Below are 114,740 nucleotides of genomic sequence, written 5' to 3'. Positions count from 1 at the left end.
GGCCGCCTTCTCCAGGGCCACCGCGGAGATGTCCGTGGCGGTCACCTCCCAGCCGCGCTCGGCCAGCCACCGGGCGTCGTCGCCCTCGCCGCTGCCGACCTCCAGGGCCCGGCCGGGGGCCAGGCCGGCGGCCTCGGCCACCAGTGCGAGGTTGGGGTTCCCGCTCCATATCCGCTCCGGGGCGGAGAAGCGCTCGTCCCAGTACTCCGCGCGGAACATCTCCGGCGGGGGCGTGTCGGGGAACTGCTCGTCGGTCATGTGGACCACCTCCGGGTCCAGCCTCACCGGCGGCACTCCTCCGACGCCAATTCCGTTGCCGTTCCGGCAAAGGTCCGCGAAGGCCCGGTCACTCCCCGCCGAAGTCCGCCAGGCAGAGGTCGAGCAGCGCCTCGAGGCGCAGGGTCAGGGCCTCCCGCTCCTGGGCGCGCAGCGCCGTGGCGCCCTCCACCAGGCGGACCCGGGTGAGGCCGAGCATGAGCGCGGTCACCAGGGAGGCGTGGGCGCGGGCGTCGGTGCCGCCGCCGAGGTAGGCCTCCAGCGGGTCGAGCAGGGCGCTGGTGATGCGCGCCTGGTAGACGGCCTGGAGGTCGGGGTCGCCCGCCGAGTGGTCCAGGGCCCGCTGGAGGGCGCTGCTCTCGCCGTGCAGGCGGCTCACCGCGTGCTCGGCCAGCCGCCGGGTGAGGGTGTCCCGGTCGCCCTCGATGAGGCCGGGGAAGACGCCGTCCTCGCGCAGGATCTCGGTGAGCAGGCCGCGCTTGGCCCCGAAGTAGCGGTTGATCAGAGCGACGTTCACCCCGGCGTGCGCGGCGATCTTGCGCGAGGACACGGCGCCGTAGCCCTCTTCGGTGAAGAGCTCCCGGGCACTGGCCAGGATGCGCTCCCGGGTGGCCTCGCGGCCGCGGGCGGGCCCGGGACCGCTTCCGTCCGTACCGTCCATCTCCACACCCTCCGGCGGACCTGCTCCGACTGTCGGGTTCCAGGTTGGCACCCCGGCCGCCCGTTCGCCTACCGAAACGGGGGCAGCGATACCGACTTGACAACGTCAACAGCGTTTACCTATACCAGAGGGAGGACCTCCCGCCCCCGGCAGTGCGCCGCGGGGCCTTTCGTGTGTGTCCGGGATGAGAGATCTCGTTGGAACAGGCAGTGCGCACCAAGTCCGTCACCCGTGCCCCGGAACCGCCGGACCCCCACGCCCAGGACCTCCCCTCCCGCAGGGTCGTCCGGCGCATCATGGTGGGCCTCGTCCTGGCGATGCTCACCTCGATGCTCACCAACTCCATCGTCGGCACCGCACTGCCGACGATCATGGGCGAGCTCGGCGGGCAGGACCGGCTGCCCTGGGTGGCGACCGCGGCCCTCCTCACCATGACGGCCTCCACCCCCGTGTGGGGCAAGCTGTCCGACATCTGGGGCCGCAAGCCGCTGTTCCAGATCTCACTGGGCATCTTCATCGTGGCGTCCGTGGCGGCCGGGCTCGCCCAGGACATCAACTGGCTCATCGCCGCCCGCGCTCTCCAGGGCCTGGGCGTGGGCGGGCTGGCCACCCTGCCCAACATCATCCTGGGCGACGTGGTGTCCGCGCGCGAGCGCGGGCGCTACAGCGGGCTCATCGGCATGGTGTTCGGGGTGTCCACGGTGCTGGGACCGCTGGTCGGCGGGTTCCTGGTGGACAGCCCGCTGGGGTGGCGCTGGTGCTTCCTCATCACGGTGCCGCTGGCGGTCTTCGCCTTCGTGGTCATCCAGTTCATGTTCACCATGCCCTTCGTGCCCCGGCGCGACGCCCCGGTCGACCACACCGGGGCGGCGCTGATCTTCGGGGCGGCCAGCACCGTGATCGTGCTGCTCAGCCTGGGTGGGACCCAGATCGCCTGGACGTCGCCCCTGGCGGTCGGCCTGGGCGCCGCCGCGGTGCTGCTGACGGCGGGCGCGGCGGTCGTGGAGCGGCGGGCGCGCGAGGCGATCATCCCCGCCCGGCTGTTCCGGGACCGGACGTTCGTGCTGGCGTCGGCGGCGTCGGTGTGCGTGGGCATGATGATGTTCGGCCTGATCATCTACATGCCGCAGTTCCTGCAGATGGTCCACGGGATGAGCCCGACCGTGTCCGGGATGATGACGCTGCCGCTGGTGGCGTCGTTCCTGGTCACCTCGATCGGCTCCGGGTACGCGGTGAGCGGCAGCGGCCGGTGGAAGGCGTACCCGGTCGTGGGCATGCTCCTGTGCGTCGCCGGGTTCGTGCTGCTCTCCGCGGCGCACCTGGACCCGGGGCTGACCCTGGTGGTCGTCGGGCAGGCGCTGGTGGGCCTGGGCTTCGGGCTGAACATGCAGCTCCTGCTGCTGGCGACACAGAGTTCGCTGCCCACCGCGGACATGGCGGCGGGCACGGCGTCGGTGGTGTTCTTCCGCAACCTGGGCGGGGCCACCGGCGTGGCCGCGTTCGGCGCGGTGATGGTGGGGCGCCTGAACAGCGAGCTGGAGGCCGCGACAGCGGCGGCCGGCGAGCGGGCGGCGGCCGACGCCGCGGCCGGGACCGACTCGGGCGCGGCCGCGCTCGCGGAGCAGCTGGCCGGGGCGGGCCGGGCCGCCCAGGGGTCCCCGGAGCTGGTGCACACGCTGCCGGGTCCGGTGCGCGACGTGATCGTGGGCGCATTCGACCACGCGATGCAGGGGGTCTTCATGGCGGGCGTGCCCATCGCCGTGCTGGGCCTGGTCGCGGTCGCGTTCATGCGGGGGGTGCCGCTGCGCGGCGGCCCCCGGGCGGAGTCCGCCGCAGAGGGCGACCAGGGCAGGTCCCCCGGGCGCCCCCGGGTGGTCCGCGGAACACCCTAGAGGTAGCGGCGGAAGCCCTGGGCGGAGTCGGAGAAGCCGAGGGCCCTGTAGAACTCGTGCGCGCCGTGCCTGCTCTCGTGGGACAGCAGCTCCACCTTGTAGCACCCGGCCCGGGAGGCGCGGTCCAGCGCGTCCTCCATGAGCGCGCGGCCGATGCCGCGGCGGCGCAGGTTCGGGTCGACGACGAGGTTGTCCGCCACCGCCCAGGGCTGGGCGTCGTGGGTGAGGTTGGCGACGACCAGCAGGTCGAGGGTGCCGATGATCTGGCCCCGCTGCTCGGCCACCAGGACGGTGCGGTCCGGGTCGTTCTCCATCCGGGTCCAGGCGCGCACGGCGGCGGAGGACATGCGGACGTGAGCGCTCTGCGTGTGGTTCGTGTCACCGAGCTCGCGGAGGAGACGCAGAATCGCACCGAGGTCGGACCGGATGGCCGCGCGGATAATCATGGCTTCCGGAATCGTAGCCGACCTCCTGCGACAAGGCGGACGTCACCCTACAACCGGACATAAAACACCAAGGGTGGGGACCTCGGTCCCCACCCCGGGATGGTCACGCACGCGGCGTCGGCGCTACGGCTTGCGGATGACGCGCACGCCCTCCTCGCCCGCCGGAGGGCGGCCGCCCTCCGGGTGCCGGTAGATACCGGTGATGCCGGGGTCGCCGCCGGTCTCCGCGGGAGCCGGGGCCTGCGGACCGGGTACCTGCGGACCGGGCGCCTGCGGGCCCTCGGGGGCGGGTCCGGTGAACCGGGCTCCCTGCGGGGGTCGCGGGCCCTGGCCCTGCGGCCCCTGGCCCTGCGGTCCCTGCCCCTTGGGCTCCTGGCCCTGCGGCTTGGGGTTGGGCTTGATCCGCACCGTGGTCTCGTCCGGGACCTCCGGGAGGGAGGTGATCCGGATGGTCGCCTCGTCCGGGGCCGGCTCAGCGGTCTCGGGCGCGGCCGGGCCGGCGGCCTTCGCCTCGGGCCCGGACTCCGGCTCGGCCCGCTCGGGCGCCTTGGCGGGCCCGGGCTTGGCGGACTCGGGAGCCTTGACGGCCGCGACCGGCTCGGGCTTCGGCCCGACCTGCCCCGGGGCCTTGGCGGGCTCCGCCTTGACCGGCTCCGCGGCCTTGGCCGCGGGCTTGGCGGCGGGCTTGGGCTCCGGCCGGGCCGGGGACGTGCTCTCCTCGCGGGTCAGGCCGGTGTCCAGCGCGCCCGCCTTGTCCTCGGCCGAGACCAGGTCCGCCAGGGTGGCGTGCATGTCGCGCAGCCGCCGCAGGGCCTCGGCATGGGTCGCGGTCAGCGTGGCGAGCCTGCGGTCGGCGGTGTCGTGGATCTTCTTGGCCCGCGCCTCGGCCTCGCCCAGGCGGCGCTCGCCCTCCTGCTTGGCCTGCTCGCGGAGCTGCTCGGACTCCTTCTTGGCACCGGAGACCATCTCGTTGGCCTCCGCGCGCGCGGAGGAGATGATCCGCTCGGCGTGGTCCTCGGCGTCCTTGCGGAGCTTGGCGATCTCCTCCTGGGCCCGCTTCCTGGACTCGGCGACCTCGGCTTCCACCTTGCCCCGGCGCTCGCTGGCCTCCTCCTCCGCGATGCGGAGGATCTCGGCCATGCGCTCGCTGATCTGCTCGTGCTCGGGCTTGGTCTGGGCCTTCTCCCGGGCGACCGCCAGGTCGCGCTTGTACTGCTCGAGCTCGTCGTCCATCTGGTTGAGACGCTGGCGCAGGCTCTGGTTGTCGTTGTTCAGACGGATGAAGCGCTCGTCGACCGACGCCTTGTCGTAACCGCCCTTGCGCACCGTCGGGAACATGTCCTGTTGCAGACCGCTACCCGGCAACATATCGCTCATGTGCCTTTCATGTCCTAGTACACCGTCAGAGGCTGCACATCGCAGCAGGTGAAAGTTGCCCCGTACCCAATTGTCCGGTGAACACCCGCAAGCCCATGTAAAGCATGGCCTGTAGACGAGTGTCCCTTTTCACCGCTTCCACAGTCGCACGAGGGGGACGACCGGGCGCGGAACGCCACACAGTGGACGACCGAACGACCACGGTAGGCACACGCCGCGATGTCCCGTCAAGAGCCCCGGAGGGGACATCGGCATGCGGCCTCCGATCACGTTCTTACTAAGGTATGCGCGATCATCCCCGCGCGGGGGCGGAGCGGTCAACTTCCCTCCCTCCCGCCGCGGAGATCACTCATATCCCCACCTACAGGGAGGACGACGACATGGGCAGTGGGATCGAAGACCGCGGTCCGGGCCCCGGGCCCAGGATCGGCGAGGCCGGGTTCGGGACCCCGCGGATCCACCCCGACGCCTGGATCGCCCCGGGCGCCGTCGTGGTCGGCCGCGTCCGGCTGGGCGCCGACAGCAGCGTCTGGTACGGGTCGGTCCTGCGCGCCGACACCGAGGACATCGTGGTGGGCGAGCGCGTGAACATCCAGGACCAGTGCGGCCTGCACTCCGACCCCGGCCAGCCGGTGGAGCTGCACGACGGCGTCAGCCTGGGCCACAAGGCGATGGTGCACGGCGCGGTCGTCGAGGAGGGCTCCCTCATCGGCATCGGCGCGATCGTCATGGGCGGGGCCCGGGTGGGCCGGGGCGCGTTCGTCGCCGCGGGCGCGCTGGTGCCGCCGGGCAAGACGGTGCCGCCCGGCACCCTCTGGGCGGGCGTCCCCGGCAAGGTCGTGCGCGAGCTCAACGACGACGACCGGGCCGTCCTGGAGTACACCTCCGTCCACTACGCGCAGCTGGCGAAGGAGCACGCCGGGGTCACCTGGCGCTGACGGTGCGGCCGCGCCGCCCGGTGCGGGGGGGCGGAACGGCGGAGCGGGCCCGGGAGCACACGACGCCGTGCGCTCCCGGGCCCGCTCCGTCCTCGCGGCGGGGGGACCCGTTCCTCAGGACCGCCGGGGGTCCCAGCGGAAGAAGCGGTGGACCAGGAACGCGAACACCGCGATCCAGAAGAGCTGCACGCCGACGGCCGGCAGGGCGGTGCCCCACAGCTCCAGGAGGCCGGCGTCCCTCAGCTCGCCGATGGAGGAGAAGGCGTCCGCGCCCAGGAAGCCGGACCGCAGCATGTCCACGGCCGGGGCGATCGGCAGGAAGCGCAGGGCGGAGGCCAGGGAGTCGGGCATGACGTCCAGCGGGATCATCACGCCGCCCACGACCAGCATGCCGAGCATCGGCACCATGGCCACCATCTGCGCGGTCTCGCCGTTGCGGACGAGCGGGGAGATCAGGGTGCCCAGCAGGGCCATGGACACCGAGGACAGCAGCAGCGCCAGCACCATCATCACGGGGTCGGCGGGGAGCCGGTCCGCCATCACCGAGACGAGGCCGATGAAGACCGCGCCCACCGCCAGGCAGAGCAGTGTGACCAGCGTGACCATGGACGCGTACACCGCCGCCGGACGCACCCCGCTCACGCGCAGCCGCTTGAGGACGAGGGCCTCGCGGCGCAGGGTCAGGACGTTGGCGGGGTGGACCAGGCCCAGGGTGGTGGCGATCGCGACCAGGACGCCGGGCAGCAGGTAGTGGACGGACAGGACGCCGGGCACCAGTTCCTGGGGCTCCATCACCGCGAAGGGGAGCAGGAAGGCACCGGGCAGGGCCAGGTACATCAGTGCGGTCTTGTACCGCAGGAAGAGCCGGAACTCGGTCCTGACGAGGACGGCGACCTGCTGGAGCAGGCCGCTGGGGCGGCGGGTCGCGGGGACGGCGGGCTCGGGGTCGGCGGCGGGGGCCGTCGCGGCCTCGCGCGCCGAGCCGGGGAGGAGGGTGTGCGTCATGGAGGTGCTCCTGATTCCGTAGCGGGTGGATCGGGGGACTACTCGTCGCCCTCGTCGGCGATGCGGAGGAACACGTCCTCCAGCGTCACGCCGCGGACCTGGAGGTCGGCGAGCTCCACGTCGTTGTCGCGCGCCCAGTCGACCAGAGGGGCCAGCGCCCGGTAGGCGCGGTGCGGGCCGGCCTCGCCGCGCACCGTGTAGGACACGTGGAGGTGCCCCTCCCGGGTCTCCAGGCCGGGGCGGTGCCCGGCCAGGGCCGGCAGGTCGGCGCTGCGGACGCGCTCGGGGACCCGGAAGCCGACGTGGTCGCCGTACTCGGAGAGGACGGACGAGATGGTGCCCTCCACCCGGATCTCGCCGCGGTGCATGATGGCGAGCCGGTCGGCGAGCTGCTCGACCTCGTCCAGGTAGTGGGTGGTGAGCAGGATCGCGGTGCCCTGCTCCTTGAGGTCGGAGATGATCTTCCAGGTGTCCCGGCGGCCCTCGGGGTCCATGCCGGTGGTCGGCTCGTCGAGGTAGAGCACCTCGGGCCGGGTGACCAGCGCCGAGGCCAGGTCCAGGCGGCGCTTCTCACCGCCGGAGAGCTGGCGGACCATGGTGTCCGCCTTGTGCGCCAGGCCCACCGTCTCCAGGAGCTCCGCGGCGTCGCGCGGGTCGGAGGCCAGGCCGACCGTGAAGTCCAGCGTCTCGCGGACCGTCAGGTCGTCGAAGAGCCCGCTGCCCTGGAGGACGGCGTTGGCGCGCTCGCGGATCTCCGCGGGCTGGCCGTAGGGGTCCACGCCGAACACCCGGACGGTGCCCGCGCTGGGACGGCGGAAGCCCTCCAGCGTCTCGATGGTGGTGGTCTTGCCGGCGCCGTTGGTGCCCAACAGGCCGAACAGCTCGCCGGGCCGGATCTCGAAGGAGATCCCCTTGACGGCCTCGAAGTCGCCGTAGCGCTGGCGCAGGTCCCGGACCTCGACGACGGCGCCGCCGGCCTCCCGGTCGTTTTCCTTGTGCTTTTTCGCTGTTTCTACCATGCCTCCTTTTCTACCCCTCCGACCGCGCGGAATCAATATCTTTCCCCCCGCCCGAGCGCGAAGCACAAAAGGTTTTTTCGCACACTGCCCGAACGGCCGAAAATATACTTGAACCAAAGTCGAGGACCTAGCCAATCCTTCGACCAAGAACGCTGTGACCTGCGAGGATCACACCATAGCAAACCCACGCGCAAAGCGCGCCAAACCCGTCGAAAAATCCTTCGACCTTGGCTTGGGAAAGCAGTGGAAATACGGACAGCGCAATCTTCGCGGCGCGGGCCCAAGATGGTGTCAACGCAAGAACGGAACACGACGAAGGCGAACGGGAAAGGACAGGGCGGTTCCGCCCGGAGAGCCATGCAGACGGCGAATACTTACGGGGACTCCCTCGCGGGGGTCTACGACATGATCTACCCGGCGAGCCCCCTGGCCGACCAGGCCGCGGAGTTCATCGCGGGACTGGCCCCGGGCGGCAGCGTCCTCGAGCTGGGCGTGGGCACCGGCCGGGTGGCCCTGCCGATGGCGGCCCGGGGGCTGAAGGTCACCGGGATCGACGCCTCCGAGGAGATGCTCCGCAAGCTGCGGGAGAACGACCCCGAGGGCCGGATCACCGCCGTGGTCGGCGACTTCTCCGAGGAACTGCCCGAGGGCTCCTTCGACGTCACGGTCAACCCGCTCAACACGCTCTGCATGATCAGCGACGCCGAGAAGCAGCTCGACACGCTCCGCCTGATGCGCTCCCGCACCGCCGACGACGGGGTGGTGGTCCTGGAGACCTACAACCCGCTCGTCTACCACGGCCTGGACGAGGGCACCAAGACCGAGGCCCAGCACCTCCAGGACGGCCAGGTCGGCCTCTACACGACCTACGTCGACCGGATGGCGCAGCTCGCGGTCATCGTCCGCACCTTCGTCGGCGGCGAGGAGTCCTCCCGGCTGGTCGAGCTGAGCCGCTACGTCTGGCCCTCCGAGCTCGACCTCATGGCCCGCCTGGCCGGCCTGCGCCTGCGCGAGCGGTACGCGGGCTGGGGCCGGGAGCCCCTCACCCACCACAGCCAGTCCTTCGTGTCCGTCTACGAGGTGAACACCGATGGCGAGTAACCGCACCACCTTCGACCCCATCCCGTTGGAGGACGTCCCCGAGGTCACCGCCCTGCTGGAGCGGATCGGCTTCGGCGGGTTCGTCGAGGACACCCTCACCTCCTACCTGGGCCGCAACGACATCTGGGCCGGCGAGACCGAATCCGGTGAGGGCGTGTTCGTCAAGCGCCTCAACGGGCCGGCCGAGGACGTCCGCGCCCGACTGGAGCGCATCGCCCTGGTGGACGGGCTCATCGACGGCGTCCCCGACCTGTCCAGCCCCCGTGTCCACGCCGTGGACACCGAGCACGGCCTCGCCGCCTTCGAACTCCTGGAGGACGTGGTCAACGGAGCCGACCTGGCCCGGGACGACCTCTTCACCGAGGAGATGTCCGAGCAGGCCGGACGCGCCCTGGCGGCCCTCCACTCCCTGGAGGTCCCCGCGGAGCTGCTGGCCGGCGGGCGCAGCCCGGCACCGCCGCGCTCCCTCGACTCGATCGACCTGGAGACGTACGCGGCCGCCAGCGCGGGCGAACTGGACCTGTGGCGACTGCTGCACGACGACGGCGAGGTGGCGGCGGCCCTGTCCGCTCCGCCCGGCCCCGCAGAGCGGCACCGCACCTCGGTCGTCCACGGCGACCTGCGGCTGGACCAGTTCCTCAGTGACGGGGACGTCCTGTACCTCGGCGACTGGGAGGAGATCCGCGCCGGAGACCCGGCCTTCGACCTCGGCGCCTTCGCCGGCGAGTGGCTGCACCGCGGCGTCATGGCGATGACCTCCTCCCCCGAGGACCCGATCTCGGGCGGCGCCCGCCGGTTCGAGCTGCTGCGCAGCAACATCGAGGCCTTCTGGTCCGCCTACCTGGAGGCCCGGCCCGCGGCGCGCGGCGACATCGACCTGGCGGTCCGGGCCACGGCCTACGTCGGACACCACCTGTTCAACCGTGTGCTGGCCGCCGCCCAGCACGCCGCCTACCTGACCCCCCTGAACAAGGCCGCCGCGGGTGTGGGGCGACGCGCCCTGCTGAACCCGCAGGGCTACGCCCCCGCGATCGGATTCGGAGAACGAGTGTGAGTGCGACGACCACCGCGCCCCCGCTGGCGGAACCGCTGCGGGAGGCCCTGGACGAGATCACCTTCGCCCCGGACGGCAAGGCGGGCGAGGTCCGCGGACACCGGTTCGAGGGCGACGACGCCAAGCGCCTGACCGCGAGCCTGTCCCACTCCCTCTACCTGGCCCTGCACACCGGACGGCCGCACCGCGCGGCCAAGCGCAACCCGGCCGTCAGCGACCCCCGCATGGTCGAGGCCCTGCGGGAACGGGTCCCCCACGACACCAGCGTCCTGGAGGTCCCCGGCGTCGCCGGCGGGAGCGGACCGGACGAGATCGTCGTCCGCATGGGCGGCGTCCGGGTCCGGGTGCCCCGCGCCCGGGTCGAGGAGGCGGAGGGCGGGTCCCGCATCCGCATCCCCTCGGTCCTGCCGCGCCGCTCCCCCGGGTTCCTGATGGTCCACGGGTCGCGCGGGCACTCCCTGGACGGCGGGGAGATCCTCCGCCTGTACCTGAGCGTCCCCGAGCACCGCGACGCCCCCGGCGTCTGGGGCCGCACGCTCACCCTGCTGGAGGAGGCGGGCGTCCGCTACCAGGCCAAGGCCCTGTCCACCCGGTCGTCCTACCCGCGCAACGACGCGATCGTCGTCTACCTCGGGAGTTCCTCCTGGCCGGCGGTCCCCGCCCTGGCCGAGGGGCTGCGCGGCACCGCGGGGCTGGGCGCCGGCGCCTCCCTCTACACCGCACCGCTGGTGCCCGGCGTCGCCTGGGCCTGGGAGCCGGACGCCGAGCAGATGGGCGACCGCACGCTCAGCTTCGGCCAGCACCGCTCGCGGCTCGTCGCCGAGGGCCTGCTCCGGGCGGTGCGCGAGGGCACCGACCGCGCCGGGGAGGTGGCCCGCGCCCTGGACGAGGGCGGGGTCCCGCCCGACGCCCCGTACCGCGGGCACGGCTCGCCCGACATCGGCCTCTGACGGCCGCACAGACTTCCGGGGCCGGGTCACCGCGCTCCGGAACACCGAGAAGAACACCTTCACCGAAAGGACACCGCATGAGCGAGAAGACGCTGTTCGAGGGCGCCGACGACTACACCACCCCGGCCGAGATCGTCGAGGAGAACGAGGTGGAGAACCCCGAGGCGTCCCCCGCGTCGATCGCGTCCGCCATCGGCAGCTTCAACGCGAGCCTCGCGCTCACCAACACCTTCGGCTGCTGAGAAACCCCTCAGGGAGGCGAGGCCCGTGAACACCGGCTCCGCGTCCACCCCACCTCCGTCGGGAACCGGGGGCGCCGCCGGCGCCCCCACCCTCCCCGACTTCCTGGCGGGCTTCACCACCGGTGAAGCCCCGCCGGTACCACCGCGAGACCAGAGCACAGAACCACAGGAAAGGCAGTGACATGACCGAGAAGAACCTGTTCGAGGGCGCCGACGACTACACCACCCCGGCCGAGATCGCCGAGGAGAACGACGTCGAGAACCCGGAGATCACCCCCACCGTCTCGTTCGTCTCCGGTGCCGCCGCCAGCGCCGCGGCCACCAAGGCCTTCGGCTGCTGACACCGGCCCTCCGCGAGCACGGAACCACAGGAAAGGCAGTGACATGACCGAGAAGAACCTGTTCGAGGGCGCCGACGACTACACCACCCCGGCCGAGATCGCCGAGGAGAACGACGTCGAGAACCCGGAGATCACCCCGACCGTGACCGTCTCCTTCGCCACCGGTGTCGGCGCCAGCGCCGCCGCCACCAAGGCCTTCGGCTGCTGACGATGGGCACCGAGTCCCTGATGGGCGGGGCGGACGACTACACCACCCCCGCCGAGATCGCAGTCTCCGCCGAGAGCGAGGCCCCCGAGGTGTCGCTCATCCCGATCACCACGCTCCCCGGCACGACGCTGCCGACCACCGGTCCCGCGACCACGGTGGTCACCACCCTCCGGGTCGGCTGCTGACACCGCGGAACAGGAAGGACGGACCATGAGCACCGAGTCCCTCATGAGCGGGGCGGACGACTACACCACCCCCGCCGAGATCGCCGACTCCGCCGCGAACGAGCCGCCCGAGGCCTCGCTCGCTCCGACCCCCACGCTCCCGACCACCCTGCGGCCGACGACCGTCGGCACCGTGACCACCCTCCAGGTCGGCTGCTGACCGCACGGTCCCGCACCGACCGAAGCACAACGCACAACACACAGAGAGAGAAGGAAACGACATGACCGAGAAGAACCTGTTCGAAGGCGCCGACGACTACACCACCCCCGCCGAGATCGCGGACTCCGCCGAGTCGGAGAACCCCGAGGTCACCCCGACCGTGGTCGTCTCCATCGCGGCCAGCGCCAGCGCCGTCTCCGGTGCCTCCGTCAGCGGCACCAAGTACTGGGGCTGCTGAGCGCCTGACCGCCCACTGAAGGAATGAACCGCCCGGGGCCGCCGTGCCGAGCGCATCGGCGGCCCCGCGGTCATCTCCCGACGACACGAGGAAGGTACGTCGATGTCCCCACTGGTCAGGGCCGCCGGTCTGCGGATGGCCTACGGAGCGCGCGAGGTCCTGCGCGGCGTGGACCTCGACGTCCACCGGGGCGAGGTGCTCGCCCTGCTGGGCCCCAACGGGGCCGGCAAGAGCACCACCATGGAGATCCTGGAGGGCCTGCGGCGGCGGACCTCCGGCACGGTCGAGGTGCTGGGCCGCGACCCCGGCGACGCGGACGACGCCTGGCGCGGACGCGTCGGCGTCGTGCTCCAGTCCTGGCGCGACCACGCCGACTGGCCGGTGGACGCCCTGCTCCGGCACATCACCCTCTACCACGACGACCCGGCCGACCCGGCGGACCTCACCGCCCGGTTCGGCCTCACCGACTTCTCGGACCGGCGGGTGCGCGAGCTGTCCGGCGGCCAGCGCCGCCGCATGGACCTGGCCCTGGCCCTGGCCGGCCGCCCCGAGGTGCTGTTCCTGGACGAGCCCACCGTCGGACTGGACCCCCGGTCGCGCCGCGCCTTCCACGACGCGGTCCGCTCGGTCGCCGCCGAGGGCGTCGCCGTCCTCGCGACCACCCACGACATGGCCGAGGCCGAGCGCATCGCCGACCGCCTCGCCGTCCTCGTCGCCGGGCGGATCACGTTCGACGGCTCCGGCGAGGAGTTCGCCGCCGAGCACGGCGGCGGCTCCCTGGAGGACGCCTACCTGGCCCACCTCGACGAGCGAGAGGAGACCGCACCGTGAACCGCCGCGCCCTGCGGGCGGGAGCGGACCGGTTCCGCACCGGCGCCCGCATCGCCCTGTCCTCCCCCGACCGGCTGCTGCTGGACTTCCAGCTGCTCTTCGTCCTGGTCTACGGGACGACCTGCATGGTTGCCTCCCCCCGGGAGGACGCCGACTTCTTCATCACCTCGCCGTCGAGCCTGGCCATGACCTTCCTGATGCTGGTCATGGTGCAGTCGGGGACCTTCGCCGTCGCCCAGGCGGTTCTGGCGGCCCGGGCCGACGGCACCCTGCTGCGGCTGCGGCTGCTGCCCGGCGGGCTCCAGGCCTACGTCGTGGAGAAGTGCCTGCACGTCCTGGCGGTGAGCGCCGTTTCGGTCGGCGCGCTGCTGGGCCTGGCGTTCACAGTCGGCGGCCTGTCCGCGGACGACCCGGCCGCCCTGCCCTCCGCCCTCGGGTTCCTGGTGCTGGGCCTGCTGTTCTTCGTCGCCCTGGGCCTGCTGCTCGGCGCGGTCCTGCCCGCCGGGGGCGACCTGCTCTCCTACTCGGCGCTGGCCGTGTACGTCCCGGCGGCTCTGGCGGGGACCGGGGCGGCGGCGTTCTTCCCCGAGCCGCTGCGGACCGCCGTACGGGTGCTGCCGTTCGAGTGGATCGCCAACGGCGTCGACGCCGGGCTGACCGGCGGCGTCCCCCTCGGGTTCGGCGGCGCCGACTCCTGGAACCCGCTCGTCGCGGCCGCCGTGGTGGCCGTGTGGACGGCCCTGCTGCTCGCCGCCGCCGTCCCCCTGCTCCGCCGGATGACCCGCCGCGCCTCGGGCTCGGCCCCGGACCGGACCCGGACCTGACCCCACCCCCGCGCCAACGGAAGGAAGAGACCGCCATGTCGGCCCGAGCGCACCTGAGCGTGATCCAGCCCCAACAGCCCGAACGCCCCCAGCTCGTCGAGCCCGTGGCGAAGCTGGTCCGGGAGACCTCCCTGCACCGGCTGTGGATGGGGCAGTCCCTGAACGCCGAGACCCACCAGGTGCTCGCCTACCTGGCCGGGCGCGGGCACCGCGTCCCCGTGGGCATCGGGGTCACCCTGATCCCGCTGCGGCACCCCTTCGAGGCGGCCGTCCAGGCCCGCAGCCTGGCCCGCATCACCGGCAAGCCCGTGGTGGTGGGCTACGGGCCGGCCACCCCCGGCCTGGTCGGCGCGCTGCGCGGACGGCCCTACGAGACCCCGGCCCGGACCTCCGCCGAGTACGCGCTGGCCGTTCGCGACCTGCTCGACGGGGGCCCCGCCGAGGAGTCCGTGAACGAGGCGTTCCACCAGGGCGAGGGCCTGGTCCTGCCGGACATCGGCCGGTTCCCCCGCGTCGAGGTGGGCCTGGGCGTGCTGCGCTCGGGCATGGCCCGGCGGGCCGGGGGCGCGGCCGACGTCGCCATCACCTGGCTGACCCCGGCCCACCACGTGCGCGACACCATCGCCCCGGCGCTGGCCGAGGGCGCCGTGCGGGCCGGGCGGCCCGCCCCGCCGCGGATCGCCACGGTGGTCCACGCGGCCGTCGCGCGCCCGGGCCGAGACCCGCGGCGGCTGGCGCTGCGCGGGGCGAGCACCCACCTGGGCCTGCCCCACTACACCGAGATGCTGCGCAGGGCCGGGGTGCCCGCCGACCCGGCCGACCCCGAGGCCGGCGCCGCCGCCCTGGTGGACAAGGGCGTGTACCTGTACGGGTCCCCGGAGGAAGTGGCCAAGGGCCTGTTGGACTACGAGCACGCCGGGGTGAGCGAGATCATCGTCAACCCCGCCGGGGTCGTGAACACCGAGGGCATCCGCTCGGCCGTCGCCGACGTCCGGGAGATCACCGAGGCGCTGGAGGACCTCCGTGGCTGACGAGACACCGCACACCGACCTGTTCCCCGAGTTCGGGGCCGAACGCCTGCTGGTCGTCGTCACCGGCTCGCTCTCGGCCACCCACATGACGACCTGGTCCACCTGGCTGACCATGGGATACCCCCGGCTGCGCCGCCGGGTGGTGCTGACCCCGTCGGCGACCCGGTTCGTCTCCCACACGGCGCTCACCGCCCTGGAGCCCAACCCGGTGCTGGTGGACGCCTGGTCCGACGACCCCACGGAGAAGCCGCTGCACGTCGACCTGGCCTCCTGGCCGGACGCCGTCATCGTCTACCCGGCGTCGTTCCACTTCCTGGCCCGGTTCGCCGTCGGCCTGGGCGACACACCGGCGATGCTCGCGCTCCAGTGCACCTCCGCCCCGGTGGCCCTGGCCCCGTCCGTGCCGCCGGGCGCGACGAACTCGGTGGTCTACCGCAAGCACGTGGAGGCCCTGCGCGAACGCGACAACGTGGTGGTCGTCGACCCCATCCCGGGGATCAGCGCGCACACCCGCGGCTACGACGCCTCCGTCGCGGCCCCGCTGCCCGACGTCCTGACCGGCGCCGAGTCCCTGCGCCGCACCCTGGCGGAGGTGGGGTCCCCGTGCTGACCAGGATCGTCGACGACTTCGGCACCGCCTACGTGCACACGACCGTGCTGCACACCATCACCGACGGGTTCGTGTGGATCCGCAACGGCGGCGTCGACCGCACGGTGCCCATCGGCACCACCCCCATCCGGCTGCGCCGCCCGCTGGAGGACCTGCCGGGCACCGTCCGGGCCCGGGTGGACCTGCCGCCCGACCCGGGCCAGGCCTGGCGGGTGTTCTCCGCCCCCGGCCCGTCCTCGGTGGCCAAGCGGATGCTCCAGGAGGAGTCCGAGGCCTCCGGCCCCGGCGGCCTGCTGGCCGGGGCCGGGGCCCTGCTGGCGCGCATCCACGCCCTGCCCGTCCCCGCGGAGCTCACGCTGGCGTCCCCGCAGGGCCCGGCCCGGCTGCTGCGGTGGCTGGAGCGCGGCCGGGGGCCGCACGCCGCCGCCCACCTGTACCGGGTCGCCGGCCGGGTGCTGGGCGCGCGGCGGCTGGACCTGGCCCGGGAGTGGTGCGAGGACCTGGCCCGGTACGGCCGGGACGTCCCCGGCTCCCTCCTGCACGGGGCGCCCGGCCTGGGGGTGCTCATCCCCTCGGTCGACTCCAGGACCGAGGGCGTCCTGCTCACCGGTGAGGAGCTGGCCGTGGGCCCGGCCGAGTTCGACGTCGGCTGGCTGGCCGGGGAGCTGGTGGAGCACCGCGAGGTCGTCCCCGCGTCCCGGGAGGAGGCGGGCCGCCTGCTGGACGGCCTGCTCACCGGCTACGGCCCCGGCCTGGACCCGGAGGCCGTGGGCCGCTACGCCGCCCTGCGGCTCCTGGTCCACGTGCACGACTTCTGCGCCTACGTGGGCTGGCACCCGTCGGTCGACGCCCACCTGGAGATGGTCACCGACGCCTTCGACCGGGCCGGAGCCGCGCTGCTGGACCGCACCACCGGAACCATCGGAACGGAGGACCCCCGGCGATGACCGCCACCACCGCACCGCCGCGCACCCTGCACCGGACCCTGTCCAACGGGCTGCGCGTCCGCGTCCTCCCGCTGCGCTCGGTGAGCGCCGTGGGGATCGCCCTGCACTTCGGCACCGGCTTCCGGTCCGACCCCCCGGAGTTCCCCGGGCTCGCCCACCTGGTGGAGCACCTGCTGTTCCAGGGCGACGGCGCGGCCGGGCACTTCACCGGCATCGAGGCCCTGGGCGGGTTCTGCAACGCCTCCACCCGCCAGGACTACACCGACTACTACACCGTCGTCCCCTCCGACCACGCCGAGGAGATGCTGGAGCTGGAGGCGCGGCGCGTCCGCGAGCCGCGGATCACCGAGGCGGGGCTGCGTACCCAGATCCGGGTCATCGAGGAGGAGATCGGCGCCAAGGGCCGCAAGCCCTACGGCCGGTTCCCCTGGCCGTCGCTGTCGCCGGTGCTGTTCCGGTCCTACGCCAACGCCCACGACGGGTTCGGCGACCCCGCGGCCCTGTCCCGGGCCACCCTGGACGACTGCCGGGGCTTCCTGGACGAGTACTGCACGGCGTCCAACGCGGTGCTGACCGTCAGCGGGGACATCGACCCGCTGCGGGCGCTCGACCTGGCCGAGGCCCACTTCGGGACGCTCCCGGCCCGGCCCGCCCCACCGGTCCCCGACCACGGCGAACCCGAGCCCGAGGGGACCGTGACGGGCACCGTGCACGACCCGCTGGCCGCCCGGCCCGGGTTCGCCCTCGGCTACCGCACCCCCGACGCCGCGGTCGACCCCGCGGCGCACTTCGGCCTGGCCCTGGTGGCCGAGCTGCTGGCCGGCGGGCCCGGAGCGCTGGTGCCGCGCCGCCTGACGGAGATCACCGGCCAGGCCCTGGGGGTGTCGGCCCGCGACGGGCTCTTCGACCTCCTGGACGCGCGCGACCCCGACATGTGGATCCTGTCCGCGACCCACCCCGCCGAAGTGGAGCGCGACGTCATCATCGACACCGCGCAGGAGCAGATCCGGCGGCTGGCCGAGCACGGCCCCACCGACACCGAGCTGGCCCGGGCCCGCGCCCGGCGGCTGGCCGCCTTCCACCGCAAGACCGACCAGCTCGCCGCCCGGACCCGCGCCGTCGGCCGCGGCGAGCTGCTGTTCGGCGACGGAGACCTGCCGGCCACCGTCAACCGCGGCTTCACCGAGGCGACCGCCGAGGACGTGTCCGCCGCCGCCCGGTGGCTGACCCGGGAGCACCGCGCCCTGCTGGTGCTCTCCCCCGGCGAAGGAGGGGAACTCTGATGCGCATCTCGGACCTGAGAAAACGGACCCTGCCCAACGGTCTGCGCGTGTACTGCCTGCCGCACGGGGACACCCCCCTGGCCGAGCTGCGGATGGTGGTCCCCGGGCGGAGCCGGACCCCCGGAGAGCTGTTCCGGGCCCAGCTGCGGGCCGCGCTCGCGGTCCTGCACACCGGCGGGGACGACACCTCCCGCGAGGACCTGGAGGCCCGCGCCGTGGAGATGCACGGCTCGGCCTCGCCCTGGGCGACCGTCCTCTCGGGGAGCTGCGGCACCGCCGACCTCGAGCGGTCGCTGCGCCACCTGGCCGGGGCGGTGCGCTCCCCCGTCCTCGACCCCGGCGAGGCCGCCCGCGAATACGGGCGCCAGCGCACCCTGCTGGCGACGTCCTCCGGGTACCCGCAGCACCGGGCGGTCGACGGCCTCTACCAGCGGCTGTACGGCGACCACCTCGCGGGCAACCGGGCGGGCGCCGGACGCCACCCCCTGCCCGCCGAGCCGTCCGGCGAGGACCTGCGGATCCCCGCCGGCACCTGGGGCCCGCGCGGGGCGATGCTGATCGTCGTGGGCGGCTCCCTGGACGCCGAGGCGGTCTTCGCGACCGTGCGCGGGGCCTTCGGGGACTGGGACTCCCCCTCCCCGGGATGGGTCGCGCCCCCCGTCCCGCCCCTCGCCCCGGGTGCGCCCGCCGTGGTCCACGTCCCCGGCACCACCCGGGCCCACGTGCGGCTGCGCGCCGACGCGGTCCCGAGCGAGGACGACCGGTACGCCCCCCTGTTCCTGGCCCTGAACACCCTCAGCGGCGGGGCCGTCTCCACCCGCCTCAGCCGCAACCTGCGCAACGACCACGGCTACGTGTACGGCGTCAACGCCTACATCGACTCCTTCCCCGGCGCGAACCTCATCGCGGTGGAGGCCGAGACCTCGGCCGCGACCGCCGACGCGGTCCTGGCCGGGATCGCCGAGGAGCTGTCCGGGATGGTGGCGGACCCGCCCACCGAGGAGGAGTTCCGCGCGGCGCAGCGGTTCGCCTCCGGGTGCATGCGAACCCGCCTGACCTCGCTGGCCGAGGTCACCGGCAGCCTCATGGACATGGCCCTGAACGGCGAGGACCCCATCCGGCTCGCCGACTTCGCCGACCAGCTGGCCCGGGTGACCCGCGACGAGGTCGCGGACGTCTCCCGGGAGTTCTTCCGCCCCGAGCGCTTCACCGGAATCGTCTGCGGCGACGCCTCCCTGATCGGAACACCGGGGCCGCTCACCGCGCCCACCGCCCTACCCCGACCGACCGAGGAGGTCGTCCTGTGAACACCGACGCACCCGAACCCCCGGAGGGCCTGCGCGGCCTGCTGGCCTACGCCCGCCCGCACGCCCTCGTCCTGTGGTCCGGCGGCCTGATCACCACCGTCGCCGCGCTGCTCACCCTGGCCCAGCCGATGGTCGCCAAGTACTTCGTGGACGAGATGACGGTGAGCGGCCCCGACCCCGTGCTCATCCTGGTGCTGTCCGCGCTGCTGGTGCTCGCGACGGTCCTGGCCTCCATCGGCAACTACATGACCGAGCGCACGGCCGAGGGCATCGTCCACGGGGTGCGCCGGGACCTGGTCCGGCGCATCATGCGGCTGCGCATGTCGGTTCTCGACCACGGCAGCCCCGGCGACCTGCTCTCCCGGGTGGTGTCCGACAGCAACCAGCTGCGCACCTCCACCACCCGCGACCTGGTGGACCTGTTCATCGGCGCGCTCCAGTTCGTCGGCATCATCGTCCTCATGGGCTACCTCGACCTCGCGCTGCTGGGCCTGCTGCTGGGCGTGGTCGTGGTGGTCGGCTTCGCGTTCGGCCTCGTCGTGCCGCGCATCCGGCGGGCCAGCCTGAACGTGCAGGAGGCCCTGGGCGAGATGGGCTCGACCCTGGAGCGGTCGCTGAACTCGCTGCGCACCATCAAGGCCAGCGGCTCGGAGGAGCGGGAGACCGCGGTCGTGACGGCCGCCTCCGAGCGGGCGCTGGAGCAGGGCAAGCGGGCCGCGATCTGGTTCTCCGCCGGGAGCATGTCCACCGGCCTGCTGGTCCAGGTGTCGTTCCTCATCATCCTGGGGGTGGGCGGCGCCCGCACCGCCACCGGCGACCTGGACCTGTCGGTCCTGGTGGCGTTCCTGCTGTACCTCTTCTACCTGACCGGGCCGATCACCCAGCTGACCAGCTCCATCAGCGGGCTCCAGGCCGGACTGGCCTCGCTCCAGCGCATCCGCGAGGTCCAGCGGATGCCGCACGAGGAGGAGGAGCCCTCCGGGACCGCGGCCCCGGAGCCGGACGGCCGGCCCGCGTCGGTGTCCTTCCGCAACGTGCGGTTCGGGTACGACCCGCAGGTGCCGCTCTTCGAGGATCTGACGTTCGACGTCCCGGCGGGGGGCATGACCGCGTTCGTCGGCCCCTCGGCGGCGGGCAAGAGCACGATCTTCTCGCTGGTCGAGAGGTTCTACGAGCCCCAGTCCGGGAGCGTCCGGATGGACGGCCGCGACCTCGCCGAGTGGCCGCTGGACCGGCTGCGCGCCGGGATCGGGTACGTGGAGCAGGAGGCGCCGGTGCTCTCCGGGACCCTGCGCGAGAACCTGCTGATGGCGGCCCCCCAGGCCACCGAGGAGGAGCTGGCGGACATCGTCTCCCGCACCCGCCTGGACGCGCTGGTCGCCCGGTTGGAGAACGGTCTGGACACCCTGGTCGGCCACCGCGGCGTCACCCTCTCCGGCGGTGAGCGCCAGCGCGTGGCGATCGCCCGGGCGCTGCTGCGCCGCCCCCGTCTGCTGCTGCTGGACGAGGCGACCTCCCAGCTCGACTCGATCAACGAGCAGGCCCTCCAGGAGGCCATCCGGGAGGCGTCCCGGATCACCACGGTGATGGTGATCGCCCACCGCCTGGCCACCGTGCGCGAGGCGGACCGCATCCTGGTCCTGGAGCGCGGCCGCATCAGGTCGACGGGCACCCACGAGGAGCTGGTGGAGACCGACGAGCTGTACATGGAGCTGTCCACGCACCAGTTCGCCGCCGCCGAGTCCGCGCCGGTGGGGGCCGGTGCGCAGGCCTGACCCCGCGCCCCGGGCGCCGGGCGTGTTCAGACCGCGGTCGGAACACGCCCGGCGCCCGCGCCGTGTCGGGCGATGAGCTGCGAGCGGCGGTCGCAGCCGAACTTGCGCAGCAGGTTGGAGACGTGGAACTTGATCGCCCCGGTGCTGAGGATGAGCCGCTCGGCGATCTGGGCGTTGGACAGGCCCTGGGTGAGAAGGTCCAGCACCTGCTGCTCGCGCCGGGTCAGGCTCTCCCCGAACAGCGGCTCCGCCGCGCCCAGGTCGGCCCGCAGGATCGGCGGCATCAGCTCCATCCACCGGCCGGCGAAGGTCGGGGAGATCCACACCGCGCCGGCCAGGGCCTGCTCGATGGCGTGGGTGATGTTGCCGTCCAGGTCGTCCCGGTCCACGATGGCGTGGGCGCCCCAGCGCGCCACCTCCACGAAGCGCGGATCGGCCTCGCCCTCCAGTAAGACGACGCAGGCCGGCCCCGGGCGCTCGGAGCGGCCGGGCAGCCGGCTGATCGCCCCGCTGCGCAGCAGCAGGACGTCGAAGCCCTCCAGGTCCCCGAGATCCGGGTCGGCGCCCAGTTCGGTCACCGACCAGGCGCGCCCCTCCAGCACCGTGCGGATGCGCCGGGCCAGCAGGGCCCCGTCCAGGTGAAGGCCGATACGGACGGTACTGGCCTCATGTGCGTTCATGCCGTTCCTCTCCGGTGCGCCGATATCTCTGAGGCGAGGGTCACGGCCGCGGGTCGCGCCGCCATCACAGGAACGGGTCCGCGCCGCCGGCACGGGGGCGGGGCCCGCCGCCGGAGAACACGACGGGCCCGCCCCCCGTGCGGGGAGGCGGGCCCGGTGGCTCGTCCGGGTCAGGCCTTGACGGAGTTGCGCCCGCCGACCGACAGGACGGCGAACGCGACCAGGGCGATGGCCCCGACCAGGCCGGCGCCCAGCTGGGCGCCGGGGAACGGGTCGACGACGGCGACGGCGGCGCTCGCCGCGAGCACCGCGATGGCGGCGCCGATCAGTACCTTGCGCGGGGTTCCCTTGCTCTGGGCCATGGTGTTTCTCCTCCCGTATGCCCCTTGCTGTCACCCCTACCATCACGCGGCTTCTTCACAACGCGATCACACGAACGCGAAACGTGAGCGGGCGGTGGGAGAAGAGTGACGAGTGGACCGGAGGTGCCGTGGCCCTGGTCGGACCGGGTGACACCGGCACTGGTCCTCCCGGGTCATGCGGCGCCCGGAGGACCCCGCGTACCCTGGGTCCGGGCCCTGCGGACGGTCCCCCGCCCTCCACCGCCCCCTCCGCCGGGGCCCGCTCCCGTCCAGGACGCCTCTGCACTCCCCGGGGGGTGAACGCGTGGAACACGCACCGCACCGGCCCGCCCGGCTCCACGACCACGTCGCGCTCGACGAGATCGAGCTGTACGCCGAGGTACTCGCCGCGGCCGCCCACGCCGACCGCCGCCTGGCCATGGAGGAGCTGGACCGGGTGCTGGGGCTGGCCACCGCCCGCGAGCCGGGCTGACGCCTCCGGCACCCCGGGGCGCCGGGCCTCAGGCCGGCAGCACGGCGCGCAACAGGAAGCCGTCGTCGCGGGTCCGCGCCGCCGTCAGCACCCCGCCCGCCGCCGCCACCCGCTCGGACAGCCCGGTCAGGCCGTTGCCCTTCCCGCCGTCGCCCCCGCGGACCCCGTTGTTGGACATCTCCACGACCAGGGCCCGGCCGCCCTCCCCCTCGACCAGGGAGAGGTCGATCCGGCAGCGGTCGGCGTCGCTGTGCCGCAGCACGTTGGTGCCGCCCTCGCGCACCACCCAGGCCGCCAGCCCGGAGACCTCCCCGGATACCTCCAGGCCGTCCAGCCCGCCGACCTCGACCCGGGCCCCGGTCGTCTCCAGGACTCCCCGCACCGAGGCGACCTCCTCCGCCAGGTCCGGCTCCCGGTATCCGTTGACCGCCCCACGGACCTGGTCCAGCGCCTCCCGGGCCAGTTCGTGGACCTCGTGCAGCTCCTTCTCCGCGCGCTCGGGCGCCCGGTCGACCAGCCGCCCGGCCAGCTCCGCCTTGACCGCCAGCGCCGACAGGCTGTGTCCGAGCAGGTCGTGCATGTCGCGGGAGAACCGCAGCCGCTCCTCGGTGACCGCCAGCCGGGCCCGGGCGTGCTGGCCCTCGACCGCCTGCCGGGTGATGTCCCACAGCCAGATGGTGCCCATCGAGCCGGAGGCCAGCACGAGCGCCCACACGACGGCCCCGGCCCAGAAGAACAGGTAGAGGGCGATCGGGAGATCCTGCCGCTCGGCGAGGACGAACGGCCACGGGGCCGCCAGCATCGCCAGGGTGACGGCGGCGCCCCGGCGGCGCGGGGCGGCGAACACACCCGCGGACCACCAGGCGGCGAACAGGGCCATCGTCAGCATCGCGTCCTGCACCAGGGCGGCGGTGACGGCGAGCAGGACGAGCGACCCCCAGTAGAGGCGGGGGTCGGGGACCCTGCGGCCGTCGATGCGGTCCCGCATCAGGAGCAGGAGCATCACCGCCAGGGGCACCGACGCGCCCAGGGCCGCGAACGAGCGCCACGGCACGTGCCCGGGGGCTCCGAAGAGGAACTCGAACAGGGGGATGCCCGCCAGCATCATCGCCGCCATGCCCACCGTGACCATGATGACCAGGCGCGCGAAGCGCATCGTGCGGTCGGTCTCGTCGGTGCGGGGGGTCAACGCGCCTCCTCGGCTGCGGGGGGTCGGGACGGGTCGGCGGGGAGGCGGACACGCAGCAGGAAGCCGCCCTCGTCCGTGCGCGCCGCCGACAGTATGCCGCCCGCACGCCGCACCCGGTCGGCCAGCCCGCCCATCACCCCGCCGGGTTCGGTATCCGCTCCGGCCCGGGCCCGGTCGTTGGACACCTCCACCACCGCCCGCCCGGTGTCGGGCTCCCGGGAGAAGGAGATCCGGCAGCGCGTGGCGTCGCTGTGCCGCAGCACGTTGGTGCCGCCCTCGCGCACCGCCCACGCCGCCAGGGAGGCCTCCGCCGGGGAGGGGTCCAGGCCGTCCAGTCCCGCCACGCTGGTCCGGGTCCCGTCGGCCGCCAGCACCGCCCTCACCGAGCGGACCTCCTCGGCCAGGTCCAGCTCCCGGTATCCGCTGACCGCGGCGCGGACCCGGCGCAGGGCGTCGCGGGCCAGGGCGTGCACCTCGGCGGCCTCGGCCCGGGCCTCCCCCGGGTCCCGGGAGACGTTCCGGCCGGCCCTCGCGGCCCGGGCCGCGAGCAGGGACAGGTCCTGGCCCAGCAGGTCCTGGAGGTCCCGGGTGAACCGCAGCCGCTCCTCGGCCACCGCCAGCCGGGCCTTGGCCTCCTGGGCGGCGACGGCGTCGCGCACGATGTCCCACAGCCGGAAGGAGACGGCGCAGCCCAGGTAGAAGAGGAGGCACGTGAGGGCGCCGCCCGCCCAGACGACGGTGAACATCCCGACGGAGACGTGCGGGTAGAGGAACGGCCAGGCGATCCAGGGGACCAGGGCGGTCGACACGGCCAGGGCCGCCGGGCGCCGCCCGCCGCGGTGCAGGTGGAGCATCACCGACAGCCAGGCGCCCAGGGAGCTGACCATGTAGATCTCGACCCGCAGGAACAGGGTCCCCGCCCAGGCCAGGAGCACGGACGCGAGGTACAGGCGCGGGTCCGGGACCGTCTCCCCGCGCATCCGGGCGGCGATGAGCGGGCCCAGACAGGCGGACGCCCCGGTGAGCAGGACCAGGGACACGGTCTGCGGCCACACCGGGTTGCCGTGCGTGTGCGTCTGCACCATCTCGACCAAGGGCCACAGGACCACGATCAGCGGTGTCACGATCACGGTGTAGACGGTCATGATGCGGGCGATCCGCAGGTGGCGCCGCTGCGCCGCGGTGGGGGGAACGGTGTCCTGGTCCATCGTTCGAGTGTCCCTTACGAGGAACGCCCGCCCCGTCCGGGGCGGGCGGTTCGGGTGCCCGCCGGTCAGCTCTGGCGGGGGTCCCAGCGGAAGGTGCGGAAGGCCAGCACGGCGAACAGGACCGTCCACACGAGCAGCAGCCCGACCGAGGGCAGGGCGGCGACCCACAGCTCGACGACCCCGGCCGGGGCGGCGGACTCGTAGCCGGAGAAGACGTCGTGGCCGGTGTAGGAGGCCTGGGCGAGCTGGCCGGCGGCGGTGGAGGGCAGGTAGCCCAGGAACCGGACGAACGAGTCCGGGAACGCGGCGGTCGGGATGATGTTGCCGCCCGCGAAGAGCAGGAACATCATCGGCACCATCGCGGCCATCTGCGCGGATTCGGCGGTGCGCGCCATCGGGGAGACGCACAGGCCCAGGAAGCTCATGGAGACGGCGCTCAGCGTGACCGCCAGCACCAGCATGACCGGGTCCCGCGGCAGCGCGCCGGAGTTGGCGTAGACGAGGGCGACGCCCAGCACGGCGATGAGCAGGGACATGACGACCACCAGCAGGATCACCGCGCCGAACAGCGCCCCCTGGGGGACCCCGTTGACCCGCATCTGCTTGAGGACGAGGCTCTCGCGGCGGGCGGTGAACACGTTCGACGGGTGGCCGATGCCGATGATCAGGCCGATGCTGCCCATCGCGGCGATCATGGCGAGGTCGGCACTGCCGATGTCGCCCAGGACGGGCTCGTTGGGCAGGTTCATCGGGACGACGAACATGAACAGCGCCAGGCCCAGGAACATCCAGGCGGTCTTGTAGCGGATGAAGAGGGTGAACTCGGTGCGGGCCAGGCGCAGGGCCTGGCGTACCGGGCTCATGGCGGCGGGGCGGGCGGGTGCGGCGGTGGCGGTCATCGTGTGCGCTCCGGGGATGTCGGCGGGGAGGGGGCTAGGAGTCGGAGAGTCCGGTGGCGCCGGCGACCTGGAGGAAGACGTCCTCCAGGGAGGCTCCGCGGACCTGGAGGTTGCGCAGGACGGTCCCGCGTTCGGCGGCCCAGGAGACGAGTCCGCCGACCACCCGGTGCGCCCGCGAGTCGACGTCGGCTCCGGCGACGGTGTAGGTGGCCCACAGCCGCCCGTCGCGGGTCTGCACCGCGGTCTCGGCTCCGGGGATCTCGGGCAGGTCGTCGGTGCCGACCTCCTCGGGCAGCCGGAAGGTGATCCGGTCCCCCCAGGACGCCAGGACGCCCTCCAGTGTGCCCTCCACGCGGATCTCGCCGTGGTGCATGATGGCGAGCCGGTCCGCCAGGCGCTCGGCCTCCTCCAGGTAGTGGGTGGTGAGCAGGACCGCGACGCCCTGCCGCTTGAGGTCGGAGATGATCCGCCAGGTGGTGTGCCGGGCCTCGGGGTCCATGCCGGTGGTGGGTTCGTCGAGGTAGAGCACTTCGGGCCGGGCGACCAGGGCCTGGGCGAGGATGAGGCGGCGCTTCTGCCCGCCGGAGAGCTGGCGGACGGGGATCCCCGCCTTGTCCGTGAGGTCGACCAGCTCCAGCAGCTCGTCGGGGTCGCGGGGCCGGGAGACCAGGTCGTGGGCGAGGGTGATGGACTCCCGGACGGTGAGGTCCTCCAGCAGGCCGCTGCCCTGGAGGACGGCGCCGGTGCGGCCGCGCAGGGCGGCGGGCTGGCCGTAGGGGTCGGTGCCGAACACCCGCAGGCTCCCCGCGCTGGGACGGCGGAACCCCTCCAGCGTCTCGATGGTGGTGGTCTTGCCCGCACCGTTGGTGCCCAGCAGGGCGAACAGCTCGCCGGGCCGGATCTCGAAGGAGATCCCCCTGACGGCCTCGAAGGTGCCGTAGCGCTGGCGGAGGTCCCGGACGACCACCGCCGGGCCGTCGGGAGCGGTGCGGTCGGGGAGGGATTCGGTGCTCGTCGTCGTCATGGATCCAGGTTCCCGGAAACGGGAGCGGGGCCACAGACGCCGTTGTCACCTATCGGATGTGGGAATCCACCGGGACCGGCGATGACAGATGTCACAGGGCCGGGCCCGGGCGCGTGGGTGCCGCCCGCACGCGCCCCTTCCTCACCGCGTGCGGGCGGCAACACCCCGGGTGGGCGCCCGGCGCCCTTCGGGGGTGCTGATAAGAGTTCTACACGAAAAACGGGGCACGCGGGGCGCGAACTCCATTCTTCGGGGGCCCCCGGTGGTCTTTTCTCAGGAAGTAATATCCGATGGGTGATTTCCCAGCCCCAAGGGCGCGGGAGGAATAATCAGAAACCCGCACCCACCGCCCCGAACCCCGGCACGCGGAGGATCCGCAGCGGCGTTTTCTCCCTTTCCGCGGTTCGGGATATACGGGCCTGTACACGGGCGACCCGTAAACCGACCGTTATTTAGAGTTCCCGCACGTCACCCATCCGACCGCCCAACCGATGCCGGTCGCGCGGCATCTCCCCCTGCGACGGACGCCCGCCTCCGCCCGCCGGGAGACGGCCGCGACCGGGCTTTCCGGACCACGGGACCGACCCTAAGGTGGTCCCCATCTACAACGACGAAGGATGTCCATGTCACCCAACCGCGGACTCCTGTGGTGCGGGGTCGCCGCAGGCCCCCTCTTCCTCGCGGTGTCCACCCTGGCGGGCCTCCTGCGCCCGGACTACTCCCTCGCCCGCCATCCGGTCAGCTCTCTGGCGCTGACCGGGGCCGGCGGGGTCCAGGTGGTGAACTTCCTGCTCACCGGAGCCCTGCTCACGGCCTTCGCGGTCGGCGCGCACCGGGAGCTGGCCCGCACCGGCCGCTCCGGGCCCGTCCCGTGGCTGCTGGGCCTGTGCGGGATCGGCCTGGTCGGCGCCGGGCTGTTCCGCACCGACCCGCTCAGCGGCTACCCGCCGGGCACCCCCCACGAGCTGGTCTACACGCCGCTGGGCGTCCTGCACGACGCGGCGTCCGCGCTGTTCTTCTTCGGGCTGCCGCTGGCCTGCGTGCTCTACGCCCTGCGGGCCCTGGCCGACCGCCGCTGGGCGGTGGCCGGGTACTCGGTGCTCACAGCACTCGTGTTCTTCGCCTGCTTCGTGTGGGCGGGCGCGGGGTTCCAGCAGAACCCGGACCTGGTCGCCGTGGCGGGCCTCTACCAGCGGGCGTCCCTGCTGGTCGGGTTCGCCTGGACCACGGTGCTGGCCCTGCTGCTGCTCCGCTCCGAGAAAGCGCAGGGGACGCCCACCGTACGGTGAGCGCCCCCGGGACCCGGGTCCGCCTGACGACCAGGCCGTGTTCTTTCGAACCTCCGCTCCGCTTCGGTCCGCGTTCGGCGCCTTTGGAAGGCGGGAACCCTCGGCCCGGAGGGAACGTCCCCGTTCCTCGGACGTCCCCTCCGGGCCTGCAGAACCCCGCCGGCGCCTCACACACCCCCGCGGAACAGGACGGCACTCGAAAAACAGACCCTAGGCGTCGGCGGACTCGGCCTCCTGCGGGCCGCCGCCCCTGATCGAGCGCAGCAGCAGCTGGGAGACGTCGACGACCTCCAGGGTCTCCTTCGCCTCGCCCTGCGACTTCTTCTCGTTGATCGCGTCACCCAGCATGACCTGGCAGAACGGGCACGCCGTGGACACGGTGTCGGGGTTGGTGGTCAGCGCCTCGTCCACCCGCTCGGTGTTGATGCGCTTGCCGATCCGCTCCTCCATCCACATGCGGGCACCGCCGGCGCCGCAGCAGAAGCCCCGCTCCTTGTGGCGGTGCATCTCCTGCGTCTTGACGCCGGGCACCTTCGCCATGATGTCGCGCGGCGGCGTGTACACCTTGTTGTGGCGGCCCAGGAAGCAGGGGTCGTGGTAGGTGATGTTCTCGTCGATGGACTCGACGGGCGTCAGCCTGCCCTCGTCCACCAGCTTGGCCAGCAGCTGGCTGTGGTGCACGACCTCGTAGGTGCCGCCGAGCTGCGGGTACTCGTTGGCGAGGGTGTTGAAGCAGTGCGGGCAGCTGGCCACGATCTTCGTGACGCCGGCCTCGTTGAGGGTCTCGACGTTCTGCTGGGCCAGCATCTGGAAGACGTACTCCATGCCCAGGCGGCGGGCCGGGTCGCCGGTGCACGCCTCCATGCCGCCCAGGACGGCGAACTTGACGCCCGCGATGTCCAGCAGCTCGGCGATGGCCTTGGTGGTCTTCTTGGCCCGGTCCTCCAGGGCGCCGGCGCAGCCGACCCAGAACAGGTACTCGGTGTCCGCGTCGAGCTTGTCGTCGACGACCTGCACCTCGACCGGGTTCTCCTGGGAGGCCAGCTCCTCGATCCAGTCCATGCGCTTGTCCTCGGACATGCCCCACGGGTTGGCCTTGTTCTCCAGGTTCTTCAGGAGCGTGTTGGCCTCGGACGGGAAGTTGGACTCGACCATGACCTGGTAGCGGCGCATGTCGAGGATGTGGTCGATGTGCTCGATGTCCACCGGGCACTGCTCGACGCAGGCGCCGCAGTTGGTGCAGGCCCACAGCTCGTCCGGGTGGATGACACCGCCCTCCTCCTCGGTGCCGACCAGCGGCTTCTCCAGGAGGGCGAGGACGTCGACGCCGGCGTGGCTGTCGTCGGGCTTCTCGGCCAGGGTCTCGGCGGTGATGCCCTGGAGCAGGTACGGGGCCTTCTCGTAGGCGTGCCGCTGGAGGTCGAGGACGACCTTCTTCGGGGACAGGGGCTTGCCGGTGTTCCAGGCGGGGCACTGGGACTGGCAGCGTCCGCACTCGGTGCAGGTGGAGAAGTCGAGGAGGCCCTTCCAGGTGAAGTCCTCGATCTTGCCCGCGCCGAACGGGTCCTCGTCGGGGTCGGCCTCCTCGAAGTCGAGGGGCGCGCTCCCGTCCTTGTTCATCATCTGCTTGGCGGCGCCCAGCGTCGGCGAGCCGTCCGCGTTGCGCTTGAAGTAGATGTTGACCGGGGCGAGGAAGCGGTGCCAGCCCACGCCCATGGTGAGCTGGCGTGCCAGGACGATGAAGAACGCGTAGCTGATGATCAGCTTGAACGCGGCGACCAGGGCGATCGCGGGGTCGGCGACCGCCGCCTCGCCGGGCATGACCGCGCCGACCGCGTGCGAGATCGGGGTGGCCCAGACCGGGAACGGGAAGGTGTCCGTGGCGACCTTGAGCCCGCGGATCGCGAAGATCGCGAAGAGCAGGCCGATGATGTACGCCTCGACGTAGTAGCCGGTCCACTGCTTGGAGTGCATGAACCGCGACGCGCGGCCCTTGCGCGCCGGGCGGTTGACCACCCGGTACGCGGTCAGGCCGAGGATGCCGACGAGGCTGGTCCCGGCGATGAACTCGATGGCCAGGCCGTAGATCGTCCAGTCGTGGATGAACGGCAGGTGGAAGTGCGGGTCGAAGACCTCGCCCTGCGCCTCGATGACCGTGAAGACCAACAGCGGGAAGGAGACCATCACGAACCAGTGGGCCACACCCACCCAGGGCCGCTTGAGCATCCTGCCGTGGCCGACGATCTCGATGACCGCCATCGTGAACCGTTGTCCGAACGGCCCCTTGCGTTCGGCCTCCACCGGTCGTCCCACGTTCACGGTCCGCACGATCTGGCGGATGGCCAGACCGAACATGGTGAAGGCGACCACGGCGAGGACCGAGGTGATGATGCCCAGTGTCAGGTACAGCATCTCCCGTGGCCTCCCATCCTGCTGCGTCGGCCGGTGCGCCACACACCGGCGGTCCTAACTATGTTACTAGCGGGTAATCATGCGGCGGCCACCGGCTCTGCGGGAAGCCGTGACCCCGCAGGTGCAACGCTAGTCACTCCTGCCGCAACGAAACCACGCGGGCCCACCCTGTTCGCCCCTTGACACGCACCGCGGCGGCGGCCCCGGCCCGCACCGCACCCGCCATTCCACCGCTCCCCCGCGCCCGCCTGCATCGGTCATCCCACCGGCCCGCACGCGGGAGCGCCCGCCGACGGGGCCGGCGGGCGCGGGACGCGGGCGGGGCTTCAGGCGCCGCCGGGGTCGCGGGGCGCCGGGGCGGTGTACACGCGCACCCGGGGGTCCTCCGGCAGGAGCAGCAGTGCACGGCCCAGCAGGGCCTCGGCCTGGGCGCAGGCGCGGACCACCGGCACCAGGGTGGCCAGGAACAGGGCCCCCGCGGCCATGTACACCAGCGTGGTGGCGACCAGCGGGTGCTCGGAGGACAGCAGCGAGCCGACGTCGGTGTAGCCGGGGATGGTGTACAGCGACCAGCCCCAGAGCGGGTAGAGCAGGCCGGCCGGCGCGCCCGTCCACCACGTGACCGTGACGACGAAGGCGACCAGAGAGACCGGGAAGCGCACCAGCGCGTGCAGTGCGTCCAGCCAGCTGCGGCCGCAGCCCAGCGGGGCCAGCGCGCGGCGCACCGGCCCGGCGCCGGGGGCGGGCTCCCGGTAGGGGGCGCGCAGCACCGGCGCCCCGGTGAGGTCGGCGATGCGGACCCGGTCCACGTGGGCGATCCCGCGGGCCGCGTACAGCGTGCCCACCAGGATGAACAGCCCCACCCCGGCGACCGCGGAGCCCAGCCCCGCGGCCAGCCCCGCGAGGACCAGGGAGAACGAGACCACGGCGAGGGGCAGGCCGAGGAGGGCGTGCCGGGTGTCGGCGAGCAGCCGCGCGACCGCGGAGCGGGGGCGCGCCTCGCGCCCCTCCCTGGGGAGGGGCGCGGAGTACGGGTACGGGGCGGAGGGCGGGAGGGCGCCCCGCTCCGGCCCCCCGCCGGGGGCGGTGGCGTCGAGGGCGGTGGAGGGCGACGGATGGGAGGGGCCGGGCCGCAGGCCTCCGTTGAGGGTGGTGGAGGGCGACGGATGGGAGGGGCCGGGCCGCAGGCCTCCGTTGAGGGTGGTGGAGGGCGACGGATGGGAGGGGCCGGGCCGCAGGCCTCCGTTGAGGGTGGTGGAGGGCGACGGATGGGAGGGGCCGGGCCGCAGGCCTCCGTTGAGGGTGGTGGAGGGCGACGGATGGGAGGGGCCGGGCCGCAGGCCTCCGTTGAGGGTGGTGGAGGGCGACGGGCGGGAGTGTGCGTCCATATCCCGAAGCTAGGCCCGCGACCCCCTCCGCGTCGGGGTCGCACGCACCCCTCTCCGGGGTCGCCGCCCCCCGCTTCCGGAGTGGTGCGCGCACCACCCCTGAACCGTCCCCGGTTCCCGTCGGGGACGACCCCGAGACCCGGTCAAGGATCCCCCCGGCTTCACCCGGGGTTCCGTCATCTCCCTCGTGAAAGCCGCCGAACTCGGGAACAACCCCGCAGGGTCGCTCGTTGTCAGGTCGTAGAAAGTAACTTGAGTCTGGTCGACTCAACTGACTTGACAACCCTCGCCGGACGAAGCAAACTTACGCCCGAACGACTCAACTTTGACGGAGGAAGCAACATGGCACGTGCGGTCGGAATCGACCTCGGTACGACGAACTCCTGTGTCGCGGTCCTGGAGGGCGGTGAGCCCACGGTCATCACCAACGCCGAGGGTTCCCGCACCACCCCGTCCGTCGTCGCCTTCGCCAAGAACGGTGAGGTCCTCGTCGGCGAGGTCGCCAAGCGCCAGGCGGTCACCAACGTCGACCGCACCATCCGGTCGGTCAAGCGCCACATCGGCACCGACTGGACCGTGAAGATCGACGACAAGACCTTCAACCCGCAGCAGATCAGCGCCTTCATCCTGCAGAAGCTCAAGCGGGACGCCGAGGCCTACCTGGGCGAGGACGTGACCGACGCGGTCATCACCGTCCCGGCGTACTTCAGCGACTCCCAGCGCCAGGCCACCAAGGAGGCCGGCACGATCGCGGGCCTCAACGTCCTGCGCATCATCAACGAGCCCACCTCGGCCGCGCTCGCCTACCACCTGGAGAAGGAGGACGAGGCGACGATCCTCGTCTACGACCTCGGTGGCGGCACCTTCGACGTCTCCCTGCTGGAGGTCGGCGACGGCGTCGTGGAGGTCAAGGCCACCAACGGCGACAACCACCTGGGCGGCGACGACTGGGACCAGGCGATCGTCGACTGGCTCGTCGAGAAGTTCAAGAACTCCAACGGCGTGGACCTGGCCAAGGACAAGATGGCCCTCCAGCGCCTGCGCGAGGCCGCCGAGAAGGCCAAGATCGAGCTGTCCAGCTCCAGCGAGACGCAGATCAACCTGCCCTACATCACCGCCTCGGCGGAGGGCCCGCTGCACCTGGACGAGAAGCTCACCCGCGCCGAGTTCCAGCGGCTGACCTCCGACCTGGTCGAGCGGACCAAGATCCCGTTCCAGCAGGTCATCAAGGACGCGGGCATCAGCCTCAGCGAGATCGAGCACGTGGTGCTGGTCGGCGGCTCCACCCGCATGCCCGCCATCGTCGAGCTCGTCAAGGAGCTGACCGGCGGCAAGGAGCCCAACAAGGGCGTCAACCCGGACGAGGTCGTGGCCATCGGCGCCGCGCTCCAGGCCGGTGTGCTCAAGGGCGAGGTCAAGGACGTCCTGCTCCTGGACGTGACCCCGCTGTCGCTGGGCATCGAGACCAAGGGCGGCGTGTTCACCAAGCTCATCGAGCGCAACACGACCATCCCGACCAAGCGCTCCGAGATCTTCACGACGGCCGACGACAACCAGCCGTCCGTGCAGATCCAGGTCTACCAGGGCGAGCGCGAGATGGCCCGCGACAACAAGAAGCTGGGCGTCTTCGACCTGACCGGTCTGCCCCCGGCGCCGCGCGGCGTCCCGCAGATCGAGGTGGCCTTCGACATCGACGCCAACGGCATCGTCAACGTCACCGCCAAGGACCTGGGCACCGGCCGCGAGCAGTCCGTCACCATCTCCGGCGGCTCGGCGATGTCCAAGGAGGACATCGACAAGATGGTCCGCGACGCCGAGCAGTACGCGGAGGAGGACCGCAAGCGCCGCGAGAGCGCCGAGGTCCGCAACAACGCCGAGTCCCTCGTGTTCCAGACCGAGAAGGTCATCAAGGACAACGAGGACAAGATCCCGGCGGACGTGCGCTCGGAGACCGAGGCCGCCCTGGGCGAGCTGAAGACCGCCCTGGAGGGCTCGGACGTCGACACCATCCGCACGGCGAGCGAGAAGGTCGCGCTGGCCAGCCAGAAGATCGGTTCGGCGATCTACAGCCAGGGCCAGCAGGGCGCCGACGGCGCCGCCGCCGGCGAGTCCGCCCCGGGCGCCTCCGCCGACGACTCCGACGTCGTGGACGCCGAGATCGTCGACGAGGACAACAAGGGCGACCGGTCCTGACCCGCTCGGGCCGAGAGGAAGGAGGGCACGTCCCAGATGGCGCTGTCTGACAACACGAACGGCACCACCGGAGACGGTGAGGAGCGCCAGGGTCCGGTGATCCGCGACAACCGCCGTATCGACCCGGAGACCGGGGAGGTGCGCGAGCCGAAGGCGGAGGAGACCGCCGGGGCCGCGGAGGAGGCCGCGGACGACGAGGCCGTCACCGACGACGAGGGCGTCGAGGGCATCGAGATCCCGGACACCCCCGAGCAGGTGGTGTCGGAGGCGATCAACGCCGACGAGCGGGTCGTGGAGCTCACCAACGACATCAAGCGGGTGCAGGCGGAGTACTCCAACTACCGCAAGCGCGTCGAGCGGGACCGGGTGGCCGTCCGCGAGGTCGCCACCGCCCAGGTCCTCGGTGAACTCCTGCCGATCCTGGACGACATCGGCCGGGCCCGCGACCACGACGAGCTCACCGGCGGGTTCAAGGCGGTGGGCGAGGCCCTGGAGGGCGTGGTCGCCAAGCTGGGCCTGGAGCGGTTCGCGGAGCAGGGCGAGGAGTTCGACCCGAACCTGCACGAGGCGCTGACCCTGATCCCGGTTCCGAACATCTCGGTCCAGACCGTGGTGGAGGTCTTCCAGCCGGGGTACCGGATCGGTGAGCGCATCCTGCGCCCGGCCCGCGTGGTCGTCGGCGAACCCGCCGGGGACACCGGCGAGGACGCCGGTACCGGCGACGTCCGGGCCGAGGACGGCGATTAGCGGGACGACCCCGCAGGGCCCCGGCCGCACCCCCCCGGGTGCGGCCGGGGCCGACCCCGGGCCCGGGAGGCCCGGGACGACCTGGCAACAACGGACGCGATCTGAGCAGCGGGAGAAGGCACCCAGTCGATGAGCACCAAGGACTACCTGGAGAAGGACTACTACAAGGTCCTCGGAGTCTCAAAGACCGCCTCCAAGGACGAGATCAAGTCGTCCTACCGCAAGCTGGCACGCGCGAACCACCCCGACGCCAACACCGGCGACCCCGAGGCGGAGAACCGCTTCAAGGAGATCTCCGAGGCGTACAACGTCCTGTCGGACGACAAGCGCCGCAAGGAGTACGACGACGCGCGCTCCCTGTTCGGGGGCTCCTACCGGCCCGGCGGCGGGACCGGCCCGGGCGGGTTCGACATGAGCGACCTGTTCGGGCAGGGCGGCGGCACCGCGGGCGGCACCGGCGGAGAGCGCCTCAGTGACCTCTTCGGCGGGCTGTTCGGCGGCCGGGGGCGGGGCGGCACGGCGACGCGCAGCAGGCGCGGCGCCGACGTGGAGACCGAGACCACCCTGACCTTCCGCGAGGCCGCGGCCGGGGCGACCCGCTCCTTCCAGCTCGCCAGCGAAGCCCCCTGTCCCACCTGCAAGGGGACCGGCGCCAAGGCGGGCACCGCCCCGCGGATGTGCCCCAAGTGCGCGGGCACCGGGCACGAGAACACCAACCTCGGCGGCTTCTCGCTGTCGGAGCCGTGCAGCGAGTGCAAGGGGCGCGGCCTGGTCGTCGACGACCCCTGCGCCACCTGCCACGGCAGCGGGCGCGGCAAGAGCACCCGCACCATCCAGACGCGCATTCCCGCCGGGGTGGCCGACGGCCAGCGCATCCGCATCAAGGGCAAGGGCGCGCCGGGCGAGAACGGCGGCCCCGCGGGCGACCTGTACGTCGTCGTCCACGTGAAGGAGCACCCGGTGTTCGGCAGGACCGGCGACAACGTCACGATCACCGTCCCGATCACCTTCCCCGAGGCGGTGCTCGGCGCCGACGTGCGCATCCCGACCCTCTCCGGGTTCCCGGTGACGGTCAAGGTGCCACCGGGCACACAGAACGGCCACAAACTGCGGGTGCGCGGCAAGGGTGCGACCCGCAAGGACGGCACCGCCGGGGACATGATCGTCACCCTGGAGGTCTCCGTCCCCACGAACCTCAACGGCGATGCCCGTGAGGCCCTGGAGAAGTTCCGCGCGGCGACGTCCGACCACGACCCGCGCGACGGGCTCGAAGCACGGGCGAAGGGTGCGTGAGACCGATGAACGACTCCTTCGGCGTGGACGCCCCGGTCTACGTCATATCCGTGGCGGCCGAACTGGCGGGCATGCACCCGCAGACGCTGCGGCAGTACGACCGGCTGGGGATCGTGTCCCCGGGCCGGACCTCCGGACGCGGTAGGCGCTACTCCATGCGCGACGTGCAGACGCTGCGCGAGGTGCAGCGGCTGTCCCAGGAGGAGGGCATCAACCTGGCCGGGATCAAGCGGATCCTGGAGCTGGAACACGAGGTGGAACAGCTGCGCGAGCACGTGTTCCACCTGGCCAACGAACTGGAGGCGGCACGCCGGGCGGTGGCCCGGCGGTCGCGCCCGGCCCACCCCGAGGGCGGGCCGGGGGTGCGCGGCGAACTGGTCCGGCGCACCCGGGTGACGATCTTCAACACCGCCGAGGGCGACGGCCGGTTGGGGGACTCCGCGCAGGAGGGCCCCGGCCGCGCCCCCGGCGAGGAGGCCTGAGGGCCGCAACGGTTCCACCGGGGCTCCGCACAGCGGCACGGGGGCTTGGTCGACCGAGCAACACCACCCTGCGTCACGAGACTTGTGAAAGGAGTCACCGCGCATGAACTACAAGCTCACCCAGAAGAGCCAGGAGGCCCTGTCGGTGGCCATCCGCCGGGCCACGACGGACGGCAACCCGCAGACCGAGCCGGTGCACCTGCTGGCCGCGCTGCTGGACCAGGCCGAGGGCATCACCCGACCGCTGCTCAAGGAGACGGGCGCCGACCCCGACCGGCTCAAGGACAGGGTGGACGCGGCCATCGACGCGCTGCCCAAGGTGTCCGGCTCCACGACGGCGTCGCCGAGCTCCTCCCGGCAGCTCATCGTCTCCATCAACACCGCCGCCCAGCGCGCCAAGCAGATGGAGGACGAGTACGTCTCCACCGAGCACCTGCTGGTGGGCCTGGCCGCCGACGGCGGCGAGGCCGCCCGGCTGCTCAAGGAGGCCGGCGCCACCCCCGAGGCCCTGCTCGACGCGTTCGAGCGGGTGCGCGGCAAGGGGCGGATCACCACGGAGAACCCCGAGGAGACCTACCAGGCGCTGGAGAAGTACGGCGTCGACCTGACCGAACGGGCCCGCGAGGGCAAGGTGGACCCGGTGATCGGCCGCGACGGGGAGATCCGGCGGGTCATCCAGGTCCTCAGCCGCCGCACCAAGAACAACCCGGTGCTCATCGGCGAGCCCGGCGTCGGCAAGACCGCCGTGGTGGAGGGCCTGGCCCAGCGCATCGTCGCGGGAGACGTGCCCCAGTCGCTGCTCGGCAAGAGGCTGATCAGCCTGGACCTGTCGGCGATGGTGGCGGGCGCCAAGTACCGGGGCGAGTTCGAGGAGCGCCTCAAGGCGGTGCTCCAGGAGATCAAGGACTCCGACGGCCAGGTCATCACGTTCATCGACGAGCTGCACACCATGGTCGGAGCCGGCGCGTCCGGCGACGGCTCCATGGACGCCGGGAACATGCTCAAGCCGATGCTGGCCCGCGGTGAGCTGCGCATGGTCGGCGCGACCACGCTGGACGAGTACCGGGAGCGGATCGAGAAGGACCCCGCCCTGGAGCGCCGGTTCCAGCAGGTGTTCGTGGGCGAGCCGTCGGCCACCGACACCATCGCGATCCTGCGCGGGCTCAAGGGCCGCTACGAGGCGCACCACAAGGTGCAGATCTCCGACTCGGCGCTGGTGGCCGCCGCCACCCTGTCCGACCGCTACATCACCGCGCGCTTCCTGCCGGACAAGGCGATCGACCTCATCGACGAGGCGGCGTCCCGGCTGCGCATGGAGATCGACTCCAGCCCGGTGGAGATCGACGAGCTGCGCCGCACCGTCGACCGCCTCAAGATGGAGGAGATGGCGCTGGACAAGGAGTCGGACCCGGCGTCCCGGCAGCGGCTGGAGCGGCTGCGCTCGGACCTGGCCGACAAGCAGGAGCGCCTGAACGGGCTGGTCGCCCGGTGGGAGCAGGAGAAGGCGGGCCTGAACCGGGTCGGTGAGCTCAAGGGGCGGCTGGACGAGCTGCGCACCCAGGCCGAGCTGGCCGAGCGCGAGGGCGACTTCACCACGGCGTCCCGGCTGATGTACGGGGAGATCCCGCAGCTGGAGAAGCAGCTGGAGGAGGCGTCCAAGGCGGAGGAGTCCGCCGAGGCCAAGGCCGACACCATGGTCAAGGACGAGGTGGGCGCCGACGAGGTCGCCGAGGTGGTGTCGTCCTGGACCGGCATCCCCGTGGGGCGGATGATGGAGGGCGAGACCTCCAAGCTGCTGCGCATGGAGGAGGAGCTGGGCAGGCGGCTCATCGGCCAGCGGTCCGCGGTGGTGGCCGTGGCCGACGCGGTGCGCCGGGCCCGGGCGGGCATCTCCGACCCCGACCGGCCGACCGGGTCGTTCCTGTTCCTGGGGCCGACGGGTGTCGGCAAGACCGAGCTGGCCAAGGCGCTGGCGGAGTTCCTGTTCGACGACGAGCGGGCGATCGTCCGCATCGACATGAGCGAGTACTCAGAGAAGCACTCGGTGTCCCGCCTGGTCGGCGCACCCCCCGGGTACGTCGGCTACGAGGAGGGAGGCCAGCTCACCGAGGCGGTGCGGCGGCGCCCGTACACGGTGGTGCTGCTGGACGAGGTGGAGAAGGCCCACATCGAGGTGTTCGACACCCTGCTCCAGGTCCTGGACGACGGCCGACTGACCGACGGCCAGGGGCGGGTGGTGGACTTCCGCAACACCATCCTCATCCTCACCTCCAACCTGGGCTCGCCGTTCCTGGTGGACCAGACCCTGGACGAGGCGACCCGCGAGCAGCGGGTGATGGACGTGGTGCGGGCGACGTTCAAGCCCGAGTTCCTGAACCGGCTCGACGACGTCATCATGTTCGACGCGCTGTCCATCGAGGACCTGACCCGGATCGTGGACCTCCAGGTGGAGAAGCTGGCCCGCCGCCTGGCCGACCGGCGGCTGCGCCTGGACGTGACGCCGGGGGCGCGGGAGTGGCTGGCGATGACCGGCTACGACCCCAACTACGGCGCCCGGCCGCTGCGCCGCCTGGTGCAGTCCTCCATCGGCGACCCGCTGGCCCGCGAGCTGCTGGCGGGCGGGCTGGCCGAGGGGGACACGGTGGTGGTGGACGTCAACGACACCGCCGACAGCCTGGTCGTGTCGTCCCGCCCGGTCGGCACCCCGGCCGGATAGCCCGGCACGACCGCGGGGGCCGCCCGGACGGGCGGCCCCCGCGGCGTGTCAGCGGGTGCCGGACGCGGCGAGGAGGCGCTCCTCGGCGCCCTCGGGCAGGCCGACGGCGGGGCGGTCGGGCCGCTGCGGGGCGGTGCCGCCGAGGGAGACCAGCCACTCCCAGGTGTCGGCGACGGTCTCGGCGACCGGGCGGCAGCGCAGCCCGGCGGCCACCGCGCGGGAGACGTCGCCGGTGTGCAGGGAGTCGTGCAGCTCGCCCGGCGGGAGCCACACCGGCAGCTGCGACCACGGCTCCACCCCGGCCGCGGCGACCTGCTCGGGGGTGAGCCACACGGGTTCGGCGCCCGACCCTGTGGCGGCGGCGCAGGCGTCGATCAGCCCGCCCATGGTGGCGTGCCCGGGCGGGCTCACCAGGTTGAACGGGCCGGACAGCCCCGCCGCGGTGGCGTCCAGGGTCCAGGCGGCCAGGTCGCGGACGTCCACGTACTGGATCGGCAGGTCGGCGGGGCCGGGGGCGGGGAAGGGGCCGCCCCGGGCGATCCGGTTCAGCCACCAGGGCAGGCGGCCGATGTTCTCGTAGGGGCCGAGGATGAGTCCGGCCCGCACGAACAGGGAGCGGTCGCCGAAGGCCGCCTCCACGGCCAGTTCGCCGCCGCGCTTGTCGGCCGCGTAGTCGGTGCCGTCGGCCCCGGGGTCGCCGTCCACCGTCGGCCAGGTCTCGTCGGAGCCGGGCGCCGCGGGGAAGGTGTAGACGGAGCGGCTGGAGATGTAGGAGTAACGGCCCGCCCGGTCCGCCAGCAGGCGGGAGGACTCCGCCACCACGCGGGGCGCCGCCGACCAGGTGTCGACGACGGCGTCCCACTCGCCCTCCCCCAGCTCCGCCAGGCCGTCCGGGGCCAGCCGGTCGCCGTGCAGCACGGCCGCGCCCGGCGGGGCCTGCCCGGTCCCGCGGTGCAGGACCGTGACGTCCCACCCCCGCTCCAGCGCGTCCTCGACGATCGCGCGCCCGACGAACTCGGTGCCGCCCAGTACCAGAAGTCTCATGCGGGCAGTCTGGCCCGGACCTCCCCTCCCGCGCCAGGGTTCACTGCCCTCGGCAGAATCCCGCCGTGCGGGATGCGTCGGGGGGTCAGGGGGCGACGCGGTCGGCGCGGGCCAGCAGCAGGGCGCGCTCGCTCCCGTTGCGGGTGAGGGACGCCGCTCGGCGGAACTCCGCCTCGGCCTCCTTCGGCCGGCCCAGCCGCTCCAGCAGGTCTCCGCGGACGGCAGGGAGCGGGTGGTAGCCGTCCAGGGCCCCCTGGAGGGCGTCGGTGATCTCCAGGGCCGCCTGCGGGCCGTCGGCCATCGACACCGCCACCGCCCGGTTGAGCTCCACCACCGGGGAGCCGGTCTCCCGGACCAGCGCCAGGTAGAGGGCTGCGATGACGGTCCAGTCGGTGTCCTCCGGGGTGAGGGCGCGGGCGTGCTCCGCGGCGATCGCCGCCTGGAGGGCGTAGGGCCCGCGCGGCAGGGAGGGGTCGGGCGGCAGCGACCGCACCAGCGCCGCCATGCCCCGGGTGATGAGCATCCGGTCCCAGCGGGAGCGGTCCTGTTCGGCGAGCGGTACCGGGGTCCCGTCCGGGGCGACCCGGGCGCGGAACCGGGAGGCGTGCAGCTCCATGAGCGCGACCAGTCCGTGCACCTCGCGCTCCTTCGGGAGCAGCCCGGCGAGCACCCGGCCCAGCCGCATGGCCTCCTCGCACAGCTCGGGGCGCAGGAGGCTGTCGCCCGAGGTCGCCGCGTACCCCTCGTTGAAGACGAGGTAGACGACCTCCAGCACGGAGGCCACCCGGGCGTCGCGGTCCTCGCCGACGGGCACCTCGAACGGCACCTTCCTCTCGGCCAGGGTGCGCTTGGCGCGGACGATGCGCTGGGCGACGGTCGGCTCGGGCACCAGGAACGCGCGGGCGATCTCGTCGGTGGTCAGCCCGCCCAGCATCCGCAGGGTCAGGGCGACCCGCGCCTGCGTGGACAGCACCGGGTGGCAGCACACGAACATGAGCCGCAGCAGGTCGTCGCCGTAGTCCTCCTCCAGGACGGCGTCGAACCCGTCCCGCCCGTCGTTCTCGGCGATGTGGCGGCCCAGCTCGGCCATGCGGTCCTGGAAGCGCTCGTCGCGCCGCCAGCGGTCGACGACACGGCGTTTGGCGACGGTGGTCAGCCAGGCGCCGGGCCGGTCGGGCACACCCTCACGCGGCCATTTCTCCAAAGCGCTGACCAGCGCGTCCTGGGCGAACTCCTCGGCCAGGCCGACGTCGCCGACCATGCGGGTGAGTGCGGCGACGAGGCGGGCCGATTCGATGCGCCAGACCGCCTCCACCGCGCGCCGGGTATCGGTGTGGCTCACGGGCCCATGAGAGCACCGTGAGCCGCGTCACCGCAACCCGGCCCGTGGTCAGCCCGCCTCCCCCTCGTGGGCGTTCTGCTTGCGCAGTTCGCGCTCGCGCTCCTTGAGCTCCTCGGGCATCATCTCGTCGCTGAAGTCGTCGGTGTCCATGATCCGGCGCAGGACCAGGTGCATCTCCGTGGTGTCGCCCGCCGGCGGGTGGGGGCAGCGCTTGGCCCACTCCACGGCCTCCTCGGGCGAGGACACCTGGATGATCCAGTACCCGGCGATGAACTCCCTGGCCTCGGCGAAGGGGCCGTCGGTGACGCGGGCCCTCCCGTCGGAGAAGGTCACCCGGGTGGCCTCGGTGGAGGGCGCCAGGCCGTCCCCGGCGAGCAGCACCCCGGCCTTGACCAGCTCCTCGTTGTAGGCGGCCATGGCCTCGAAGATCTCCGGGGTCATCTCGGTGTTCGCCTCGGCCTGCGGGTCGGACATGATCGACATCATGTAGCGCATGGTGTTCGCCTTCCGTGCGGTCCGGGGGCCTCTCCCCCGCCTCTCACCTGTTCGTCGAACGGGGCCGCGCAGGATCGACATCCCGCCGAGAATTTTTTTCCGGGCCGTGTGAAGCCCCTGCGAATCCGCTGCCGGAGACTCGTACACGTACCAGAGACCACCCCGGCACAGTGGGAGGGGAACCTGGAAGGGCGGCCTTTCCGGTCGTCCGGGGTCCTCCTCCCGCCCAGGGGCGGCCCGGGGCCGGCCCCGGGGGCCGGCCGGGGGTCAGCCGGGGGTCAGCCGGGAAAGCCGAGCCCGGAGAGCCAGGAACGGCTCAGCGAGACGGTGGCGGGGTCGGCGCCCCGCCGGACCAGCTCCTCGCTCAGCTCCGGGTGCTTGACCACCCGGTCCGCCCGGGTCATCAGCGCGACATCGCCCCGGGCCAGGACCGCGCGCACGACGGCGCCCTCGACATCGGCCCGGGTGTCCGCCGCGAAGGGGCTCTGGCTGGTCGGCAGGAAGGGACCCGTGTAGAGGTCCAGGGCCCGTTCCAGCTCCCCCGCGCGGACGAGCCCCAACAGCTCCACGACGTCGAACCGGACGCCGCCGTCCAGCGTGTAGCAGGCCCTGCGCCGGTCGTAGCGGACGGGGATCCCCGCCCGGCGGGCGCGCATGGCCAGGGTCGGCAGGCTCGACGGGGCCGGGTCGGCCTCGAACAGCTCCACCAGCACCCGGTCGCGGTGCACGCTCCCGTGGGACAGGGCGACCAGCGCCGCCAGCTCCACGGCCCTGCGGTTGGCCACGGCCGCGCCGTCCACGGCGCAGCGGCCCAGTGTCGATACCTCCACCGTCCTCGTCATCTCGCCTCCTCCTCGGGAAGGGTCCGACCTCTGCACACCTACTGTCGCCGGGGCCCCCATCGCCCACTTATCGCCCGCCTATCGGCCGCCGCCCCGGCGTGATGGCGCCGTGAACGCCCCTGGTGAGACTGGGTCCAGAGCACCGGTGCGTCATCGGGACCCCGGTCGGAACGGGAGCCGAACATGGAAAGGCAATGGACCGTCGCGGAACTCCCCTGGTGGCGGGCGGCGGACGACCCCGCCGCGGACGCGCCCGCCCCCGCCGGGCCGGAACCGTGGGTGCGCCGCGCGGACGGGCGCATCGCCCTGGGCCGGGACGCCGGGCGCCCGCGGGAGGCGTACCTCGCCGACCCCGGGGCGGCCGGGTTCCTGCGCCCGGCCCTGGACGCCGTGCACGGGCACCAGCGGGCCCTGCACGACGCGGTGTCCGCGCTGGTGCGGGGGGCCGACCCCCGGCTGGCCGGGCTGCCGGACCTGCTGGCCCGGGAGTGGCCGGACGAGGAGCTGAGCCGGCTGATGACCCCGACCGTGGCCCTGGAGATGCAGTTCGCCCAGCTCTCCGGGCGGATCGGCGGCGAGAGCGGGGAGGCCCGGTTCCGCGCGTACCTGGAGCTGCTGTCGCGCCCGCGGTTCCAGCGCGAGCTGTGGGAGGAGTACACGGTTCTGCTGCGCCGGGTCGCGGAGGTGCTCTCCCGGTGGGAGGGGTCCCGGCTGGAGCTGGCCCGCCACCTCGTCGCCGACCTCCCGGCGCTGGACGGGCTGCACGGGGGCCGGCTGGACGAGGTGGCCCTGGTGGACTTCGGCTCCGGGTACGTGCGCCGCCCGGGCGGGCTGGTCGGCGCCGTCGTCTCGTTCGGGGACACCCGGATGGTCCACGCCCCGCGTCCGCCGGACGCGGCGGTGCTGTGGGAGGAGATCGTCTCCTGGTTCAACGCGCGCGGACCCGAGCACCGGCTGACCGCCGCCCCGGTGCTGCGCCTGCCCGACCACGGGTGGACGCTCCGCGTCGAGCACGAAGCCTGCCCCGACGGAGAAGGCGGCGCCTTCTACTGGCGGCTGGGCGCCCTCACCGCGCTGTCCCACGCCCTGACCGGCCGGGCGCCGCGCCACCGGGACGTCGTCGCGCACGGCGCGCACCCGGTGCTGACGGACGCCGAGCGCCTGCTGTCGGCGACGGCGCGCTCCCCCGAGCGGCCGGTGGACCCGGCGGCGCTCCTCACCGGCGACGAGGACGACCCGCTGGACGAGGAGCCCGTGGAGGACGAGGACCACCTGCCCGAGTCCGGTGGCGGGGTGCTGCCGCTGGAGGGGCACGCGGGGGCCCTGACGGACGGGTTCGCGTTCGCCTACGACGCCCTGGTGGCCGACCGCGGCACCTGGCTGTCCCGGGAGGGGCCGCTGGGCGGGCTGGCCCGGACCCGGCTGCGGCACGACCTGTACCCGGCCGCCCTCTACGCGCCCTCCCTGGACGCCGGGGACCGCCCGGACCTGCTGCGCGACGGCCTCACACGCTCGCTGCTGCTGCCCCGGCCGCTGCCCGGTGACGGCGACGCCCGGCTGTGGTCGGCGCTGCTGCGGGCGGAGTCGGCCGACCTGCTCCACGGCGACCTGCCGCACCTGTCGGGTCCGGCGGGGGCCGCCGACCTGGTCGACAGCGCGGGCCGGACCGTCCCGGGGGTGCTCGTCGAGACCCCGGCCGCGTCCGTGCGCCGTCGGCTGCGGTCCCTGGACCGGCACGGCGCCGGGGGCGCGGTGGCTCTGGTCCGCCGGGCCGCCCGCGACCTGTGCCCCGACGACCCCGACGCGGCCGACCCGCGCCCGGGCGACCGGCCGCTGGACCCGGCGACCGCCCTGGCCGCCGCGACCGACCTCGCCCGCGGGCTCTCCCCGCGGGATCCGGGGGCCGGACCGCTGCTGGCCCGGCTCGCCGTCCTCGACGGCGGCCCCGGCCCGCGGACGCGCGCCGAGGCCGCCGCGGACCACTCCGCCGCCCTGCGCTTCTCCCCCGACGACCCGGACCGGTTCGCCCGGGCGGGGGCGGCGCTGGTCCACCTGGCCGCGGCCTGCTCGGTGCACGGCCGCGACCCCTGGGTACGGGGTGCCCTGGCACACCTGGACCTGCTGCGCGGGCACGCCGAGGGCGGTTCCCCCGGTACGGCCGGGGGCCGGGCGGGCACCGTCCTGGCCGCCCTCTCCCTGCACGCGGTCCTGCCGGACTCGGGAGCGCTGGCCGTGGCCGACCGCGTCGCGTCGGCGCTCGCCGAGGCGGAGCCCGTACCCGAGCCCGGCATGGCCTCGGGCTCCACCGGCGTCCTGGTCGCGCTGGCCCGCATGGACGCCGCACTGCCCGGCGCGGGGTACGGCGGGGCGGTCGCCCGGCTGCTGTCCCGGGAGCGGGAGGTGCTGGAACGGCACCCGCCGACGGACGTGTCCTGGTGCCGCGGCCTGGCGGGGATCGGCCTGTCCCGCCTGTCGCTGCTGGCCGACACGCGCGAGCCCGCGGTGCGCTCGGCCGCCCTGGAGGACCTGGCGTCCCTGGAGCGCGCCGTCCGCGACGCAGTGCTGGGGGTCGGCTCCGGCCTGCGCTCCGCCGGCGACCACGGTGCCTGCCACGGCGACCTGGGCGTCCTGGAGTTCCTGGTGTCGACGGCCCGGCGGCGGGGCGGCGGGGCGGACGACGCCCCGCTGCGCGGCGCGGCCGGCCTGCTCGCGCACGGCCGCGCCCGCGGCTGGCGCCTCACCCCGGGCGCCGCGCCCGCGCTGTCCGGTGCGGCCGGAGCGGGGTACGGCCTGCTCCGCCTGGCCTTTCCGCACGCCGTCCCCTCCCTCCTGCTCGTCTCGCCGCCCTGATGCGTCCGCTACGCCATCACCGCCGCGGCCGCCGGGCCCGGGTCCATCGCCGCGCCCGCGTCGCGCGCCAGTGTCCGCCGCATCCGCGGGTCGCGCACGACCCGGAGCGCGTCGGCCATCAGGCGCCCGTCGCCGCTGTCCACGACGGCCTCGACGATGCGCTGCTCCAGGTGGGCCCGGGTCTGGACGGCGAAGGGGCTCTGGCTGCGCACCATGAACGGGCCCCGGTAGAACTCCATCGCCTGGGCGACGTAGCCGTGGGACAGCAGGAACAGGAACTCGACGACGTCGCAGCGGACGCCCTCGCCGATACGGTACGCACCGATCTCGCGCTCGTACCGCACGTCCAGGCCGATCCGCCGCGCCCGCATGGCCAGCGTGGGCAGGCTGGACGGCGAGGGGTCGCCCTCGAACAGCACGGTGGACAGCCAGTCGCGGGGCGCCGCGCCGTCGGACAGGAGCAGGACCGCCGCCAGTTCGGCTGCCCGCCGGTGCCGCACGGGGCGCCCGTCGACACGGCACTCTCCCAGGGTCTCAAGCATGGGGACGTCGTTCATCACCGCTCCGCAGTCCAAGGCGATCCCGGTCCGATACCCCGGGATCTCCTCCCGCGATCGGTTCCCCACGATCATCGGAAGGGAGGGCATCCACCTGCTATCGGCGGCCTATCCCGGACCGGGATAGGCCCCTGTCAGCGCCGTGCAATCGTGCGAATAGTCCTGTGATAAGCCTTCGGCGGCGATGCGGTGCAGGATGTGGGCATCCCCCGAACGACGGGGCCTACACAAACGGAGGTCACCATGCGGATCGTCAAGTTCTCCCTCGCTCTCGCCGCCGCCGTCGCCCTGTCCCTGGGCGCCTCCCCCGCCCTCGCCTCGACCACCCAGGGGGTCGGCGAGGTCCCGGGCCGCGCCGGCGAGGCGATCGGGTCCCTCCTCGAGGACCGCTGGGAGAAGCTGGGCCCCGCCGGTGAGATCCTCGAGGGCGTCCTGAGCGACCGCTGGGAGAAGTAGAGGGGACCGACGATGGAGAACGGTCAGCCGAGGTCGGCCAGAACGGACGCCGCCTCGGCTCGTTCCCTCTCGTCGTGGAGCTGCTCGAACCCCGCCACGGCCCGCGCCAGCAGCTCCCGCGCCTCCCCGGTCCGTCCGGCCCGCGCGCAGGCCGCCCCCAGGTCGCGCAGCACCATCGCCTGGCCGACGAGGTCCCCGATCTCCTCGACGACGGCCAGCACCTCGCGCAGCCGCGCGATCCCCTGGTCGGCGTCCCCGCGCAGCAGGTCGAGCTGGGCCGCCCGGCGCAGCACCTGGGCGCTGGCCCTCGGGTCCCCGGTGCGCCCCGCCAGCTCCAGGGCCCGGTCGAGGTCCGCGCGCCCCCCGTCGGCGTCGCCGCCGCGGCCGCGCAGGTAGCCGGTGAGCATCAGGCTGCGCCACTGCCCGCCCAGGTCCCCGACGGCGGTGAAACCCTCCAGGGCCTCCTCGCACAGGCTCAGCGCGCGCTTCTCGTCACCGGCCTCCGCGGTCAGGGTGGCCAGGGCCCGGCGCGCTATCGCCTGCCCCCGCACCTCTCCGAGCTCGGTGTAGGTCTCCAGGGCCCGCTCCAGCAGCGCCGCCCGGGTCGGCCCGTCGTAGCGGTGGCCCAGCGCCTCGCTGACCGTCGCCCACAGGGAGGCCATGCCGAGCCGGTTGCCGCGTCCGCGCACGAACGGCTCGACCCTGTCGTGGAGCTCGGCCAGCTCCTGCATGTAGCCGCGCCGCGTGAGGAACACCGAGAAGCCGACCAGCAGGTCCCAGCTCTGCTCGTCCATGCCGAGCTCGACCGCCTGGAGCACCACGTGGCGGAGGTTGGCGCGTTCGCCCTCGAACCAGGCGTAGGGGTCGCCCAGGACGCGCTCCACGTACCGGGCGGGCGGCGACCACCGGGGGGCGCCGCCGCGGACCCGCAGGTACTCCCCGCCCATGAGGTCGTCGTTGGCGGCGTCGAGCAGCGCGAGCCAGCCGCCCATGAGGCGGACGGCGGCGGCTCCGCGGGAGGCGTCGTCCTCGGTGTCGGCCGACCTCTCCCGCGCGTAGTCGCGCACCAGCTCGTGGAAGCGGTACACCGGTTCCCCCGAGGGGTCGGTGCCCACGATGTCGAGCAGGTGGGCGTCCACCAGCGGTTCGACGATGTCGGAGGGGAAGGGGCGGTCGTCGCCCAGCAGGGCCGCCGCCGACCACATGGGGATGGTGGGTCCTTCGACCAGGCCGAGCAGCCCGAAGGCGCGGGCCGTCCCGGCCTCCAGGCCGTCGTAGGTCAGCGACAGGCTCGCCCGCACCGTCATGTCGCCGTGGGCCAGCTCGTCCAGGCGGTGCCGCTCGTCCGCCAGCCGGTCCACCATCGAGGACAGCGTCCAGTGGCGGCGGGCGGCCAGGCGGGCCGACACGATGCGCAGCGCCAGGGGCAGCCGCCCCACCGCGCCCACGAGCGCGTGGGCGGCCGCGGGCTCGGCGTCGACCCGGGCGTCGCCCAGGACCTGGCGCAGCAGTTCCAGCGAGGCCTCCTCGGGGAGCGTTTCGAGCTGGAGGAAGGTCGCGCCGGGCAGGCCGGTGAGGTTGGCACGGGAGGTGATGAGGACCCCGCAGCCGGGACCGGCCGGGATGAGCGGCAGCAGCTGGGACTCGGTGGCGGCGTCGTCCAGGACGACGAGGACCCGGCGGGTGGCCAGCAGGCCGCGGTACATGGCGGCGCGCTCGTCCGCGTCGTCGGGGACGGCGGGGCCGGGCACGCCCAGCGCCCGCAGGAAGCGGCCCAGGACCTCGCCGGGGTCCAGCGGGGCCTCCCGGGTGGCGCGCAGGTCGCAGTAGAGCTGCCCGTCGGGGTAGTGCTCGGGGCCCAGCCGGTGGGCGACCCGCACCGCGGTGGAGCTCTTGCCGACCCCGGGCCGGCCCATGAGCACGGCGACCCGGGTCCCGGAGCCGGAGCCGGACAGGACGTCCTCGACCCGTTCGATGAGGTCGCGGCGGCCGACGAAGTCGACGGTGTCGGAGGGCAGCTGGAAGGGTGTGACCCCGCCGCCGAACGCGGTGGCGGGCGCGCCGCCCTCGGCCCGGGCCGGCCCCTGGGCGGGGACGTGCTCCAGGTCGGGGTCCCCGGCGAGGATGGCACGTTCCAGTTCGCGCAGTTCGGCGCCGGGCTCCAGGCCCAGCTCCTCGATGAGCAGGTCGCGGCCGCGCCGGTAGACCTCCAGCGCCTCGACCTGGCGGCCGGACCGGTACAGCGCGAGCATCAGCTGGGCGCGCAGCCCCTCACGCAGCGGGTGCTGCTCGACCAGCCCGTTGATCTCCCCGATGAGGCGCTGGTGCCGCCCCAGTCCGAGTTCGATGGACAGGTAGGCCTCGACGGCGGCCATGCGCTCCTCGTCGAGGTGGGTGGCCCGGGCCCGCAGGGCCTCGGCGCCGACACCGCCGAACACAGGGCCGCGCCAGAGTCCGACCGCGGAGCGCAGCAGGGCGGCGGCCTCCTCGGTCCGGTCCTGCTGGGACAGGGCGGTCGCCTCGCGGACCCGGGCGCGGAAGACGTGCGCGTCCACGGTCGCGGGGTCGGCGTTGAGGACGTAGCCGGGGGCCCGGGTCTCGATGACGGCGCCGGTCTGCTTGAGCAGGGTCCGCAGGCGGGAGACGCAGATCTGCACCTGGGTGCGGACGGTCTCGGGCGGGCTGTGCTCCCAGAGGATGTCCACGATCTGGTCGGTGGAGACGACGCGGCCCAGTTCCAGGAGCAGGATGCCCAGGACGGTCTGCTGGCGGCCGACGGGGACCCGGACCGCGCCGCCCGCGCCCCGTACTTCGATGGGGCCGAGCACGCGGAAGGCCATTACCCCGTCGCTTCCGGACTCTTCGTGTGGCGTGATCACACAGCTCCCCATCGTTCCGAAATTGAGCAGGAACAACCCCCGAAAAGGAGTTATATCACACGCATTGCGAACAGAAGCGAACTTTATTTCGACGAAAACCGGCGCCGGGACCTCCTTATTCTCACATCCTCCACGCTGGAACTCAGACCCGAAACCGGATGGCAGGGGATCGCGCTAATGGAACTGCGAATATCACGTTAGGTGATTTATCGGCTACCGGGCCGCGCGGCGGGGGATCCGGGATAGCACGGGGATAGGACCGCGACAGGGGGCTTTCCTAGCGTGAACCCCGTACCACGGGCACCCGGGGGACCCCGTGCGCACCGCCCGGCCGCCCGCGGCGTGCCGCCCCCGCCCGGAGGAGGAGGTGTCGGATGACCCGCGGGCCGGAGAACAACACCCCCGGACGCAGCGAGCGGGTGGCGCGGGCCGGCGCCGAGCACGTGCTCCTGCTCTACGACTACGTCGACCGGGCCGACCTCGACGGCTGCGCCTCCCTCCTGGACGAGTGCGCCCTCCTGCGCCTGCCCGGCCTCCCGGGCGTCCGGGGCCGGTCCCGGGTCGAGTCGGCCCTGCGCGAGCACCTGGCCGGACACGGCCTGCACCGGGTGGACCTGCTGCGCGTCAGCGGAGAGGGCGTGGTCGCCGAGGGGTCCTTCACCGAGACGTCCCGCATGCTCACGCTGGCGTACTCGGACGCGTTCACCCTGTCCGAGCACGGCCTGATCGCCTCCTGGCGGCGCACCCCGCGGTGACCGGCCAGGTGGCTCCGGGGGATCCTCCCCCGCACCGGCGCCCCTCCTCCTAGGGTCCGGACACCGGGCCGATGCGCGGGCGCCGCGGCGCGGCCCTCCCGCCCGGGCGGCCCAGCCGGTCGTTCACCCGGGCCAGGTCGCGCAGCAGGCCCTCCTCGCCGGCGGGGTCGAGCGGATCGCGCACCAGTTCCAGCGCCTCGGTGAACAGGCGCAGCGCCCGCGCGTCGTCGCCCCGCGCCTGCGCGGCCCACCCCATCCGGCGCAGTGCCGGGGCCCGGCCGCGCAGGTCCCCGGTCCGCTCGTACAGCGCGAGCACCCTGGCCAGGTCCGCCTCGCCCGCGGCGAAGGCACCGGTGACCGTGCGCAGGTGCCCGCTGAGCGTGAGGACGCGGCCGACCCCGGCCGGTTCGCCGACCGCCTCGAAGTCGCGCAGGGCCCGCACGCACAGCTCCAGGGCCCGCTCGCGGCGCCCGGCGGCCCGCTCCAGCCGGGCCAGCTGCCAGGTGCACCACGCGCGGCCGGACACGTCTCCCAGCTCGTCGAACACCGCCACCGCCCCGCCCAGGGCCGTGCGGGCGTCGCCGAACCGCCGCCGGGCCAGGTGCAGGGAACCGTCGGAATAGGCGATCACGGCCGTGCCGCGGCGGTCCCCGGCTGCACGCGCCGCGGCCGCGGCGCGTTCGTTGACCCGCCCCCACTCCTCCAGGCGCCCGCTCCGGTGGAACAGGGGGGCCAGGGCCAGGGCCAGGTTCCAGCACAGCTCGCCGAGGCCGTGGTCCGCGGCCAGCCCCACGGCCGCGCCCAGCAGGGCGTGCTCCGTCTCCAGCCAGGCCGCCGGATCGCGCAGGGCGGCCTCGCTCAGGGGCCGGGGCGGGTCCCAGCGGAGGGCGCCGCCGCAGCGGGCGGAGACGGGCCCGGAGCCGCCCCGGACGCGCCGGTCCGCCTCCTCCGTCAGGGCGAGCCAACCGCCGACCAGCCGGGCGGCCGCCTCCCGGCGCTCCCGCTCGGGCTCCTCGTCCGCCAGGCGCTCGCGGGCGAACAGGCGGACGACGTCGTGCAAGCGGTAGCGGGCGCCGCCCGCGGCGTCGGTGCCGTCGGTGTCGAGCATCCGGGCGTCGACGAGGGCGGCCAGGAGCTCGCCGGGCCGGGGGCCGCGGTCGCCCAGCAGCGCCCCGGCGGTCCACCCGGGCTGGCCGGAGCCGTCGGTCAGCGCGAACAGCCGCAGGGCCCGGCGGGCGTCCGGTGCCAGGCGGTCGTAGCCCGGCGCCAGCCCGTCGCGCACGGTGAGCCCGCCGTGGGAGAGCTGGTCGAGGCGGTGCCTTTCGTCGTCGAGCCGGGCGACCATGGACGCCAGGGACCAGTGCGGCCGCGCGACCAGCCGGGCCGCGAGGATCCGCAGCGCCAGGGGCAGCCGTCCCGTGGTGCGCAGCAGCGCGCCGGCGGCCGCGGGGTCGGCGTCCACGCGCTCGGGTCCGACCACCCGGCGCAGCAGTTCCAGGGCCTGGTCCCGGGGGAGCACGTCGAGTTCGACCAGGCCGGCCCCGGGGATCCCGGCCAGGCCGGAGCGGCCCGTGACGATCGCTGCGCAGCCGGGCCCGGGGGGCAGCAGGTCGGCGACCTGCCGCTCGTCGGTGGCGTCGTCCAGGAGCACCAGGACCCGCCGGCGCGCGAGCAGGTCGCGGTACATCCGGGCGCGTTCGGCGCGCGGTCCGGGCAGTCTCCCGTCGGGGACGCCGAGGGCGCGCAGGAAGCGGGCGAGCACCTCGGAGGGGTCCAGCGGTGCCCCGCTCCCGCCGCGCAGGTCGCAGTAGAGCTGCCCGTCGGGGAAGCGGGACCGGGCCAGCCGGTGGGCGACGTGGACGGCCAGGGAGCTCTTGCCGACGCCGGGGAGCCCGACGACGGCGCAGACCGCGGCCGGGTCACCGCGGCGGACCGGTCGGGCGAGAGCGGCCTCCAGGGAGGCGGCCTCCTCCCCGCGGCCGGCGAAGTCCGCGGTGTCGGCGGGGAGCTGGCGGGGGCAGGGTGCGCCGGGGCCGGGCCGCGGGGCGGCGGGGACGGCCGGCGAGGAGGGCTCGGGGGCGCGCGCGGACGGCACCGTCCCGGCCAGGACGGCGGCCTCCAGGTCGCGCAGCTCCCGGCCGGGCTCGCGGCCCAGCTCCCCCATGCTCAGCTCCCGGCCCTGCCGGTAGACCCGCAGGGCCTCGGCCCGGCGGCCGGAGCGGTGGAGGGCGAGCATGAGCTGACCGCGCAGGCGCTCCCGCAGGGGGTGGCGCCGGACGAGGTCGTCGATCTCCCCGGCGACCAGGTCGTGGCGGCCCAGTTCCAGCTCCAGGTCCAGATACGTCTCGACGAGGGAGGTGCGCTCCTCCTCCAGGCCGGCGGCCCGGGAGGCCAGCAGGCGGCCGGACAGGCCCCCCAGCGACGGCCCCCGCCACAGGCCCGCGGCCCGGCGCAGCAGGTCGACCGCCTCCTCGTGGCGGCCCCGGGCGGCGGCCTCCTCGGCCCGCTCGGCGAGGATGGCGCCGAGGTGGACGTCGACGTGCTCCGGCTCCACCCGCAGCAGGTAGCCCGGCGGGGAGGTGAGCAGGGGGACACCGGTGGGGGCCAGGCTCTTGCGCAGCCGCGAAACGCAGATCTGCACCTGGGTGCGGGCCGTGTCGGGGGGATCGCAGTCCCAGGTCACGTCGACGAGGTGGTCCGTGGAAACGGTCCGCCCCGCCTCCAGCAGGAGTGCGCAGAGGATGACCTGCTGGCGGCCCGGGGGGATCCGAACGTGCCCGGAAGCGGTCTCGACCTGGAGCGGCCCGAGAAGGCGGAAGAAGACTCCGGGGTTCACGTGATCGACCTGGCCCTCCCGTTGTCCCTCTGTGGGGTAGCAGATACTAAATCAGCCGTCCGGGAAGCGCCACAGCCCCTCTCCTCCCACGAGCGCGTGAATACTTCTCAATATCGCGCCGTCGCGCAACGTGATATGCGCCCGTCGCCCACGGTCTCCCGGGAAGCGGGGACGGGAGCTCGGGGAAAACGACACCCGCGGACCTCGAAGAATTCACCGGTCGGAAATAATCGCCCCTAAACCCCCGCTCCCCCGCGCACGGCGGAAATGCGGACCGGCCCTGGCCGGTTCCGGCCAACCACCGCCCCCCTCGCCCGCCCTGAACTGGGACGTTCGGTAGAGTTCCGGGCACGGTCCCCGGACAGACGGTGCTTCTCCCCCGAAGCCGCCGGGGCCCGGGACGGACGCGAAGGAGCGTGACCCGCGTGGGGCTGTTTCTCAGCACGGCCTTCGGCTTCCCGACCGTACTGCTCACGCCCATGCTCCTCGTGGTCGTCGTCTACTGGATCGTGGTCGCGGTCGGCCTGGCCGACACCGAGATGCTCGACTCCGTGGACTCCGACGGCGACCCGGTGGGCGCGAGCGCCGTACTCGGGCGGGTGGGGCTGGGCAGGGCCCCGGTGACCGTGGAGATCACCATGCTGGTGCTCTCCGCCTGGTTCGTGAGCATGATGGGCGGGATCATGGCCGGTGTCCTCACCACCTCTGGCAGCGCCCTGGCCTGGGCGCTCGGCGCCGTCGTCCTGGTCATCGCCGTGATCGCGGCGTGGGCGTTCACCAGCGGCACGGTCATGGCCGTGCAGCGGTTCCTGCCCCGGCGCAGGGGGTCGTCCAGGAGCGAACTGGTCGGCCGCACCTGCGTGATCCGGATCGGCGCGGCCGACGAGGGCTTCGGCCACGCGGAGCTCACCACCGCGGGCGGGGCCTCCATCACCATCCCGGTGCGCACCATCGGCGGCGAGGTCCTGCCGCCGGGCAGCACCGCCCTGATCTTCGACCACAGCGACGACCGGAACGTCTTCCTGGTCACCCGCTTCGACCCGGCCCTGGACCCCGGCCAGAACTGACCGGCCCGGGGCGGCCCCGGAGGCTCCCCGGCGCACCCCCGCGGCACCCGGCCCCTCGGCCGCCGCACCGCCCCCGCCACCGCACCGCCCGCCGCCCCGGTGGGGACCGGCCCCGACCGCCGGTGACGGCCGTCCGCTCCTCCGGTGACGCCGCCGGAGGCACCTCAGATCCGGGCCCGGCACCGGCACCGGCACGGAACCGCGACCTCCTCGCGGACCGTCGACGGCAGGTCACGGGCCGTGTCCACCCGGGTACCGGGAACCGTTCCACGGCCCCCCGCGTCCCACTCCACGAGCCCCTCCCCCGGGAGTGACCGCGGGACCACCCTCCCCCGACCCGCCCCCGAACCGGCCGCTCGACCCCGCACGGTCATTCGCAGAAAGGCCCCCATACGTGTTGCTGAGCGCCCCATCCACCGGAGAGGCCGCCGACGCGGCGTTCCTCACCATCGGCATCTCCCTGGCCGTCGCCCTCCTCGTCCTCATCCTCCTGATCGTCTCCATCCTGAAGATGTTCAAGAAGGTCAAGCAGGGCGAGGCGCTGATCATCTCCAAGACGCGCGACGTCCACGTCACCTTCACCGGTGCCGTGATCCTGCCGATCCTCCACAAGGCCGAGTACATGGACATCTCGGTCAAGACCCTGGACCTGGACCGCCGCGGCCGCGACGGCCTCACGTGCAAGGACAACATCCGCGCGGACATCAGCGTGAAGTTCTTCATCCGGGTCAACGAGACGGAGGAGGACGTCAAGCGGGTCGCCAAGGCCATCGGCACCGAGCGCGCCAGCAACCCCGAGACGCTCCAGGAGCTGTTCAACGCGAAGTTCGCCGAGGCCCTCAAGACCGTCGGCAAGCGCTTCGACTTCGAGGAGCTGTTCACCCAGCGCGAGGAGTTCCGCCAGCAGATCGTCGAGGTCATCGGCCAGGACCTCAACGGCTACGTGCTGGAGGACGTGGCGATCGACTACCTGGAGCAGACCCCGCTGCACCAGCACGACTCCAACAACATCCTCGACGCCCAGGGCATCTCGAAGATCACCGAGCGCACCGCCACCGAGCACAAGCGCACCAACGCCTTCGAGAACGACCGCAAGAAGGAGATCGACCGCCAGAACACCGAGACCGCCGAGACCCTCGCCGAGCTGGAGAAGCGGCGCGAGGAGGCGGCGGCCAAGGCCAAGCGCGAGATCGAGATCATCAGGGCCCGCGAGGAGGCCGAGACCGCGCGCGTCCAGGCCGAGGAGCGGCTCAAGGCCGAGACCGCCAACATCCGCACCTCCGAGGCGCTGGGCGTCCAGCACCAGAACCAGCAGCGGGAGATCGCGGTCGCGGAGAAGAACCGCGAGCGCGTCATCGCCATCGAGACCGAGCGCATCGAGAAGGACCGGATGCTGGAGGTCATCGGCCGCGAGCGGGAGACCGAGCTGAGCCGCATCTCCAAGGACAAGGAGGTCGAGGCCGAGAAGCGCGAGGTCGCCGACGTCGTCCGGGAGCGGGTCGCCGTCGACCGCACCGTCGCCGAGCAGGAGGAGGCCATCAAGCGCCTGCGCGCGGTCGAGGAGGCCGAGCGCGAGCGCCAGGCCATCATCATCCACGCCGAGGCCGAGGCCCAGGAGCGCCTGGTCAAGGACATCAAGGCCGCCGAGGCCGCGGAGGCCGCGGCCAAGCACCGGGCAGCCGAGGAGCTGACCCTCGCCGAGGCCCGCCAGCAGGCCGCCGAGCTCGACACCCGCGCCAAGATCCGCCTCGCCGAGGGCATCCAGGCCGAGGCCGCCGCCCAGGGCCTGGCCGAGGTCCAGGTCCGCGAGCAGGACGCCGCGGCCATCGAGAAGGTCGGCACCGCCGAGGCCGAGGTCTCCCGCCTCAAGGCCGAGGCCGACGCCAGGGCCGTCCAGGCGAAGATGCTCGCCGAGGCCGAGGGCATCGAGGCCAAGCTGCGCGCCGAGGCCGCGGGCCTCACCGACAAGGCCGGGGCCATGGCCGCCCTGGACCAGGTCAGCCGCGAGCACGAGGAGTACCGCCTGCGCCTGGAGGCCGAGAAGGAGGTCCGCCTGGCCGGGATCGACGTCCACCGCCAGGTCGCCGAGGCCCAGGCGACCGTGCTGGCCACCGGTCTGGAGAACGCCGACATCAACATCGTCGGCGGCGACGGGATGTTCTTCGACCGCATGGTCAACTCCATCGGCCTGGGCAAGGCCGTGGACGGCTTCGTCGGCAGCTCCGAGACGATGCAGGCGCTGGGCGGCAGCTGGCTGAACGGCGAGGGCGACTTCGTCGGCGACATCAAGAAGGTCGTCGCGTCGCTGGACACCGAGGACGTCAAGAACCTCACCGTCTCCGCGCTGCTGCTCAAGCTCATCAACGCCGACCGGGGCGACAGCGGCAAGCTCAACGGCCTGCTGTCCACGGCCCGCTCCATGGGCCTGGACCAGCTGCCGGTGACGGCGCTCGCCCCCGTCATGAACTCCGTCAACGCCGTGAAGCAGTGAGGTAGTCCTCCGTGACCGAGGTCCAGGAGACCGCAGTCCCCGGGCCGGACACCGTCGACGAGCGGGCGCTGGACGCGGGCACCTACGAGGTGCTCCGCGCCCGGCTCCGCGAGCAGACCGGTGAACTGGCCCGCCGTACCGAGGAACTGAACTCCCGCCGGCTGGAGGTGTTCGGCGGAACCGAGCTGACCCTGCTCGGCACCGAGCGGATCCGCACCGAGCACAACTGCACGCCCCGGGACATCGTCGCCGTGGGCGGGTCCACCGACGGTGCCGGCGCCACCATCCTGTTCGGGTACAACGTCTTCATCGGCATGCAGCGGGAGACGCACGTCTCCGACGTGTTCTCACTGCACCGCTACGAGCGCGACGGCGACGGGTTCACCTTCGCCGACACGCCCGAGGGCGAGTTCCCCGGGCTGCTGGAGGACGCGCGGTTCCGGCAGGACTTCGGACAGCTGTACCGCTACTACCGCGACGCCCGCCTCCTCCAGCTGCGCAGGGTCGAGGAGCGGCTGCTGGCCGTCTTCCAGATCGGCCCGCAGACGGAGGACGTGCGGGTGCTGCGGTGGGCGGTGTCGCCCACCGGGGAGCCCGCCTACCTCGACGAGCGCGGCGAGCGCGACCACGTGTTCCCGCCCTCGCACGACTTCTCGTGGGTGGAGACCACCCGCGAGGACCACGTCCTGGGCCGCCACCCGCACATCTCCATCCTCGACGAGCTGTTCGTGGAGACGGTGGGCGGCGACCTCACCATCAAGATCGAGAACAACACCGAGGTCGGCGAGGGCATCTACAGCGAGCCCGTCGACGAGGCGCTGCAGAGCCTGGCCGACGCCTCGGTGTTCTACGCCGAGGTCGGTCCGCTCGTCCTGCTGCGGGTGCGGCCCTACAACGAGACCGCGTGGCGGCACCTGGTCTTCAACCGGCACACCAAGGACGTGCTGCGGCTGGACGGGATCGGCCAGTCCTGCCAGCGGCTGCCCGACGACCAGGGCCTGATCTTCCCCGGCGGCTACTACCTGGCCACCGGGGTCGCCCGGACGTTCGACACCGACGTCACCGACCTGGAGTTCGAGCGGGTGGTCCGCTCGCCCAACGGCGAGGACGTGCTGTACGTCTTCCACTCGCGGGCGGACGGGCGCAGCCTGCTGCTGTCGTACAACACCATCCGCAAGGAGGTCGCCAACCCGATCGTCTGCCACGGGTACTCCCTGTTCGGCGACGGCACCATGACGGTGTTCCGGGAGACCTCGGGCGAGCCCACCCGGGTCCACCCCATGCAGGTGTGGCAGACCCCGTACGTGTCGGACGAGTACGCCGCCGCCCAGCCGGTCGGCAGCGGCCCGCTGGAGCGGGTCGGCAACGCCGAGCTGGTGCGGGGCGTGTCGGACTGCCTGTCGGTGGCGCGGATGGCGCAGGACATGCGGCCCTCCACCGAGGTGTTCGAGGCGCTCATCGGCGCCTGCCGCCGGGTGGCCGACCGGTTCCACTGGCTGGGCGAGGAGGATCTGGGCGACCTGGCCGGCCCCCTCTCCGAGGTGCGCGCCACCGCCGAGCGGGTGCTGGAGGAGTTCGAGACCGTCCAGGCCCTCACCGCGCAGGCCGCCGAGGCCCTGGCCGCGGCGGAGGAGAGGGCGACCGCGCTCGTCCGCACCTCCCGCGGGGAGACCCCGCGGTCCGCGGAGGGCTGGATCACCCGGCTCACCGAGCTGCGCCGCGCCCAGGGGCAGGCCGCCACGCTGGGCGAGATGCGCTACGTGGACGCCGACCGGCTCGCCGGGCTGGACCGCTCCCTGGAGGAGGAGATCGGCTCCGTGGGCCGCCGCACCGTGGCGTTCCTGGAGCAGGAGGACGCCTTCGACGGCTACCACTCCGAGGTGGGGCGGCTGGTCGAGGAGGCCGAGACCATCGAGGCGGTCAGCGCCGCCGCCGCCGTGGGCGAGCGGATCGCCGCGCAGACCGAGGGCCTCCAGACGGTCACCGAGGTCATCGGGTCGCTGGAGATCGGCGACGCGCAGGTGCGCACCCGCATCCTGGAGCGGATCAGCGAGGTCCTGGCCGGGATCAACCGGGCCCGCGCCACCCTGGAGGCCCGGCGCAGGGAACTGCTGGCCCTGGAGGGCCGGGCCGAGTTCGCGGCCGAGTTCGCGCTGCTCGGGCAGGCCATCACCGGGGCGCTGGCGGCCGCCGACGACCCCGAGCGCTGCGACGAGCAGCTGGGGCGGATCATGCTCCAGCTGGAGAACCTGGAGTCGCGGTTCGCCGAGTTCGAGGACTTCCTCGGGGAGCTGGCGGACAAGCGCGAGGACGTGTACGAGGCGTTCTCCACCCGCAAGCAGGCACTGGTGGACGAGCGGGCCCGCCGCGCCGACCGGCTGGCGGCCTCCGCCGAGCGCGTCCTGGAGGGCGTGCACCGACGGGTGGCGTCGCTGTCCACCCTGGAGGACGTCAACACCTACTTCGCGTCGGACGCCATGGTGGCGCGGCTGCGCCGCACCGCCGAGGAGATGCGCGAGCTCGGCGACACCGTGCGCGCCGAGGAGCTCCAGGGCCGCATCCTCGCCGCCCGCCAGGAGGCGGGGCGGTCGCTCCAGGACCGCACCGACCTGTACGACGGCGAGACCATCCGCCTGGGCAGGCACCGGTTCGCGATCAACTCCCAGCCCGTCGACCTGACCCTCACCCCGTACCAGGGGGAGATGGCGGTGGCGATCACCGGCACCGATTTCCGGGAGCCGGTGACCGACCCGGAGTTCGCGAGGACCCGGCACCTGTGGGACCGCCTGCTGGTGTCGGAGAGCCCCGACGTGTACCGGGCCGAGTACCTGGCCGCGTCGATGCTCGCCGAGGCCGAGGAGAGCGCGGACGGCCTGGCCCGGCTGCACGAGGCCGAACTGAACCCCGAGGACGGCGGCTCACTGCTCGCCCTGGTGCGCAGGGCCGCCGAGACCCGCTACGACGAGGGGTACGAGCGGGGCGTGCACGACCACGACGCCGCGAAGATCCTCTCGGCGCTGCTGCGGCTGCGCACCGGCGCCGGACTGCTGCGCTACCCGGGCCGTACACGCGCGGCCGCCCAGCTGTTCTGGGCGTTCGGCGCCGACCAGCGGCGGCAGACCGCCTGGGCCACCCGGGCGGCGTCGCTGGCCCGCGCCCGCACGGTGTTCGGGGCCCGCAGGTCCTCCGCCATCGACGCGCTGCGCACCGAGCTCGCCGGGGCCGCGGACGCGTTCCTCACCGACACGGGGCTCTACCAGGACGCCGACCTGGACCTCGTCGGCGAGTACCTGTTCGAGGAGCTGGCGGCCGACGGGCCCGCCGAGCAGGGGTTCGTTTCCGGGGCGGGGGCGCGCGCCCTGCTGGACCGGTTCTCCCGGGCGCTGGGCAGCACCCGCGAGACCACCCGCAAGTCCTTCGAGGACGACCTGCGCAAGCTCGGCGACGACCTGGCCGCCCGCCACCAGCTCATCGGCGCGTGGCTGGAGGCGTACGCGGCCACCCGCGACGACGTCGACCCCGGCGACCTGCCCGAGGCCGCCGCGATCGCCGTCGCCAAGGTGGACCGGTACGAGTCCTCCGCCGCCGTGCACGAGACCGTCACCGGGATGCTGGGCTCGCACCCCCGGATCCGGGACCGGTCCCTGGAGGTGCGGCTCGACGAGTTCCTGCCGCGCACCCGCGCGTTCCGCCTGGAGGAGGTGCCCGCCTACCGGGACTTCCAGCGGCGGCGCAACGCCCTGGTGGCCGCCGAGCGCGAGCGGCTGCGGCTGGACGAGTACAAGCCGAAGGTGATGAGCGGATTCGTCCGGAACCGGCTTCTGGACGAGGCGTACCTGCCGCTCATCGGCGACAACCTCGCCAAGCAGCTGGGCGCGGCGGGCGACGACAAGCGCACCGACCAGAGCGGGCTGCTGCTGCTCATCTCCCCTCCGGGCTACGGCAAGACCACCCTCATGGAGTACGTGGCGAGCCGGCTGGGCCTGGTGTTCGTCAAGGTCAACGGGCCCGCCCTGGGGCACGGGGTGACCTCCCTGGACCCGGCGGAGGCGCCCGACGCCACCTCCCGGCAGGAGGTCGAGAAGATCTCCTTCGCCCTGGAGATGGGCACCAACACGATGCTGTACCTGGACGACATCCAGCACACCGACCCGGAGCTGCTCCAGAAGTTCATCTCGCTCTGCGACGGCCAGCGCAAGATGGAGGGCGTCTGGAACGGGCGGACCCGCACCTACGACCTGCGCGGGAAGCGGTTCGCGGTCTGCATGGCCGGCAACCCGTACACCGAGCAGGGCAAGCGGTTCCGCATCCCGGACATGCTGGCCAACCGAGCCGACGTGTACAACCTGGGCGACGTGCTGTCGGGGAAGGAGGAGCTGTTCTCGCTGAGCTACATCGAGAACGCGCTCACCTCAAACCCGACCCTGGCGCCGCTGTCCACGCGGGACCGGGAGGACATCCACCGGTTCGTGCGCCTGGCGCGGGGGGACGACTCGGTGACCCTCGACCAGATGAGCCACCCGTACTCGGCGATCGAGGTCGAGCGGATCGTGTCGGTGCTGCGCAAGATGCTGCGGGTGCAGGAGGTCGTGCTGGCCAACAACCAGGCGTACATCGCCTCGGCCGCGCAGTCCGAGGACGCCCGCACCGAGCCGCCGTTCCGCCTCCAGGGCTCCTACCGGAACATGAACCGGCTCGCGGAGAAGCTCGTGCCGGTCATGAACGACGCCGAGGTGGAGGCCGTCATCGACGACCACTACCTGGGCGAGGCGCAGACCCTGACCTCGGGTGCGGAGGCCAACCTGCTCAAGCTGGCCGAGCTGCGCGGGACGATGACCCCGGAGCAGGAGGCCCGCTGGGCGCAGGTCAAGGCGGCGTTCCGCCGCAGCCGTGCCCTGGGCGGGGCGGAGGACGACCCGATGACCCGCGCCATCGGCGCGATCGGGCTGCTGGCCGACCGCGTGGGCGAGATCGGCACGGCGCTGGACCGGGACTGACCGAACACCGTTGCGGGGCCGGGCGCACGCACCCGGCCCCGCGGCCTGTCCGGAAGGCCCCGGAGAGGCGGTCGCCGACCGCTGGTGACGCATACGCGCCCACACCCGCCGCCACTCCGCGGCGGTCCGGTCGCCCCTGTCCGTCCGCCGACCTCGTACACAAGAATGAATGCATAATGCCTTCACAGATGGCAGAATGCTTTCATGACCGCACTCACCATTCGGGACATGCCGGAAGACGTTGTCAGAGAGATGAAGATCCGAGCCGCCAAAGCCGGGCAATCCCTCCAGGCTTATGCCCGCACCGTACTCACGCGCGAGGTCTCCAAGCCCACCCTGGCCGACGCCGTGGAAGCGGCCCGTCGCACCGCCCAGGCCGACGTCACCGTCTCCGACGTCTTGGACTCCATCGATGAAGGGCGAGCCGGGCGTTGATCGTCATCGACAACTCGGCGCTCGTCGAGATGCTGACAGCGGCCGGCCCGGTCGGCTCGGCCGTTGCAGCGCGAGTGGCCGGAGCCGACGTCTTGTGCGCCCCCTACCTCCTTGACACCGAGGTCATGTCGGCACTGCTCGGCATGGCTCGCGGCGGAAAGATCACCTCCGACCAGGCGGACACGGCGATGACCGCCTACGACCGCCTCCCGATCGACCGCTACGACGTGCTTCCCCTGTGGCCCCGTATCAAGGTGCTCAGGGCGAACCTGTCCGCCTACGACGCCACCTACGTGGCACTGGCCGAAGCCCTGGGGGCGTCACTGGTCACCAGTGACGCCCGCATAGCCCGCAGCGGTGCGGCCCGGTGCCCGGTGGAGGTCTTCGACTGACTGCGAGGAGGTCGGCGACGTCCTGGACCGGGACTGACCGAACACCGTTGCGGGGCCGGGCGCACGCACCCGGCCCCGCGGCCTGTCCGCGGGAGGCGGCCGTGAGGGTGATCGTGGACCGGGACCCGGTCTCGATGGGGGACGACGTCGATCCCCGCGCGCAGGAGTGGGAGGTGCCGGACGGCACCCGGGTGGGCGAGGTGGTCGCCCGCATGGCGCGGGAGTACCTGCGCCACGGCGGCTCCGCCGCCTGGACGGTGGAGGCCCTGCACGGGGCCGAGGCGGTCCGGGAGGGCGGCGAGGTGGTGTGGGTCCGGCGGGGGGCGCGGGTCACGCCCTGCGCGTTCGTCTCGTATCCGGACGTCGGCGCCCTCGACGCGGTCGTGACCGCCTCCGCCGGGGTCCGCGCGGTGGTCGTGCCGACCCCGACGGGTGAGTACGCCTTCCACGCCCGCTACCACCCCCGGGGCCGCCCGGTCCCCCTGGCCGTCTACCTGGAAGGGTTCTGAGCGGCGACCGGCGGTCGGCCTCCCCGCCGGACGCCCTTCTCCCCGCCTACTCGGGCTCGTCGGCGGCGCCGGGCCGCGTCGGCGCCCCGTGGGGGCCGGTCAGCCGGTGAAGGGTTCCAGTACGGAGCGGCCGACGGCCACGAAGGCGGCCAGGGCGAGGTAGACCCCGTCCCCCAGTGCGGCCTTGGTCTCTCCGCGGCGGACCCGCACGATCACGGCGCCGACCATGATCAGTGCCAGACCACTGGCCGCCAGCGGCACCAGTACCGGCGCGATGCCGAGCAGGGCGGGCAGGGTCAGGCCCGCGGCACCGAGGATCTCAAGTGCTCCGATGGCCTTGAGGGTGCCGGGCCTGAAGTCGAGGACCCAGCGCGCGGCGTCGGCCATCGCGGCCATCTTCTCCCGTGGGACGAACAGCTTCCCGAAACCGGAGAACAGGTAGACGGCGGTCAGCAGGCCGGTGATGATCCACAGTGCGGTGTTCATGGGTGTGGTCCTTGGTCGTTGTCCGGGTGGCGGCCTGGGGCGGACCCGGAGGGCGTCCCGGGTCCGCCTGAGGGAGGGTCCGTGTCAGCCGAGCTGTCCGGGCCGGTACTCGCCGCCGGGCGTCCGGGTGATCACGTTCAGCCGGTTGAAGGCGTTGATCGTGCAGATCAGGGCCACCAGGGCCATGAGCTGGTCCTCGTCGAAGTGCTTCGCCGCGTTCTCCCACGCCTCATCGGTGACGCCGCTGGAGTCGGCGAGGCGGGTGCCCTGGTCGGTGAGTTCCAGCGCCGCCCGCTCCGCCTCGGTGTAGACGGTCGTCTCCCGCCACGCCCCGACCAGGTTGATCCGCACCGCGCTCTCGCCCGCCGCGGCGGCGTCCTTGGTGTGCATGTCGAGGCAGCCGCCGCAGCCGTTGATCTGGCTGGCGCGGATCTTCACCAGTTCCTGCACCGCCTTGGGCAGTGCCGAGTCGGTGATGGCCTTGTTCGACGAGATGATGTACCTGGCCCACTTCGCCCCGACCTCGTTGGCCATGGGGTCTATCCGGGTTTCCATCGCGGCCTCCTTCGTCTTCGGATGCTTGCACCACTACGACGAAGCCCCCCGTGGAGACGTAACAGCCCCGGAGCCCGGCGTGCGCTACTCGGGCCGCTCGGGCAGGCCCATGGCGTCGAGGCGCCTGCGGTCGCTCACGGTCAGGAGTTCGACGATCCGGCCGTCGACCACGGTGCACGCCACCAAGCCGAGCACCTTGCCCCTCGCACCCCAGGCCACGAAACCGGGCTCGCCGTTGACCAGGACCGGGAGCGTCGAGGTCATCGACCGGGCGCCGCGCAGGACCGGCTCGGCCACCTCGACCGCCCCGACCGTGGTCGTCACACCCTGCGGGTGGTACGTGCGCCAGGCCACCTTCGGATCGAGCACCCGTACGAGCCCCTCGAAGTCCCCGTTCCGCGCCGCGGCGAGGAACGCGTCGACCACCGCGCGCTGCCGCCGCGGCTCCTCCTCCGGCAGCGACGCGCCCCGCACCTTCCGGCGGGCCCGGCTGGTGAGCATCTTGGTCGCGTCGGTGGACCGGCCGATGATCCCGCCGATCTCGGCGAAGGGCACCGCGAACATGTCATGCAGGACGAACGCCAGCCGCTCGGTGGGGGTGAGGGTGTCGAGCACCACCAGCAGCGCCAGCCCGACCGATTCGGCGAGCACCGCGTCGTCCTCGGGCGCCGCCTCGGTGTCCACGGCCACCACCAGTTCGGGCAGCCGGTCCTCGTACGACAGCGCCGCCCGGGTCTTACGCGAACGCAGCACGTCGAGGCAGACCCGGCCGACCACGGTGGTCAGCCACCCGGCCAGGTTGTCGATCACCGCCGCGTCCTGCCGCGCCAGCCGGATCCACGCCTCCTGCACCGCGTCCTCGGCGTCCGCCCGCGACCCGAGCATCCGGTGGGCGACCGCCACCAGGCGTTCACGCTGCCGCTCGAAGGCCTCCGCCAGCGCTTCGTTCGGGGCCGATCCGGTCATGTCGTCACCTTCCGTTCGCGCATTCCGTCATGGCCATGACGGCCCGGCAGGCGCCGAGGTAACCGTTCGGCGTGCAGCCCGATGGAAGCACGGCGGAGGCGACCGGTGTCCGGCGTGTGCGCGGGTCAGACGAGGGAGGCGACCAGTAGGGCGAAGGCGGCGATGATGACGGCGACGCGGACGTGGTGGTAGCGGTCCCAGCGCTTCATCTGCCGCTTCCAGTCGGCGGGCCGGTTCTCGGGGGTCCACATCTTGCCCCGGTTGTTGATCGGGACCAGCAGCAGGACCGACATGAGCACGCTGAGGACCAGCAACCCGCCGGCGGCGACGACGAGGCCGGTCCCCTCCTGGTTCCATCCGGCGACGGCCCACGCTGCGACAAGGACCAGCGAGGTGACGTACCAGACCGGCATGAGGGCGCCGAGCATCCGCCCTCCGTGGGCGCGGCCGAGTTGGCCGCTGTCCTCGGGGAGTGCGTTGAGGATCGGGTTGACGACGAAGGAGACGGAGAACTCCACCCCCACCATCACGCCGAGAACCACGACGGTGAACACCTCAAGTACGCCGAACACGATGACCCTCCAGAAATCTAGCGTCGCTAGCAGTTGGGTCAACGCTAGTACTACTACCGCTCGTTTGTCTAGCGGTGCTAGAATCGAGCCATGTCGGTACAGGAACGCAAGCAGCGCGAACGGGCGGAACGCGAACGCCTCATCGTGGCGACCGCCCGCGAACTCGCCGAGCGGCAGGGCTGGGACGCGGTCACCACCCGCCGCCTCGCCGAGCGCATCGAATACAGCCAGCCCGTCCTCTACAGCCACTTCCGCGGCAAGCGCGAGATCATCGGCGCCGTCGCCCTCGAAGGCGCCGCCGAGATGGCCGCCGCGCTGCGGGCCGCGACCTCCGCCGCGGACGGCCCCCGCGCCCGGGTCGCCGCCCTGGCCCGCGCCTACCTCGACTTCGCCGCCCGCAACCCCGCGGTCTACGACGCCATGTTCGAGCTCGACGGAGGCCTGGCCTTCGCGAGCGAGGACACCCCCCAGCCCCTGAAGGACGGCTTCGCCGCCCTGCTGGAGGGCCTCGGCGAGGCCGCCGGGGACGGCGTCCACCCCGGGCTGTTCACCGAGGTCTTCTGGGCGGCCCTGCACGGGCTGGCCACCCTGACCCGGTCGGGTCGGCTCCCGCCGGAGGAGACCGGGTCGAGGGTGGAGCTGCTGGTGGACCGGCTCGCCGCGCTCTGACACACCGCCCACGCCGGTACGCGGCCGGGCCGGGGGCGGCCCCCGGCCGGACCCGGCCCCGGAACCGGGTGCGTCGGCCGGTCGTCACAGGGGGCACCGGACACCGCATGCGAGGAGCGACCTTGTCCACGAACGGACTGACCGACGAGCACCGCCGAGCCCTGGAGGACCTGGCCGGGCGATGGCGGGAGCGCGCGGCCGCCCCCGACCGGGCGGCGGCCGAGCGCGCCGTGGGGGAGATCTACCGGGGCCTGGGCCTGGAGCCCCCCGCCGTCGTGTGGTGCGATTCCCCGCTGGCCGGGATGCTCGCGGCCCGGGACGCACGATCCGGTCCGGCGCTGACGGACGCGCTCGGCGACCTCGGCCTCCACAAGCGGCTCCAGGGCCCGGACCTGCCGCACGACCTGTCGGCCGGGGCCCTGACCACCGCGGAGGCGCTGGTCCCGGCCCCCGCCTGGCGCTCCCACCGGGTCGGCGATCGGTTCCGGACGCAGGCGGGCACCGGCGAAGAATGGTGGACCGTCCGGCAGGAGGCCCGGGAACCGGCCACCCCCGCCCTCGTCCTGGCCGCGCTCCTCCTGCGCGACACCGGCGCCGTCCCCGCCGTCGAAGGGCTCGACGCCCTCGCCGTGCTCGGCCCGACCGTGGGCTGGTGGTGGGCGTACGAGCGCACCGCGATCCTCACCCCGCCGCCCGTGGAGGTCCGCACCGACGCCCGGGGGCGGCTCCACTCCGCCGACGGCCCCGCCGTGCGCTTCGCGGACGGATTCTCCGTGCACGCGTGGCACGCGCACCCCGTCCCCCCGAGCCTCATCTCCCCCGGCTGGTCGGCCCGGGACATCGCCGGGTCCTCCGACGCCGAGGTCAAGGCCCGGGCCAACGCCGAACTCGGCGACGGAGCCGTGCGCGACTTCGGCGTCGCCGACCAGCGCCGGTGCGCCGCCGAACGGCTCGGCTGGGCCCGGATGGCCGCCGACCTCGACCTCTCCCCCGTCGCGGAGGCCCCGGAGCACGCCCTGTACGACCTGCCCGAGCCGGTGTTCGGCCTCCCGTCGCGCGCGGTGGTGGGCACCGACGGCACCGCCCGCCTCGTGCCCACCGACCTCGACGACCCCGCGGCCGCCGCGCGCTGGCTCACCGGCCCCGCGGAGGAACCCGGGCTGCTGCGCCGCGCCCGCGAGGAGGGGGAGGTCGAAGGCCTCCTGGCCGCGTTCGACGTGTACACCGACCTCGCCGAGCAGTACGGGGACGACGACCCCCACGTCGAGGAGGTCCACCTCATCGGAGGGCAGCGCCTGGAGCCGTTCGCCTACGAGGGTGCGGGCGGCACCTACTTCCTGTGCGGGGAGGGCCCCCGCCGCCCCGTCCTGTACGCCGACTCCGAGGGCGGTTCCCGCGTGCTGGGCCGCGACCTCACCGAGGCGCTGGAGCTGCTCGCCGCCGAGCGGGTCCGCGACTCCGGCCCCGACGAGCCGGACGGGGTCGATCCGCGCCCCGCCGCGAGGGCCCTGGGACTCACCCCGCCGGACACGCCCGGGCTGTACGAGGAGCGCCTGGCCGCCGCCCGCGCCATGTCCGCCGCCCTCACCCTGGTCATGACCGAGGAGGGCAACGGCTACGCCCGCCGCTGAGAGGGCCGCGTAGGGTTGCTCCGTCCACCACCGACCGATCCCCCGCTGAGGAGCCGGATGTACACCACACCCCTCGGAGACGGCGCCGAACTGGGCCCGCTCGAACCCTGGCAGGCCCAGGAGTTCCTGGACCACATCGACCGGGGCCGGGAGTTCATCGGCCGCTACGTCGGCATGCCCGACCTGGTCACCGACCTGGAGTCGAGCCGGGCCTACCTCCAGCGGTACGCGGACAGGACCGCCGCGGACACCGGGCGCATCTGCGGCATCCGGCTGGACGGGAAACTGGTCGGCGGTGTGCTCCTGCCGCAGCTCGACGCCGCCCAGGGCACCGCCGAGGCGGGCTGCTGGCTGGAGCCCGCCGCCTCCGGACGCGGCCTCGTGACCCGGGCCGCCCGCGTGCTCATCGACTGGGCGATCCGGGAGCGCGGGGTGTACCGCGTCGAGTGGCACGTGGACACGGAGAACGCCCCCAGCATCGCGGTGGCGCGCCGCCTGGGCATGACCCGGGAGGGTGTGATGCGCGGCAACCACCTCTACCGGGGCAGCCGCCGGGACACCGAGATCTGGTCCGTCCTGGCCCCGGAGTGGAAGGCGGCCTGAACCGCCCGCCCGGCGGGGCGTCCCCGCGACCCCGCCTTCACGCACGGACCGGCGGTTCCTATCCTGGGCGGGTGGACGAACAGCGGCATGCCCCCGACTCCCCCGCCATCCCCTCGCGGCCCGAGGGGGCGAAGGGCTGGATCGTGCCCGCCGTCGGCGGCGGCCTCTCCGCCTTCACCGGCGGGCTGCTCTCCCCCTTCCTCCTCTGGTACGCCTTCGTCCGGCTGCGGAACCCGGCCGCGTTCCTGGGCGCCCTGGCCGCCACCGTGCTGCTGGTGCTCTTCGTGGTCTCCGAGGACATGTCCCTGCTGGAGAACGTGTCCTTCCCGCTCCTGTGGGTGGGCGGGACCGTCTCCTCCTTCGCCCTGCTCCGGGCCGTCGAGACGCGGAAGGCGTCCCCGGGTGCCGACCGCGCCCTGGAGGAGGGGTCCCCGCCGGGGCCGGACAACCGCGCCCTGCTGAAGGCCGCCCGGGAGCGGGGGCGGCTGCGAACCGAGGCCCGGCGGATCCTCGAAAGCAACCGCGTCCACGCCATCGAACTCGGCATCGGCCGCCCCGACCTGGGCACGGGCTTCGACGACGGCGGTCTGATCGACGTCAACCACTCCCCCGCCGAGCTACTGGCCCGGCTGCCAGGGCTGACCCCGGAGAACCTGCGCCGCCTGGAGGAGATGCGGGAGGCGGGCGTGGTCTTCTCCTCCGCGGAGGAGCTGGCCGCCGCGGTGGACGTCGACCCGCGCCGAGTGCCCGAGCTGGCGGAGTACGCGGTCTTCCTCTGACGCCCGCGGGGGCGCCCGGGCGGCGGCCGACCGCCCCGGGCGGGCTCAGGCGGTCGGGAAGCCGGGCATCCGGCCGGGGCGCAGGTCGCCGGGCCCGGTCACGGTCCAGGCGGGCACGGCGGCCAAGGAGCGGACGATGCGGTCGCGCACCGGGACCACCGCGGCGCGGCGGTCGTCGAGGAACCCGTGCCAGCCCGCGTTCCCGCCCTCGAACGCCGACTCCACGTTGGCGGCCAGGAGCGCCGCGCGCTCGGCGCGGTCGTCCGGGCGGGCGACCACCCCGGTGTCCTCCCCCGGACCGATCGCCGGGTGCAGGACCGCCGCGACCGGGGCCCGCAGCCCGCGGGGCGACCCCGGGAACCGCTCGCGGAACCGGACGGGGTCCACCGCGAACTTGCCGAACGGCGAGAACGCGTGGTCGGCGGGCGGAACATGATCCTCCCCCAGGCCCGCGATCTCCGCCAGCCCCGGGTACTTGACGATGGTGCCGTACCCCAGGTGGGGGTGGTCGGGCCAGCCCGACGCCAGGACCCGGCCGTCCTCCTCCAGCCGGAGCACCGTCTTGTCCCCGCTCATGATCCGGTGGCCGAAGTGCTCCACCAGCTCCAGCAGCAGGGTGCTCTTGCCCGCTCCCTTGGCCCCGGTGACCAGGACCGCCCGGCCGCCCCTCTCCGCGCAGGTGGCGTGCAGGACGGCGGCGCCCCGGTTCTCCTGGTCCTTCAGGACGACGTCGCGCAGCAGCTCGACCAGGTCCTTGGCGCCCTCGGGCGGGACGGCGGCGTCGATGCGGCGGGCCGCGCGGTCGAAGCGGAAGCGGCTCCTGGTGCGGGTGCAGTGGATGTACTCGCGGCCGCCCTCGCGGGCCCGCCGGGCCGGGATGGTGAAGAAGTCGCTCGCGCTCTCACGGACGTGGACGTCCTCCCAGGCGGCGTCCGCCGCCGGGGTGTGCCGCCCGTCAGGGGAGGCCGTCACGTGCAGGGAGAGCAGGGGCTCCCCGGGGCCGCCGGGGGCGTCCGCGACCAGGTGCGTCCCCAGGAACTCCAAAGCACCGTCCAGCCCGGTCCCGGGGTCGGCGCGCACCTCCAGCACGGTGTCCAGGAAGGACAGGGTCATCACCGGCCGCTCCCCGCCGGGCGCACCCCTGGAATTTCGGACCATTCGGGACCCCATCCCGGTCGTCTCACTTCGCCAAGTCCATTGTTACAGGAGCGAAAACCCCGGGACACACTCCGGAGAATGGTCGACACGGCCCCTATCGACTTTCCCGTTCGCATGTTACTTTCGTGCCGCCCGGGGGACTGTGCAAGAAACGAACGAAGGGGCTGACCATGCCCGAATCCACGGCTCTGGACATCGACCTGCCCGAGCTGAACTTCGACGACATGGAGGTCATGAGCGTCCGCGAGGCCGTCGCCGTCCCGGAGACCGGCGCGACCAGCGGCTCCAGCAGCTGCACCTCCACCTCCTGCTGCGGCTCCAGCAGCTGCTGCTCCGGCGGTTCCTGCGGCTGACCCCGCACGCCGCCGACAGGCCGGGGCCCGGTCCCGGCGTGTCACCGACGGGTCGCAGCCACGTGCGGCGCGACCTTTTCCCATCCCCCGTCCACCGACTTCCAAACCCCCGTTCCCCATTAAAACAGGGTCATCGATAAACCCGTTGACCGTTCCCGGCCACACCCTTGTCCCCGGGGTTCCGGTTTTCCGGGATTCCGACTGGACGAGTAGGGAGAAGCGCGTCCGGCCACCCGGTCGGCACGCGGGCGAACGGGTGCCTTCCCACATCCTCCACGAAAGGTGTCCCCCATGCAGGACTCCCCCTCCATCGAACTGCCCGACCTCGACTTCTCCGACATGGAGGTCATGAGCGTCCGTGAGGCCGTCGCCGTTCCCGAGACCGGCGCCACCAGCGGCTCCAGCAGCTGCACCTCCACCTCCTGCTGCGGCTCCAGCAGCTGCTGCTCCTCGGGCTCGTGCGGCTGATCCGGCCCTGACCCGGCCCTGAGCGGATCCGGCTCCGGATCCGATCCGCGCCCAGGGCGGTTCCCCACCGGTCGGGGGACCGCCCCCACCCCGCGACCCCCACGAGAACACCGAGGGCAGCACGTGCACCCCAGCGACACCGGCGGCTCCGGCGACCCCGCGCCCGCCGCCGCCCCCACCGACCACGCCATCGAGGCCACGGGCATCACCAAGGACTACGGCAAGGGAGAGGTCCTCCACGGCATCGACTACCGGGTGGCCACCGGTACGATCGCCGCCCTGCTGGGCCCCAACGGCGCCGGGAAGACCACCCTCATCGAGATCCTGGAGGGGCACCGCGGCCGCACCTCCGGCCGGCTGTCCGTCCTGGGGCTCGATCCCGGGAACCGCCGCGACTTCGCCCGGCTGCGCACCCGCATGAGCGTGGTCCTCCAGCAGACCATGCTGGAACCGGGCCTGTCGGTCCGCGACATCCTGCGCCGCCACGCCTCCTACTACCCGGACCCGGTGGGCCTGGACGAGATCCTCGAACAGGTCGACCTCGCCGAGAAGCGCACCGCCCTGGTCAAGTCCCTCTCCGGCGGCCAGCTGCGCCGCCTCGACCTGGCCCTGGCCCTGACCGGCCGCCCCGAGCTGCTCTTCCTCGACGAGCCCACCACCGGGCTGGACCCGGTGTCGCGCCGCCGCATCCGCGCCCTGGTCTCGGGCCTGCGGGACAGCGGCACCACCGTCATCCTCACCTCGCACGACCTCGCCGAGGTGCAGGAGCTGGCCGACCGGGTGGACGTCATCCGCGAGGGCTCCTTCATCGCGACGGGCTCCCCGGACGAGCTGGTCCGCTCCTCCTCGGCGTTCACCGTGGTGGAGTTCGCCGACCCGGGCGTGGCGGCCGACCGCCTCCCCGACGGCGCGAGCCTGGTCAACGGGCGGGTGCGCATCCACACCGACGACCAGGACTCCGTGGTCCGCGACGTCCAGGCCTGGGCGGAGCGGGAGAAGACCACCATCAGCGGGCTGACCATCGTGCCCCCCACCCTCGACGACGCCTACCTGGCGATGCTCGACGCGGGCGCGGAGAAGACCACCTCGGGGAAGGCCGAATGAGCACCACCGACACCGCGCCCGCCGTCCGGCCCGCCCGGGCCAACGGGCTGCGCACCTTCCTCCTGCACGTCGACGGGGAGCTCAAGGAGTTCTGGCGCTCCCCGATCACGCTGGCGTTCATCGTCCTCATGCCGGTGATGTTCTACGTCGGCTTCGGGTTCGCGTTCCGGTCCCAGGCCGACACCGTCCTGGACCTGGGCGAGTACTCGATCACCCAGGCCAACCTGAGCTTCGGCGGGGTCCTCGGCTTCGCCCTGATGTCGGTGGCGTTCGCGAACGTCGCGATCGGGCTGGCGATCCGCCGCCACCACGGGCTGTTCAAGCGCTTCCGGACCACCCCCGTCCGGCCCGCGACGGTGATGGGGGCCTACCTCGCCAACACCCTGCTGACCGCGGTCATCGTGCTCGCGGTGGTCACGGGGATCGGGATGTTCATGGGCGTGAGCGTGGCGCCGGACCGCATCCCGCTGCTGCTGGCCGCGGTGGCGCTCGGGTTCCTGTGCATGGCCCCGCTGGGCGCGGCGGCCTCCCTGCTGCCGCCCAGCGCCGACGCCGCCGTTCCGATGGTCAACGGCATCTTCTTCCCCACCGCGTTCCTGGCGGGCGGGTTCGTCATCCTGCCGCTGGGCGACACCCTGGGCGCGATCGTGGACCTGCTGCCAGGGCGCCCGCTGACGGTCCTGCTGCACGGGGCCCTGTCGGAGAGCGGACAGGTCTGGCACTGGCCGTCGGTGTGGCTGCTGCTGGGCTGGTCGCTGGTGGGCACCGTGGCGGCGCTGCGCTGGTTCCGGTGGGCGTCGGAGCGCGAGCCCCGCGGGTTCGGCGCGGGCAGGCGCAAGGACACGGCGGACGCGGTGGCCGAGTGAGCGCACCCGGACCCGCCGACCGCTTCGACCTCGTGGAGGGGCCCTACCTGGTCTCCCGCGTGAACCTGTACCCGTACCGCCCGCTGCGCTCGGACCGCGCGGACCTGGAACGGGACCTGCTGTGCACCCTCGCCGACGAGGAGGCGCACCGCGAGCACATCCGCGACCACCTGCTGGAGGCCCTCCACCTGCTCGCACCGACCCTGGAGGACGAGGCCGACCGGCGGACCGCGCTGGCCGCCAAACGCGACGTGTTCAACCGGCGCCCGCCGCGCACGCCCCTGGTGGGGAACCCCCTGTCCTGGCGGATCGGCGCACTGGGTGAGTGGGCCGACAGCTGGGAGCGGACCCGGGCGGCCACCGAGGCCCTGGACGGGGCGCACGCGCGGTCCCTGGCACTGGAGCGCGCCGAGCTCGCGGCGTGGGCGCGCGACCCTGCCACGGACCGCAGCACCGCGCTCTCCAGCCCGGACCTGCACCGGGCGGTGGCGGCGCGGGCGTCGGCCCCCGCCGACCGGGATCCGGACAAGCGGATGCGCAAGGCGGAGCCGGCCCTGGTGCGCTACCACTCCCGGTCCACGGTGAAGGTGAGCCCGTACTCGCTGTACACCGGGGTGTTCTTCGACGACCTGGAGCACCCGTCCTCGCCGACCCGGGACGGGGAGCCGCTGCGCTTCTCCACGACGGCCGGGCTGCGCAGGCTGCTGGTCCGCCAGGCGGCGCGGGCGCTGGCCGCCGATCCGGCGGCGCGCCCGGAGCTGGAGTGGGTGCTCACCGGCGGGGCGCGCCGCGAGGGCGACCGGCTGCTGGTGCGGCGCCGCCGCTGGGCGGCGCCCGCGGCGGGGTCGCGGGCGGAGGCGTTCGGCGAGGAGGAGGTGCGCCTGCCCCTGGCCGGGGCCTGGGGCGCCCTGCTCGCGGCGCTGGAGCGCCGGGCCGCCCGGCCGGTGGTCCTGCGGGCCCTGCGCGCGGAGCTGGCCGCGGACCTGGGACACCCCGCGGAGGCGGTGGGCGGCCTCCTGGACAGGCTCATCGAGGCCGGCGTGCTGGTGCCCTGGGCCCCTGCCGCCGAGCAGGACCCCGAGTACGACCGGCGCTGGCACGAACTGGTCCGGCGGCTGCCGGGCCCGGTGGCGGCGCGGATGACGGAGGCCTTCGACGCCACCGAGGAGGTCCTCAAGGGGTTCGCGGAGGCGGACGGCGCCGAGCGCGCCCGCACGGTCACGCACCTGGCGCGCCTGTGGTCGGCGGCGGTGACACCGCCCGGGGAGGAACCGGTCCCGGTCGAGGCCGCCTCGTCCCCCCTGGTGGAGGACTGCCACGTCTCCCGGGGGGCGCCGGTGCCCCGGCCGTGGACCCGGGAGTGGACGGCCGACCTGCGGCGGGCCATGCCGCTGCTGTTCGCCCTGGACGACCAGCGGATGCTGTCGGGCGCGCTGGAGAGCGTGTTCACGGCCCGCTACGGCGAGGGCGGGCGCTGCGACGACCTGGACGGGTTCGCCGCGCACGCGCGGGCCGCGTTCCCCCTGACACAGCGGCTGATGGCCGGGGACCCCGACGCCGTCTCCGGCGCGGGGGAGGACCTGCGCCGCCTGGTGGCGGCCCGGCGCCGGGCCGTCGAGTACCTGGCGGAGCTGGCCCGCCGCACCGAGGAGGAGGTCGAGGTCGACCCGTCGGCGGTCGCCGAGATCGCCGGCCTCCTCCCCGAGCGCGAGTTCACGGCGTACCGCTCCCTGGCCGTCTTCGGCCAGCCCGACGGCGGCCGGCTCGTCCTCAACCACCTGTACGGCGGACGGGCCCGGTACTTCAGCCGGTTCCTGTCCGCTCTGCCGGAGCGGGCCCGCGACCGGGTCGCCGAGCACGTGCGGCGATCGGGCCCGCCCGGCACCCCCACCGTGCACATGCGGTCGGCGCTCGGGTTCAACGCGAACCTGACGCCGCCGCTGGCCGCGGAGGAGCTGGCGCTGCGCGACGAGCCCGTGGCGCTGCCGGGGCCCGCCACCGCCGACCTGTCGCTGGTGCACACCCCGGACGGGCTGCGGCTGGTGCGGCGCGGCGCGGCGGGCGGGCCGGACCGGGAGATCGACCCGGTGTACACGGGCTTCCTGGTCCCGCACGCGCTGCCCTACGACGAGATGCTCGTGGCGATGGTCGCGGACTCGCCGTTCTTCTCCTTCGGCGACACGGTGATGGACCTGCACGCCCGCTGGGAGGCGGACGGGTTCGCGGGCGCGGTGCCGCGCGTGCGCGCCGGGTCCGTCACCCTGTTCCGCCGCCGGTGGGCGCTGGAGACCGCGGAGCTGGCGGCCCGCCCGGGCGAGTCGCCCGCCGCGCTGCACCGGCGGGTGAACGCGCTGCGGCTGGCCCGAGGCATCCCCGACCAGGTGTTCGTGCGCCCGCTCCAGGGCGCCCGGCTGGGCCCGCTGGAGCGGGCGATGGCGCCCAAGCCCCAGCACGTGGACTTCCTGAGCAGGCTGCACACGGCCACGGCCGCGCGGCGGCTCGACCACCTCGGGCCGCTGCTGCTCGTGGAGGAGATGTCCCCGGACCCGGCGGCCGCGGGCCTGAGCGGTCCGCGCGGCCGGCACGCCACCGAGGTGTTCCTCGAACTGGCCGTCGTCCCCGCCGCCCCCCGGGCGGCCGATCCCCCAGGCGAAGTGAGGCTGTTCCCGTGACCGTCGGACTCCGAGTCACCTACTACGACAGCGACAAGGCGGCCCTGCTGGGCGAGTGCCTGGTCCCGGCCGCCCGCGACGCGGCGGCCCGGCCGGGCGTCACCGCCGCGTGGCTGCACCTGCACTGGCGGCTGGGCCCGCACTGCGTGCTGTACCTGGACGGGGAGGACGCGGCGGTGGCCGGGGCCGCGGCCGGGGCCGAGGCGCGGATCCGCTCGTTCCTGGAGCGGCGGCCGTCCGCGACCGCGCTGGACCCGGAGCGGTACGCGGCGTTCTCCGAGCGGCTGGGCCGCCTGGAACTGGTGGAACCCCCCTACACGCCGCTGGAACCGGACAACTCGGTGCTGCGCCTGGACGGCGACCCGGTGGACACGTTCCTGCGCGGCCCGGAGGCGATCGCGCTCAAGGGGCGGGTGCTCGGCGACGGGCTGGGGCTGGTGGCCGACCGGGTGGACGGGGCGGGGGCGTTCGCGCACGTGTTCGCGGGCATGGGGGCGATCGCGTCCCAGTACCCGGAGTGGGGGCTGCGCTCGGGCTACCAGGCCTTCCTGTCCCACTGGAAGGAGTACTTCCACTGGTCGGACCCGGACGGGACGGCGCAGGCGCGGCTGGCCGAGTCCTACCGGGCGCAGCGCGGGGAGCTGGTCGCGCTGCTGGCGCCCGTCCACGGGGGGACCGCCTCGGACGCATCGACGACGGGATGGCTGGAGTGGGCGCGGCGGTGGCTGCCCGAGGCGGTGGAGCTGGCGAGGAGGGGCCACATCCTGCCCTACCCGCACCAGGACCGGCTGACCACCGCGGCGCGGTTCGGCGACGACGTGCGGGTGCGGTGGAGCGGGTCGGACGAGCGGTCCTACAGCGACTTCCACCGGGAGTTCCGGAAGCTGGACTTCACCCGGCTCGGCGACGGGTACGGGTTCGCGGCGTTCCGGTTCCTCATCAACTGCTTCTTCGACCTGCTGCCGCTGATGGGGGTGACCCCCGTCCAGCGGTACTCGATCGCGTACCTGTTCACCGCGGCCGCCCAGGAGGTGGTGGGCGAGACCTGGGAGGAGACGGTGCGCCGGGTGGTGGAGCACCAGCAGGGGGACCCGGGGCTGCGGCCGACGCTGCCCTGGCGGGGCGGTGCGGCCGATGAGTGAGCCGGTGCTGCGGTTGAAGAGGGCGGTGCGCGCCCGCTCGCTGGCCGCGGAGGGCGTCGCCGTGAGCATGGGCGCGACCGCGGTGGTGCTGCGCGGCGCCCCGGCGGACGCGGTGTGGCGGGCGCTGGAGCCGGTGCTGCGCTCGGGGTTCACCCGGGCGGCGCTGGTGGAGCGGTTCCCGGCCGGGGGCCGGGCGGTGCTCACCGGCATCCTCGGGCAGCTGGAGGAGCACGGGTTCCTGCGGGAGGCCGAGGAGGAGTACGAACTCGGCGCGACGGAGCGGGCCGCCTACCCGCACCTGGAGGCGCTGACCGCGCGGCCGTTCGCGGCGCTGCGGGCGCTGGCGGGGTCCTCGGTGCGGGTGCGCGGGGAATCGGTCGCTGTGGAGGCGGCGGTGCGCCGGGCGCTGGGACGGGCGGGCTTTCGCGACGTGTCCGCCGACACCGGGCCGCCGGAGCCGGGGGTGCTGGCGACCGTCCGGACGACGGTGCCGGGGCACCCGGAGGCCCTGCACGTGATCGTCGCCGAAGGCGGGGTGTGGGCGGCCGGGCCGCGCGACGCGACCGCCTCCCCGGCCGCGCTCGACGCGCTGCGCGCCTGGGCGGGGGCGCTCGACGAACCCGCGGGGGCCGACCCGGGCGCGCCGGAGTCGGAGGCGGCGCGCACCCTGGTGGCGGCGCAGCTCGCGCTGGCCGCCGTCGCGCACGTGGCCCGGGTGACGGAGGAGGCGGCACCGGCCCCGGAGGCGCATGCGGCCGGAGCGGCGGAAGGAGCCGTACCGACCCGAGTGGCGCACGCGACCCGGGCGGCGGAAGGAACCGCGCAGACCGCGGTGACGGACACGGCCCGGGCGGCGGAGGGGAACGGCGCGGCGGCGGACGCCCGCCCGGCCGGGGGGACGCGGGTCCGGAGCCCGGAGTTCATGGTGACCACCGACGAGCTGGTCTCGGAGCCCCACCGGCTGCCGCTGCTGCCGGAACTGGACGCGGGGCGTCCCGGGGAGTTCCCGGAGGCGCCCGAACCCGCGGAGCTGCTCACCGACCGGCTCGACGCGCTCGCACCCCTGTGGGACCGGGTCTTCGGGCCGGTGGGCGAACCGCTGCCGGGCGACCTGCCCCAGCTTCCGGTCGGGCTGGCCCGCGCCGGGCGCCGGGGGGTGAGCGGCTGCGGCGCCACCACGGCCCAGGCACGGTTGGACGCGCTGGTCGGCTCGCTGCACGCGGTGGCCTGGGGGCCGGCCGCCGGACCCGGGGGCCGGGGGCTGGGGTCCACGCGGGCGGAGGCGGTCGGCGACGCGGTCGGCGACCTGGTGCTGCGCGCCGGGGTGCCGTGGAAGGAGGTGGACCCGCCGGGGCCGATGTCGGCGGCGTCCCGCCGCCTGTGGGCGGCGCTGACGCTGCGGGCCGGGGTGGCGGCGACGGTCCGCTTCCACGAGCTGGAGGACGCGGGGCTGTGGCGGGCCGAGGTGGCCGGCGCGGCCGTGCTCGCCTCCGGCGCGGCCGCCGACCCCGACGCCGCGCTGCGCGAGGCGCTGACCCGCGCCGTGGCCGCGGTGCAGGGCGAGGACCTGCCGGGGCTGGCGGTGCACGCCGCCCGCACCCCGGACGCGGCCGCCTCACTGGCGGCCTGGTCCGCCGCCACCGGCCGGGTCCGCGTGGCCGCCCCCGCGGGCGCCGCCGCCTGGGCGGCCCACGGCGTCCACACGGCGGTGGCCGCATGGACCTGACGACATCCCCCGGCCGCGCCCGCCGCAGCACCCGCCTGGCGGAGGACCGGGGAGAGCACACGGCCCGCAGGCCGGGGAGGTGCCCATGAGCACGGTGGCCGCCGAGCCCGGACTCCTGACCGTGCCCTCCCCGGCGGGGGCCACACTGGCGGAGCCGGTGACCCTGGCCGTCGGGGACGGTCTGCTGCACCTGGGGATGAGCGGCGGGCTGGCGGTGGTCGGGCCGTGGACCGGCGACGGCGCCGGCTGCTCCCGCTGCGCCGGGCTGTGGCGGCGCGACGTGGAGGGGGACTCCTGCCCCGAGAGCGGCGAGCCCGACCTCCTCCCGCTGTGGGAGGACGCCTGGTCCGCCCTGGTCCGGGCCGCCGCCGCGGACCCCGCCGCCCTGCGGCTGGCGCTGTGGGCGCTGGACTGCCGCACCGGCGAGGTCACCCGGCACACCTTCGTCCCGCACCCGCGGTGCGCCCGCTGCTTCCCCGGCGGGGAGGGCCTGGGCGTGCCCGGCGGCCTGGACCCGGAGACCCCGCGCCCGGTCGCCGGGGACGCGCTGCGGGTGCGGCGGATGGACCGCGCGGAGCTGCGCGCCCGGCTGCTGGACTTCCGCTTCGGCCCCGTCGCCCACCTGTACCGGGACGAGGAGTCCCCGCTGTCCCTGGTCACCTGCGAGACCGTCGCCCCCGGCCACACCCGGCGCGAGGGCGGGTACGGCCGCTCCGCCCGGTTCGCCGACAGCGAGGTCCCCGCGCTGCTGGAGGGCGTCGAACGCGTCACCGGCGGCCACCGCCACACCGGCGCGCCCCGCGTGTGGGGTTCCTACGCCGCGCTGGCCGACGACGCCGTGGACCCCGCCCGGCTGGGACTGCACGAACCCGAGTGGTACGGCCACCCCGCGTTCGACCTGCTCCCCTACACCCCCGCCACACCCACCCACTGGGTGTGGGGCTGGTCCACCCTGGAGCGCCGCCGCGTGCTGGTGCCCGAACACGTGGCGTTCTGGCACGCGGGCACCGGCGACACCCGCTTCCTGTACGAGTCGTCCAACGGGTGCGCGGTCGGCGGCGACCTCGCCGAGGCCGTCCTGTACGGGCTGTTCGAGGTGATCGAGCGCGACGCCTTCCTGCTGGCCTGGTACTCCCGGACGCGGCTGCGCGAGGTCGACACCGCGGACCACCCCGACCTGGTGCACCTGGTGGACCTGCTCACCGAGCGCGGGCTGCGGCTGCGGGTCCTGGACGCCACCTCCGACCTGGGCGTGCCCACCGCGCTGGCCATGGTGACCGCGGCCGAGGAGACCGTGCGCTCCGGCCTGGCACCGGCGATGAGCCTGGCCACCGGAACCCACGCCGACCCGCACCGGGCGCTGATGGCCGCCGTGGAGGAGACCGCCACCAACGCGCTCATGTACCCCAAGTGGGTGCGCATGCGGGAATCGGTGAGCGTGGAGCGCTGCCGCCCCATGCTGGACGACTTCACCCTGGTCAGGACCCTGGAGGACCACACCGGCATGCACGGGCTGTGGGAGGCTCGCCCGCACTGGGAGTTCCTGGGGCACCCGTCCGGGACGGTGTCGGCGGAGGAGTTCGCGGCCCGCGGGCCGTCGTCGTTCGCCGGGGCCGACCTGGGCGCGGTGCTGCGCGAGCGCCTGGAGGCGCTGCACGCCCTGGGCCTGGACGTGATCGTGGTGGACCAGAGCAGCGCCCCGTACACGGAGGCCGCCGGGGTGCGGTCGGTGAAGGTGATCGTGCCCGGGGCGCTGCCGATGACGTTCGGCCACACCCACCGCAGGACGCGCGGCCTGGAGCGGCTGTCCCGGGCGTCCGACCTGTTCGAGGGAGGTGTCCCGTGGGAGCGACCCGGTCAGGTGTACCCGGTCCCGCACCCGTTCCCGTGACGGAGCGGACGCGGGCGCTGGCGGCGTTCCACGCGCAGTCGCACGGCAAGGACGTCGTGCCGGTGGAGACCCTGTTCTTCGGCCCGGCCCTGGGCGACCCGGTGCTGCGGGCGGCGGCGGGGGTTCCGCTGCCGGAGGCGGCGCGGGGCGCGCTGGCCGCGCTGCGCTCGGCGGACGCCGCGGGCCCCGCGGTCGGGGGCCGCTGGTCCCCGGGCGCGCGGCTGGCGGCGGCCTGCGCCGAGGCGGTGCGGGTGCGCCGGGTCTCCCCGGCCGACCGGTACCCGGTGCACCGCTCCTACCCCTCGCCGCGCGGGCTGTTCGGCGCGGACCTCTTCCTGCTGCCCGGTGAAGGGGAGGGGTGGTGCCTGCGGATGGACCCGCGCACCTGCTCCCTCCAGCCCTGGGGCGGGTCCCCGGTGCCCGCCGACCCGGAGGCGGCCCTGGCCGGGGCCCGGATCGCGGTGGCGGTGGACCACCGGCGCTATCCACCCGGGTACGGGCGGCTGCGCCCGTCGCTGGCCCTGCTGGAGGGCGGCCACCTGGCCGCGGCCCTGGGGCTGGCGCTGACCCGCGCGGGGCTGGCCCCCCGCACCCTGTTCGCCCCCGAGGGCGTGCCGGTGCCCGAGGGCTTCGCCCCCTGCGCCCTCCTCACCGCGGCTCCTGGGACGGCAGGGACCGCCGGGACCGTCAGCGCCTCGGGCCCGGCAGGAACCGGTCCCCGGGCCCTGGCAGCGGCCACGGCGGGCGGTGCGGCCGGCGCCCCGGAGGCCGCCGGGCCGCCCCCTGCCGCGGGCGCGGTCGAGATCGGCCCGGCGGCCCTGGAGCGGGTCGCGGCGACGGCCTCGCGCGGTGCGGCCGGGACGGCGCTGCGGGACTGGCTGGACGCCCGTACCAGCGGCGTGTCCACCGCCAACCTGGTGACCAGCGCGTACGTGTCCGCCGAGGACGGCGCCGACGTCACCGCCGCCCTGGTGGGCGCCCTGGCGGCGGCGGTCCCGGCCGCCCCCGCGGACACCCTGCGGCTGGACCGGATCGTGCTCGCCGGCGACCGGGTGGACGACCGGGTCGCCACCGAGCTGCACCCGGACGGCACCACCGGGCCGGACCGCCCGGTCCCGCGCACCGGGGACACCAACGCCTCCTCCTCCCTGGGCCACACCCTGTCCGTGGACTTCGCGCCGTGGGCGGACGCGTTCGGCGACCGCGCCGAGACCGCGCTGCACCCCCTGCTCGGCTGGATCGCCCAGTGGGGCTGCCTGGCCGCCGCGGGGAGCGGGCTGTGCGCCCGGCCCATGCGCAACTACACGGAGTCGGAGTGGGCGGCGGTGCTGGGCCTGGCGCCCGACGCCACCCCCGCCTACCAGCTGTGGGTGCGCGCCGAGCGCGGGGCCTACCTGGACCTGCCCGTGGACGCCGTCCCGTCCTGACACCGGACCTCCCCCGTATCCCCCGAGCCCGAAGGACCCCGATGAGCCGCACCTGGTCCGCCGTGTACGTCCACCTCCACCGCAGCCGCGAGGGAGTCGACGCGTTCCTCCTCGACCACCTGGCCCCGGCCGCCGAGGCCGTGGTCTCCGGCGGGGGCGCCGAGGCGTGGTTCTTCATCCGCTACTGGGCGGGCGGACCCCACCTGCGGGTGCGCTTCCTGAACGCCGACGCCGAGGCGGTGCGCGGGTTCGCCGACCGGGTGCGGGCAGCGGCCGCCGACACCGCCGCCGACGCCCTGGACCTGGCCCCGGAGACCTACTACCGGGGCCTGCCGCAGGCGGACCCTGCCCACTGGCACGCCGACGGCGAGGTCTCCGGGGCGGTGTACGAACCGGAGACCGAGCGCTACGGCGGGCCGGGCGCGCTGGAGGTGTGCGAGGACTTCTTCTGCGCGAGCACCGCCATCGCCCTGGCGGTGCTGCGGGCCGCGCCCCGGCCCGGGCAGCGGCAGGCGGTCGCCGCCGACCTGGTGTCGCTGGCGTTCGGGGTGCTGGGGCTGGGCGACGTCGAGGCGGTGCGCCAGGCCCGGGGCTACCACGCCTCCTGGGACTTCTCGGCGGAGGTGGCGCGGGGGGACGACGGTCCCCGGGTGGAGGCCGAGCGGCTGTTCCACGCGTCGCCGTCGCGCTGGTCGCAGCGGCGGGCGATGCTGGAGCGGCTGGTGGCGCAGGAGGGCTCGAGCACCCACCACCTGTGGACGCGGGCGCTGGGGGAGGCCGTGGACCGGCTGCGGGAACTGCACGCCCGGCGGCCGCTGGCCAACGAGCTCACGCGGATCGTGTGGTCGCTGCTGCACATGCACCACAACCGGCTTGGGCTGGACATCGACGACGAGCGGCGGATCGCGTGGCTGCTGTCGCTGTCGTACCCGCGCTGGGAGGCGGCGCAGGACTACTTCGCGGACGGGGCGGCCGCTCCCGACCGGGCGTACGCGGAGGCCTCCAAGTACCGGACCGAGGGCATCGGCAGCGTCCAGCTCCCCCGCCCGGTCCCCCCGGAAGCGGACCGTCCGGAGTCCTTCGGCGCGCCCGTCACGGAGCTGCCTCCTCCCCCGCCGCTCACCGCCCCGCTGGGCGAGGTGCTGGCCCGGCGGTCCAGCGCGCACGGCGCCTACGGGCCGGGGCCGTCCCTCGCGGAGCTGTCGGCGCTGCTGGGGCACGCCGCGGGGATCAGCGCCGAGCGCGCCGGGGAGCCGGGGCGCCACCGGCCGCCGCGCAACCACCCCAGCCCGGGCGGGGCGTACGCGACCGAGGTGTGGGCGGTGGTCCGGGACGTGGCGGGCCTGGAGCCGGGCACCTACCGGTACCGGCCGCAGGGGCACGCCCTGGTGCGGGCGGACGGGCCGGTGCCGGTGGAGCGGCTGACGGCGCTGTCCCCGTTCCTGCGCCCGTCGGCGGACGGGATGCCGGGCATGGTGACGGCGAGCGCGGGCGTGTTCGTTCTCCTGGTGGGCGACGTGGGGAGGCTGCGGGCGGGGTACGGGCAGCGGGCGCTGCGGCTGCTCCACCAGGAGGCCGGTCACATCGCGCAGAACGTGACGCTGTGCGCGACCGCGATGGGGCTGCGCAGCCTGGTGATCTCGGGGTTCGTCGACGACGCGGCGCACACGCTGCTGCACCTGGACGGGATCGACAGGGCGGTGCTCACCCTGGTCCCGGTGGGCGGGGGCACCGCCTGACGGGCGCGCGGGGCGGGGGTGTCCGCGGGCCGCGGTTCCGGGAGCGCTCCCGGAACCGCGCTCACCTGCGACTTCGCCACAGGTCCCTGTCCTGTGGGACACAGGTCCGTCCCCCCTACTGGCATTGAGCGCTACTCGGTAGTAACATTGACTTGTTACTAGTCGGTAGATCCGCGTGTACAGACACCGCGGCCAGGGACACAGCGGAGCTGTCCATGACGCATTACAAGAGCAACCTGCGCGACATCCAGTTCAACCTCTTCGAGCTGTTCGACCGCCAGGACATCCTGGGCAAGGGCCCGTTCGAGGAGCTGGACGAGGAGACCGCGCGGACGATCCTGGACGAGGTCGACCGCCTCGCGACCGGCGTCGTCGCCGAGTCGTTCGAGGACGCGGACCGCAACCCCCCGGTCTTCGACCCCAAGACCAACACCGTCCGGATCCCCGAGAGCCTGAAGAAGTCCTACCAGGCCTACATGGACGCCGGCTGGTACAACCTCGACCTCCCGCAGGAGCTCGACGGCCTCGGCGCGCCCCGCTCCCTCGTGTGGGCGGCGGCCGAGCTGATCCTGGGCGCCAACCCGTCCATCCACATGTACTCCGCCGGCCCGGGCTTCGCGAGCATCCTCTACTCCGAGGGCAACGAGAAGCAGAAGGAGTTCGCCCGCCTCGCCATCGAGCGCGGCTGGGGCGCCACCATGGTGCTGACCGAGCCCGACGCGGGCTCCGACGTCGGCGCCGGCCGCACCAAGGCCGTCGACCAGGGCGACGGCACCTGGCACATCGAGGGTGTGAAGCGCTTCATCACCTCGGCCGAGCAGGACATGACCGAGAACATCTTCCACCTGGTGCTGGCGCGCCCCGAGGGCGCGGGCCCCGGCACCAAGGGCCTCTCGCTCTTCCTGGTCCCCAAGTACCTGGTCAACGAGGACGGCTCCCTCGGTGAGCGCAACGGCGCCTACGTGACCAACGTCGAGCACAAGATGGGCCTCAAGGCCTCCACCACCTGCGAGCTGACCTTCGGCGACAAGCACCCCGCCATCGGCTACCTCGTCGGCGACAAGCACGACGGCATCCGCCAGATGTTCCTCATCATCGAGTACGCCCGCATGATGGTCGGCACGAAGGCGATCGCCACCCTGTCCACCGGCTACCTCAACGCCCTGGAGTACGCCAAGGAGCGCGTGCAGGGCAACGACCTCGCCGGCGCCAAGGACTCCCCCAAGGTCACCATCACCCACCACCCGGACGTGCGTCGCAGCCTCATGACGCAGAAGTCCTACGTGGAGGCCATGCGCGCCCTGGTCATGCTGACCGCCACCCAGCAGGACGCCATCCAGATCGCCAAGGCCAACGGTGAGGACCACACCGCGCTGGAGGCCATGAACGACCTCCTGCTCCCGATCGTCAAGGGTGTCGGCTCCGAGCGCTCCTACGCGCTGCTGGCCGAGTCGCTCCAGACGCTGGGCGGCTCCGGCTTCCTGCAGGAGTACCCGATCGAGCAGTACATCCGCGACGCCAAGATCGACACCCTCTACGAGGGCACCACCGCCATCCAGGCCCAGGACTTCTTCTTCCGCAAGATCCTGAAGAACGGCGGCCAGGCGCTGGGCACCCTGGTGGGCGAGATCAAGGCCTTCGCCAACAGCGAGGCGGGCAACGGGCAGCTCAAGGAGGAGCGCGCGCTGCTCCTTGAGGCGACCGAGAACGTCGAGAAGATCGTCGAGGTCATGGTCGGCCACGCGATGGCCGCCGCCGAGAACAAGACCGAGCTGTACAAGGTGGGCCTCAACTCGGTCCGCCTGCTCATGGCCTTCGGCGACGTGGTCCTGGGCTGGCTGCTGCTGCGCCAGGCCGAGGTGGCGCTGAACAAGGTCGACGGCGCCCAGGGCGGCGACAAGGACTTCTACACCGGCAAGATCGCCGCCGCGCGCTTCTTCGCCGACCAGGTCCTGCCGCGCGTCGCCGCCGAGCGCCGCATCGCGGAGAACGTCACCAACGACCTCATGGAGGTCCCCGAGTCCGCCTTCTAGGCCCGGACGAGGACTGAACCGCCACACGAGGGGGCGGGGCCGCACGGCCCCGCCCCCTCCGTGTCGGTCGGCCCCGCTAGAGTCCGGGCATGCACCGACCGAGCCTTCCCGAGGACCTGCTGCCGCTCGACCGCCTGTGGGCGCGCGCCGTACTGCTGCACCTGTGCGACCCGGGGACCGGCTTCGAGGGGAACGAGGTGTCGTGCCCGGACGGGGGCGGCGGCTCCTGGTGGTGGACCCTGGGCCGGCTGCCGGGCGGACGGGGGTTCTTCTGGGGGCAGGACGCCGACGGCAGCCACGGGCACCTGCGGGACGACCCGGTGGACTTCCTCGCCGGAGGCCCGGAGTGGCTGCCGTGGGACGAGCTGCGGTACGAGGCCGAGGGGATGACCATCGGCTACCTGTACTGGTGGCAGGACGGCTCCTGGGCACGGGCGCCCTACCCGGACGACATGGAGGACGACGGGCTGGACATGTCCGTGCCCTGGGCGGGCGGCGACACGGCCGCGCTGCTCTCCCGGGTCCCGGTGAACGGCCCGGAGTCCGAAGGGGCCGTCCTGGCCCTCCTCGACCGGCTGGAGCGGGGGACGGCGGACGAGGCGGCCGTACGGGCCCTGGCCGAGGCCCTCCGCGGCGAGGAGGACCCCGACCCGGGTCCCGGGCGCGCCCTGGCGTCGCTGCGCGCCGCCGGCCTGCTCTAGGACTCGGCCCAGACGCCGAGTTCGTTGCCCGCGGGGTCGGTGAAGTGGAACCTGCGCCCGCCCGGGAAGGCGTAGGGGCCCTGGATCACCCGGCCGCCCGCACGCTCGACGGCCTCCGCCGTGGCGTCCAGGTCGTCGGAGAACAGCAGGACCAGCGGGCCGCCTCCGCGGTGCCCGTTCCCCTCGGGGTTGAGCCCGCCCACCTCGCGGTCGCCCGGCCCCCGGACGCCCGCGTAGCCGGGCCCGTAGTCGTTGAACTCCCAGCCGAACACCTCGGCGTAGAAGCGCTTGGACTCCTCCAGGTCGCCGGCGGGGATCTCGATGTAGTCGATGCGGTGGTGCTGCGGTGATGTCATGCACCCATCCTGCGCCGCCCCGCCGACGTTCCGGCCCCTCCGCCACGCCCTGCCCGCCCCCCCGGGGAGCCTTCGCGGGCCGGTCGCGGCGGCGCGCCCCCGCGACCGGCCACGGGCCCCGCCGGCCGCCCAGCGGTGGGTACGCGGCCCCTCAGGCGGTGGTGGCGGCCGGGGGCGTCCAGACGTAGGGGGTCGTGGTCGTGACGGCGGTGAAGCCCAGGCGGCGCAGGATGGGGGCGCTGTCGGGGGAGGCGTCCACCTGGAGGTACCCGACGCCCAGGGCGGCGGCCAGGCGGGCGCGTTCGGCGACCATCGCCCGGTAGAGGCCCCGTCCGCGCCAGGCCGGGAGCGTGGAGCCGCCCCACAGGCCCGCGTACCCCCGGGAGCGGCGGACGACCAGCCAGGCGGCGCACACGACCTCTCCGGCGGCCTCGGCGACCAGGACGACGGTGTCCTCCGGCTCGGCGGCGATCCGCGCGGCGAGCTCGCCGGCCAGCCAGGCCTGGTCCTGCCCCCAGACGGCGGACTGGAGGGCGGCGATGCGGTCGAGGTCGGCCCGCTCCGCCACCCGGCGCAGGGCGATCCCCCCGGGCAGGGCGGGCTCGGCCGCGACCTCCGCCGCGGGGGCGAGCAGGACCGTCTCCTCCTCCTCGGGCTCGAACCCGGCTGCGCGCAGCCGCCCGGGCAGGTCCGCGGGCCGGTCGTGGCCGCGGGTCTTCCACTCCACCGCCTGCCCGAGCACGGCGAAGCGGTCCCGCTGGCGGGCGATGAGCGCGTCCAGGCCCCCGACCCCGCTCAGGTCCGCGGGCCCGGTGACCAGGCCCCGGTGGCCGCCGACGAGCCGCACCAGCGGCCCGTCGCGTTCGGCGGTGACGCCCTCGGGCAGGGGATCGGGCAGGCCGCGCATGTGCGCGTCGTAGAAAGCGAGCATGGCGCCCATCCTCCCCCGGCCCGGGACGCCGGGACACGGGTTCTCCGGGGGCCGCCGCCGGGGCCGCCCGGTCAGGGGCGGCGCAGGATGAGCCGGGCGAGCACGCCGCCCGCCAGCAGCGTCGTCGCGCAGATCGGCAGGAAGGCCATGCGGAACGCGTCCGGCCCCTCGGGCAGGGCCTGGAGGATCGACCCGGCCGCGACGGTGCACACCACGGACGTCGTGAACCCGCTCATGTTGACCAGCCCCGAGGCGACCCCGGTGCGTCCCGCCGGGATCCCGTCGCGCGCGTAGTCGAAGGAGATGGTGGGCGCCAGCGTCTGCCCGGCCACGCACACCACCATGACGGCCAGGCCGACCCCGGTGGGCACCCCGCCGGGCCAGGAGACGAGGACCAGCAGGCCCAGGCCGATGGCGGTGGCCAGGGTGAGGGCGAGCACGCCGCGCAGCGCCGGGTTGCGGCCGATCAGCAGGCCCGCCACGGGCGCCATCCAGAGCGCTCCTCCGGCCAGCGCCGTGAGGGTGAGGGCGGCCGTGCCCTCGGCCAGCCCCAGGCCGGTGACGAGGAAGGGGTAGCCCCACAGCACCATCATCATCGTGAAGGGCGCCATGATCGCCGCGTGGTGCGCCATGCCGATGCGCGGCCCGCGCGCGGCCAGCGCCTCCTTCAGGGCCGCCCAGAGGGGGATGGGGTCGATGACCGTGGAGTGTCCGGCCGCCCCGGCCGGGCGGTCGCGCACGACCAGCAGGACGAGCAGGGCGACCGCCAGGGTGAGGCCGGTGGTGGCGAGGAACGCCGCGACCCAGCCGACCCCGCCCAGCGCCCAGGCCAGGGGCGCGGCACTGGCGACCTGCCCGGTGCCGCCGACCACTCCCGTCAGCCCGCTGACGAGGGCGTAGCGGGAGCGCGGGAACCACAGGGCGGCCAGGCGAAGGACGTTGAGGAAGACGAGGGCGTCGCCCAGGCCGATGAGGAAGCGGCCGGCCACGGCGACCCCGATACCGGGGGCGAGGGCGAACAGGCAGGAGCCGGCCGCCATCGCGATCATGCCGATGCCGAGGGTGAAGCGGGGGCCGAGGCGGTCGGCGAGCAGGCCCGCGGGCACCTGGAGCAGGACGTAGATCAGCAGCTGGAGCATCGGCAGCAGCGAGAGCAGCGCGGGGCCGACGTCGAAGCGCGCCTGGGCCTCCAGGGCGGCGACGCCCAGGCCGTTCCGGTGGAGCATCGCCAGGAAGTAGCCGACCACGGCGACACCCCACACCACCCAGGCGCGGGCACCGCCCGTGGGCTCCAGGGGAACGCTGCTCCCCGTTGTCCTGTCACCGGATGTCTGAGTCTGGGTCACGGGCACTTCTCTCGTAGAGGTCGGACCTCTCCAGTCTCCTTCAGCTCCGGGACCGGCCCTTACACCGGGGTGCGGACGAACGCAAAACACCACGCCGCCGGGGCCGGGGCGGCGGCCCCCGGCGGGGGCAAGAAGGAGCGGTGCCCGGGTCAAGAACACGCAAGCTGGGCAAAGTCACACAGCGCTACATCTGATGCGCCAGGAGTTGCGAAACCGGGTGACACTTCCGACAGGGGGCCCGGGATTACTCATCGGTACATGCCACCCCAGAGCCGGTACACATGTTCGAAAAACATGCTCTGAGCAGCAGGTTCCATGCACCGTACGGTTGAGACCCATTCGTTAAATGTGACATTGGTCACTCTTAGAAGCCTCGACTACCGGGGGTCAGGTGCTGCTAGCATCCGGAGCGCAAAGAATAACTACGAGGTAACGACAACCTCCGAACCTCACCAACTTTGTGGAGGGAAGCCGTCAACGCTCCCAGGACGGGACGGCGCCCCTCGAACCGCGGCATTGTGGCCGCAACCGCCACACCGGCCATGACCGCGGCAACCGAGACGCACTGGAGACGACCTTGAGTCACTGGCGACTGAACAACCCCCGGGCCTCCCGGGTGAAGTCGGCACTTGCCAGACGGGTCAAGCACAAGCCCCGCCACGCCTTCTGCGCACAGCGCGCGATCACGGCCCTGCTGGGCGAGCTCGCAGCCTCCACCTCCCGCCAGTTCTACTGGTCGGGGACCTCGGACATGGCCGTCATGTCGGTGAAGCACGACGTCAACGTGTGGTGCCGCGACGGCCGCTTCTTCTGGAACGACCTCTTCCAGGGCGGCACGATGTCGCACCCGGCCAGCGACCCGGTCGGTGCGGCGGAGAAGCTCAACCCCGTCGCCCTCCCGCCGGAGCCGTCCTACCGCTCCCAGCCGGTCGCCGCCTGAGCCGCACCGCGTCCCCCCGCCCGGGACGGACGGCGGAATGACACCACCCCCCGGTCGCGCCGCGACCGCAGGGCTCCCGAGAACCTCCACGGCCGATCCACCGCAGGTGGGTCGGCCGTCGCGCGTGCGCGCGGCGGCCCGGTCGCCCGGACCGCCGCGCGGTGCGCCGCACCCCGCCGTCCTCGCGGTGCGGCGCCCCCACCGCCCGGCGATCCGCCGGCTCAAGGTTCAACGCGGGACACGGCGGCCACGGTTCACTCATCAGGGGACTTTCTTCTCTTACGGCGCATTAACCCCAGAAGATCAGCGGCGCTCACCGGCGCGGCAGGGCAAGTCATGGGAAAACTCCACAAGAACGACCTTGGTCCCGAATCGTGCCCTAATCACGCCGACAACGGACTAAGGTGTCCCCTACCCCTCTTCGTCCCGACCGCGTCCTCATCCGCCCCTGGACCCCCCCAGAGGACCCATGCGCCCCCTCACCCCCGATGAGCCCGACCGTCTCGGTGGGTTCCGCCTGATCGCCCACCTCGGCTCCGGCGATCTGGGCGCCGTGTACCTGGGAGTCGACCCCGACGGCCGCCCCGCCGCGGTGCGCGCCGTGTGCGGGGAGTACGCCACCGACCCCGGGTTCCGCTCCGGCTTCACCCGCGACGCCGCCGGGGCCTCCCGGGTGCGCGGCCGCTTCACCCCTCCCCTTCTGGGCCACGACCTGTCCGGCGAACGCCCCTGGGTGGCCACCGGCTTCGTCGCCGGGCCCTGTCTGCGCGACCTCGTCCGCGACTCCGGCCCGCTGCCCGAAGCCTCACTGCTGCTGCTGGCCCGGGGACTGGCCGAGGCCCTGGACCGGCTGCACGACCAGGGATGCGTCCACCGGGACCTGTCCCCGACCACGGTGCTCGTGGACGCCGCCGGTCCGCGGCTGATCGGACTGGGCATCGGCCGCGCGCTCGCGGACTCCGCGGCGCGCCGGGCCGCCCGGCCGCCCGCCTACACCGCGCCCGAGTACCTGGCGGGACGCACCGTCCTGCCCGCCGGGGACCTGTTCTCCCTGGGCGCGGTCCTGCTGTTCGCCGCCACCGGCCGGGCCCCCTTCGGACCGGGCACGACCGGCGCCGACACGACGGCCGCCGTGGTCCGCCGGGTGCTGCGCGAGCCCCCGGACCTGTCCGGCCTGCCCGCCGGGATGCGCGACCTGGTCGCCGCCTGCCTGGACAAGCTCCCGGAGAACCGGCCGGCGGCGGCGCGGCTGCTCGACGAACTGGGCGGGCCGCTGCCGGAGGAGCCCCCGGCCCCGGAGTGGCTGCCGCCCCGGGCCCGCGCCTCGGTCGCCCGGGCCGAGGAGTCCTACCGCTCCGTGGCGGCCCCCGTCCTGGGCCCGCTGCCCCAGCCGGGCTTCGACCCCTTCCCCGCGGCCGCCGCCCCCGGGCCCCGGCCCCGCGGGCGCGCCCTGCTGCGGGCCTGGGCCGTGGTCTCGACACTGCTGCTGTTCGGGCTGGTCGGCGTGTACTCGCTGTCCGCCACGCCGAACGCGGCCGACTCCGCCGCACCGTCCTGCCCGACGCGGAACGGCGTCGCCGAGTCCCTGCCGCCGCCGGAGCACCCGCAGGTGGACTTCTCCGCCGACACACTGGTGGAGCTGTCCTTCTCCCCGGACGGGGCGATCCTGGCCGTGGCGACCAACGGCGGGGTCACCCTGTGGGACTGGCGGTCCTCGCTGGCGGTGGCGCACCTGCCCAACGAACACGCGCTCCTGCCGCCCGCCCCGGCGGCGTTCAGCCCCGACGGCTGCCTGGTCGTGCAGGCCTCCCGGCAGGGGGCCCTGGTCACCGACCTGGCCACCGGGCACAGCCGGACGGTGGCCGCGGACATGCCGGTGCTGGCGGCTGCGTTCAGTCCGGCCGGAGGAGAGCTCGCGCTGGCCACGGACAGCGACCCCGAGAGCCGCTACCTGCACCTGTACGACACCGTCTCCTGGGAGGAGACCGGCACTCTGTCCGGCTCGGGCGGCCTGGGCGACGTACGGTACACCCGCGACGGGGAGACGGTCGCGGCCGGGGAGACCGGCGGCGGGGTCGTCGCCTGGCGCACCGCCGGGCGCAACCGGGTGGGCGTGGTCCGGGACCGCAGCGGTGCGGGCGCGGGCGCCTTCGACGTGGTCCCCGGCGACGAGGGGGTGCTGGTGCCCCGCGGCGACCGGGTGGTGCTGATGGACCCGTCCACGGACCGGCAGCTGCGGGAGTTCGTCCCGCCCGGTGGCGAGGGCGTCCCCGTCGACGTGGTGTACAGCGCCTCGGGCGACCTGGTCCTGGCCGCCCTGCTGGCCCCGGGCGCCCCGGACGCGGGGCTGGCGGTGTGGGACTTCGCCAGCGCCGCCCCGGAGGAGACGCGGTGGACGCCGCCCCCGCTGTTCCCCATCGCCATCTCCCCGGACGGGTCGCGACTGGCCGGGGTGCGCCAGGAGACCGGCGAGATCGCCGTGTACGACATGGAACTGACCCTCATGGGCCTCCTGGCCGATTGATCACTCCGGGTCCGGGTCCGGTCACGTCGTACACGGTTCGTCCCCGGGCCGCTACATTGACGGAGGCCCCTCCCGCCCCCTCACCCGTGAGGAACGTGTCCGCCGTGCGACCTCTGGCCCCCGACGACCCGCAGCGCATCGGCCCCCACCGGTTGCTCGCCCGCCTGGGCGCGGGGGGCATGGGGAAGGTCTACCTGGCGCGCACCCCGGACGGCCACCTGGCGGCCCTCAAGGTGGTCCGCGAGGAGCTGACCCACGACCTGCTGTTCCGGGAGCGGTTCGCCCGCGAGGTCCGCACCGCGGGCCGGGTCAGCGGTCCCTTCACCCCGGCGGTGGTGGACGCCGACACCGACGCGGACGTCCCGTGGATGGCCACCGAGTACGTACCGGGGCCGACCCTCAAGCAGGCGGTGCTCTCCGGCGCGCCGTTCCCCCCGGAGTCGCTGCTCGTCCTCACCCTGGGGCTGGCCCGGGCGCTGGGGACGATCCACGGGGCCGGGCTGATGCACCGGGACCTCAAGCCGAGCAACGTGCTGCTGTCCCCCCGCGGCCCGCAGGTGATCGACTTCGGCATCGCCCGCGCGGTGGAGGGAACGGTCCTGACCCGCACCGGACAGACCTTCGGCACACCCGCCTACACCTCGCCGGAGCAGATCGTCGGCGAGGGCGTCTCCCCCCGGAGCGACGTGTTCTCCCTGGGCGGGACGGTGCTGTTCGCCGCGAGCGGCGAGCCGCCCTTCGGCGCCGGCCCGTCCGGCGGGGTGCTGCGCCGGGTGATGACCGGAGTGCCGAACCTGGCGGCCGCCCCCGAGGGGCCGCTGCGCGACATGCTCGCCCGCTGCCTGGCCAAGGACCCCGACGCGCGCCCGGAGACCGCCGACATCCTCGCGGGCCTGGCGGCGCTGCCGCTGCCCCCGGCCGAACACGGCTGGCTGCCCTCACCGGTGACCGAGCAGATCGGCCTCCAGGTGGACCGGACCCGGTCGGCGGAGGAGGCCGAGCGCACCACCGAGGCGATGGCGCCGTCCCCGTCGGCCGTCCCCGGGCCGGAGGGTGCCGCCGCCGGGGCCGGGCGCACGGCCCCGGCGCGGCCCGCCGGCCGGACCCGGCGGCGCCGGACCGCCGTGGCGGCCGCGGCGGCGTCCGCGGTCCTGCTGGGCGCGACGGCGCTGGCCCTGGCCCTGCCCGAACGGGGGTCGCCGGGCGCGGACCCGGCGGCCGGCCCCTCCGCCGCGGCCTCCGCCGACCCGACGGAGAGCCCGTCCGCCGCGGCCGCCGGGGACGGGGACTCCCCCCTCGCCGGCTGGATCTACGAACTCGTGTTCTCCGAGGACGGCGAGACCCTGTACGCGTTCGGGATATCGGGGGTGTCGGCCTGGGACTGGCGCTCGGGGGAACTGCTCCGCTCCCTGACCTCGCCCGCCCCCCAGGCGGCGGCACTGCGCCCGGACGGGCTGACCGCCGTCGGCTACGGCCTCCAGAGCGAGCACATCGCGCTGTGGGACGCCGAGACCGGCGAGGAGATCACCCGGATCGGCTACAACGACCAGGACCGCGGCTTCTACGACATGCCCGCGTTCACCTCCGACGGGGCCCGGGTGGCCGTGCTCGCCGCCGAGGGGGGCGACCCGGACGGCGACCGGCTCATCCAGATCTGGGACACGGAGACGGGCGACCCGGGCGGGCTTGAGATCCCGGTGGCCGGAGCGCTCAGCGACCTGGTGTTCGCCGCCGACGACGCCTACCTGGTGGGCGTCGTCACGGACTGGGGCGACGATCCCGCCGACGTGACCGTCTGGGACGCCGGGACCGGCGAGGTCGTGTACACCCTGGCGGGCGAGGAGGGGGTGATCGGCTACCTCGCCCTGTCCCCCGACGGCCGGACCATGGCGGTCCACAACCTGGAGCGGCAGGTGCGGGTCGTCGACATCGCCACCGGCGGGGTGCTGCGCACCATGGACTCCCCCGCCGAGGAGCACGAGCGCGTCACCGGCCTCGCCTACTCCTCGGACGGGAGCCTGCTGTACGGCGCCGCATACGGGTGGGCCGAGGACATGGGCAGCGTGTGGGACCCGGCCACCGGCGCCCTGGTGCGCGACGCCGACGTGCCGGTGTACGGGCCGATGGCCGCCCACCCCGACGGGGAGCACCTGGCGGTCGTCGCCGACGGCGGGGGCCGGATCATGGTCCTCGACGGCGACTACGCCGCGGTCACCGAGCTGACGTAGGAGGAGCCCGCCATGCGACCACTCACCCTCGGCGACCCCCGCACCGTCGGCCCCTACCGGATCCGGGCGCTGCTCGGTGTCGGCGGCATGGGACGCGTCTACCTGGGCACCGGACCGGACGGCTCCGCCGCCGCCGTCAAGGTGGTGCGCGCCGAGTACGCCTACGACCCCGACTTCCGCGGCCGGTTCGCCCGCGAACTGGACCTGGCCCGCCGGGTGCACGGCCCCCACACCCCCCGGGTGCTGGACGCGGACCCGGCCGGGCAGACGCCGTGGATGGCCACGGAGTACGTCATGGGCCCCTCCCTGCACGACCTGGTGCAGCTCACCGGGCCGCTCCCCGAGGAGGCGGTCCGGTTCCTGGGGCGGGGTGTGGCCGAGGCCCTGGGACGGGTGCACGCGAGCGGGATGGTGCACCGCGACCTCAAGCCCGGCAACGTGATGGTCGACTCCTCCGGCCCGCAGGTGATCGACTTCGGCATCGCGGGCGCGCTGGGGGACGCCCACGGCGAGGACGGCCGGATCATCGGCACCCCCGGGTACATGGCCCCGGAGAACGTGCGCAGCGAACCGGGCGGGCCGGCGTCCGACGTGTTCGCGCTGGGCGGGGTACTGGTCTACGCGCTCACCGGCAGCGGCCCCTTCGGCGAGGGCCACCCGTCGGCGGTCCTGTACCGCATCACCCACCGCGACCCGGTGCTGACCGGGGTGCCCGACTCCCTGGGCCCGCTGGTCACGGCCTGCCTGGAGAAGGACCCGGCGCGGCGGCCCGCCATGGGCGAGGTGCTGGAGGTGCTGGGCGGCCCGGCCCCGCCCGCGGAGTCCGCTGCGGCGTGGCTGCCGCCGCCCGCGGCCGCCCTGACGGACGCGGCGGCCCGGGAGTACCGGGACGCCGTGGGGTCGCCGGTGTACGCCCACCCCCTGGACCGCAGGGCCCTGGAGCGGGCCCGGCGGCGCCGGCGGCTGCTCGCGGCGGGCGCCGCCGCCACCGCGCTGGCCCTGGTCGGCGGGGTCGGGACCTGGGCCGCGGTGACGTCCGGCGGGAGCGGCGGGGAGCCGGAGGAGGCCCCCGGTTCCCGCGAGCGGTGCGACCTGGCCGAGCACATGGCCCCCGAGTACGCCGACGCCGCCAGGGAACGGCCCCTGGCCCCCGGCACGCGGTCGATCACCCCGGCGTTCTCGCCCGACGGAGGTGTCCTGGTGGTCGGCGGTGACAGCGGTATCGCCCTGTGGGACTGGCGCGAGGGGGTCGAGCTGGGGCTCATCGGCATCGAGACCGAGGGGTTCGGGGTGGTCCCCGTGGTGTCCCCCGACGGGTGCCGCATCGCCTACGCCGACGACGACGGCGTCCACGTGTTCACGGTCGGGACGGGGGAGCACCGCGTCCTGCAGGAGGGCACCGAGACGGAGGCGGTGGCGTTCGGTCCCGGCGGCGGGACGCTGCTGTACTCGGACTGGACCTCGGACTCCTCCGTGATCGAGATCGACCCGGAGACCGACGAGGTCCTCGGCGTCTACCGGGGGGCCTCCCCCGCGCACGAGATCCGGACCACCCCCGACGGCGCCCTCGTCATCGGCCTGGACTTCACCGGGGAGCTGACCGTGTGGGACGCCGGGACGCGGGAGGAGGTCCTGAACCTGGACGGGGTGCGGTCCGGGATGGGCGCCAACACGGCGGTCGTCGGCTCGGAGATGCTCCACGTCACGCAGGACGGGCGGATCGTCCGCACCTCCCTGCCCGACGGGGGGCGGCTGGGGGAGTTCACCGCCGAGATCCCCGAGGACAGCACCCTCCAGGAGATCGCCGTGAACACGGAGGCCGACCGGGTGTACGCCAACTACAAGGGTTCGGGCTTCGTCATCTCCGAGGAGGACCTGCCGCGGTACGGGACCAAGGTGTGGGAGCTGTCCACCGGGCGGGAGATCACCGAGGAGAAGGACGAGGGGTTCGTCCAGTGGCTCACCGTGCACCCCGGCGGCGAGGTGCTGGCCGCCGTCCCGATCGACAACGCGCCCGTCTGGGTGATCGACCCCGTCCGCATGCGGCTGGTCGACCGCGTCGGCTGACCGGTCCCCGCCCCCGACGTCCCCCGAAGGACCATGCAGCCCCTGCACCCGCACGACCCGCCCTCCGTCGGCCCCTACCGGCTCCACTCCCGCCTGGGAGAGGACTCCTACGCGCGCGTCTACCTGGGCTCCACGCCGGGCGGGCCGCCCGCCGCCGTCCACGTGGTGCGCTCGGAACACGCCACCGACGCCCGGTTCCGGTCGGTGTTCGGCGAGCTGGTGGAGGCCGGGTACCGGCTGGAGAGCGACCGGGTGTGCGCGGTGCGCGCCGCCGACCTGCGCGGCGCGGTGCCGTGGGTGGCGGTGGAGCACCCCCCGGGGGCGGGGCTCACCGACCTGGTGGAGACGGTCGGCACGCTGTCCGCGGACGCGCTGCACTCACTGGCTCTGCACCTGGCGCTGGCGCTGGACGACGTGCACGCGACGGGCCGGGCGCACGGCTCGCTGTGGCCGGCCGGGGTGCTGGTCACCACCGAGCGGGCGCTGCTGTCCGACCCCGGCCTGGAGTGGGCGGTCGCCGGGGTGGAGCAGCGGGCGCCGCACCCGTCGTTCGCCGCCCCGGAAGGGGGCACCGGGCCGGGCACCGACGTGTTCGCGTGGGCGGCGACCGTGTCGTACGCCGCGAGCGGGCTGGAGGGCCCCGCCGGGCTGTCCCGGGTCCCCCTGCAACTGCGCGGCCTGGTGGAGGCCTGCCTGCGCAACAGCCCCGTCCTGCGGCCCAGCGCCGCCGACCTGGTGCGGATGCTCGGCGGACCGCGCGCGGCCGACCCCTGGCCGCCGGCGGTGCTGGCGGCGGTGCGCGCACGGGCCGGGGAGCAGCGGGCGCTGGTCGAGGCCGCCGGGGGCGCGCGGGACGCCGCGGAGCCGCGGTCGCGGGACCGCGCCCGGCGGCGGGCCACGGCGGTGGCGGCGGGCGCGGTGGCGCTGGCCGCCGTCGCCGCGGTCGGCGTGTGGGCCTGGCGGGGGACGGAGCGGGAGGAGGAGCCCGGCGCCCCGGTGATGTCCGGGGGCGCCCCCTGCTCGGAGGGCGTCGCCTACCCGGCTCCCGAGGGCCCGCTGGACGGGGAGCGGGTGTGGTCCCGGTCCCTGTCGTTCGACCCGAGCGGGGAACTGCTGGCGGTGCACACCTCCGAGGGTCTGAGCATCTGGGACTGGGAGGCCCGGGAGGAGGTCGCCCGGCTGCCCGAGGTCGCCGGACTCCTGGAACCGGTGTTCTCCCCGGCGGGCTGCCTGCTGGCGGCCGGGGTGCAGCGGGATTTCGAGGACGTGGACACGCCGGTGACCATGGCCACCACGTTCGACCTGCCCTCGAGGACGACCGTCGAGCACCTGGGGCCGCAGCGGGGGCCCAGCGGCCCCGACGGGGTGTGGGTGGACGACCCGAAGCCGGCGAGCCACGTCGGGTTCAGCCCCGACGGGTCGCTGATGACGGTCACCGTCGACGCCCGCCTCGGCGCGTTCCAGGTGGGGGTGGTGGACACGGCCACCGGGGAGCCGCTGGGGCGGCTGGTCGACGAGCGGACCGCGAGGGCGGTCATGCCCGACGGGGAGCGGATCGTCACGGCGGGGGGCGCGGAGATGACGGTCTGGGACGCCCGGGACGGCCGTGCGCTGCACACGGTGCGAGGCCTGACCGGTCCGGAGTTCGCGGTGGTCCCCGGCACCGACGAGGTGGTCCACGTCTCCGGGGACCGGCTGGTGTGGTGGGACTACGTGCGGGGCCGGGAGGTGCGGTCGTTCACCATGGACGGGTTCGTGGGGGGCGACGTGTCCTCCCACGTGGCGGAGCTGGCGCTCTCGCCCGGCGGCGACCGGCTGTACGCCGACTGGTACACGTTCGAGGAGGGGGAGGACGGCGGTGAGGCGGTCGCCCGGCACACCTCGTCCGTGTGGGACGTCGAGAGCGGGGAGGACCTGCTGGCCGGGTCCGGGGAGCCCCTCCTCTTCCGCGACGCGGTGGAGCACCCGGACGGCGGGGTGCTGATGGTCATCACCCCGCAGGAGCGGGTGGTCCCGGTCGACCCCGTCACCTTCGAGCCCGGCGAGCCGCTCTTCTGACCCGCTCCGGCGGCCGCGCCGGGCGGCCGGGACACCCCGGGGCGCCCGCGCGCCGACCCGGTCCCCGGTGGCCGGAACGCGCCACCGGGCGCAGATCCCGCCCCGCGCCCGGGTGGGCGCTATAGCGTGAAAGTCCGCTTCCACCTCCAGGAGGACCCACCATGTCGGCATCCGCCGCGGCGCGTCGCGCCGCCCGCCACCCGGCCGTGGCCGCACTGTCCGGTCTGATCGAGCGCACCGGCGGCTCGGCGCGGGCCGAGACGGTGTTCGGCGCACCGGTCTCCGACGGGGTGACGACGGTCGTCCCGGTGGCACGGGTGTCGTCGCTGACGCTGATGGGCGGCGGCACGGGACGCTTCCTGGGCACGGGGGGCGACGGGGCCGGCGGTGCCGGCGCGCTGCGGGCGCGTCCGGCCGGGTTCCTGGTGCTGGACGGCTCCGGCGCCCGCTACGAGGGGATCCGGCAGCCGGTGACGGCGCTGGTCCTGCCGCTGGCGGTGATCGGCGCCGTGGTGGCCACCCGCATCGTGGGGGTGACCCTGCGCGAGGCGCGGCGCCGCCGCCGGGCCGCGGCCCCGACCGCCGCCGCGCAGGACGCGCGGGAGAACGGCGGGGAGGACGCCCGGGGGGCCTGACCCGGCGCGGGCGCCCCCTCTCCACGCGACCGACCGGGTGTGACCCCGCTCCTGGCGGCGGCGCCGGGACCGGGAGTAGATTCCCAGGGTCCCCACTGCCCCAGGAGGTCGCCAGTGTCCGGCGTGGTCACCGGTTTCGGCGTCATCACCACCGTCGTCGTCATCGGTTACATGCTGGGCAGGCTCTCCCTGCTGGGCGCCGGGGGCCGCGACGTGCTCAGCACCCTGGCCTTCTACGTGGCGGGCCCGGCGCTGATGTTCACGATCCTCCTCGACACCGACCTGTCGGTGCTGTGGTCGGGCAAGGTCGTGGTGAGCTCCCTGAGCGTGGCGGCCGTGGTCGCCGTGGTGGTGGCCGTCGGCCTGCTGCGCCGCTGGGGCGTCTCCCGCACCACCATGTCGGCGCTGGCGTCCTCGTACGTGAACGCGGGCAACCTGGGCCTGCCCATCGCCTCCTACGTCCTGGGCGACGCCTCCCTGGTCGCTCCGATCCTGCTGACCCAGATGCTGGTGATGGCCCCGGTCGCGGTGACGGTGCTGGACCTGGCGGGCGGCGAGGTCCGCGGGACCGGGCCGGTGCTGCGCCGCGCCCTGAGCACCCCCGTGCGCAACCCGCTGCTGCTGGCCTCGCTGGCCGGGGTGACGGTGGCGGCGTCGGGCTGGGCCCCGCCGGCCCCGCTGCTGGAGCCCTTCGAGCTGATCGGCGGGATGGCGGTCCCGGCGATGCTGCTGGCGTTCGGCATCTCCCTGCACGGTTCGGGGATGCCCGGCCGGGGCCCGCAGCGCGGGTCGGTGCTGTTCGCGGTGTCGCTGAAGTCGGTGGTGCAGCCGCTGGTGGCGTGGGCGCTGGGCGCCCTGGTGTTCGACCTGCCCGGCGCGGACCTGTTCGCCGTGGTGGTGCTGGCCGCGCTGCCCACGGCCCAGAACGTGTTCACCTACTCGCTGCGCTTCCGCGCGGAGGTCGACACGGTCCGCGACACCGTGCTGATCTCCACGTTCGCGACGGTCCCGGTGCTCTTCGCGGTCACGTTCCTGCTGGGCTGACCGAAAAAGTCCGGATCCCCCTCTAACACCCTCCCCCTTCCCCGACACATCCAGGTGAGAGGACGGGAGGTACGCCGATGAGACGCGGCACGGCCGGGGACGCATACTCCGGCCAGCGCGACTTCAACGCCATGTTCGAGGAGCACTACGACGCCGTCCACCGCTACGCGCGGCGGCGGGTGGGCCCGGACCGGGCGGACGACGTCGCATCCGAGGCCTTCGTCGTGGCCTGGCAGCGCGGCGAACGCATGCCGCCCGGGCGCGAGCTGCCCTGGCTGTACGCCTGCGCACGCCGGATCACCCTGGCCCACCTGCGCAAGGACCACCGGCAGGACCTGATCGCCGAGTCGCTGAGCCGGCGGCCGGGTTCGGCGGTCCACGCCGACGACGCCGACCGGGTGGTCGAACGCGACGGGGCCCTGGCGGCCCTGGCCCAGCTGACGGAACCGGAACGCGAGCTCGTGATGCTCGTGACCTGGGAGGGGCTCGACTGCCGCCAGGCGGCCCGGGTCCTGGGCTGCACCCACGTCACCGCCCGCGCCCGGCTGCACCGGGCCCGCAAGAAGCTGACCGCCCACATGAACGAGACCGCACCCGGCCACGCCCCGAAGGAGGCGGCATGGACGACCTGACCGCACTGCGCACCGCCCTGGACGGCACCGACCCCGCCGCGGGCACCGCCCCCGACCCCGCGGCCCGCCACCGGGCCCGTACCCACGCCATCGCCCGACTGAAGGAGAGCCCCGCCGTGTCCCGACCCCTGTGGCGCCGCACCCCCGTCCTGGTCGCCGGAGCGGCCGCCGCGGCGCTGGCCGTGGGCGCCGCCGCCCTGCTGCCGTCCGCCGACGAACCGGGCGGCATCCCCTCCGCCTACGCCGCACCGCCCGAGCCGATCGAGGTCGTCGGCGGCGACCCGGTCGACGGCACCGACGGCCTGCTGGCCCTGGCCGAGGCCGCCGAGGGCCGCGGCCCGGCCGAGGGGTCGGGCGACGTCGCCTTCGTGTCCACCTCGGGGACAGAACTGGTCCGGCTCACCGCCAACGCCGGGGACGACGACCCCGACGAGACCCACGGCTACCGGTACATCCCCTACGAGTGGAACGAGTGGACGGGCCCGGGCGGCGAGCACCGCTCGGACGGCCACCCGCAGCCGCCCCTGGACAAGGGCGGCGAGGAGGCGGACCACGAGGCCTTCCTGGAGCGGGGGAGCGAGTCCCACGAGGAGACCCTGCACCCCTCCCTGGTGTGGCCGGCGGAGCTGCCCACCGACACCGAAGGCATGGCGGCGGTGCTCGCCGACCTGGGCGAGGACCCCGCGGACGACTCCCCTGCCGCGATCGTGAACGCCGTGGAGTTCCTGTACGGGACCCGCCCCCTGGCGGGGCCGGAGGAGGCGGCGGTGCAGCGCGTGCTCGCCGGGTTCGACGCCCTGGAGTACCTGGGCACCGCCACCGACCCGCTGGGCCGCGAGGGCGAGCTGTTCTCCCTCGAGGTGGAGGACGGGGCGTCCGTGTCGGAGTTCCGCTTCCTCTACGACGCGGGGGACGGCTCGCTGCTGTACCGCGACACGACCCTGCTGGCCGAGGACCCCGGGGCCGGGTCCGCCAAGGACCACGGCCTGTCCTACCCGCTGCCCGCCGAGCAGGTGAGCTACGTCTGGTCGGGCTGGGTCGGCGAGATCGGCGCACGCCCGTAGCCCCGCCCCGAGGCCCCGTCCCCGCCGCCCGGGGGCGGGGCCTCCCGTCCGGTCCGCCGGCCGGTGCCCCCTGCCGCGGCCCGGAGGTGCAGCCCGCCCCACCCCGGTTCGGGTGGCCGGCGCCCGTGTGCCGCCGGGACCGGATCCCTAGTTTCGGAAAGGAGAAGAACCCCCGACGAAAGGCCACCATGACCGGCCGACGCTCCGCCGCGCTCTGCGCGGCCGTACTGCTGACGGCGGCGCCCGCGGTCCCCGCCGCGGCCGCCTCCCCCGTACCGGCCACCGCCCCGCCGCCCCGCGAGGCGACCCCGCTGACCCCCGCGACAGCCCGCGCGTTCGCCGACGACCGGGTGGCCGAACTCCTGGAGGCGCACGGCGCCCCCGGCGCGGCCGTGACCGTCGTCCTCGGCGGCGAGCGGATCGCCACCGCCGCCCACGGGTACGCCGACCTGGCGGAGGCCACCCCCCTGGACGCGGAGGAGCACGTGTTCCCCACCGCGTCCGTGGCCAAGTCGTTCACCGCGGCCGCCGTGCTCACCCTCGTCGAGGACGGGCGCCTGGACCTGGCCGAGGACATCGCCGCCTACCTGCCCGGGGACGCACGGCCGCCCGGGGAGCCCGTGACCCTGCACGACCTGCTCACCCACACCCCCGGGTTCGCCGAGGTGGCCGGGCGGCTCGGCGGGGAGGGCACCGCGACCCTCGCCGAGACGGTGCGCACCGCGGCCCCCGACCGGCTGTTCGCCCCGGGCGAGTACACCGCGTACTCCAACTACGGGGTGGCGCTCGCGGGGTACGTCGTGCAGGAGGTGTCGGGCACCCCGTTCGAGGACTACGTGGACGAACGCGTGTTCACCCCGCTGGGCATGGAGGACACCGGGTTCGTGCAGCTCGCCGACGCCCGCGCCGACCGGCCCCTGGTGACCTCGCACCTGGCCGACGGGACGGCGGCCGAGGACATCCGCATGGGGGACGTTCCGGCGGGCGCGGCCGTGACCACCGTCGGCGACATGGCCCTCTTCATGGAGGCGCTGCTGGACGGCGGCCGTGTCGACGGGGAGCAGGCCCTGGCCCCGGGGGTGGCCGAGGCGATGCTGGAGCGGCGGCTCGGGATGCACCCGCGGACCACCGGCATGGGCTACGGCACCTACCAGTGGCGGGCGGGGGACTCCCCGATCATCGGCCACAGCGGCGACCTGCCGGGGGTCCACACCGGGTACGCGCTGGTGCCGGAGATCGGTGCGGGCGTGTTCGTGGCGGTCAACGGGGACGACCCGGAGGGCGCCAACCCGCTGCTGGACCTGCGCATGGCGGTGGTCGAAGCGTTCGCGGACGAGTTCGCCCCGCAGGAGTACCCCGGGGGGGCCGCCGACCCGGACGCCGACCTGAGCGCCTACGAGGGCTCCTACATCACCTCCCGGCTGCCGACCGCGGGTCCGACCCGGCTGGTGGCGCTGATCGACAACGTGACGGTCCGCGACGCGGGCGACGGAACGCTGTCGGTCGCCGGGCGGCTCACGGCCGACGACCGCTGGCTGCCGGTGGAGGAGGGGGTCTTCGTCGCCGAGAACGGCCGGGACCTGCTGGCGTTCGTCGAGCGGGACGGGGAGGTGGCCGCGATCGCCACCGACATGAACCCGACCTCCGTGTACACCCGCACCGGGCCGCTGGCCTCCCCCTCCCTGCACCTGGCCGTCGCGGGGGCCGCGCTGCTGGTCCTGCTCACGGTGCTGGTCCCGGTGCAGCGCTCGGGGAACGGGTTCACCCTGGCGACGCGGATGCTGCTGGCCTCGACGGCGCTGGCGGCGGTCACGGCGGTGGGCCTCCTGGTCCACGGGGCGACGGACCTGGCCGTGGCCCAGAAGTGGCTGCACGAGGGCTCCCCCGCCCTGACACTGCCGATGACCGCGACGGCGGTGCTGTCGGCGGTGTCGGCCGTGTTCGTGGGGATCTGCCTGGCGCGCGGGCAGCTGCGGCCCTTCTCCCGCGTGCACCTGCCGCTGGCCGCCCTGGCCGGACTCGCGCTGGCGGCGGTCGGGGCGGTGTACGGGATGGTCGCCCCGCCCCTGTGAGCCCCGCGGGCGCCCGGGAACCGAAGGTGTCCGGGCCGACACGCCGGGGAAGAACAGGGATACGGGGGTCCGCCCTCCTCCCCCTTGGGGGACGGACCCCTCCTCGCGGGCGGGGCCGGCGCGCACGGCGCACCGGCCCCCTGCGCGTTCACGGCCGCGGCCGTGCCCCGGCTCCCCCGGCTCCCCCGCCTCCGCGCCGCCCGGCGCCCCGAACGGCCCGGCCCGGGCGCCCGGGCCGGGACGGACACCCGGAACACGTGCGGCCCCCGGGGTCTCCCCCGGGGGCCACGGTCGCACCGTCAGCCCCGACGGCGCGATTCACAGGAGACTACCCCCAGGCGAGCGAGGTCAGCTCCGGGTCCTCCAGTACGGCGCCGATGTCGCGCAGCACCTTCGAGCCGAGCTCACCGTCGACCAGGCGGTGGTCGAAGGACAGCGACAGCGTCGTGACCTTGCGGATCTTCAGCTTGCCCTTGTGCACCCACGGCATGTCGCGGATCTGCCCGAAGGCCAGGATCGCCGCCTCGCCGGGGTTCAGGATCGGGGTCCCCGCGTCCACGCCGAACACGCCCACGTTGGTGATCGTGATCGTGCCTCCGGACATGTCCGCCGGGGTCACCTTGCCCGCGCGGGCGGTGTCGGTGAGCTCCTTGAGCGCGCCCGCCAGCTGCGGCAGCGTCTTGGCGTCGGCGTCCTTGATGTTGGGCACCACCAGTCCGCGCTCGGTGGCGGCGGCGATCCCCAGGTTCACGTAGCGCTTGACCACGATCTCCTGGGCGGCCTCGTCCCAGGACGCGTTGACCTCGGGGTTGCGCTTGATCGCCAGCAGCAGCGCCTTGGCGACCATGAGCAGCGGCGACACCCGCACACCCGCGAAGTCGGGGTGCTCGCGCAGCCGCGCGACCGCCTTCATGGTGCGGGTGACGTCCACCTGGAGGAACTCGGTGACGTGCGGCGCGGTGAACGCGCTGCCCACCATCGCCGCCGCCGTCGCCTTGCGCACGCCCTTGATGGGCACGCGCAGCTCCCGGGCGGACCGGTCCACCGCCGCGGGCGCGGCCGCGGGGGCCTCCTGCGGTGCGGCGGCCGTCTCCTGGGCGGCCTGCCCGCCCTGGGCGGCCGCGTGGACGTCGTCGCGGGTGATGACGCCGCCCGCCCCGCTGGGGACGACCGTCGCCAGGTTCACGCCGAGGTCCCTGGCGAGCTTGCGCACCGGCGGCTTGGCCAGCGGGCGCCCCTGGGAGGCGACCGGGGCCGGGGCGACGGCCACCGACGGGGCCGCCGGGGCGGGGGCCGGTTTCGCCGCCGGGGCCGGGGACACCGGGCCGGAGGGGGCCGGGCGGCGGCGGGCCCGGCGCTGGGTGGAGCCGGCCTTCTCGCCGTAGCCCACCAGCGGCTTCTCCCGCTCCTCCTCGGCCGGGGCGGCGGCCGCGCCGCCGTCCCCGCCGCCGGTGCCGTCGTCCACGGTGATGATCACCGTGCCGACGTCCACCGTCTGCCCCTCCTCGACCAGCAGCTCCTTGACCGTGCCCGCGAACGGGCTCGGCAGCTCGACGACCGCCTTGGCGGTCTCGATCTCGCAGATCATCTGGTTGACCTCGATCACGTCACCGGGTTTCACGAACCAGGTGAGGATCTCCGCGTCGACCAGGCCTTCGCCCACGTCGGGCAGTTTGAACGAGTGCACGCCGCCCACCGCGGGGGCGTTCTTCTGAATCGCCATGTGTTCCTATATCCCCTAGTACGCGAACGCCCGGTCGACCCCGTCCAGGACCCGGTCCAGGTCCGGCAGGTAGTGCTCCTCCAGCCGGGACTGCGGGTAGGGGGTGTCGAAGGCGGCGACCCGGATGACCGGGGACTCCAGGTGGTAGAAGCACTCCTCGGTGACCCGGGCGGCGATCTCCGCGCCCGGCCCGCCGGTGAGGGTGGCCTCGTGGGCGACGACCAGGCGGCCGGTCCTCCTCACGGACTCGAAGACGGTCGGGTAGTCCACGGGGGCCAGCGACCGCAGGTCGATGACCTCGATGGAGTGGTCGGTGTCGGCCTCGGCCGCCTGGAGGGCGGTCTTGACCATGGGCCCGTAGGCGAGCAGCGTGACGTCGGTGCCGGGGCGGGCGACCCGGGCGGCGCCCATCGGCGTCGCCTCGGAGACGGACGCCCCGGTGTCCACCTCCGCCTTCTCGTAGTAGCGCCGCTTGGGCTCCAGGAAGATCACCGGGTCCTCGCTGCGGATCGCCTGCTGGATCATCCAGTAGGCGTCCACCGCGTTGGCGACGCTCACCACGCGCAGGCCCGCGGTGTGCAGGAAGTACGACTCCGGGGACTCGCTGTGGTGCTCCACGGCGCCGATGCCGCCGCCGTAGGGGATGCGCATGACGACGGGCACGCTGAGCTTGCCGGCGGAGCGGCGGCGCATCTTGGCGAGCTGGGTGAAGGTCTGGTTCGCCGCGGGGAAGAAGAACCCGTCGAACTGGATCTCCACCACGGGCCGGTAGCCGCGCAGCGCCATGCCGATGGCGGTGCCGACGATGCCGGACTCGGCCAGCGGGGTGTCGATGACGCGGTCCGCGCCGAAGTCCTTGTGCAGGCCGTCGGTGACCCGGAAGACGCCGCCGAGCTTGCCGACGTCCTCGCCCATGACGAGGACCTTGGGGTCGTGCTCCATCGCGGCGCGCAGGCCGGCGTTGATGGCCTTGCCGATCGTGAGGTTGGTCATGGCCTATCGGACCCCTTCCGCCTCGAAGGAGGCCAGGTACTCGGCGAACTCCGCGCGCTGGCGGTCGATGTGGACGTTGGGTTCGGCGTACACCTCGTGGAAGATGTCCAGCGGCTCGGGGTCGGGCAGGCTCCGGCACTGCGTCCGGACCTTCTCCCCCAGCGCGTCGGCCTCGGCGTCGACCGAGGCGAAGAACTCCTCGTCGGCCAGCCCGTTGTTCTCCAGGTAACGGCGCACCCGCAGGATCGGGTCCTTGGCCTTCCACTCGTCCAGCTCGGCCGCGTTGCGGTACCGGGTGGGGTCGTCGTTGGTGGTGTGGGCGCCCATGCGGTAGGTGAACGCCTCGACCAGCGTGGGGCCGTTGCCCTCGCGGGCGTTGTCCAGGGCGGCCCGGGTGACGGCGAGGACCGCGAGCACGTCGTTGCCGTCCACGCGGACGCCGGGGAAGCCGAAGCCGGAGGCGCGCTTGTAGATGGGCACGCGGGCCTGGCGCTCCAGCGGCTCGGAGATGGCCCACTGGTTGTTCTGGCAGAAGAAGACCACGGGGGCGTTGTTCACCGAGGCGAAGTTGAACGCCTCGTTGGTGTCGCCCTGGCTGGTGGCCCCGTCGCCGAAGTAGGTGATGACGGCGGTGCCGTCCTCGCCGAGGGCGCCGTCGCGCTGCACGCCCATGGCGTAGCCGGTGGCGTGCAGGGCCTGGCTGCCGATGACGATCGTGTAGAGGTGGAAGCCGTGCTCGTGGGGGTCCCAGCCGCCGTTGGTGACTCCGCGGAACATGCCGAGCAGTTCCTTGGGCTCGATGCCGCGGCACCAGGCGACGCCGTGCTCCCGGTAGGAGGGGAAGGCCATGTCGTTCCCCCGCAGGGCCCGGCCGGAGCCGATCTGCGCGGCCTCCTGGCCCAGCAGCGAGGCCCACAGGCCCAGCTCGCCCTGGCGCTGGAGGGAGACGGCCTCTCCGTCGAAGCGGCGTACCAGGACCAGGTCCCGGTACAGGTCGCGGATCTCGTCCGCGGTGATCTCCAGGGGGTAGTCGGGGTGGCCCGTCAGCTCCCCTTCCGGTGTCAGGAGCTGGATGAGCTCCGGTTCCTCGTGCGCGGTGGTGTCCGACACGTCGCTCCTCGGTATTCGGGGCCGGTTTCGCGCGGGTGAACGCTGGCCGGCCGGATCGCCGCGCATGCACCCGGGGTGATGGGTGTACGGCGGACCTCACCATATGGTGACAGAACTCACCATGGCGAGCGCAAGACCCGGCCGCCACCTTTTACGTCGCGGACCCATGTTCCCCGATACCGGACGAGCCCGTTTAGCAGGGCTTCCTAGCATGTACAAGGTCTTCCGACGACTTTGTCGGAGGGTTGCGGAACATCCGGCCGCGGAGCGACGGCGGCCGGGTCCGGCCACGGAGCGTGGTGGGGCGGTCGGTCCGAAAACCCTGCGGGTCCGGACTCCGGCGTCCGCCGGGGGCGGGGTTCCAGCCCTCCCGCGCGGTGCCGTTCGGGCCCCGGGCCTCCCGGGGCGGGGGACGGGGGCGCGCGGAGCCGCTAGCGGGCGGGGGGCACGCGCATGCCGCGGTCGCGGGCGTAGTCGGCCAGCATCTCGCGGAGCTGGCGCCGGGCCCGGTGCAGCCGGGACATCACGGTCCCCAGCGGGGTGCCCATGCGCTCGGCCACCTCCTTGTAGGCGTAGCCCTCGATGTCGACGAGGTAGATGACCTCCTGGAACTCCTCCGGCAGCCGCGCGAGCGCCTGCTTGATGTCGGAGTCGGGCAGGTGGTCCAGGACCTCGTTCTCGGCCGACCGCATGCCCGAGGAGGTGTGCGCCTCGGCGGCGGCGAGCTGCCAGTCCTTGATCTCGTCGGTGGTCTCCTGGCGCGGCTCGCGCTGCTTCTTGCGGTAGGTGTTGATGAAGGTGTTGGTCAGGATCCGGTAGAGCCAGGCACGCAGGTTGGTGCCGGCCCGGAACTGGTGGAAATTGGCGAAGGCCTTGGCGAACGTCTCTTGGACGAGGTCCTCGGCGTCGGCCGGGTTGCGGGTCATCCGCAGGGCCGTGGGGTAGAGCTGGTCGGCGAACGGTGTGACGGCGGTGGCGAAGTCCAACGCCTCCTCGGGCTCCCGCCCGTCACGGTTCCGCGCGGCGATCGGGTCCATTTCGATAGTCGTCAAGATTCCCCCTCAGGACGACCGGACGATCACTTCCACCCTCTTAGACGCCACCTTGTGCTCTCAATGATGACATCAATCGGGGTGATCCGAGTCACGAACGTACCGAAACACTCGCTTGCAGGGTTCACAGTGCGGTAAAAAACCCTGTTCCCCCTCTACCCGTAGGGCTCTGCGGTATTCCCCGGCCGATCCCCGCCGCACCCCCGGGCCGGAGTGACGCCGGACACGGCCGCACCGGTCGCCCCCGTGCGTGCCGTACTCTGGCGTCGCCCGCTCCGAGCAGTACGGAGAGGCGTCCGCCCGGCCGGGGAGCCGGGAGGGGGCGGGAGGGCGGCACACCCATTTCTCTTGTGGAGGACCCTGTGGCCCGCGTCGTTGTTGACGTCATGCTCAAGCCCGAGATCCTGGACCCGCAGGGCCAGGCGATCGCCGGCGCCTGCTCGCGCCTGGGTTTCGAGGGGATCGAACAGGTCCGCCAGGGCAAGCGCTTCGAGGTCGAGGTCGAGGGCGAGGTCGACGAGGCCAAGCTGGCCGACGTCCGCCGCCTGGCCGAGACTCTGCTCGCCAACACCGTCATCGAGGACTTCCGGGTGCGCGTGGACTCCTGAGCCGCCCCCGGCCCCATCCGGCGGCGCAGCGCGGTACAGCGGTCATGAGCACTGAATTAAGGGACTTTGCCCAAAAGCGCGAGAAGTGTCCGTAGCGCCGGATGTGCAATGTAACGGCCGCCGATGCCCCATGAGGGCACCGGCGGTCGTTTTACGTTCGCCGCCCTCGGGAAGGTTCATTGACGTGCCGGGCCCAATGACCGACGACGGAGCACGAGAGGTGTTATTTCATGGACGCCGTCTTCTCGATCTCCCTACCGCGGCGGGCGTACACGGTCGCCGTCGTACGCGACGTACTCGAGACCTTCCTGGACCGCGCCGGACTGTGCCGGGGCTGTGTCGACGACTTCCTGCTGGCCTCCTCCGAAGCGTGCGCCAACGCGGTCGAGCACGGCGGCCCCGCCCCCGACTACCGGGTGGAGGCCGACCTCGGCGCGCACTGGTGCGAGGTCCGGATCTCCCATACGGGGAGAGCACCCGACTCCGAAGCGCTCGCCGCGCGCTTCACATCGGAACGACCACCGCCCCTGCCCGGGATCGATTCAGAATCGGGCAGGGGCATCCTTTTGATGCGCCGCCTCATGGACGAGGTGTCCTTCGAGGGGGAGCCGCGGGTCACCGTGCTCCTGCGCAAGCGCCGCGCCCCGTGCGACCGGCGCCCCGCCGAGGGTGCGGCCGGGAGGCTCCCGGCCACGCCGGAGGCCCTGATGCTGGGCCGGGTCTGAGGGGACGCGGACGGCCCGCGGGCCCCGCCCCCGCACACCCCGCGGAGACTGTGTCGCACACCACGACTCCTGTCGGGTCGTACACCCGGGGACCCCGCGGAGCCGTGGGAACCGGGAGAATCGTACGAACCGGGACCCCGGAACAGGGGTGAGCGTCGTACCCGCGCACAGGTGAGCGGGTACTCTGCCAAGTGCGGACGCGGTGCCCCCCTCGGGGTCGGACGGACGCCGCCATCCTCCTCGCCGACAACTCCCCGCACCCGCGGGGAGGGACCCGACCAACGACTCGGAGTGTGCTCATGACAGCCCGTGTGGGCGTCGTCACCTTCCCCGGTTCCCTCGACGACAAGGACGCCGCGCGCGCCGTCGCGCTGGCGGGCGCCGAACCCGTCCCGCTGTGGCACGCGGACGCCGACCTCAGGGGGGTCGACGCGGTCGTCCTGCCCGGCGGCTTCTCCTACGGCGACTACCTGCGCTGCGGCGCCATCGCCCGCTTCGCCCCGCTGATGTCCGAGCTCGTCCCGGCCGCCCGCTCCGGGGCGCTGCCCGTCCTGGGCATCTGCAACGGCTTCCAGATCCTGTGCGAGAGCCACCTGCTGCCGGGCGCGCTCACCCGCAACTCCACCCTGCGCTTCGTCAACCGCGAGCAGCGGCTGCGGGTGGAGAGCACCGCCACCGCCTGGACCGGGGACTACTCGGAGGGCCAGGAGATCCTGGTCGTCCTCAAGAGCGGTGAGGGCAGCTACGTGGCCGACGAGGCCACCCTCGACGCCCTGGAGGCGGAGAACCGGGTCGTGGTCCGGTACGCGGGCGGCGACCCCAACGGCTCGCGCCGCGGCATCGCCGGGATCACCAACGAGCACGGCAACGTCGTCGGCCTCATGCCGCACCCCGAGCACGCCGTGGAGGCGCTGACCGGCCCCTCGACCGAGGGCCTGGGCTTCTTCACCTCGGTCCTCGCCCACCTGGGCGCCAAGAGCCCGGCCGGCGTCTGAGCCCGGCCCGGTCCCACCGCACACCGACAAGGGGACGATCCTCGCGATGATGGCGCTCCTGCGCTCCCGGACCACGATGTACGTACTCGCCTCCATCGTCGTCGTGGGACTGGTGGTGTCGGCCGCCGTCGGCCTGTTCAACTCGATCGGCGCCGTGTCGACCGGTGCCCCGCAGTCCGGGCAGGAGGGCGGGGCGCCGCCCGCCCAGGAGCCGGACGTGCCCGACGTCTCCTCGCTGGGGGACCCGCCGTCCGGGCTGGTCTACACCTCCGACCCGGAGAACGGCGTGTACTGCCAACAGCAGGGCTGCGCCCGGCTCGTCACCGTACTCACCGAGGACGACGAGCCCACGGAGGACCCCCGGGCCACCGTCCAGGAGGTCTACGACCACCTGCTGGACCGGGACTGGAAGATCATGCTGCCCCCGGGCGCGGAGTCGCCCGAGGACGTACCGCCGGAGCAGACCGTGCTGACCGACGACACCGTCATGATCGCCGACTCCTCCACGGGGAACTCCGGAGATCCCGCGGTGCTGATGATCCGCTACGCGGACCTCACCCGATGACCCCGCCCACGACCTTCCGCGCCGGTCGGCGGACGCCACGGCCCGGCTCACACCCGCACATCCCGAACGGAACCACGCATGTCTGAAGTACCTCGTCTCGACACCGTCGCCGTGGCGCAGAGCAGCCCGGACACGCCTCAGCCGTACGCCGAACTGGGCATGGCGAAGGATGAGTACGAGCGGGTCCGCGAGATCCTGGGCCGCCGCCCCACCTCCGCGGAGCTGGCCATCTACTCGGTCATGTGGAGCGAGCACTGCTCGTACAAGTCGTCCAAGGTGCACCTGCGCCAGTTCGGCGAGAAGGCGCCCCACAGCGACGCCCTGCTGGTCGGCATGGGAGAGAACGCCGGTGTGGTGGACGTCGGCGACGGCCGCGCGGTGACCTTCAAGATCGAGTCGCACAACCACCCGTCCTACGTGGAGCCGCACCAGGGCGCGGCCACCGGCGTGGGCGGCATCGTCCGCGACATCCTCACCATGGGCGCCCGCCCGGTGGCGGTCATGGACGCGCTGCGGTTCGGCCCGGCCGACGCCGACGACACCAAGCGGGTGCTGCCGGGCGTGGTCTCGGGCATCTCCTTCTACGGCAACTGCCTGGGCCTGCCCAACATCGGCGGTGAGATCGGCTTCGGCGCCGGCTACCTGGGCAACCCGCTGGTCAACGCCCTGTGCGTGGGCGTGATGAAGCACGAGGACATCAAGCTGGCACAGGCGCCCGGCCCGGGCAACAAGGTGGTGCTGTTCGGCTCCACCACCGGCCCCGACGGCATCGGCGGCGCGTCGGTGCTGGCCAGTGCCACCTTCGACGACGAGTCGCACGCCAAGCGGCCCAGCGTCCAGGTCGGCGACCCGTTCATGGAGAAGCTGCTCATCGAGTGCAGCCTGGAGCTGTTCGCCAAGGACCTGGTGGTGGGCATCCAGGACCTGGGCGCGGCGGGCGTCTCCTGCGCCACCACCGAGCTGGCGGCGGGCGGCACCGGCGGCATGAACATCCGGCTGGACCGGGTGCCCCTGCGCGACCCGCGGCTCACTCCCGAGGAGATCCTCATGAGCGAGTCGCAGGAGCGCATGATGGCGATCGTCGAGCCCGCCAAGATGGACGAGTTCCTCGCCATCTGCGAGAAGTGGCAGATCCTGGCCACCGAGATCGGCGAGGTCACCGACGTCACCGCGGAGGAGGCCGAGCGCGGCGGGCGCCTGGTCATGACCTGGCACGGGGAGACCGTGGTGGACATGCCGCCGCGGACCGCCTCCGACGAGGGCCCGGTCTACGAGCGCCCCTACGCGCGTCCGGAGTCCCAGGACGCGCTCCAGGCCGACGACGCCGCCGAGCTGCCCCGCCCGGAGACCGACGCGGAGCTGCGCGAGCAGCTGCTGCGGGTGCTGGGCGCCCCGGGCGTGGGCGACCCGAGCTGGGTGACGCAGCAGTACGACAGCTACGTGCGCGGCGACACCGTGGTGTCGACCCCGCACGACGCCGGGATGATCCGCATCGCCGACGACTCCCACCGGGGCGTGGCGCTGTCCACCGACGGCAACGGCCGCTACACCCGGCTGGACCCGTACACCGGCACGCAGCTGGCGTACGCGGAGGCGTACCGCAACGTGGCGGCGACCGGCGCCCGGCCGCTGGCGGTCACCAACTGCCTCAACTTCGGCTCCCCGGAGGACCCGGGCGTGATGTGGCAGTTCGCCGAGTCGACCCGGGGCCTGGCCGACGCCTGCCAGGCACTGGGCACCCCGGTCACCGGCGGCAACGTGAGCTTCTACAACCAGACCGGCGACGTGGCGATCAACCCGACCCCGGTCATCGGTGTGCTGGGCGTCATCGACGACGTGCGCACCCGCCTGAAGACGGCGTTCGGGACCGAGGGCTCCCGGGTGTTCCTGCTGGGCGAGACCCGGCCGGAGTTCGGCGGCTCGGCGTGGGCCGACACGGTCCACGGCCACCTGGGCGGCCTGCCGCCGCGGGTGGACCTGGCCGCGGAGGCCGCGCTGGGCGAGGTGCTGGCCGAGGCCGCCGAGCGCGGGCTGGCCGAGGCCGCCCACGACCTGTCCGACGGCGGGCTGGGCGTGGCCCTGGCCGAGTCGGCGCTGCGCGGCGGGACGGGTGTGCGGGTGGCGGTGTCCGCGGACGCGTTCACCGCCCTGTTCAGCGAGTCCGGCGCCCGCGCGATCGTGGCCGTCGCCCCGGGCGGCGAGGAGGAGTTCGTGGCGCTGGCGGCCCGGCACGGGGTGCCGGTGGAGCAGATCGGCAGCGTGGGCGGGGACGCCCTGGTGGTGTCCCACGCGAGCGGCACCGTGGAGGTGCCGCTGGCGGAGCTGCGCGAGGCCTACGAGTCCGCCCTGCCCGCCCTGCTCGGCGACCTGTAGGACCGGACCGTCCGCGGGGGCGGGGCGCCGTCGCGGCGCCCCGCCCCCGCGGCGTTTCCCAGCCGACCCTCGTCTGCTCGTCGCCGAAGTCCGCGATGACGACCAGCGTGCCTCCCA

General features: G+C 73.9%; 99 protein-coding genes (1 of these 99 cut by a window edge). 66 read left to right on the top strand and 33 right to left on the bottom strand.

The window, feature by feature from the left end; all coding sequences use genetic code 11:
• Positions 1–285 carry the 5' portion of a class I SAM-dependent methyltransferase gene (locus ACSUPR_RS17760; RefSeq protein ID WP_436885729.1) on the bottom strand. It extends 402 nt beyond the left edge of the window, so 285 of the gene's 687 nt are visible here — the first part of the coding sequence; it begins with the start codon at positions 283–285; the stop codon falls past the left edge of the window.
• 61 nt (positions 286–346) lie between these two features.
• Positions 347–937, bottom strand: a complete 591-nt coding sequence (locus ACSUPR_RS17755) for a TetR/AcrR family transcriptional regulator (RefSeq protein WP_436885728.1) — start codon at positions 935–937, stop codon at positions 347–349.
• A gap of 197 nt (positions 938–1,134) precedes the next feature.
• On the opposite strand from ACSUPR_RS17755, the gene ACSUPR_RS17750 reads away from it, so the two are divergent.
• On the top strand, positions 1,135–2,829 hold the full coding sequence (locus ACSUPR_RS17750) for an MDR family MFS transporter (protein WP_436885727.1): 1,695 nt from the start codon (positions 1,135–1,137) through the stop codon (positions 2,827–2,829).
• On the opposite strand, the gene ACSUPR_RS17745 is transcribed toward ACSUPR_RS17750, so the two are convergent.
• Both ACSUPR_RS17745 and ACSUPR_RS17740 read right to left on the bottom strand, forming a co-directional pair.
• On the bottom strand, positions 2,826–3,275 hold the full coding sequence (locus ACSUPR_RS17745; protein WP_436885726.1) for an N-acetyltransferase family protein: 450 nt from the start codon (positions 3,273–3,275) through the stop codon (positions 2,826–2,828). The two genes, ACSUPR_RS17750 and ACSUPR_RS17745, sit on opposite strands and share 4 nt — an antisense overlap.
• Positions 3,276–3,398: 123 nt before the next feature.
• On the bottom strand, positions 3,399–4,643 hold the full coding sequence (locus tag ACSUPR_RS17740; protein ID WP_436892045.1) for a cell division protein DivIVA: 1,245 nt from the start codon (positions 4,641–4,643) through the stop codon (positions 3,399–3,401).
• A 389-nt stretch (positions 4,644–5,032) separates the two neighbouring features.
• Here ACSUPR_RS17740 and ACSUPR_RS17735 point away from each other — a divergent pair, with 389 nt between their 5' ends.
• Positions 5,033–5,590 carry a gamma carbonic anhydrase family protein gene (locus ACSUPR_RS17735; protein WP_436885725.1) on the top strand — a complete coding sequence of 186 codons (558 nt, stop codon included), beginning with the start codon at positions 5,033–5,035 and terminating at the stop codon, positions 5,588–5,590.
• Between the two features lie 114 nt (positions 5,591–5,704).
• Here ACSUPR_RS17735 and ACSUPR_RS17730 read toward each other — a convergent pair whose 3' ends face one another.
• Together ACSUPR_RS17730 and ACSUPR_RS17725 are read right to left on the bottom strand one after the other, a co-directional pair.
• The gene (locus tag ACSUPR_RS17730; protein ID WP_436885724.1) at positions 5,705–6,595 is read right to left on the bottom strand and encodes an ABC transporter permease; all 891 of its coding nucleotides are present in this window, start codon (positions 6,593–6,595) and stop codon (positions 5,705–5,707) included.
• Positions 6,596–6,633: 38 nt separating this feature from the next.
• Positions 6,634–7,614, bottom strand: a complete 981-nt coding sequence (locus ACSUPR_RS17725) for an ABC transporter ATP-binding protein (protein WP_436885723.1) — start codon at positions 7,612–7,614, stop codon at positions 6,634–6,636.
• Positions 7,615–7,971: 357 nt separating this feature from the next.
• Between ACSUPR_RS17725 and ACSUPR_RS17720 the strand changes: the two genes are divergently transcribed.
• The 17 genes from ACSUPR_RS17720 to ACSUPR_RS17640 all read left to right on the top strand — a co-directional run bounded on the left by ACSUPR_RS17720 (position 7,972) and on the right by ACSUPR_RS17640 (position 20,740).
• A complete protein-coding gene (locus tag ACSUPR_RS17720) occupies positions 7,972–8,715 on the top strand; it encodes a class I SAM-dependent methyltransferase (protein ID WP_436885722.1) in 744 nt (247 codons plus the stop codon).
• Positions 8,705–9,769: a class V lanthionine synthetase subunit LxmK gene (gene lxmK, locus ACSUPR_RS17715; protein ID WP_436885721.1), complete on the top strand. Its 1,065-nt coding sequence runs from the start codon at positions 8,705–8,707 to the stop codon at positions 9,767–9,769. The genes ACSUPR_RS17720 and lxmK overlap by 11 nt, the downstream gene beginning before the upstream one ends.
• Positions 9,766–10,719 carry a T3SS effector HopA1 family protein gene (locus ACSUPR_RS17710; RefSeq protein WP_436885720.1) on the top strand — a complete coding sequence of 318 codons (954 nt, stop codon included), beginning with the start codon at positions 9,766–9,768 and terminating at the stop codon, positions 10,717–10,719. The genes lxmK and ACSUPR_RS17710 overlap by 4 nt, the downstream gene beginning before the upstream one ends.
• Before the next feature lie 77 nt (positions 10,720–10,796).
• Positions 10,797–10,961, top strand: coding sequence for an LxmA leader domain family RiPP (locus tag ACSUPR_RS17705; protein ID WP_436885719.1), 165 nt, complete (start codon positions 10,797–10,799; stop codon positions 10,959–10,961).
• 182 nt (positions 10,962–11,143) lie between these two features.
• A complete protein-coding gene (locus ACSUPR_RS17700) occupies positions 11,144–11,302 on the top strand; it encodes an LxmA leader domain family RiPP (RefSeq protein WP_436885718.1) in 159 nt (52 codons plus the stop codon).
• Between the two features lie 43 nt (positions 11,303–11,345).
• Positions 11,346–11,510: an LxmA leader domain family RiPP gene (locus ACSUPR_RS17695; protein WP_436885717.1), complete on the top strand. Its 165-nt coding sequence runs from the start codon at positions 11,346–11,348 to the stop codon at positions 11,508–11,510.
• A 2-nt stretch (positions 11,511–11,512) separates the two neighbouring features.
• Positions 11,513–11,695, top strand: coding sequence for an LxmA leader domain family RiPP (locus ACSUPR_RS17690; protein ID WP_436885716.1), 183 nt, complete (start codon positions 11,513–11,515; stop codon positions 11,693–11,695).
• A 25-nt stretch (positions 11,696–11,720) separates the two neighbouring features.
• Positions 11,721–11,894 carry an LxmA leader domain family RiPP gene (locus ACSUPR_RS17685; RefSeq protein WP_436885715.1) on the top strand — a complete coding sequence of 58 codons (174 nt, stop codon included), beginning with the start codon at positions 11,721–11,723 and terminating at the stop codon, positions 11,892–11,894.
• 61 nt (positions 11,895–11,955) lie between these two features.
• Positions 11,956–12,132: an LxmA leader domain family RiPP gene (locus tag ACSUPR_RS17680; protein WP_436885714.1), complete on the top strand. Its 177-nt coding sequence runs from the start codon at positions 11,956–11,958 to the stop codon at positions 12,130–12,132.
• A gap of 102 nt (positions 12,133–12,234) precedes the next feature.
• Positions 12,235–12,963 carry an ABC transporter ATP-binding protein gene (locus ACSUPR_RS17675; RefSeq protein WP_436885713.1) on the top strand — a complete coding sequence of 243 codons (729 nt, stop codon included), beginning with the start codon at positions 12,235–12,237 and terminating at the stop codon, positions 12,961–12,963.
• Positions 12,960–13,787 (top strand): ABC transporter permease, encoded by an 828-nt coding sequence (locus ACSUPR_RS17670; RefSeq protein ID WP_436885712.1) that lies wholly within the window; start codon positions 12,960–12,962, stop codon positions 13,785–13,787. The genes ACSUPR_RS17675 and ACSUPR_RS17670 overlap by 4 nt, the downstream gene beginning before the upstream one ends.
• A gap of 35 nt (positions 13,788–13,822) precedes the next feature.
• Positions 13,823–14,818 (top strand): LLM class flavin-dependent oxidoreductase, encoded by a 996-nt coding sequence (locus ACSUPR_RS17665; protein WP_436885711.1) that lies wholly within the window; start codon positions 13,823–13,825, stop codon positions 14,816–14,818.
• Positions 14,811–15,428, top strand: a complete 618-nt coding sequence (locus ACSUPR_RS17660) for a flavoprotein (protein ID WP_436885710.1) — start codon at positions 14,811–14,813, stop codon at positions 15,426–15,428. The genes ACSUPR_RS17665 and ACSUPR_RS17660 overlap by 8 nt, the downstream gene beginning before the upstream one ends.
• Positions 15,422–16,375: a hypothetical protein gene (locus tag ACSUPR_RS17655; RefSeq protein ID WP_436885709.1), complete on the top strand. Its 954-nt coding sequence runs from the start codon at positions 15,422–15,424 to the stop codon at positions 16,373–16,375. Before ACSUPR_RS17660 ends, ACSUPR_RS17655 begins: the two co-directional genes overlap by 7 nt.
• Positions 16,372–17,658 carry a M16 family metallopeptidase gene (locus ACSUPR_RS17650; protein WP_436885708.1) on the top strand — a complete coding sequence of 429 codons (1,287 nt, stop codon included), beginning with the start codon at positions 16,372–16,374 and terminating at the stop codon, positions 17,656–17,658. The genes ACSUPR_RS17655 and ACSUPR_RS17650 overlap by 4 nt, the downstream gene beginning before the upstream one ends.
• Complete coding sequence (locus ACSUPR_RS17645) at positions 17,658–18,965, top strand: M16 family metallopeptidase (protein WP_436885707.1); 1,308 nt, start codon at positions 17,658–17,660, stop codon at positions 18,963–18,965. Before ACSUPR_RS17650 ends, ACSUPR_RS17645 begins: the two co-directional genes overlap by 1 nt.
• Entirely contained in the window at positions 18,962–20,740 is a 1,779-nt protein-coding gene (locus ACSUPR_RS17640) for an ABC transporter ATP-binding protein (protein ID WP_436885706.1), read from the top strand. The genes ACSUPR_RS17645 and ACSUPR_RS17640 overlap by 4 nt, the downstream gene beginning before the upstream one ends.
• A gap of 26 nt (positions 20,741–20,766) precedes the next feature.
• Here ACSUPR_RS17640 and ACSUPR_RS17635 read toward each other — a convergent pair whose 3' ends face one another.
• A complete protein-coding gene (locus ACSUPR_RS17635; protein ID WP_436885705.1) occupies positions 20,767–21,420 on the bottom strand; it encodes a response regulator transcription factor in 654 nt (217 codons plus the stop codon).
• A 170-nt stretch (positions 21,421–21,590) separates the two neighbouring features.
• Positions 21,591–21,782, bottom strand: coding sequence for a hypothetical protein (locus ACSUPR_RS17630; protein ID WP_436885704.1), 192 nt, complete (start codon positions 21,780–21,782; stop codon positions 21,591–21,593).
• A gap of 304 nt (positions 21,783–22,086) precedes the next feature.
• Between ACSUPR_RS17630 and ACSUPR_RS17625 the strand changes: the two genes are divergently transcribed.
• Complete coding sequence (locus tag ACSUPR_RS17625) at positions 22,087–22,254, top strand: hypothetical protein (RefSeq protein ID WP_436885703.1); 168 nt, start codon at positions 22,087–22,089, stop codon at positions 22,252–22,254.
• Between the two features lie 28 nt (positions 22,255–22,282).
• Here the strand turns inward: ACSUPR_RS17625 and ACSUPR_RS17620 are convergent, their stop codons facing one another.
• From ACSUPR_RS17620 to ACSUPR_RS17605, 4 genes are all read right to left on the bottom strand, one after another.
• A complete protein-coding gene (locus tag ACSUPR_RS17620; RefSeq protein ID WP_436885702.1) occupies positions 22,283–23,443 on the bottom strand; it encodes a sensor histidine kinase in 1,161 nt (386 codons plus the stop codon).
• Positions 23,440–24,651: a sensor histidine kinase gene (locus ACSUPR_RS17615; RefSeq protein ID WP_436885701.1), complete on the bottom strand. Its 1,212-nt coding sequence runs from the start codon at positions 24,649–24,651 to the stop codon at positions 23,440–23,442. Before ACSUPR_RS17615 ends, ACSUPR_RS17620 begins: the two co-directional genes overlap by 4 nt.
• A 65-nt stretch (positions 24,652–24,716) precedes the next feature.
• Positions 24,717–25,550: an ABC transporter permease gene (locus ACSUPR_RS17610; RefSeq protein ID WP_436885700.1), complete on the bottom strand. Its 834-nt coding sequence runs from the start codon at positions 25,548–25,550 to the stop codon at positions 24,717–24,719.
• Positions 25,551–25,584: 34 nt separating this feature from the next.
• Positions 25,585–26,574 carry an ABC transporter ATP-binding protein gene (locus tag ACSUPR_RS17605; protein ID WP_436885699.1) on the bottom strand — a complete coding sequence of 330 codons (990 nt, stop codon included), beginning with the start codon at positions 26,572–26,574 and terminating at the stop codon, positions 25,585–25,587.
• Positions 26,575–27,197: 623 nt separating this feature from the next.
• Between ACSUPR_RS17605 and ACSUPR_RS17600 the strand changes: the two genes are divergently transcribed.
• Complete coding sequence (locus ACSUPR_RS17600) at positions 27,198–27,863, top strand: DUF998 domain-containing protein (RefSeq protein ID WP_436885698.1); 666 nt, start codon at positions 27,198–27,200, stop codon at positions 27,861–27,863.
• A 210-nt stretch (positions 27,864–28,073) separates the two neighbouring features.
• On the opposite strand, the gene ACSUPR_RS17595 is transcribed toward ACSUPR_RS17600, so the two are convergent.
• Complete coding sequence (locus ACSUPR_RS17595) at positions 28,074–30,275, bottom strand: (Fe-S)-binding protein (RefSeq protein WP_436885697.1); 2,202 nt, start codon at positions 30,273–30,275, stop codon at positions 28,074–28,076.
• 326 nt (positions 30,276–30,601) lie between these two features.
• Complete coding sequence (locus tag ACSUPR_RS17590; RefSeq protein WP_436885696.1) at positions 30,602–31,663, bottom strand: sensor domain-containing protein; 1,062 nt, start codon at positions 31,661–31,663, stop codon at positions 30,602–30,604.
• Positions 31,664–32,005: 342 nt separating this feature from the next.
• Between ACSUPR_RS17590 and dnaK the strand changes: the two genes are divergently transcribed.
• The 5 genes from dnaK (at position 32,006) to clpB (ending at position 39,094) form a co-directional block, all read left to right on the top strand.
• Complete coding sequence (gene dnaK / locus ACSUPR_RS17585) at positions 32,006–33,856, top strand: molecular chaperone DnaK (protein ID WP_436885695.1); 1,851 nt, start codon at positions 32,006–32,008, stop codon at positions 33,854–33,856.
• A 36-nt stretch (positions 33,857–33,892) separates the two neighbouring features.
• Positions 33,893–34,603 (top strand): nucleotide exchange factor GrpE, encoded by a 711-nt coding sequence (gene grpE, locus ACSUPR_RS17580; RefSeq protein ID WP_436885694.1) that lies wholly within the window; start codon positions 33,893–33,895, stop codon positions 34,601–34,603.
• 129 nt (positions 34,604–34,732) lie between these two features.
• Positions 34,733–35,896, top strand: coding sequence for a molecular chaperone DnaJ (dnaJ, locus tag ACSUPR_RS17575; RefSeq protein WP_436885693.1), 1,164 nt, complete (start codon positions 34,733–34,735; stop codon positions 35,894–35,896).
• A gap of 5 nt (positions 35,897–35,901) precedes the next feature.
• Positions 35,902–36,378, top strand: a complete 477-nt coding sequence (locus ACSUPR_RS17570) for a heat shock protein transcriptional repressor HspR (RefSeq protein WP_436885692.1) — start codon at positions 35,902–35,904, stop codon at positions 36,376–36,378.
• A gap of 103 nt (positions 36,379–36,481) precedes the next feature.
• Positions 36,482–39,094, top strand: coding sequence for an ATP-dependent chaperone ClpB (clpB, locus tag ACSUPR_RS17565; RefSeq protein ID WP_436885691.1), 2,613 nt, complete (start codon positions 36,482–36,484; stop codon positions 39,092–39,094).
• A gap of 48 nt (positions 39,095–39,142) precedes the next feature.
• Here the strand turns inward: clpB and ACSUPR_RS17560 are convergent, their stop codons facing one another.
• The 4 genes from ACSUPR_RS17560 to ACSUPR_RS17545 all read right to left on the bottom strand — a co-directional run bounded on the left by ACSUPR_RS17560 (position 39,143) and on the right by ACSUPR_RS17545 (position 42,817).
• The gene (locus ACSUPR_RS17560) at positions 39,143–40,138 is read right to left on the bottom strand and encodes an NAD-dependent epimerase/dehydratase family protein (protein ID WP_436885690.1); all 996 of its coding nucleotides are present in this window, start codon (positions 40,136–40,138) and stop codon (positions 39,143–39,145) included.
• Positions 40,139–40,223: 85 nt separating this feature from the next.
• Positions 40,224–41,480, bottom strand: a complete 1,257-nt coding sequence (locus tag ACSUPR_RS17555; RefSeq protein WP_436885689.1) for an RNA polymerase sigma factor — start codon at positions 41,478–41,480, stop codon at positions 40,224–40,226.
• Positions 41,481–41,528: 48 nt separating this feature from the next.
• The gene (locus tag ACSUPR_RS17550; protein WP_436885688.1) at positions 41,529–41,975 is read right to left on the bottom strand and encodes a YciI family protein; all 447 of its coding nucleotides are present in this window, start codon (positions 41,973–41,975) and stop codon (positions 41,529–41,531) included.
• 278 nt (positions 41,976–42,253) lie between these two features.
• The gene (locus tag ACSUPR_RS17545; RefSeq protein WP_436885687.1) at positions 42,254–42,817 is read right to left on the bottom strand and encodes a hypothetical protein; all 564 of its coding nucleotides are present in this window, start codon (positions 42,815–42,817) and stop codon (positions 42,254–42,256) included.
• Positions 42,818–43,000: 183 nt separating this feature from the next.
• On the opposite strand from ACSUPR_RS17545, the gene ACSUPR_RS17540 reads away from it, so the two are divergent.
• Positions 43,001–45,667 carry a DUF4135 domain-containing protein gene (locus ACSUPR_RS17540; protein ID WP_436885686.1) on the top strand — a complete coding sequence of 889 codons (2,667 nt, stop codon included), beginning with the start codon at positions 43,001–43,003 and terminating at the stop codon, positions 45,665–45,667.
• An 8-nt stretch (positions 45,668–45,675) separates the two neighbouring features.
• Here ACSUPR_RS17540 and ACSUPR_RS17535 read toward each other — a convergent pair whose 3' ends face one another.
• Positions 45,676–46,224, bottom strand: coding sequence for a hypothetical protein (locus tag ACSUPR_RS17535; protein WP_436885685.1), 549 nt, complete (start codon positions 46,222–46,224; stop codon positions 45,676–45,678).
• Between the two features lie 243 nt (positions 46,225–46,467).
• Between ACSUPR_RS17535 and ACSUPR_RS17530 the strand changes: the two genes are divergently transcribed.
• Positions 46,468–46,680, top strand: a complete 213-nt coding sequence (locus tag ACSUPR_RS17530; protein WP_436885684.1) for a hypothetical protein — start codon at positions 46,468–46,470, stop codon at positions 46,678–46,680.
• Positions 46,681–46,703: 23 nt separating this feature from the next.
• Here the strand turns inward: ACSUPR_RS17530 and ACSUPR_RS17525 are convergent, their stop codons facing one another.
• Entirely contained in the window at positions 46,704–49,520 is a 2,817-nt protein-coding gene (locus tag ACSUPR_RS17525; RefSeq protein ID WP_436885683.1) for a BTAD domain-containing putative transcriptional regulator, read from the bottom strand.
• Between the two features lie 413 nt (positions 49,521–49,933).
• Between ACSUPR_RS17525 and ACSUPR_RS17520 the strand changes: the two genes are divergently transcribed.
• Entirely contained in the window at positions 49,934–50,314 is a 381-nt protein-coding gene (locus tag ACSUPR_RS17520; RefSeq protein ID WP_436885682.1) for a nuclear transport factor 2 family protein, read from the top strand.
• A 49-nt stretch (positions 50,315–50,363) separates the two neighbouring features.
• On the opposite strand, the gene ACSUPR_RS17515 is transcribed toward ACSUPR_RS17520, so the two are convergent.
• Entirely contained in the window at positions 50,364–53,150 is a 2,787-nt protein-coding gene (locus ACSUPR_RS17515; RefSeq protein WP_436885681.1) for an AfsR/SARP family transcriptional regulator, read from the bottom strand.
• A gap of 425 nt (positions 53,151–53,575) precedes the next feature.
• Here ACSUPR_RS17515 and ACSUPR_RS17510 point away from each other — a divergent pair, with 425 nt between their 5' ends.
• The 6 genes from ACSUPR_RS17510 to ACSUPR_RS17485 all read left to right on the top strand — a co-directional run bounded on the left by ACSUPR_RS17510 (position 53,576) and on the right by ACSUPR_RS17485 (position 63,041).
• Positions 53,576–54,217, top strand: coding sequence for a DUF1449 domain-containing protein (locus ACSUPR_RS17510; RefSeq protein ID WP_436885680.1), 642 nt, complete (start codon positions 53,576–53,578; stop codon positions 54,215–54,217).
• 394 nt (positions 54,218–54,611) lie between these two features.
• Complete coding sequence (locus ACSUPR_RS17505) at positions 54,612–56,708, top strand: SPFH domain-containing protein (protein WP_436885679.1); 2,097 nt, start codon at positions 54,612–54,614, stop codon at positions 56,706–56,708.
• An 11-nt stretch (positions 56,709–56,719) separates the two neighbouring features.
• On the top strand, positions 56,720–61,705 hold the full coding sequence (locus tag ACSUPR_RS17500) for a DNA repair ATPase (RefSeq protein ID WP_436885678.1): 4,986 nt from the start codon (positions 56,720–56,722) through the stop codon (positions 61,703–61,705).
• Positions 61,706–61,909: 204 nt separating this feature from the next.
• On the top strand, positions 61,910–62,140 hold the full coding sequence (locus ACSUPR_RS17495; RefSeq protein WP_436885677.1) for a FitA-like ribbon-helix-helix domain-containing protein: 231 nt from the start codon (positions 61,910–61,912) through the stop codon (positions 62,138–62,140).
• Positions 62,137–62,532 (top strand): type II toxin-antitoxin system VapC family toxin, encoded by a 396-nt coding sequence (locus ACSUPR_RS17490; protein WP_436885676.1) that lies wholly within the window; start codon positions 62,137–62,139, stop codon positions 62,530–62,532. Before ACSUPR_RS17495 ends, ACSUPR_RS17490 begins: the two co-directional genes overlap by 4 nt.
• Positions 62,533–62,633: 101 nt before the next feature.
• Positions 62,634–63,041, top strand: a complete 408-nt coding sequence (locus tag ACSUPR_RS17485; RefSeq protein WP_436885675.1) for a hypothetical protein — start codon at positions 62,634–62,636, stop codon at positions 63,039–63,041.
• A 99-nt stretch (positions 63,042–63,140) separates the two neighbouring features.
• Here ACSUPR_RS17485 and ACSUPR_RS17480 read toward each other — a convergent pair whose 3' ends face one another.
• The 4 genes from ACSUPR_RS17480 to ACSUPR_RS17465 form a co-directional block, all read right to left on the bottom strand.
• The gene (locus ACSUPR_RS17480) at positions 63,141–63,527 is read right to left on the bottom strand and encodes a DoxX family protein (protein ID WP_436885674.1); all 387 of its coding nucleotides are present in this window, start codon (positions 63,525–63,527) and stop codon (positions 63,141–63,143) included.
• A gap of 84 nt (positions 63,528–63,611) precedes the next feature.
• Complete coding sequence (locus tag ACSUPR_RS17475) at positions 63,612–64,082, bottom strand: carboxymuconolactone decarboxylase family protein (RefSeq protein ID WP_436885673.1); 471 nt, start codon at positions 64,080–64,082, stop codon at positions 63,612–63,614.
• Positions 64,083–64,166: 84 nt separating this feature from the next.
• Positions 64,167–65,048, bottom strand: coding sequence for a sigma-70 family RNA polymerase sigma factor (locus ACSUPR_RS17470; RefSeq protein WP_436885672.1), 882 nt, complete (start codon positions 65,046–65,048; stop codon positions 64,167–64,169).
• A 125-nt stretch (positions 65,049–65,173) separates the two neighbouring features.
• Complete coding sequence (locus tag ACSUPR_RS17465; protein ID WP_436885671.1) at positions 65,174–65,662, bottom strand: anthrone oxygenase family protein; 489 nt, start codon at positions 65,660–65,662, stop codon at positions 65,174–65,176.
• 48 nt (positions 65,663–65,710) lie between these two features.
• On the opposite strand from ACSUPR_RS17465, the gene ACSUPR_RS17460 reads away from it, so the two are divergent.
• The 4 genes from ACSUPR_RS17460 to ACSUPR_RS17445 all read left to right on the top strand — a co-directional run bounded on the left by ACSUPR_RS17460 (position 65,711) and on the right by ACSUPR_RS17445 (position 69,302).
• Positions 65,711–66,289, top strand: coding sequence for a TetR/AcrR family transcriptional regulator (locus tag ACSUPR_RS17460; RefSeq protein ID WP_436885670.1), 579 nt, complete (start codon positions 65,711–65,713; stop codon positions 66,287–66,289).
• Positions 66,290–66,411: 122 nt separating this feature from the next.
• A complete protein-coding gene (locus tag ACSUPR_RS17455; RefSeq protein ID WP_436885669.1) occupies positions 66,412–67,920 on the top strand; it encodes a DUF6745 domain-containing protein in 1,509 nt (502 codons plus the stop codon).
• Positions 67,921–67,977: 57 nt separating this feature from the next.
• The gene (locus ACSUPR_RS17450) at positions 67,978–68,523 is read left to right on the top strand and encodes a GNAT family N-acetyltransferase (protein WP_436885668.1); all 546 of its coding nucleotides are present in this window, start codon (positions 67,978–67,980) and stop codon (positions 68,521–68,523) included.
• Between the two features lie 71 nt (positions 68,524–68,594).
• On the top strand, positions 68,595–69,302 hold the full coding sequence (locus ACSUPR_RS17445; protein WP_436885667.1) for a hypothetical protein: 708 nt from the start codon (positions 68,595–68,597) through the stop codon (positions 69,300–69,302).
• Positions 69,303–69,347: 45 nt separating this feature from the next.
• Here the strand turns inward: ACSUPR_RS17445 and ACSUPR_RS17440 are convergent, their stop codons facing one another.
• Positions 69,348–70,415 (bottom strand): hypothetical protein, encoded by a 1,068-nt coding sequence (locus ACSUPR_RS17440; protein WP_436885666.1) that lies wholly within the window; start codon positions 70,413–70,415, stop codon positions 69,348–69,350.
• Between the two features lie 215 nt (positions 70,416–70,630).
• Here ACSUPR_RS17440 and ACSUPR_RS17435 point away from each other — a divergent pair, with 215 nt between their 5' ends.
• The 12 genes from ACSUPR_RS17435 to ACSUPR_RS17380 all read left to right on the top strand — a co-directional run bounded on the left by ACSUPR_RS17435 (position 70,631) and on the right by ACSUPR_RS17380 (position 86,582).
• The gene (locus ACSUPR_RS17435) at positions 70,631–70,813 is read left to right on the top strand and encodes a thiazolylpeptide-type bacteriocin (protein WP_220564355.1); all 183 of its coding nucleotides are present in this window, start codon (positions 70,631–70,633) and stop codon (positions 70,811–70,813) included.
• 291 nt (positions 70,814–71,104) lie between these two features.
• Positions 71,105–71,281 carry a thiazolylpeptide-type bacteriocin gene (locus ACSUPR_RS17430; RefSeq protein WP_073380607.1) on the top strand — a complete coding sequence of 59 codons (177 nt, stop codon included), beginning with the start codon at positions 71,105–71,107 and terminating at the stop codon, positions 71,279–71,281.
• A 123-nt stretch (positions 71,282–71,404) separates the two neighbouring features.
• Positions 71,405–72,385, top strand: a complete 981-nt coding sequence (locus ACSUPR_RS17425; protein ID WP_436885665.1) for an ABC transporter ATP-binding protein — start codon at positions 71,405–71,407, stop codon at positions 72,383–72,385.
• Positions 72,382–73,251 carry an ABC transporter permease gene (locus tag ACSUPR_RS17420; RefSeq protein WP_436885664.1) on the top strand — a complete coding sequence of 290 codons (870 nt, stop codon included), beginning with the start codon at positions 72,382–72,384 and terminating at the stop codon, positions 73,249–73,251. The genes ACSUPR_RS17425 and ACSUPR_RS17420 overlap by 4 nt, the downstream gene beginning before the upstream one ends.
• Entirely contained in the window at positions 73,248–75,923 is a 2,676-nt protein-coding gene (locus ACSUPR_RS17415) for a lantibiotic dehydratase (RefSeq protein ID WP_436885663.1), read from the top strand. The genes ACSUPR_RS17420 and ACSUPR_RS17415 overlap by 4 nt, the downstream gene beginning before the upstream one ends.
• Positions 75,920–77,065, top strand: coding sequence for a hypothetical protein (locus tag ACSUPR_RS17410; protein ID WP_436885662.1), 1,146 nt, complete (start codon positions 75,920–75,922; stop codon positions 77,063–77,065). Before ACSUPR_RS17415 ends, ACSUPR_RS17410 begins: the two co-directional genes overlap by 4 nt.
• Positions 77,058–78,791 carry a hypothetical protein gene (locus ACSUPR_RS17405; RefSeq protein ID WP_436885661.1) on the top strand — a complete coding sequence of 578 codons (1,734 nt, stop codon included), beginning with the start codon at positions 77,058–77,060 and terminating at the stop codon, positions 78,789–78,791. Before ACSUPR_RS17410 ends, ACSUPR_RS17405 begins: the two co-directional genes overlap by 8 nt.
• Positions 78,792–78,876: 85 nt before the next feature.
• Complete coding sequence (locus tag ACSUPR_RS17400; RefSeq protein WP_436885660.1) at positions 78,877–80,682, top strand: TOMM precursor leader peptide-binding protein; 1,806 nt, start codon at positions 78,877–78,879, stop codon at positions 80,680–80,682.
• Positions 80,679–82,109 (top strand): hypothetical protein, encoded by a 1,431-nt coding sequence (locus tag ACSUPR_RS17395; RefSeq protein ID WP_436885659.1) that lies wholly within the window; start codon positions 80,679–80,681, stop codon positions 82,107–82,109. Before ACSUPR_RS17400 ends, ACSUPR_RS17395 begins: the two co-directional genes overlap by 4 nt.
• Positions 82,110–82,150: 41 nt before the next feature.
• The gene (locus ACSUPR_RS17390; RefSeq protein ID WP_436885658.1) at positions 82,151–83,848 is read left to right on the top strand and encodes a thiopeptide-type bacteriocin biosynthesis protein; all 1,698 of its coding nucleotides are present in this window, start codon (positions 82,151–82,153) and stop codon (positions 83,846–83,848) included.
• A 215-nt stretch (positions 83,849–84,063) separates the two neighbouring features.
• Positions 84,064–85,881 carry an acyl-CoA dehydrogenase gene (locus ACSUPR_RS17385; RefSeq protein ID WP_436885657.1) on the top strand — a complete coding sequence of 606 codons (1,818 nt, stop codon included), beginning with the start codon at positions 84,064–84,066 and terminating at the stop codon, positions 85,879–85,881.
• 89 nt (positions 85,882–85,970) lie between these two features.
• The gene (locus tag ACSUPR_RS17380) at positions 85,971–86,582 is read left to right on the top strand and encodes a hypothetical protein (RefSeq protein ID WP_436885656.1); all 612 of its coding nucleotides are present in this window, start codon (positions 85,971–85,973) and stop codon (positions 86,580–86,582) included.
• Here ACSUPR_RS17380 and ACSUPR_RS17375 read toward each other — a convergent pair.
• The 3 genes from ACSUPR_RS17375 to ACSUPR_RS17365 form a co-directional block, all read right to left on the bottom strand.
• The gene (locus ACSUPR_RS17375) at positions 86,579–86,938 is read right to left on the bottom strand and encodes a VOC family protein (protein WP_436885655.1); all 360 of its coding nucleotides are present in this window, start codon (positions 86,936–86,938) and stop codon (positions 86,579–86,581) included. The genes ACSUPR_RS17380 and ACSUPR_RS17375 overlap by 4 nt on opposite strands.
• Positions 86,939–87,089: 151 nt before the next feature.
• The gene (locus ACSUPR_RS17370; protein ID WP_436885654.1) at positions 87,090–87,869 is read right to left on the bottom strand and encodes a GNAT family N-acetyltransferase; all 780 of its coding nucleotides are present in this window, start codon (positions 87,867–87,869) and stop codon (positions 87,090–87,092) included.
• A 71-nt stretch (positions 87,870–87,940) separates the two neighbouring features.
• On the bottom strand, positions 87,941–89,215 hold the full coding sequence (locus ACSUPR_RS17365) for an MFS transporter (RefSeq protein WP_436885653.1): 1,275 nt from the start codon (positions 89,213–89,215) through the stop codon (positions 87,941–87,943).
• Positions 89,216–89,792: 577 nt separating this feature from the next.
• On the opposite strand from ACSUPR_RS17365, the gene ACSUPR_RS17360 reads away from it, so the two are divergent.
• The 10 genes from ACSUPR_RS17360 (at position 89,793) to ACSUPR_RS17315 (ending at position 104,479) form a co-directional block, all read left to right on the top strand.
• Positions 89,793–90,155, top strand: a complete 363-nt coding sequence (locus ACSUPR_RS17360; protein ID WP_436885652.1) for a hypothetical protein — start codon at positions 89,793–89,795, stop codon at positions 90,153–90,155.
• 469 nt (positions 90,156–90,624) lie between these two features.
• The gene (locus ACSUPR_RS17355; RefSeq protein ID WP_436885651.1) at positions 90,625–92,679 is read left to right on the top strand and encodes a protein kinase domain-containing protein; all 2,055 of its coding nucleotides are present in this window, start codon (positions 90,625–90,627) and stop codon (positions 92,677–92,679) included.
• Positions 92,680–92,783: 104 nt separating this feature from the next.
• Entirely contained in the window at positions 92,784–94,907 is a 2,124-nt protein-coding gene (locus ACSUPR_RS17350; protein WP_436885650.1) for a WD40 repeat domain-containing serine/threonine protein kinase, read from the top strand.
• A 12-nt stretch (positions 94,908–94,919) separates the two neighbouring features.
• A complete protein-coding gene (locus ACSUPR_RS17345) occupies positions 94,920–96,974 on the top strand; it encodes a protein kinase domain-containing protein (protein ID WP_436885649.1) in 2,055 nt (684 codons plus the stop codon).
• Positions 96,975–97,007: 33 nt separating this feature from the next.
• Positions 97,008–99,032 (top strand): acyl-ACP thioesterase, encoded by a 2,025-nt coding sequence (locus tag ACSUPR_RS17340; RefSeq protein WP_436885648.1) that lies wholly within the window; start codon positions 97,008–97,010, stop codon positions 99,030–99,032.
• 161 nt (positions 99,033–99,193) lie between these two features.
• Positions 99,194–99,667: a hypothetical protein gene (locus ACSUPR_RS17335; RefSeq protein ID WP_436885647.1), complete on the top strand. Its 474-nt coding sequence runs from the start codon at positions 99,194–99,196 to the stop codon at positions 99,665–99,667.
• 114 nt (positions 99,668–99,781) lie between these two features.
• Complete coding sequence (locus tag ACSUPR_RS17330; RefSeq protein ID WP_436885646.1) at positions 99,782–100,711, top strand: AEC family transporter; 930 nt, start codon at positions 99,782–99,784, stop codon at positions 100,709–100,711.
• 77 nt (positions 100,712–100,788) lie between these two features.
• Positions 100,789–101,343, top strand: a complete 555-nt coding sequence (locus ACSUPR_RS17325; RefSeq protein ID WP_436885645.1) for an RNA polymerase sigma factor — start codon at positions 100,789–100,791, stop codon at positions 101,341–101,343.
• Positions 101,331–102,407 carry a CU044_5270 family protein gene (locus tag ACSUPR_RS17320; protein WP_436885644.1) on the top strand — a complete coding sequence of 359 codons (1,077 nt, stop codon included), beginning with the start codon at positions 101,331–101,333 and terminating at the stop codon, positions 102,405–102,407. Before ACSUPR_RS17325 ends, ACSUPR_RS17320 begins: the two co-directional genes overlap by 13 nt.
• Before the next feature lie 188 nt (positions 102,408–102,595).
• On the top strand, positions 102,596–104,479 hold the full coding sequence (locus tag ACSUPR_RS17315; protein ID WP_436885643.1) for a serine hydrolase domain-containing protein: 1,884 nt from the start codon (positions 102,596–102,598) through the stop codon (positions 104,477–104,479).
• Positions 104,480–104,807: 328 nt separating this feature from the next.
• On the opposite strand, the gene ACSUPR_RS17310 is transcribed toward ACSUPR_RS17315, so the two are convergent.
• The 4 genes from ACSUPR_RS17310 to ACSUPR_RS17295 all read right to left on the bottom strand — a co-directional run bounded on the left by ACSUPR_RS17310 (position 104,808) and on the right by ACSUPR_RS17295 (position 109,342).
• Entirely contained in the window at positions 104,808–106,202 is a 1,395-nt protein-coding gene (locus ACSUPR_RS17310) for a dihydrolipoamide acetyltransferase family protein (RefSeq protein WP_436885642.1), read from the bottom strand.
• A gap of 15 nt (positions 106,203–106,217) precedes the next feature.
• Positions 106,218–107,195 (bottom strand): alpha-ketoacid dehydrogenase subunit beta, encoded by a 978-nt coding sequence (locus tag ACSUPR_RS17305; RefSeq protein ID WP_436885641.1) that lies wholly within the window; start codon positions 107,193–107,195, stop codon positions 106,218–106,220.
• Positions 107,196–107,198: 3 nt separating this feature from the next.
• The gene (gene pdhA / locus ACSUPR_RS17300; RefSeq protein WP_436885640.1) at positions 107,199–108,305 is read right to left on the bottom strand and encodes a pyruvate dehydrogenase (acetyl-transferring) E1 component subunit alpha; all 1,107 of its coding nucleotides are present in this window, start codon (positions 108,303–108,305) and stop codon (positions 107,199–107,201) included.
• A gap of 431 nt (positions 108,306–108,736) precedes the next feature.
• Positions 108,737–109,342, bottom strand: coding sequence for a sigma-70 family RNA polymerase sigma factor (locus ACSUPR_RS17295; protein ID WP_436892044.1), 606 nt, complete (start codon positions 109,340–109,342; stop codon positions 108,737–108,739).
• 377 nt (positions 109,343–109,719) lie between these two features.
• Here ACSUPR_RS17295 and purS point away from each other — a divergent pair, with 377 nt between their 5' ends.
• From purS to purL, 5 genes are all read left to right on the top strand, one after another.
• Positions 109,720–109,965, top strand: coding sequence for a phosphoribosylformylglycinamidine synthase subunit PurS (gene purS, locus ACSUPR_RS17290; protein WP_436885639.1), 246 nt, complete (start codon positions 109,720–109,722; stop codon positions 109,963–109,965).
• Between the two features lie 230 nt (positions 109,966–110,195).
• On the top strand, positions 110,196–110,690 hold the full coding sequence (locus ACSUPR_RS17285; protein ID WP_436885638.1) for an ATP-binding protein: 495 nt from the start codon (positions 110,196–110,198) through the stop codon (positions 110,688–110,690).
• A 299-nt stretch (positions 110,691–110,989) separates the two neighbouring features.
• Positions 110,990–111,685: a phosphoribosylformylglycinamidine synthase subunit PurQ gene (gene purQ / locus ACSUPR_RS17280; RefSeq protein ID WP_436885637.1), complete on the top strand. Its 696-nt coding sequence runs from the start codon at positions 110,990–110,992 to the stop codon at positions 111,683–111,685.
• 46 nt (positions 111,686–111,731) lie between these two features.
• Positions 111,732–112,250, top strand: a complete 519-nt coding sequence (locus tag ACSUPR_RS17275; RefSeq protein WP_436885636.1) for a hypothetical protein — start codon at positions 111,732–111,734, stop codon at positions 112,248–112,250.
• Positions 112,251–112,328: 78 nt separating this feature from the next.
• Positions 112,329–114,623: a phosphoribosylformylglycinamidine synthase subunit PurL gene (gene purL, locus ACSUPR_RS17270; RefSeq protein WP_436885635.1), complete on the top strand. Its 2,295-nt coding sequence runs from the start codon at positions 112,329–112,331 to the stop codon at positions 114,621–114,623.
• Positions 114,624–114,740: the final 117 nt, after the last annotated feature.

The sequence above is a fragment of the Nocardiopsis dassonvillei genome, from assembly GCF_964273065.1.
Lineage (GTDB): Bacteria > Actinomycetota > Actinomycetes > Streptosporangiales > Streptosporangiaceae > Nocardiopsis > Nocardiopsis dassonvillei_B.
The sequence above is the reverse complement of the archived record's forward strand: the minus strand, read 5'-3'. Positions and strand labels throughout refer to the sequence as shown.

Bases quoted from the DNA above. Each gene is read 5' to 3' on its own strand.
- ACSUPR_RS17495 (WP_436885677.1), top strand. From the start codon at position 61,910: ATGACCGCACTCACCATTCGGGACATGCCGGAAGACGTTGTCAGAGAG.
- ACSUPR_RS17535 (WP_436885685.1), bottom strand. From the start codon at position 46,224: ATGAACGACGTCCCCATGCTTGAGACCCTGGGAGAGTGCCGTGTCGAC.
- grpE (WP_436885694.1), top strand. From the start codon at position 33,893: ATGGCGCTGTCTGACAACACGAACGGCACCACCGGAGACGGTGAGGAG.
- ACSUPR_RS17530 (WP_436885684.1), top strand. From the start codon at position 46,468: ATGCGGATCGTCAAGTTCTCCCTCGCTCTCGCCGCCGCCGTCGCCCTG.
- ACSUPR_RS17695 (WP_436885717.1), top strand. From the start codon at position 11,346: ATGACCGAGAAGAACCTGTTCGAGGGCGCCGACGACTACACCACCCCG.
- ACSUPR_RS17305 (WP_436885641.1), bottom strand. From the start codon at position 107,195: ATGACCAACCTCACGATCGGCAAGGCCATCAACGCCGGCCTGCGCGCC.
- ACSUPR_RS17380 (WP_436885656.1), top strand. From the start codon at position 85,971: ATGCACCGACCGAGCCTTCCCGAGGACCTGCTGCCGCTCGACCGCCTG.
- ACSUPR_RS17545 (WP_436885687.1), bottom strand. From the start codon at position 42,817: ATGACGAGGACGGTGGAGGTATCGACACTGGGCCGCTGCGCCGTGGAC.
- ACSUPR_RS17745 (WP_436885726.1), bottom strand. From the start codon at position 3,275: ATGATTATCCGCGCGGCCATCCGGTCCGACCTCGGTGCGATTCTGCGT.
- ACSUPR_RS17570 (WP_436885692.1), top strand. From the start codon at position 35,902: ATGAACGACTCCTTCGGCGTGGACGCCCCGGTCTACGTCATATCCGTG.
- ACSUPR_RS17520 (WP_436885682.1), top strand. From the start codon at position 49,934: ATGACCCGCGGGCCGGAGAACAACACCCCCGGACGCAGCGAGCGGGTG.
- ACSUPR_RS17390 (WP_436885658.1), top strand. From the start codon at position 82,151: ATGAGCCGCACCTGGTCCGCCGTGTACGTCCACCTCCACCGCAGCCGC.
- purL (WP_436885635.1), top strand. From the start codon at position 112,329: ATGTCTGAAGTACCTCGTCTCGACACCGTCGCCGTGGCGCAGAGCAGC.
- ACSUPR_RS17615 (WP_436885701.1), bottom strand. From the start codon at position 24,651: ATGGACCAGGACACCGTTCCCCCCACCGCGGCGCAGCGGCGCCACCTG.
- ACSUPR_RS17385 (WP_436885657.1), top strand. From the start codon at position 84,064: ATGACGCATTACAAGAGCAACCTGCGCGACATCCAGTTCAACCTCTTC.
- ACSUPR_RS17460 (WP_436885670.1), top strand. From the start codon at position 65,711: ATGTCGGTACAGGAACGCAAGCAGCGCGAACGGGCGGAACGCGAACGC.
- ACSUPR_RS17755 (WP_436885728.1), bottom strand. From the start codon at position 937: ATGGACGGTACGGACGGAAGCGGTCCCGGGCCCGCCCGCGGCCGCGAG.
- ACSUPR_RS17525 (WP_436885683.1), bottom strand. From the start codon at position 49,520: ATGGCCTTCCGCGTGCTCGGCCCCATCGAAGTACGGGGCGCGGGCGGC.
- ACSUPR_RS17370 (WP_436885654.1), bottom strand. From the start codon at position 87,869: ATGCTCGCTTTCTACGACGCGCACATGCGCGGCCTGCCCGATCCCCTG.
- dnaK (WP_436885695.1), top strand. From the start codon at position 32,006: ATGGCACGTGCGGTCGGAATCGACCTCGGTACGACGAACTCCTGTGTC.
- ACSUPR_RS17420 (WP_436885664.1), top strand. From the start codon at position 72,382: ATGAGCACCACCGACACCGCGCCCGCCGTCCGGCCCGCCCGGGCCAAC.
- ACSUPR_RS17355 (WP_436885651.1), top strand. From the start codon at position 90,625: ATGCGCCCCCTCACCCCCGATGAGCCCGACCGTCTCGGTGGGTTCCGC.
- ACSUPR_RS17375 (WP_436885655.1), bottom strand. From the start codon at position 86,938: ATGACATCACCGCAGCACCACCGCATCGACTACATCGAGATCCCCGCC.
- ACSUPR_RS17645 (WP_436885707.1), top strand. From the start codon at position 17,658: ATGCGCATCTCGGACCTGAGAAAACGGACCCTGCCCAACGGTCTGCGC.
- ACSUPR_RS17285 (WP_436885638.1), top strand. From the start codon at position 110,196: ATGGACGCCGTCTTCTCGATCTCCCTACCGCGGCGGGCGTACACGGTC.
- ACSUPR_RS17310 (WP_436885642.1), bottom strand. From the start codon at position 106,202: ATGGCGATTCAGAAGAACGCCCCCGCGGTGGGCGGCGTGCACTCGTTC.
- ACSUPR_RS17540 (WP_436885686.1), top strand. From the start codon at position 43,001: ATGGAAAGGCAATGGACCGTCGCGGAACTCCCCTGGTGGCGGGCGGCG.
- ACSUPR_RS17450 (WP_436885668.1), top strand. From the start codon at position 67,978: ATGTACACCACACCCCTCGGAGACGGCGCCGAACTGGGCCCGCTCGAA.
- ACSUPR_RS17740 (WP_436892045.1), bottom strand. From the start codon at position 4,643: ATGTTGCCGGGTAGCGGTCTGCAACAGGACATGTTCCCGACGGTGCGC.
- ACSUPR_RS17560 (WP_436885690.1), bottom strand. From the start codon at position 40,138: ATGAGACTTCTGGTACTGGGCGGCACCGAGTTCGTCGGGCGCGCGATC.
- ACSUPR_RS17595 (WP_436885697.1), bottom strand. From the start codon at position 30,275: ATGCTGTACCTGACACTGGGCATCATCACCTCGGTCCTCGCCGTGGTC.
- ACSUPR_RS17590 (WP_436885696.1), bottom strand. From the start codon at position 31,663: ATGGACGCACACTCCCGCCCGTCGCCCTCCACCACCCTCAACGGAGGC.
- ACSUPR_RS17295 (WP_436892044.1), bottom strand. From the start codon at position 109,342: ATGGACCCGATCGCCGCGCGGAACCGTGACGGGCGGGAGCCCGAGGAG.
- ACSUPR_RS17720 (WP_436885722.1), top strand. From the start codon at position 7,972: ATGCAGACGGCGAATACTTACGGGGACTCCCTCGCGGGGGTCTACGAC.
- ACSUPR_RS17405 (WP_436885661.1), top strand. From the start codon at position 77,058: ATGAGTGAGCCGGTGCTGCGGTTGAAGAGGGCGGTGCGCGCCCGCTCG.
- ACSUPR_RS17325 (WP_436885645.1), top strand. From the start codon at position 100,789: ATGAGACGCGGCACGGCCGGGGACGCATACTCCGGCCAGCGCGACTTC.
- ACSUPR_RS17635 (WP_436885705.1), bottom strand. From the start codon at position 21,420: ATGAACGCACATGAGGCCAGTACCGTCCGTATCGGCCTTCACCTGGAC.
- ACSUPR_RS17735 (WP_436885725.1), top strand. From the start codon at position 5,033: ATGGGCAGTGGGATCGAAGACCGCGGTCCGGGCCCCGGGCCCAGGATC.
- ACSUPR_RS17630 (WP_436885704.1), bottom strand. From the start codon at position 21,782: ATGGCCCAGAGCAAGGGAACCCCGCGCAAGGTACTGATCGGCGCCGCC.
- ACSUPR_RS17470 (WP_436885672.1), bottom strand. From the start codon at position 65,048: ATGACCGGATCGGCCCCGAACGAAGCGCTGGCGGAGGCCTTCGAGCGG.
- ACSUPR_RS17730 (WP_436885724.1), bottom strand. From the start codon at position 6,595: ATGACGCACACCCTCCTCCCCGGCTCGGCGCGCGAGGCCGCGACGGCC.
- ACSUPR_RS17400 (WP_436885660.1), top strand. From the start codon at position 78,877: ATGAGCACGGTGGCCGCCGAGCCCGGACTCCTGACCGTGCCCTCCCCG.
- purQ (WP_436885637.1), top strand. From the start codon at position 110,990: ATGACAGCCCGTGTGGGCGTCGTCACCTTCCCCGGTTCCCTCGACGAC.
- ACSUPR_RS17320 (WP_436885644.1), top strand. From the start codon at position 101,331: ATGGACGACCTGACCGCACTGCGCACCGCCCTGGACGGCACCGACCCC.
- ACSUPR_RS17345 (WP_436885649.1), top strand. From the start codon at position 94,920: ATGCGACCACTCACCCTCGGCGACCCCCGCACCGTCGGCCCCTACCGG.
- ACSUPR_RS17605 (WP_436885699.1), bottom strand. From the start codon at position 26,574: ATGACGACGACGAGCACCGAATCCCTCCCCGACCGCACCGCTCCCGAC.
- ACSUPR_RS17650 (WP_436885708.1), top strand. From the start codon at position 16,372: ATGACCGCCACCACCGCACCGCCGCGCACCCTGCACCGGACCCTGTCC.
- clpB (WP_436885691.1), top strand. From the start codon at position 36,482: ATGAACTACAAGCTCACCCAGAAGAGCCAGGAGGCCCTGTCGGTGGCC.
- ACSUPR_RS17685 (WP_436885715.1), top strand. From the start codon at position 11,721: ATGAGCACCGAGTCCCTCATGAGCGGGGCGGACGACTACACCACCCCC.
- ACSUPR_RS17665 (WP_436885711.1), top strand. From the start codon at position 13,823: ATGTCGGCCCGAGCGCACCTGAGCGTGATCCAGCCCCAACAGCCCGAA.
- ACSUPR_RS17315 (WP_436885643.1), top strand. From the start codon at position 102,596: ATGACCGGCCGACGCTCCGCCGCGCTCTGCGCGGCCGTACTGCTGACG.
- ACSUPR_RS17550 (WP_436885688.1), bottom strand. From the start codon at position 41,975: ATGCGCTACATGATGTCGATCATGTCCGACCCGCAGGCCGAGGCGAAC.
- ACSUPR_RS17700 (WP_436885718.1), top strand. From the start codon at position 11,144: ATGACCGAGAAGAACCTGTTCGAGGGCGCCGACGACTACACCACCCCG.
- lxmK (WP_436885721.1), top strand. From the start codon at position 8,705: ATGGCGAGTAACCGCACCACCTTCGACCCCATCCCGTTGGAGGACGTC.
- ACSUPR_RS17435 (WP_220564355.1), top strand. From the start codon at position 70,631: ATGCCCGAATCCACGGCTCTGGACATCGACCTGCCCGAGCTGAACTTC.
- ACSUPR_RS17680 (WP_436885714.1), top strand. From the start codon at position 11,956: ATGACCGAGAAGAACCTGTTCGAAGGCGCCGACGACTACACCACCCCC.
- ACSUPR_RS17725 (WP_436885723.1), bottom strand. From the start codon at position 7,614: ATGGTAGAAACAGCGAAAAAGCACAAGGAAAACGACCGGGAGGCCGGC.
- ACSUPR_RS17440 (WP_436885666.1), bottom strand. From the start codon at position 70,415: ATGACCCTGTCCTTCCTGGACACCGTGCTGGAGGTGCGCGCCGACCCC.
- ACSUPR_RS17600 (WP_436885698.1), top strand. From the start codon at position 27,198: ATGTCACCCAACCGCGGACTCCTGTGGTGCGGGGTCGCCGCAGGCCCC.
- ACSUPR_RS17430 (WP_073380607.1), top strand. From the start codon at position 71,105: ATGCAGGACTCCCCCTCCATCGAACTGCCCGACCTCGACTTCTCCGAC.
- ACSUPR_RS17690 (WP_436885716.1), top strand. From the start codon at position 11,513: ATGGGCACCGAGTCCCTGATGGGCGGGGCGGACGACTACACCACCCCC.
- ACSUPR_RS17475 (WP_436885673.1), bottom strand. From the start codon at position 64,082: ATGGAAACCCGGATAGACCCCATGGCCAACGAGGTCGGGGCGAAGTGG.
- ACSUPR_RS17675 (WP_436885713.1), top strand. From the start codon at position 12,235: ATGTCCCCACTGGTCAGGGCCGCCGGTCTGCGGATGGCCTACGGAGCG.
- ACSUPR_RS17275 (WP_436885636.1), top strand. From the start codon at position 111,732: ATGATGGCGCTCCTGCGCTCCCGGACCACGATGTACGTACTCGCCTCC.
- ACSUPR_RS17705 (WP_436885719.1), top strand. From the start codon at position 10,797: ATGAGCGAGAAGACGCTGTTCGAGGGCGCCGACGACTACACCACCCCG.
- ACSUPR_RS17480 (WP_436885674.1), bottom strand. From the start codon at position 63,527: ATGAACACCGCACTGTGGATCATCACCGGCCTGCTGACCGCCGTCTAC.
- ACSUPR_RS17340 (WP_436885648.1), top strand. From the start codon at position 97,008: ATGCAGCCCCTGCACCCGCACGACCCGCCCTCCGTCGGCCCCTACCGG.
- dnaJ (WP_436885693.1), top strand. From the start codon at position 34,733: ATGAGCACCAAGGACTACCTGGAGAAGGACTACTACAAGGTCCTCGGA.
- ACSUPR_RS17335 (WP_436885647.1), top strand. From the start codon at position 99,194: ATGTCGGCATCCGCCGCGGCGCGTCGCGCCGCCCGCCACCCGGCCGTG.
- ACSUPR_RS17610 (WP_436885700.1), bottom strand. From the start codon at position 25,550: ATGACCGCCACCGCCGCACCCGCCCGCCCCGCCGCCATGAGCCCGGTA.